At 42.8% G+C, this 115,343-nt stretch carries 96 protein-coding genes, 1 tRNA gene and 1 other RNA gene (2 of these 98 cut by a window edge); 45 read left to right on the forward strand and 53 right to left on the reverse strand.

Annotated features, from left to right (window positions below; translation table 11 throughout):
• From J3P43_RS12500 to J3P43_RS12510, 3 genes are all read right to left on the reverse strand, one after another.
• On the reverse strand, positions 1-230 hold the beginning of the coding sequence (locus J3P43_RS12500) for an RsmB/NOP family class I SAM-dependent RNA methyltransferase (protein WP_255902883.1). It extends 961 nt beyond the left edge of the window; 230 of the gene's 1,191 nt are visible here — the first part of the coding sequence; it begins with the start codon at positions 228-230; its stop codon lies off the left edge, out of view.
• A gap of 97 nt (positions 231-327) precedes the next feature.
• On the reverse strand, positions 328-1,857 hold the full coding sequence (gene guaA, locus J3P43_RS12505) for a glutamine-hydrolyzing GMP synthase (RefSeq protein ID WP_255902885.1): 1,530 nt from the start codon (positions 1,855-1,857) through the stop codon (positions 328-330).
• Between the two features lie 226 nt (positions 1,858-2,083).
• The gene (locus J3P43_RS12510; RefSeq protein ID WP_255902887.1) at positions 2,084-4,492 is read right to left on the reverse strand and encodes an alpha-ketoacid dehydrogenase subunit alpha/beta; all 2,409 of its coding nucleotides are present in this window, start codon (positions 4,490-4,492) and stop codon (positions 2,084-2,086) included.
• A 211-nt stretch (positions 4,493-4,703) separates the two neighbouring features.
• Here J3P43_RS12510 and J3P43_RS12515 point away from each other — a divergent pair, with 211 nt between their 5' ends.
• From J3P43_RS12515 to ssrA, 3 genes are all read left to right on the forward strand, one after another.
• A complete protein-coding gene (locus J3P43_RS12515; RefSeq protein ID WP_255902889.1) occupies positions 4,704-5,096 on the forward strand; it encodes a DUF1573 domain-containing protein in 393 nt (130 codons plus the stop codon).
• A gap of 65 nt (positions 5,097-5,161) precedes the next feature.
• Entirely contained in the window at positions 5,162-6,388 is a 1,227-nt protein-coding gene (locus J3P43_RS12520; protein ID WP_255902891.1) for a pyridoxal phosphate-dependent aminotransferase, read from the forward strand.
• Between the two features lie 68 nt (positions 6,389-6,456).
• Positions 6,457-6,825: a transfer-messenger RNA gene (gene ssrA / locus J3P43_RS12525) on the forward strand.
• 91 nt (positions 6,826-6,916) lie between these two features.
• Here the strand turns inward: ssrA and J3P43_RS12530 are convergent.
• The 4 genes from J3P43_RS12530 to J3P43_RS12545 all read right to left on the reverse strand — a co-directional run bounded on the left by J3P43_RS12530 (position 6,917) and on the right by J3P43_RS12545 (position 9,098).
• Positions 6,917-7,360, reverse strand: coding sequence for an SRPBCC family protein (locus tag J3P43_RS12530; RefSeq protein WP_255902893.1), 444 nt, complete (start codon positions 7,358-7,360; stop codon positions 6,917-6,919).
• A gap of 4 nt (positions 7,361-7,364) precedes the next feature.
• Positions 7,365-7,808 (reverse strand): SRPBCC family protein, encoded by a 444-nt coding sequence (locus J3P43_RS12535; RefSeq protein WP_255902895.1) that lies wholly within the window; start codon positions 7,806-7,808, stop codon positions 7,365-7,367.
• A 6-nt stretch (positions 7,809-7,814) separates the two neighbouring features.
• Positions 7,815-8,315: a DinB family protein gene (locus tag J3P43_RS12540; protein WP_255902897.1), complete on the reverse strand. Its 501-nt coding sequence runs from the start codon at positions 8,313-8,315 to the stop codon at positions 7,815-7,817.
• A 90-nt stretch (positions 8,316-8,405) separates the two neighbouring features.
• Positions 8,406-9,098 (reverse strand): isocitrate lyase/PEP mutase family protein, encoded by a 693-nt coding sequence (locus J3P43_RS12545; RefSeq protein WP_255902900.1) that lies wholly within the window; start codon positions 9,096-9,098, stop codon positions 8,406-8,408.
• A gap of 131 nt (positions 9,099-9,229) precedes the next feature.
• On the opposite strand from J3P43_RS12545, the gene J3P43_RS12550 reads away from it, so the two are divergent.
• The 5 genes from J3P43_RS12550 (at position 9,230) to J3P43_RS12570 (ending at position 16,838) form a co-directional block, all read left to right on the forward strand.
• Complete coding sequence (locus J3P43_RS12550) at positions 9,230-10,216, forward strand: GlxA family transcriptional regulator (RefSeq protein ID WP_255902902.1); 987 nt, start codon at positions 9,230-9,232, stop codon at positions 10,214-10,216.
• Between the two features lie 121 nt (positions 10,217-10,337).
• Positions 10,338-10,937, forward strand: coding sequence for a TetR/AcrR family transcriptional regulator (locus J3P43_RS12555; protein WP_255902904.1), 600 nt, complete (start codon positions 10,338-10,340; stop codon positions 10,935-10,937).
• Positions 10,938-11,075: 138 nt separating this feature from the next.
• Positions 11,076-12,200 carry an efflux RND transporter periplasmic adaptor subunit gene (locus tag J3P43_RS12560; protein WP_255902906.1) on the forward strand — a complete coding sequence of 375 codons (1,125 nt, stop codon included), beginning with the start codon at positions 11,076-11,078 and terminating at the stop codon, positions 12,198-12,200.
• Between the two features lie 68 nt (positions 12,201-12,268).
• The gene (locus J3P43_RS12565; RefSeq protein WP_255902908.1) at positions 12,269-15,418 is read left to right on the forward strand and encodes an efflux RND transporter permease subunit; all 3,150 of its coding nucleotides are present in this window, start codon (positions 12,269-12,271) and stop codon (positions 15,416-15,418) included.
• A gap of 4 nt (positions 15,419-15,422) precedes the next feature.
• Positions 15,423-16,838 (forward strand): efflux transporter outer membrane subunit, encoded by a 1,416-nt coding sequence (locus tag J3P43_RS12570; RefSeq protein ID WP_255902910.1) that lies wholly within the window; start codon positions 15,423-15,425, stop codon positions 16,836-16,838.
• Positions 16,839-16,965: 127 nt separating this feature from the next.
• Here J3P43_RS12570 and J3P43_RS12575 read toward each other — a convergent pair.
• Positions 16,966-17,039: transfer RNA gene (locus tag J3P43_RS12575), tRNA-His, on the reverse strand.
• 193 nt (positions 17,040-17,232) lie between these two features.
• Here J3P43_RS12575 and rnhA point away from each other — a divergent pair.
• Positions 17,233-17,709, forward strand: a complete 477-nt coding sequence (gene rnhA / locus J3P43_RS12580) for a ribonuclease HI (RefSeq protein ID WP_255902912.1) — start codon at positions 17,233-17,235, stop codon at positions 17,707-17,709.
• Here the strand turns inward: rnhA and fbp are convergent.
• Both fbp and J3P43_RS12590 read right to left on the reverse strand, forming a co-directional pair.
• The gene (gene fbp / locus J3P43_RS12585) at positions 17,706-18,767 is read right to left on the reverse strand and encodes a class 1 fructose-bisphosphatase (RefSeq protein WP_255902913.1); all 1,062 of its coding nucleotides are present in this window, start codon (positions 18,765-18,767) and stop codon (positions 17,706-17,708) included. The genes rnhA and fbp overlap by 4 nt on opposite strands.
• A 22-nt stretch (positions 18,768-18,789) precedes the next feature.
• On the reverse strand, positions 18,790-19,284 hold the full coding sequence (locus tag J3P43_RS12590; protein ID WP_255902914.1) for a metallophosphoesterase family protein: 495 nt from the start codon (positions 19,282-19,284) through the stop codon (positions 18,790-18,792).
• Between the two features lie 124 nt (positions 19,285-19,408).
• Between J3P43_RS12590 and purL the strand changes: the two genes are divergently transcribed.
• Positions 19,409-23,092 carry a phosphoribosylformylglycinamidine synthase gene (gene purL, locus J3P43_RS12595; protein ID WP_255902915.1) on the forward strand — a complete coding sequence of 1,228 codons (3,684 nt, stop codon included), beginning with the start codon at positions 19,409-19,411 and terminating at the stop codon, positions 23,090-23,092.
• A gap of 65 nt (positions 23,093-23,157) precedes the next feature.
• On the opposite strand, the gene J3P43_RS12600 is transcribed toward purL, so the two are convergent.
• Both J3P43_RS12600 and J3P43_RS12605 read right to left on the reverse strand, forming a co-directional pair.
• Complete coding sequence (locus J3P43_RS12600) at positions 23,158-23,871, reverse strand: tRNA1(Val) (adenine(37)-N6)-methyltransferase (protein WP_255902916.1); 714 nt, start codon at positions 23,869-23,871, stop codon at positions 23,158-23,160.
• A 171-nt stretch (positions 23,872-24,042) separates the two neighbouring features.
• The gene (locus J3P43_RS12605; protein WP_255902917.1) at positions 24,043-24,891 is read right to left on the reverse strand and encodes an energy transducer TonB; all 849 of its coding nucleotides are present in this window, start codon (positions 24,889-24,891) and stop codon (positions 24,043-24,045) included.
• Positions 24,892-25,196: 305 nt separating this feature from the next.
• Here J3P43_RS12605 and J3P43_RS12610 point away from each other — a divergent pair, with 305 nt between their 5' ends.
• Positions 25,197-27,368, forward strand: coding sequence for a glutamine synthetase III family protein (locus J3P43_RS12610; RefSeq protein WP_255902918.1), 2,172 nt, complete (start codon positions 25,197-25,199; stop codon positions 27,366-27,368).
• 171 nt (positions 27,369-27,539) lie between these two features.
• Complete coding sequence (locus tag J3P43_RS12615) at positions 27,540-28,718, forward strand: AIR synthase related protein (protein ID WP_255902919.1); 1,179 nt, start codon at positions 27,540-27,542, stop codon at positions 28,716-28,718.
• Between the two features lie 64 nt (positions 28,719-28,782).
• Here J3P43_RS12615 and J3P43_RS12620 read toward each other — a convergent pair whose 3' ends face one another.
• Entirely contained in the window at positions 28,783-31,899 is a 3,117-nt protein-coding gene (locus J3P43_RS12620; protein WP_255902920.1) for a TonB-dependent receptor, read from the reverse strand.
• A 270-nt stretch (positions 31,900-32,169) separates the two neighbouring features.
• Here J3P43_RS12620 and lpdA point away from each other — a divergent pair, with 270 nt between their 5' ends.
• The 6 genes from lpdA to J3P43_RS12650 all read left to right on the forward strand — a co-directional run bounded on the left by lpdA (position 32,170) and on the right by J3P43_RS12650 (position 36,952).
• The gene (gene lpdA, locus J3P43_RS12625; protein WP_255902921.1) at positions 32,170-33,558 is read left to right on the forward strand and encodes a dihydrolipoyl dehydrogenase; all 1,389 of its coding nucleotides are present in this window, start codon (positions 32,170-32,172) and stop codon (positions 33,556-33,558) included.
• A gap of 93 nt (positions 33,559-33,651) precedes the next feature.
• Complete coding sequence (locus tag J3P43_RS12630; protein WP_255902922.1) at positions 33,652-33,969, forward strand: DMT family transporter; 318 nt, start codon at positions 33,652-33,654, stop codon at positions 33,967-33,969.
• The gene (locus J3P43_RS12635; protein WP_255902923.1) at positions 33,970-34,806 is read left to right on the forward strand and encodes an MBL fold metallo-hydrolase; all 837 of its coding nucleotides are present in this window, start codon (positions 33,970-33,972) and stop codon (positions 34,804-34,806) included.
• A gap of 255 nt (positions 34,807-35,061) precedes the next feature.
• The gene (locus J3P43_RS12640; protein ID WP_255902924.1) at positions 35,062-35,922 is read left to right on the forward strand and encodes a sigma-70 family RNA polymerase sigma factor; all 861 of its coding nucleotides are present in this window, start codon (positions 35,062-35,064) and stop codon (positions 35,920-35,922) included.
• 96 nt (positions 35,923-36,018) lie between these two features.
• A complete protein-coding gene (locus J3P43_RS12645) occupies positions 36,019-36,312 on the forward strand; it encodes a hypothetical protein (RefSeq protein WP_255902925.1) in 294 nt (97 codons plus the stop codon).
• Positions 36,305-36,952 carry an ATP-binding cassette domain-containing protein gene (locus J3P43_RS12650; RefSeq protein WP_255902926.1) on the forward strand — a complete coding sequence of 216 codons (648 nt, stop codon included), beginning with the start codon at positions 36,305-36,307 and terminating at the stop codon, positions 36,950-36,952. Before J3P43_RS12645 ends, J3P43_RS12650 begins: the two co-directional genes overlap by 8 nt.
• A 53-nt stretch (positions 36,953-37,005) precedes the next feature.
• Here the strand turns inward: J3P43_RS12650 and J3P43_RS12655 are convergent, their stop codons facing one another.
• Entirely contained in the window at positions 37,006-37,491 is a 486-nt protein-coding gene (locus J3P43_RS12655) for a hypothetical protein (protein ID WP_255902927.1), read from the reverse strand.
• A 120-nt stretch (positions 37,492-37,611) separates the two neighbouring features.
• Between J3P43_RS12655 and smc the strand changes: the two genes are divergently transcribed.
• Positions 37,612-41,154: a chromosome segregation protein SMC gene (gene smc / locus J3P43_RS12660; RefSeq protein WP_255902928.1), complete on the forward strand. Its 3,543-nt coding sequence runs from the start codon at positions 37,612-37,614 to the stop codon at positions 41,152-41,154.
• Between the two features lie 51 nt (positions 41,155-41,205).
• Complete coding sequence (locus tag J3P43_RS12665) at positions 41,206-42,123, forward strand: M28 family peptidase (RefSeq protein WP_255902929.1); 918 nt, start codon at positions 41,206-41,208, stop codon at positions 42,121-42,123.
• 237 nt (positions 42,124-42,360) lie between these two features.
• Here the strand turns inward: J3P43_RS12665 and J3P43_RS12670 are convergent, their stop codons facing one another.
• The 5 genes from J3P43_RS12670 to J3P43_RS12690 all read right to left on the reverse strand — a co-directional run bounded on the left by J3P43_RS12670 (position 42,361) and on the right by J3P43_RS12690 (position 47,297).
• On the reverse strand, positions 42,361-44,022 hold the full coding sequence (locus J3P43_RS12670) for a S41 family peptidase (protein ID WP_255902930.1): 1,662 nt from the start codon (positions 44,020-44,022) through the stop codon (positions 42,361-42,363).
• Between the two features lie 135 nt (positions 44,023-44,157).
• Complete coding sequence (locus tag J3P43_RS12675) at positions 44,158-45,543, reverse strand: S41 family peptidase (RefSeq protein WP_255902931.1); 1,386 nt, start codon at positions 45,541-45,543, stop codon at positions 44,158-44,160.
• A 40-nt stretch (positions 45,544-45,583) separates the two neighbouring features.
• Positions 45,584-46,201: an HAD hydrolase-like protein gene (locus tag J3P43_RS12680; RefSeq protein ID WP_255902932.1), complete on the reverse strand. Its 618-nt coding sequence runs from the start codon at positions 46,199-46,201 to the stop codon at positions 45,584-45,586.
• Entirely contained in the window at positions 46,202-46,630 is a 429-nt protein-coding gene (locus tag J3P43_RS12685) for an ATP-grasp domain-containing protein (RefSeq protein ID WP_255902933.1), read from the reverse strand. It lies immediately after the preceding gene.
• Positions 46,631-46,640: 10 nt separating this feature from the next.
• Positions 46,641-47,297, reverse strand: coding sequence for an ABC transporter ATP-binding protein (locus tag J3P43_RS12690; RefSeq protein WP_255902934.1), 657 nt, complete (start codon positions 47,295-47,297; stop codon positions 46,641-46,643).
• Between the two features lie 356 nt (positions 47,298-47,653).
• On the opposite strand from J3P43_RS12690, the gene sucC reads away from it, so the two are divergent.
• Entirely contained in the window at positions 47,654-48,847 is a 1,194-nt protein-coding gene (sucC, locus tag J3P43_RS12695; protein WP_255902935.1) for an ADP-forming succinate--CoA ligase subunit beta, read from the forward strand.
• A gap of 65 nt (positions 48,848-48,912) precedes the next feature.
• Here sucC and J3P43_RS12700 read toward each other — a convergent pair whose 3' ends face one another.
• Positions 48,913-49,374, reverse strand: a complete 462-nt coding sequence (locus J3P43_RS12700) for a hypothetical protein (protein ID WP_255902936.1) — start codon at positions 49,372-49,374, stop codon at positions 48,913-48,915.
• A gap of 169 nt (positions 49,375-49,543) precedes the next feature.
• Between J3P43_RS12700 and J3P43_RS12705 the strand changes: the two genes are divergently transcribed.
• From J3P43_RS12705 to J3P43_RS12720, 4 genes are read left to right on the forward strand one after another with little or no spacing between them, the layout of a single operon-like run.
• Positions 49,544-50,059, forward strand: coding sequence for a C40 family peptidase (locus J3P43_RS12705; RefSeq protein WP_255902937.1), 516 nt, complete (start codon positions 49,544-49,546; stop codon positions 50,057-50,059).
• A gap of 33 nt (positions 50,060-50,092) precedes the next feature.
• Positions 50,093-50,725, forward strand: coding sequence for an HAD family hydrolase (locus J3P43_RS12710; RefSeq protein ID WP_255902938.1), 633 nt, complete (start codon positions 50,093-50,095; stop codon positions 50,723-50,725).
• A 51-nt stretch (positions 50,726-50,776) separates the two neighbouring features.
• On the forward strand, positions 50,777-51,082 hold the full coding sequence (locus tag J3P43_RS12715) for a phosphoribosylpyrophosphate synthetase (protein ID WP_255902939.1): 306 nt from the start codon (positions 50,777-50,779) through the stop codon (positions 51,080-51,082).
• A 14-nt stretch (positions 51,083-51,096) separates the two neighbouring features.
• Positions 51,097-51,873 carry an exodeoxyribonuclease III gene (locus J3P43_RS12720; RefSeq protein ID WP_255902940.1) on the forward strand — a complete coding sequence of 259 codons (777 nt, stop codon included), beginning with the start codon at positions 51,097-51,099 and terminating at the stop codon, positions 51,871-51,873.
• A 160-nt stretch (positions 51,874-52,033) separates the two neighbouring features.
• Here the strand turns inward: J3P43_RS12720 and J3P43_RS12725 are convergent, their stop codons facing one another.
• The 4 genes from J3P43_RS12725 to J3P43_RS12740 form a co-directional block, all read right to left on the reverse strand.
• The gene (locus J3P43_RS12725; protein ID WP_255902941.1) at positions 52,034-52,402 is read right to left on the reverse strand and encodes a response regulator; all 369 of its coding nucleotides are present in this window, start codon (positions 52,400-52,402) and stop codon (positions 52,034-52,036) included.
• 117 nt (positions 52,403-52,519) lie between these two features.
• Positions 52,520-53,800 carry a murein hydrolase activator EnvC family protein gene (locus tag J3P43_RS12730; RefSeq protein WP_255902942.1) on the reverse strand — a complete coding sequence of 427 codons (1,281 nt, stop codon included), beginning with the start codon at positions 53,798-53,800 and terminating at the stop codon, positions 52,520-52,522.
• Between the two features lie 221 nt (positions 53,801-54,021).
• On the reverse strand, positions 54,022-55,161 hold the full coding sequence (locus tag J3P43_RS12735; RefSeq protein WP_255902945.1) for a formylglycine-generating enzyme family protein: 1,140 nt from the start codon (positions 55,159-55,161) through the stop codon (positions 54,022-54,024).
• Between the two features lie 10 nt (positions 55,162-55,171).
• The gene (locus J3P43_RS12740; RefSeq protein ID WP_255902947.1) at positions 55,172-56,551 is read right to left on the reverse strand and encodes an arylsulfatase; all 1,380 of its coding nucleotides are present in this window, start codon (positions 56,549-56,551) and stop codon (positions 55,172-55,174) included.
• A gap of 323 nt (positions 56,552-56,874) precedes the next feature.
• Here J3P43_RS12740 and J3P43_RS12745 point away from each other — a divergent pair, with 323 nt between their 5' ends.
• Entirely contained in the window at positions 56,875-58,761 is a 1,887-nt protein-coding gene (locus J3P43_RS12745; RefSeq protein ID WP_255902950.1) for a PAS domain-containing sensor histidine kinase, read from the forward strand.
• Here J3P43_RS12745 and J3P43_RS12750 read toward each other — a convergent pair whose 3' ends face one another.
• The 6 genes from J3P43_RS12750 to J3P43_RS12775 form a co-directional block, all read right to left on the reverse strand.
• Positions 58,762-58,995, reverse strand: a complete 234-nt coding sequence (locus tag J3P43_RS12750; RefSeq protein ID WP_255902952.1) for a hypothetical protein — start codon at positions 58,993-58,995, stop codon at positions 58,762-58,764.
• 159 nt (positions 58,996-59,154) lie between these two features.
• A complete protein-coding gene (locus tag J3P43_RS12755; RefSeq protein WP_255902954.1) occupies positions 59,155-60,045 on the reverse strand; it encodes a BT_3044 domain-containing protein in 891 nt (296 codons plus the stop codon).
• Between the two features lie 26 nt (positions 60,046-60,071).
• Positions 60,072-62,069 (reverse strand): RagB/SusD family nutrient uptake outer membrane protein, encoded by a 1,998-nt coding sequence (locus J3P43_RS12760; RefSeq protein WP_255902956.1) that lies wholly within the window; start codon positions 62,067-62,069, stop codon positions 60,072-60,074.
• A gap of 20 nt (positions 62,070-62,089) precedes the next feature.
• Positions 62,090-65,203 carry a SusC/RagA family TonB-linked outer membrane protein gene (locus J3P43_RS12765; protein ID WP_255902958.1) on the reverse strand — a complete coding sequence of 1,038 codons (3,114 nt, stop codon included), beginning with the start codon at positions 65,201-65,203 and terminating at the stop codon, positions 62,090-62,092.
• A 29-nt stretch (positions 65,204-65,232) separates the two neighbouring features.
• A complete protein-coding gene (locus J3P43_RS12770) occupies positions 65,233-66,573 on the reverse strand; it encodes an IPT/TIG domain-containing protein (RefSeq protein WP_255902960.1) in 1,341 nt (446 codons plus the stop codon).
• 653 nt (positions 66,574-67,226) lie between these two features.
• Entirely contained in the window at positions 67,227-67,601 is a 375-nt protein-coding gene (locus tag J3P43_RS12775; protein ID WP_255902962.1) for a response regulator, read from the reverse strand.
• Between the two features lie 217 nt (positions 67,602-67,818).
• Between J3P43_RS12775 and J3P43_RS12780 the strand changes: the two genes are divergently transcribed.
• The 6 genes from J3P43_RS12780 (at position 67,819) to J3P43_RS12805 (ending at position 71,376) form a co-directional block, all read left to right on the forward strand.
• The gene (locus J3P43_RS12780; protein WP_255902964.1) at positions 67,819-68,349 is read left to right on the forward strand and encodes a YceI family protein; all 531 of its coding nucleotides are present in this window, start codon (positions 67,819-67,821) and stop codon (positions 68,347-68,349) included.
• A 148-nt stretch (positions 68,350-68,497) separates the two neighbouring features.
• Positions 68,498-69,079, forward strand: coding sequence for a Crp/Fnr family transcriptional regulator (locus J3P43_RS12785; protein WP_255902966.1), 582 nt, complete (start codon positions 68,498-68,500; stop codon positions 69,077-69,079).
• Between the two features lie 67 nt (positions 69,080-69,146).
• On the forward strand, positions 69,147-70,079 hold the full coding sequence (locus tag J3P43_RS12790; RefSeq protein ID WP_255902968.1) for a ring-cleaving dioxygenase: 933 nt from the start codon (positions 69,147-69,149) through the stop codon (positions 70,077-70,079).
• A gap of 6 nt (positions 70,080-70,085) precedes the next feature.
• On the forward strand, positions 70,086-70,709 hold the full coding sequence (locus J3P43_RS12795; RefSeq protein ID WP_255902970.1) for an alpha/beta hydrolase: 624 nt from the start codon (positions 70,086-70,088) through the stop codon (positions 70,707-70,709).
• 9 nt (positions 70,710-70,718) lie between these two features.
• Entirely contained in the window at positions 70,719-71,015 is a 297-nt protein-coding gene (locus J3P43_RS12800) for a GNAT family N-acetyltransferase (RefSeq protein WP_255902972.1), read from the forward strand.
• 1 nt (position 71,016) lies between these two features.
• Complete coding sequence (locus J3P43_RS12805; RefSeq protein WP_255902974.1) at positions 71,017-71,376, forward strand: cupin domain-containing protein; 360 nt, start codon at positions 71,017-71,019, stop codon at positions 71,374-71,376.
• A gap of 43 nt (positions 71,377-71,419) precedes the next feature.
• On the opposite strand, the gene J3P43_RS12810 is transcribed toward J3P43_RS12805, so the two are convergent.
• The 4 genes from J3P43_RS12810 to J3P43_RS12825 form a co-directional block, all read right to left on the reverse strand.
• Positions 71,420-72,040 (reverse strand): trimeric intracellular cation channel family protein, encoded by a 621-nt coding sequence (locus J3P43_RS12810; RefSeq protein ID WP_255902976.1) that lies wholly within the window; start codon positions 72,038-72,040, stop codon positions 71,420-71,422.
• Positions 72,041-72,243: 203 nt separating this feature from the next.
• The gene (locus J3P43_RS12815) at positions 72,244-72,480 is read right to left on the reverse strand and encodes a hypothetical protein (protein ID WP_255902979.1); all 237 of its coding nucleotides are present in this window, start codon (positions 72,478-72,480) and stop codon (positions 72,244-72,246) included.
• Positions 72,481-72,772: 292 nt separating this feature from the next.
• Positions 72,773-73,447: a potassium channel family protein gene (locus tag J3P43_RS12820; RefSeq protein WP_255902981.1), complete on the reverse strand. Its 675-nt coding sequence runs from the start codon at positions 73,445-73,447 to the stop codon at positions 72,773-72,775.
• A gap of 33 nt (positions 73,448-73,480) precedes the next feature.
• Positions 73,481-74,872: a TrkH family potassium uptake protein gene (locus J3P43_RS12825; RefSeq protein WP_255902983.1), complete on the reverse strand. Its 1,392-nt coding sequence runs from the start codon at positions 74,870-74,872 to the stop codon at positions 73,481-73,483.
• A gap of 606 nt (positions 74,873-75,478) precedes the next feature.
• On the opposite strand from J3P43_RS12825, the gene J3P43_RS12830 reads away from it, so the two are divergent.
• A complete protein-coding gene (locus J3P43_RS12830) occupies positions 75,479-76,843 on the forward strand; it encodes a rhamnogalacturonidase (RefSeq protein WP_255902985.1) in 1,365 nt (454 codons plus the stop codon).
• 268 nt (positions 76,844-77,111) lie between these two features.
• On the forward strand, positions 77,112-78,407 hold the full coding sequence (locus tag J3P43_RS12835) for an O-acetylhomoserine aminocarboxypropyltransferase/cysteine synthase family protein (protein ID WP_255902988.1): 1,296 nt from the start codon (positions 77,112-77,114) through the stop codon (positions 78,405-78,407).
• A gap of 78 nt (positions 78,408-78,485) precedes the next feature.
• On the opposite strand, the gene J3P43_RS12840 is transcribed toward J3P43_RS12835, so the two are convergent.
• The 8 genes from J3P43_RS12840 to J3P43_RS12875 all read right to left on the reverse strand — a co-directional run bounded on the left by J3P43_RS12840 (position 78,486) and on the right by J3P43_RS12875 (position 89,218).
• Positions 78,486-79,715: a DUF4998 domain-containing protein gene (locus J3P43_RS12840; protein WP_255902990.1), complete on the reverse strand. Its 1,230-nt coding sequence runs from the start codon at positions 79,713-79,715 to the stop codon at positions 78,486-78,488.
• Positions 79,716-79,767: 52 nt separating this feature from the next.
• On the reverse strand, positions 79,768-80,976 hold the full coding sequence (locus J3P43_RS12845; protein WP_255902993.1) for a DUF5000 domain-containing lipoprotein: 1,209 nt from the start codon (positions 80,974-80,976) through the stop codon (positions 79,768-79,770).
• Between the two features lie 16 nt (positions 80,977-80,992).
• Positions 80,993-83,011 (reverse strand): RagB/SusD family nutrient uptake outer membrane protein, encoded by a 2,019-nt coding sequence (locus tag J3P43_RS12850; protein WP_255902995.1) that lies wholly within the window; start codon positions 83,009-83,011, stop codon positions 80,993-80,995.
• A gap of 17 nt (positions 83,012-83,028) precedes the next feature.
• Complete coding sequence (locus tag J3P43_RS12855) at positions 83,029-86,283, reverse strand: SusC/RagA family TonB-linked outer membrane protein (protein ID WP_255902997.1); 3,255 nt, start codon at positions 86,281-86,283, stop codon at positions 83,029-83,031.
• Positions 86,284-87,104: 821 nt separating this feature from the next.
• The gene (gene folE, locus J3P43_RS12860) at positions 87,105-87,803 is read right to left on the reverse strand and encodes a GTP cyclohydrolase I FolE (protein WP_255902999.1); all 699 of its coding nucleotides are present in this window, start codon (positions 87,801-87,803) and stop codon (positions 87,105-87,107) included.
• The gene (locus tag J3P43_RS12865; protein WP_255903001.1) at positions 87,766-88,173 is read right to left on the reverse strand and encodes a 6-pyruvoyl trahydropterin synthase family protein; all 408 of its coding nucleotides are present in this window, start codon (positions 88,171-88,173) and stop codon (positions 87,766-87,768) included. Before J3P43_RS12865 ends, folE begins: the two co-directional genes overlap by 38 nt.
• Positions 88,167-88,841 (reverse strand): ferredoxin reductase domain-containing protein, encoded by a 675-nt coding sequence (locus J3P43_RS12870; protein WP_255903004.1) that lies wholly within the window; start codon positions 88,839-88,841, stop codon positions 88,167-88,169. The genes J3P43_RS12865 and J3P43_RS12870 overlap by 7 nt, the downstream gene beginning before the upstream one ends.
• A gap of 5 nt (positions 88,842-88,846) precedes the next feature.
• Complete coding sequence (locus J3P43_RS12875) at positions 88,847-89,218, reverse strand: hypothetical protein (protein WP_255903006.1); 372 nt, start codon at positions 89,216-89,218, stop codon at positions 88,847-88,849.
• A gap of 222 nt (positions 89,219-89,440) precedes the next feature.
• Here J3P43_RS12875 and J3P43_RS12880 point away from each other — a divergent pair, with 222 nt between their 5' ends.
• A complete protein-coding gene (locus J3P43_RS12880; protein ID WP_255903008.1) occupies positions 89,441-90,115 on the forward strand; it encodes an RNA polymerase sigma factor in 675 nt (224 codons plus the stop codon).
• Positions 90,116-90,132: 17 nt separating this feature from the next.
• Here J3P43_RS12880 and J3P43_RS12885 read toward each other — a convergent pair whose 3' ends face one another.
• Together J3P43_RS12885 and J3P43_RS12890 are read right to left on the reverse strand one after the other, a co-directional pair.
• Positions 90,133-90,768 carry a carbonic anhydrase gene (locus J3P43_RS12885; protein WP_255903010.1) on the reverse strand — a complete coding sequence of 212 codons (636 nt, stop codon included), beginning with the start codon at positions 90,766-90,768 and terminating at the stop codon, positions 90,133-90,135.
• Positions 90,765-91,469 carry a Crp/Fnr family transcriptional regulator gene (locus tag J3P43_RS12890; RefSeq protein WP_255903012.1) on the reverse strand — a complete coding sequence of 235 codons (705 nt, stop codon included), beginning with the start codon at positions 91,467-91,469 and terminating at the stop codon, positions 90,765-90,767. The genes J3P43_RS12885 and J3P43_RS12890 overlap by 4 nt, the downstream gene beginning before the upstream one ends.
• Before the next feature lie 348 nt (positions 91,470-91,817).
• On the opposite strand from J3P43_RS12890, the gene J3P43_RS12895 reads away from it, so the two are divergent.
• The 6 genes from J3P43_RS12895 (at position 91,818) to J3P43_RS12920 (ending at position 97,216) form a co-directional block, all read left to right on the forward strand.
• Positions 91,818-93,602 carry a cytochrome c oxidase subunit I gene (locus tag J3P43_RS12895; protein WP_255904031.1) on the forward strand — a complete coding sequence of 595 codons (1,785 nt, stop codon included), beginning with the start codon at positions 91,818-91,820 and terminating at the stop codon, positions 93,600-93,602.
• Positions 93,603-93,653: 51 nt separating this feature from the next.
• On the forward strand, positions 93,654-94,289 hold the full coding sequence (locus J3P43_RS12900) for a peroxiredoxin (protein ID WP_255903014.1): 636 nt from the start codon (positions 93,654-93,656) through the stop codon (positions 94,287-94,289).
• Positions 94,290-94,412: 123 nt separating this feature from the next.
• Positions 94,413-95,357, forward strand: coding sequence for a ketopantoate reductase family protein (locus tag J3P43_RS12905; protein WP_255903016.1), 945 nt, complete (start codon positions 94,413-94,415; stop codon positions 95,355-95,357).
• A gap of 1 nt (position 95,358) precedes the next feature.
• Positions 95,359-96,501 (forward strand): trans-sulfuration enzyme family protein, encoded by a 1,143-nt coding sequence (locus tag J3P43_RS12910; protein WP_255903018.1) that lies wholly within the window; start codon positions 95,359-95,361, stop codon positions 96,499-96,501.
• A 9-nt stretch (positions 96,502-96,510) separates the two neighbouring features.
• On the forward strand, positions 96,511-96,870 hold the full coding sequence (locus J3P43_RS12915; protein WP_255903020.1) for a DUF488 domain-containing protein: 360 nt from the start codon (positions 96,511-96,513) through the stop codon (positions 96,868-96,870).
• 1 nt (position 96,871) lies between these two features.
• The gene (locus J3P43_RS12920) at positions 96,872-97,216 is read left to right on the forward strand and encodes a 2Fe-2S iron-sulfur cluster-binding protein (RefSeq protein ID WP_255903022.1); all 345 of its coding nucleotides are present in this window, start codon (positions 96,872-96,874) and stop codon (positions 97,214-97,216) included.
• Between the two features lie 42 nt (positions 97,217-97,258).
• On the opposite strand, the gene J3P43_RS12925 is transcribed toward J3P43_RS12920, so the two are convergent.
• Complete coding sequence (locus tag J3P43_RS12925) at positions 97,259-97,639, reverse strand: Fur family transcriptional regulator (protein ID WP_255903024.1); 381 nt, start codon at positions 97,637-97,639, stop codon at positions 97,259-97,261.
• 99 nt (positions 97,640-97,738) lie between these two features.
• Here J3P43_RS12925 and J3P43_RS12930 point away from each other — a divergent pair, with 99 nt between their 5' ends.
• Positions 97,739-98,647: an NAD(P)/FAD-dependent oxidoreductase gene (locus J3P43_RS12930; protein WP_255903026.1), complete on the forward strand. Its 909-nt coding sequence runs from the start codon at positions 97,739-97,741 to the stop codon at positions 98,645-98,647.
• A gap of 65 nt (positions 98,648-98,712) precedes the next feature.
• Here the strand turns inward: J3P43_RS12930 and J3P43_RS12935 are convergent, their stop codons facing one another.
• A complete protein-coding gene (locus J3P43_RS12935; RefSeq protein WP_255903028.1) occupies positions 98,713-100,653 on the reverse strand; it encodes a sialate O-acetylesterase in 1,941 nt (646 codons plus the stop codon).
• A 138-nt stretch (positions 100,654-100,791) separates the two neighbouring features.
• The gene (locus J3P43_RS12940) at positions 100,792-102,321 is read right to left on the reverse strand and encodes a glycoside hydrolase (RefSeq protein ID WP_255903032.1); all 1,530 of its coding nucleotides are present in this window, start codon (positions 102,319-102,321) and stop codon (positions 100,792-100,794) included.
• Between the two features lie 259 nt (positions 102,322-102,580).
• Here J3P43_RS12940 and J3P43_RS12945 point away from each other — a divergent pair, with 259 nt between their 5' ends.
• The 3 genes from J3P43_RS12945 (at position 102,581) to J3P43_RS12955 (ending at position 106,858) form a co-directional block, all read left to right on the forward strand.
• Complete coding sequence (locus tag J3P43_RS12945) at positions 102,581-102,919, forward strand: hypothetical protein (protein ID WP_255903035.1); 339 nt, start codon at positions 102,581-102,583, stop codon at positions 102,917-102,919.
• A 47-nt stretch (positions 102,920-102,966) separates the two neighbouring features.
• On the forward strand, positions 102,967-104,247 hold the full coding sequence (locus J3P43_RS12950) for a carboxypeptidase-like regulatory domain-containing protein (RefSeq protein WP_255903037.1): 1,281 nt from the start codon (positions 102,967-102,969) through the stop codon (positions 104,245-104,247).
• Between the two features lie 157 nt (positions 104,248-104,404).
• Entirely contained in the window at positions 104,405-106,858 is a 2,454-nt protein-coding gene (locus J3P43_RS12955) for a hypothetical protein (RefSeq protein WP_255903040.1), read from the forward strand.
• A 158-nt stretch (positions 106,859-107,016) separates the two neighbouring features.
• Here J3P43_RS12955 and J3P43_RS12960 read toward each other — a convergent pair whose 3' ends face one another.
• The 6 genes from J3P43_RS12960 to J3P43_RS12985 form a co-directional block, all read right to left on the reverse strand.
• Positions 107,017-107,220 carry a hypothetical protein gene (locus tag J3P43_RS12960; RefSeq protein WP_255903043.1) on the reverse strand — a complete coding sequence of 68 codons (204 nt, stop codon included), beginning with the start codon at positions 107,218-107,220 and terminating at the stop codon, positions 107,017-107,019.
• Positions 107,221-107,412: 192 nt separating this feature from the next.
• Complete coding sequence (locus tag J3P43_RS12965) at positions 107,413-109,047, reverse strand: RagB/SusD family nutrient uptake outer membrane protein (RefSeq protein WP_255903045.1); 1,635 nt, start codon at positions 109,045-109,047, stop codon at positions 107,413-107,415.
• A 21-nt stretch (positions 109,048-109,068) separates the two neighbouring features.
• Positions 109,069-112,017 (reverse strand): SusC/RagA family TonB-linked outer membrane protein, encoded by a 2,949-nt coding sequence (locus tag J3P43_RS12970; RefSeq protein WP_255903047.1) that lies wholly within the window; start codon positions 112,015-112,017, stop codon positions 109,069-109,071.
• A 72-nt stretch (positions 112,018-112,089) separates the two neighbouring features.
• Positions 112,090-113,586 carry a fasciclin domain-containing protein gene (locus J3P43_RS12975; RefSeq protein WP_255903049.1) on the reverse strand — a complete coding sequence of 499 codons (1,497 nt, stop codon included), beginning with the start codon at positions 113,584-113,586 and terminating at the stop codon, positions 112,090-112,092.
• Between the two features lie 32 nt (positions 113,587-113,618).
• Positions 113,619-115,004 carry a RagB/SusD family nutrient uptake outer membrane protein gene (locus J3P43_RS12980; protein ID WP_255903051.1) on the reverse strand — a complete coding sequence of 462 codons (1,386 nt, stop codon included), beginning with the start codon at positions 115,002-115,004 and terminating at the stop codon, positions 113,619-113,621.
• Positions 115,005-115,095: 91 nt separating this feature from the next.
• Positions 115,096-115,343, reverse strand: the end of a protein-coding gene (locus J3P43_RS12985) for a SusC/RagA family TonB-linked outer membrane protein (RefSeq protein ID WP_255903053.1). It continues 2,980 nt past the right edge of the window; 248 of the gene's 3,228 nt are visible here — the last part of the coding sequence; its start codon lies off the right edge, out of view — the gene reads right to left on this strand; the stop codon is at positions 115,096-115,098.

The following is a 115,343-nucleotide window of genomic DNA, read 5'->3' on the forward strand; positions in this document are numbered from 1 at the left end:
ATCATCAAACGTTCTTCTGCCGGCAATTCAGAACAAGCTTTTCCTAAACGGAAATAATTGTACAGGAGCTGGCTCGCCATCCGGCGATCGGTAGAACCCATTTGTTTATTTCTTCTAAAAAAATCAGGAAGAAACTTTGTTAGCGGCTTATCCTCCTTGTAAGATTCCAGGATGCGTAAGAATGTTTTGAGTTGCTGGTCGAAACGGGTTGAAGGACTTCTGCTTTCCAAGGTAATCTCTTATTAGTATCGTTAAGGTCCAATCAAAACGAAAGGAAGATCTCTATAATCTAAGACACCCTCCTCTCAACTATTTGTATTTAAGCAATTATTCCCACTCAATGGTAGCAGGCGGCTTGGAACTGATATCATAAACAACCCGGTTAATTCCTTTAACGTTGTTAATAATGTCGTTTGATATTTTGGCAAGTAACTCGTACGGCAAGTGACTCCAGTCTGCGGTCATACCATCGACAGAACCAACGGCTCTCAGGCAGATCACATTTTCATATGTCCGCTCATCCCCCATCACTCCTACAGATTGTACGGGAAGGAAAATAGCGCCGGCCTGCCAAACTTTATCATACCAGCCCGATGCTTTTAAGTTATGTATATAGATAGCATCTGCTTCCTGTAAGATAGCGACTTTCTCGGCGGTGATATCGCCCAAAATGCGGATCGCTAAGCCAGGACCAGGGAAAGGGTGGCGACCCAGAATAACGTCGTCAATACCTAAAGCTTTTCCGACTTTCCGTACCTCGTCTTTAAATAAGGTATTGAGAGGTTCTACCACTTTCAATTTCATAAAATCGGGCAAACCGCCTACATTATGATGTGATTTAATAGTGGCTGAAGGACCATTCACCGATACAGATTCAATTACATCCGGATAGATTGTACCTTGTCCCAACCAGGAAACATCCTGAACCTCATGCGCAGCATCATCAAAAACCTCGATAAATACCCGGCCAATAATTTTACGCTTTTGTTCTGGGTCTTTTACGCCGGCGAGCTGACTTAAAAATCGGTCTTTTGCATCAATTCCACGAACATTTAAACCCATATGCTGATACGAATCGAGCACCTGGGTGTATTCGTCTTTCCGTAATAATCCGTTATCAACAAAAATACAGTGCAGATTTTTGCCAATGGCGTTATGCAACAGAACTGCAGCTACTGACGAATCAACACCTCCTGACAGGCCTAAAACTACTTTGTCGTTGCCGATCTTTTCTTTCAGTGATGAAATAGTCGTTTCTATAAAAGAATCCGGGGTCCAATCCTGAGAGCAGCCGCAAATATCAACCAGGAAATTCTCTAATAACTGCTTTCCATCTGTACTATGAGTTACTTCCGGATGGAATTGTATCCCATAAGTCTTACTTCCATTTACCTGAAACGCAGCTACGCGAACAGTATCCGTACTTGCTATCACCTCAAATTCAGCCGGAATATCCGCAATAGTATCGCCATGCGACATCCATACCTGCGAATCTCTGGGTATGTTTTTAAGCAAAGGATGTGTTTCGTTAATATATTGAAGATTGGCCCTTCCGTATTCGCGGATGGTTGATGGGATTACCTCACCACCCGAATGCTGTGCAAGATATTGAGCCCCGTAGCAGACTGCTAAAAGTGGGTACTTATTATGAAAGAGTTTAAAATCAATCTGTGGAGCATTCTCCTGGCGAACCGAAAAAGGGCTACCTGAAAAGATTACTCCTTTCACTGTATTATCAAACTCTGGAAGATTATTGAAGGGATGTATCTCGCAGTATACATTGAGTTCTCTTACTCTCCGGGCAATTAACTGGGTGTATTGTGATCCGAAGTCAAGAATGATGATTTTTTCTTGCATGGGCAAAGATAAAAATTGAAGAGCGTCTGACGACGATTTTTTTATTTTTTTAAACTTGTTTATGCACAGTATTCATTTTCTGTTGAAAACTAAAGGCAGTTATCCGAAAACCGGGACAGGCTTGGTTTAAAAACCCTAGCGCCCCAAGTCAGAACCGCGCCTTTCAGCAAGTTACAAAGAAGGCTTAGGACCTAATTTCAACTCAAAGAATAAACATCATGGTTACTTAGTACCATTTCGGGTACTTACCCGGGTTTGCCTCGTTCATCATCTCATAGATCATCTCCACGATATCATCAACTGAGGGTTTAGTAAAATAATCTCCGTCTGTTCCGTATGGAGGGCGATGTTCTTTAGCCGAGATAGTTTTCGGCGCACTATCCAGATGATAGTATCCTCTTTGATTTTCAAGAATTTGCTGAAAGATAAAAGCCGATGCACCGCCCGGTACATCCTCATCTACCACTAATAATTTATTGGTTTTCTTTAGTGATTTAGCACATTCACCGTTTAAATCAAAAGGGTGCAATGTCTGCGGATCAACGATTTCGATATTAATTCCCAATCTTTCAAGTTCAGGAACGGCCTCTTCTACCACCCGCAAGGTTGAACCATAAGAAACCACTGTAATATCCGTACCTTCTTTTATTACCTCTGCAACTCCCAGCGGAACGGTAAATTCACCGGCGTTTGAAGGAAGGCGCTCTTTAAGCCGGTATCCATTCAAGTTTTCAATTACAATGGCTGGCTCGTCACTTCTTAGTAAGGTGTTATACATACCTGCGGCCTGCGTCATGTTTCTCGGTACACAAACATGAATTCCTCGCATAGAACCTAATATCATCGACATCGGCGAACCCGAATGCCAGATACCCTCCAATCGATGCCCACGTGTTCTGATGATTAATGGCGACTTCTGACCTCCTTTAGTCCGATAGCTTAAACAGGCTAAATCATCGCTAACCACATACAAGGCGTATAACAGATAGTCGAGGTATTGTATTTCAGCGATTGGCCTTAATCCGCGCAAAGCGAGACCGATGCCCTGACCTATAATAGTACTTTCGCGGATACCGGTATCGGATACCCGGATTTTGCCGTGTTTAGCCTGAAGGCCCGCAAAACCCTGATTAACATCGCCTATACTTCCTACATCTTCGCCGAAAGCAACAATGCGGATATCGCGGCTAAAATTTTCGTCAAAACATGCATTTAATATTTCCCGGCCGTCTATGAGTTTCGCATCATCACCATATTGTGCGGGGATAACCGGAACAGTACGCGGAGCTTCAACAGAATCGGTAAATAGCTTTGAGTTGTAACGTTCCTGGTTTAAATCCCAATGTTTCTGATACCAGTTGAGCAGGTTATTTTTTGCTTCAGAACTTTCATTAGCCAGCGAGCGAATTGCTTTGCGGAGAGCAACAAACACATCCCTGCGGGTAACTTCAGCGTTAACTTCCAAAGGTTTTGCCAGATCGTTAAATTCCTCGCGGTTAAAAGCCTTCAGCAAAGCTGCGGCTTCCTTAGCTTCCTGAATAAGAATATTATGAAACGCATCCCAGGCGGCTTTCTGGCATTCCTTCACATAGGTCCGGGCTTGTCCTTCAAGCTCTTCAAGTTCTTCTTCTGTAGCAACAGCTGATTGTAAAACCCATTTACGCATTTGCAGAAGACAATCATATTCCGCTTCCCAGCTTAAACGTTCCTGGCTTTTATACCGTTCGTGAGAGCCCGACGAAGAATGCCCTTGTGGCTGAGTAACTTCCCAAACATGGATCATTACAGGTATATGCTGCTCGCGACAAATATTTATCGCTTTTTCATACGTTTCACAAAGCCCGGGATAGTCCCATCCGCGTACTTTAAAAATCTCCAGGCCCTCTCCTTTCTCATCGCGCTGAAAACCGCGTAGCACTTCAGATATATCCTGTTTTGTTGTTTGATATTCTTGTGGGACAGATATAGCGTAACTATCATCCCAAATGGAAATTGCCAAAGGAATCTGAAGAACTCCGGCAGCATTTATAGCTTCGAAAAACACACCTTCAGATGTAGAGCCGTTACCAATGGTTCCGAAAGCAACTTCATTTCCATTGATCGAAAAATCCTTTAAAAAGCTTAGATCCGGATTATTTCGGTAAAATTTAGAGGCCTGCGCCAATCCTACCAGTCTGGCCATTTGACCTCCGGTAGTTGAAATATCCGAAGAGGTTATTTTCATCTCCGTCTGGTTCTTCCAGGTACCGTCTTGGTTTAAAATACGTGTAGCAAAATGCGCATTCATCTGGCGGCCGCCAGAAAAAGGTTCCGCTTCTAAATCGCTATTAGCGTATAATTGAGAGAAGAACTCTGTAATGGTAGCCATTCCGGCTGCAAACATGAACGTTTGATCACGGTAGTAACCCGAGCGCCAGTCGCCTTTTTTAAAGGCTTTAGCCATGGCAATCTGCGCTACCTCTTTTCCGTCACCAAAAATGCCAAATTTTGCTTTCCCTGTAAGCACCTCTTTGCGCCCCAATATACTTGCCTGCCGGCTTTCGTAACATATACGATAATCATTCAGGACAATCTGTTTGAAGTCTTCAAAACTTAGCTCGGAAACATCGAATTGGTTAGTTACTTTCATTTGCATACAGGCCTTTCTCTACCAGACGGTCAAATTTAATAAAATATACAGGTTATGAAACCCAATCTTTCCCTTTGGCGTAGAAATTGAAATCATTATTGAATATTAAAAATAAATTTATCTTTGTACAACACTTCAATTCTATCGTCGTTTAAAATTTATAATTGAATATATTAAACCTGTTACATAGAATCGAGTCTAATATCAAACACATAAAATGAAAAAGCTATTATTACTTTGCTCAGTTATCTTAACTTTTGTTGCAGTTACGGCGATGAAACCCGGTGCTGAAGCAGAATTTAAATTCGAAACAGAGTCTCATGACTTCGGTAAAATCCCTCAGAACAAGCCTGTTACGTACGAATTTAAATTTACCAATATTGGCGATCAGCCACTTATTATCTCTAATGTAGAAACAACTTGTGGATGTACCGTTCCCGAATATTCAAAAACTCCTATTAAAAAAGGAGAACAGGGAATTATCAAGGCAAGCTTTAACGCAGCAGCTGTAGCACCATTTGTAAAACAGCTTACCATTAAGTCTAATGCCAGAACACCTATCAAAGTTCTTATCATTAAAGGAGAAGTAATCGCTGCGAACAGCAAATAACCAACATCAGAAAGATTTTGAAAAACCTCTCTGCAAACAGGGAGGTTTTTTTATTTTTGTAGCCCATGCCAAAAATTTCCAACAAGGGAAAGCAGATGCCTGCTTCTCCTATCCGCAAACTAACACCATATGCTGACCGTGCTAAACAGCAAGGTAAAAAAGTATATCACCTGAATATTGGGCAGCCGGATATTGAAACTCCCGAAGCGATGATTAATGCCATTAAAAACATCGACTTCAAAGTATGGGCATATACCCAGTCTGAAGGAAACTTATCTTACCGCAAAAAACTTGTTGAATACTATAACAAGGCCGGATATAACATCAGTATTGAAGATATTTTTGTAACAACAGGGGCTTCGGAAGCAATAGTAATTGCCTTGCAAACCTGTATGGATGATGGCGACGAAGTGATTATTCCTGAGCCATTTTATGCCAATTACAATGCATTTGCATGGATGAGCAATGTTACTATAAAACCGGTTCTATCGAGTATTGAAACTGGTTTTGCCTTGCCGGCGATCAGCGAATTTGAGAAACAGATCACAGACAAAACCAAAGCCATTTTCATTTGTAATCCGAATAACCCCACAGGTTATCTATATTCGTACGAAGAGCTTACAGAACTAAAAAAGCTTTGTTTGAAATACGACTTATACCTGTTTGCCGATGAAGCTTACCGCGAATTTTGTTACGATGATAACAAATTCTATTCGCCCATGCATTTAGACGGATTAGATGAAAACGTGCTTATTTTCGACAGCGTTTCTAAGCGTTACAGCGCTTGCGGAGCAAGACTAGGCTGTTTCATCACCAAAAATAGAAAAGTAATCGAGACGGCATTAAAGTTTGCACAGGCGAGGTTAAGTCCTGGTATGGTTGCACAGATTGCCGCCGAAGCTGCGGTTGACACCCCGCCCTCTTACTTTGAACGCGTGAACGTAGAATATACCGAACGTCGCAACATGCTAGTCGAATCGCTGAATAAAATGGAAGGCGTATTTTGTCCCAATCCGGGAGGAGCATTCTATGTGGTGGCGCGTTTTCCGGTAGACGATTCGGAAAAGTTCTGCCAATGGATGCTGGAAGAGTTTTCTTATGACAATCAGACAGTAATGATGGCTCCGGCGGCAGGTTTTTACAGCACACCAGGCGCCGGAAGAGACGAAATCAGATTGGCATACGTTTTGAATAAAGAAGATTTAGCGAATGCGATGATCTGCCTGGAGAAGGCCTTGCTGGAATATCCGGGGAGGAAGGTGAAAGGTGAAAGCTTAAAGGCGAAAGCTTAAAGCTGAAAGGCCTGACGCCAATGAACAGTTCTTTTTTAATTTTGAATTTTAATTTTTACTTACACATCGGGCCCGACCGGAATTGACAGGATGGCGGCAAGTATGTAAGCATGCAGCGCGTTGTGAGACTAGCGCTCTAATCTGAACTCTCAAAACAATAATTGGCGAAAATAACTACGCCTTAGCTGCCTAATTTAGAATTAGCATAGCTTTTGTCCCGCTGGTATTCTGTTCTGTTATATCAGCATATGGGGCATCGAACAACAGAACTGGTTTGGCTTAAGGTGTGAAAGCCGAACGAGATAAAGCACCTAAGGAAGACGGTACAGGCAATCGGCCAGCCTTCCCCTTCCCTACAATTAAATGGCAGATAAGCATGTAGAAAGCGTAATTTGTTCCATGTTTGGACGAGAGTTCGAATCTCTCCGGGTCCACCAGACATTAAAAAAGCTACTCAAAAGGTAGCTTTTTTTGTTTCGCCCTTAATAGCTGGAATATGACATCCAACCCAGTCGGCTAAAGAAGAAATCAATAGGCATAATCCGGTGCTCCAATGCCAGTAACTATCAGATTTTTCAAGCTTACATTCATATAGCCCGTCCAGCCTTTTGAGCATCCTTTAAAGCAGGAAAACTCTGGAACCAATCCTCTGTGCGTAAATCGCAACGCCATTTGAACTCCCGCCCGAAAAATTTCAAAATGCACGGTGGTATCCGTCCATTCATGTACATTGCCGTTCCAGGGCATATAGCTGCCGCTAACCTGCCAAACCATTTTCTCGTTAATGACGACCTCAACAATTTTAAATGCCCACCAGTGGGATCCAAAATCCACCATAAACTCATCGTGGAGGTTTGCTGTGTTTCCCTTTGCCGTTGCCGACCACCAGGCCCGCACGTTTTTTACTGCATTGAATATCTCCTGCGGTGATTGATCAAGTAAGAGCGTTACACTAAAGTCCCGATTCTCCATAATTTCATCCCCGGGCTTTTACAACTGCAGCAGTAAACCTCTCATGTATATATTGTGTCCAGGCTGGCGCGCAGCTCTCGTAACATTCAAATTTGGGAACTAAACCTATGTGAGTGAATGTAACTTTGGTTTTATCCAGTTCCCGTGAGATTTCGAAACTGATCTTGGTTCCGGTCCATTCGTCTGTTGTGTCCACAAAACTCAGATCACTTTTCGTTACCAGCCAAACCACTTTTTTATTAGGTATGAGTTCGACCAGTTTCTGTTTTGTATAATGCACGCCCCCACCTGCACGAAAGCTGAATTCATCGCCCAGTTTATTGGAGCTTCCAGCAAATGACTCGTCGAACAAACCTGACCACCATGCCCTCACATCCAGAATGACATTAAATACCTCTTCTGGTTTTTGATCCACCAATACGGTGGTGCTGAAATCGTTATTTTTCATGTCCTATTACCTCGCTTTTAAAAATTGTATTTGCCCAAGATGATAATCTACATGACTAACTCTGCTTAGCACTATGTTTAGTTTATTTCTGTGCGGCTCCTTAAGAAAATCCTCTTCTGATATAGCGCTATGTCTCTCGAACCATTCGTTGGAGCTAATAGCTGCTATTTTTTCCCATAGCATGGTTGTTACTTTAATCCATTCCTGCCGCAGTTCCGCTACAGTCAGCACATCAGCGCTGTCCTTGTCAGATGTTTGTACAAATGGTTTCCACAGATGTGGCGCTTGCTTTTCAAATCCAAGAAGAGGAAATATAGAATCGGCCAGGGTGGTAAGATGTCCAAGCAGATAAATTCCTCGGTTTCTGCCCGGCGCTACTTCCTTAAGTAATTGCTCGTCGGATAATTCAACCAGAAGCTTATCGAACTGGCTTACTTTTAGATGCCAGGCATCCAGCACCATCTTAATGATTACTTCTTGTTGTTTCGTGACGCTGTTTTCGATCATAATATATGGATTTTAGATATTTTATTGTTGTTGAAATGGCATTAGAATAGAGCAGAGAATGAATGGTTGACTTTTATACTCTTCGTAACGTTAGTTAGATGGTCGTAAGTGGCCTTGTAAAGTAACACCGCCATACTGATCCGGGCTGACGCCAATTGAAGTTAATGTCTCGATAGAAAACTTTGATGTGCCCACAATATTGACAGGCATGGAGACAGATGAGGTGATCTCTTTGATGGTAGCGGCATCGGGAACAGCAGTAACAAAAAGGCCATCTGCCCCGGTGTTCTGATATAATTTTGCTCTTTTTAAGGTAGTTTCTAAGGGCGATGGCAGCTTCTGTAAAAAGCCATCTGTACGAGCATTAATAAACAGCGCCTGATTGGTTTTGATCAAATAGTTTTTAATACATTCCAATTTTCGCAAAAAGATATCCTCCCCCTGAGTATCTTCTATGTTAAGACCAGAAACACCGATATCGATAAGCTTTTGAATATTATCGCTCAGCACGCTTAAATTATCGCTGTAGCCTCGCTCTATATCTACCGATAGTGGAACACTTGTACAGGCTTTTATTCTTCGTACGATGTAAAGCAGTTCATTAAAAGGAAGTTTTTCGCCGTCTTCATAACCCAGAGAACTTGCGATGGCCCCACTTGACGTGCCTACAGCTTCGAAACCTGCCTCTTCTATAAGCTGGGCACTCTTCACATTCCATGCATTAGCAAGAATAAAAGGCTTTTTCTGATGATGTAGCTGATGAAAAATCTCGAAATGGTTCATTTTTATTGCTTTCTGTGTTCCAATACGTCAAAGGTAGAGTCTATCGGAGCGACGAAAGGGCGGTAAAATAGACATTATGGTGGGTTGATATGGACACGCCTTGTCAATATCTTTGTATCAAAAATTTTCAAATGAAGCATATTACTCTTTTGTATCCGGAAGGACATTGCAATCTGGGCACTGTAGCATGTATTGTTGGTACTGTAGAAATATTTTCAAGAGCGAATGCCTACTGGACTCAGCAAGGCAACAAACAAAAATACCAGCTGACGGTAGCAGGCATCAGGCCGAAAACAGAATACATCCATAACCTGGTGGCTTTGAAAACCGATGCCTTTATAACTGATATCGCCAAAACCGACCTCATCATTATCCCATCTGCAACGCCGGGCGACGAAACAAGCGAGAGCCAATTAATGTATGACTGGATAAGCCGGCAATATAAGATTGGTGCAGAAATAGCCAGCATGTGTTCGGGCGCATTTATCCTGGCATCTACGGGTATAATGGACGGCAGAAGCTGTTCAACACATTGGTCGTATGCAGATGCTTTCAAAGAAAACTATCCTAAAGTAAATTTACATTCAGACAGGTTGATTACGGATGAGAAAGGTGTTTATACTAATGGGGGTGCATATTCCTTTTTAAATCTGGTGATATACCTTGTTGAAAAATATTACGACCGCCAAACAGCCATTTTTTGCTCCAAGGTATTTCAGATAGAACTCGACCGGAGCAGTCAGTCGGCTTTCGCCATATTCACCGGACAAAAGCACCATGGCGACACGATGGTACAACAGGCTCAGGCTTACATAGAGAATAACATCAACGAAAAAATTTCGGTTGAAGCGCTATCCTCGAAGTTCGCTATCGGCCGGAGAAACTTTGACAGGAGGTTTATCAAAGCTACCGGAAACACTCCTATTGAATATACACAGAGAGTGAAAATAGAATCGGCAAAAAAAGCGCTTGAAAGCACCCGGAAAACCGTTAATGAAGTAATGTTTGAAGTTGGCTACTCTGATTTGAAAGCGTTCAGAGAAGTATTCAGGAAGATAACGGGCCTCTCGCCGCTTGAATACAAAAACAAGTATAATAAAGAAGCCTTTACTGAGTAGCGCTTTACTCCCGTCAACGGACTTGAATGTCATCGAAAAATAATAAGAGAGACTTTGAACGATAAATTTTTGACAGTCTGAATTACATCGTTACTTTTGCTAACACCGTTAGGTAAATAAAATGGGAATATCAGAACGTAAGCAAAGACAGAAGGAGGATCTGAAGAACGGGATTATTTGCACCGCCTGGGATTTAGTGATGAAAGACGGGTGGCAGGCTTTGTCTATTCGAAAAATTGCGGAGGCCATAGAGTATAGTGTCCCGGTTATATACGACCATTTTGAAAACAAAGAGGCCTTACTCCTGGAGTTTAGTAAAAAAGGCTTCAGGATGTTGTCGGAAAAGATATTGGATGCAAAAAGTCAGCATATAGATCCGGCCGAGCAAATTAAAGCAATGGCTGATGCGTACTGGGACTTTGCTTTGAATAACACCGAGCTCTACCAGCTGATGTTCGGGATAGGTATGGCATGCTGCGAAATATCGAAAGCAATGCCTGAGCAGGAGAAATTCAGAAGCCTCGTTATGGAGCCAATCGAAGAGTTAATAAAAAAAAGTGGGCGTACAGATCTGAATTCATGTTTAAAGTATCACACATTCTGGTCTGTGATGCACGGACTTATATCCATCAAAATTGTGGGTAATGCCGCGATCGACGAAGAATTAAATAAACTGGTGTTAGACGACGCTATTGCGGGGTATATAAAGAACCTTACTTAAGGTTTTTTTTACCGCCTGAACCTAACACCGTTAGGAATTATAACAATGTTAAATTACGATTAATTTTATATGTATATGACAACGACTCAATCCCACAGAACCTGCAGAACAAACCTCCTTCCTTTTTTAGTTGGAATAATGTTAGCAGTGATAAATAGCAGCTGCGGCACTTCATCAGCAGAAAGCCCGGCCTCAGCACCTCCTCCGCCCGAACTCCCTGTCATCAGTGTCAGTTCGCAAGCTGTGACTACTTATTCAGACTTCAGCGCTACTTTGGAGGGAAGTCGCGATATCGAAATCCGTTCGCAGGTTGATGGCTACCTGTCAACCATCTACGTCGACGAAGGTGCGTACGTAAAAAAAGGACAGGCGCTATTCAAAATCGATCCGAGACCATATCGTGAACAGCTAAACACAGCAAATGCTATTTTACTTTCTGCGAAAGCGGCCTTAGAAAACGCTTCAATTAATGTAAGGAAACTCGAACCACTGGTTCAGAACAAAGTGGTGTCCGACGTGCAGCTCCGCTCTGCAAAAGCCTCTTACGATGCAGCCCGGGCCAATGTGGCGCAGGCACAGGCACAGGTTCAATCGGCCAAAATCAACCTTAGTTTTACTACTGTTATGGCACCGGCAAGCGGTTATGTAGGAAGCATTCCGTTTAAAACCGGAAGCCTGGTAGGCCGAACACAACCCGAAGCTCTGACCGTATTATCGGAAAACAGGTCGGTGCATGCGTATTTTACCCTAAGTGAGGTAGACTTTATCCATTTTAAAGAAAATTTCAAGGGTAATACCATCCAGGAAAAAATCATGAACCTCTCCGGGGTCGACCTGATACTGGCCGATAACACCACCTATCCCTCCAAAGGCAAGGTTGAGCTGGCTCAGGGTAATTTCGACAAATCGAATGGTACAATAAGCTTCAGAGCAGTATTTAACAATGATGCGGGCCTGCTCAGGTCGGGTAATACAGGTAAAATTAGAATTTCAAACCCCAGTACTGCTGCCTTGCTTGTACCGCAGCAGGCTACATTTGAGCTACAAGACAAGGTGTTTGCCTATACACTTACCGACAGCAATAAAGTAATCGCAACTCCCATAAAAGTAACTGGTACTTCTGGGCGCTTTTATATGGTTTCAGAAGGTCTGAAAAGTGGCGATAAAATTGTTTATCAGGGCATTGACCGGCTCAGAGACGGAATGCAAATCAAGCCCAAAGTGCTCCCGGCAGATAGCGTCCTGAAAGCTGAATCTCTCTAAAGCATAACCGTCTTATTATTTAATTTAATTGTACTCTGGGTTATACCAGAGTACTCAATACTATCCTCATGTTCAAAATGTTTATCGAAAGACCCGTTCTTTCAACAGTTATCTCTATTATTCTGGTGTTACTGGGTGTCATTTCGCTCGTAGATTTACCGATTACGCAGTTTCCTGATATAGCGCCTCCAACGGTTCAGGTTACAGCTTCTTATCCCGGAGCCAGCGCCGAGGTAGTAGCCCGTTCGGTAGCCACACCGATAGAAGAGGCAGTTAATGGAGTGGAGAACATGACCTACATGACCTCGAACTCAAGTAATGACGGCTCCATGACTCTGAATGTATATTTTAGTCAGGGTACAGACCCCGACATCGCTGCAGTAAACGTTCAGAATCGCGTAACTAAGGCCTTGAGTCAGATACCACAGGAAGCCGTACAGACCGGCGTTTCAACCCAAAAGGTGCAAAACAGCATTATTATGTTCGTCGCACTTGCCAGTAAGGATACCTCTTACAATGAAACTTTTCTACAAAATTACATCAAGATAAATCTTGTTCCGCAGTTGCAGCGTATTCCCGGTGTCGGTCAGGCACAGGCATTTGGCGCACATGAATATTCGATGCGTATTTGGTTAAGACCCGAGCGGTTAACTGCTTATAACCTTTCGCCAGACGACGTGAACAACGCCATCAGGGATCAAAGTTTAGAGGTAGCGCCCGGCAGGCTTGGCGAAAGCAGCAAGGAAGTATTTGAATATGTACTGAAATATAAAGGCAAATTAAACAGGGTTAAAGATTACGAAAACATTATCATCAAGGCCAACAGCGACGGGTCGATGGTTCAGCTAAAAGATGTGGCGCGGGTGGAATTCGGCTCGTACACCTATGCGTCTAACAGTATCCTGAATGGAGGACCAACATCAGGTGTTGCAATTTTCCAGACGGCCGGATCAAATGCAAACGACATTTTAACTGAGGCAGAGCGGCAGATCAAGGAATTTGCGCTCACTTTACCTAAAGGTGTCGAGCCTGTAATTATGTATAATTCAAAAGAGTTTTTAGATGCCTCGATCACACAGGTGAAACATACTTTACTTGAGGCATTTATCCTGGTCTTTATTGTTGTATTTATCTTTTTGCAGGATTTTCGCTCTACGCTAATTCCAGCAATAGCAGTACCGGTGGCTGTGATCGGCACGTTCTTTTTCATGAATCTGTTCGGATTCAGCGTTAACCTGCTCACCTTATTTGCGCTCGTGCTGGCCATCGGAATTGTAGTAGATGACGCCATTGTAGTGGTAGAGGCCGTGCATAGCAAAATGGAACGAACGACGCTAAATGCTAAAGATGCAACGATCGAATCTATGAGCGAGATATCAGGTGCCATTGTATCGATCACTCTTGTCATGGCGGCAGTATTTATCCCGGTAGGCTTTATGCAGGGACCCGCTGGTGTGTTTTACCGGCAGTTTGCGTTCACATTAGCCATAGCTATCTTAATATCTGCCGTCAACGCTCTTACGCTGAGCCCGGCTTTATGTGCTTTATTTTTAAAAAACCCGCATGCTGATTCCGGAAATTCACACGAAAAGAAAGGCTTTCTGGCCCGCTTCTTTAAAGCGTTTAATTCAGCCTTTAACGCTATGACTGATAAATACATCCGTTCCATTCAGTTTCTAATCAAAAAGAAATGGGTGGCGGTATCTGGTTTGGCCCTGGTAGCCGCGGTTACTTTTGTGATGATACAGAGAACTCCCACAGGCTTCATACCAACTGAAGACCAGGGCTTTTTGCTATATGCTGTTAATACTCCGCCAGGAAGCTCATTGGAGCAAACGCATCGTGCGATGAAGGAAATCGATGATATCGTGAAAAATGACCCGATCAATCAGAACCATTACATGGTGGAAGGGCTCAACTTCATTTCAAATGCAAATGCTTCGTCTTACGGCGCCGGATTTATCAGAATGAAAGCCGAGGATGAACGCGGGGAAATTAAGAACCTTGACCAGATCACAGCTATGATGACGCAAAAGGTGGCAGAAAAGGTGAAGGGAGCCAGCGCATTCTTCTTCACCTTTCCAACCATCCAGGGCTTTGGCAACGTGAGTGGATTTGAGTTTATGCTTCAAGATAAAACCAGCGGCACCATGGGTAAACTGGATTCGACCACAAAAGCATTTTTAGGAGCATTAATGCAGAAAAAGGAAATAGCTTACGCCTTTACCACTTTTGCATCCGGTAACCCACAATATCAGCTGGAGGTTGATAATGCAAAAGCACGGCAGCTTGGAGTACAGGTTAGAGATCTGCTGCAAACCCTGCAGGTATACTATGGAAGCAGTTTTGTAAGTGATTTCAACCGTTTTGGTAAATATTATAGGGTGATGGTGCAGGCAGACGCAAAATACCGGAGTAACCCACTCTCTATAAATGAGATCTTTGTCAAAAATGCTCAAGGGAAGATGGTGCCCGCAAATTCGCTGGTGCGGTTTAAACGGGTTTATGGACCGGAAACAGTAACCCGGAACAATCTTTTTAACGCCGTTACCATCAACGGGGTGCCAAAGCCTGGATACAGTACGGGCGATGCCATTCGGGCCATAGAGGAAACAGCGAAAGAGACGCTGCCGCGGGGTTATGCCTACGAATGGACCGGTATGACCAGGGAAGAAATTAGCTCAGGCTCTCAGATTCTTTTGATATTTCTGATGAGTATGATATTTGTGTATTTTCTTTTGGCCGCACAATACGAAAGTTATATCCTGCCGCTGGCCATCATTTTAACCATCCCACTTGGAATTTTTGGAGTCATGCTATTTATAAACATGCTCGGTATCGATAACAATATTTATGTGCAGGTGTGTTTGATTATGCTGATAGGCTTGTTGTCCAAAAATGCTATTCTTATTGTAGAGTATGCAGTTCAGCGGCGCAAGGCTGGAATGGACCTTGTGGCAGCGGCATTAGAGGCTTCAAAACTGCGCCTTCGCCCGATATTGATGACATCCTTCGCCTTTATTGTTGGGTTGATCCCGCTGATGAAGGCAAGCGGAGCATCTGCGTTGGGCAATCATTCTATCGGTGCAGGCGCTGTTGGCGGAATGCTATCGGGGGTATTACTTGGCGTATTTGTCATCCCTGTATTGTTCGTCATCTTCCAGGCTTTACAAGAAAGAGTTAGTGGCACACCAAAACTTCCATCAGAAAATTTATAACAACATGAAAAAGCGTAGCATCCTAATATACACAAGCCTTTCACTTGCTTTGCTGATAAGCGCATGTAAGGTCGGTAAGAATTATCAGCGGCCCGAAGTTGAGTTACCGCAAAAGTTTGGTGAAGTGTCTTTCGCCGATACCAGCAGTATTGCTGATTTAGAATGGAAGGTATTTTTCAGCGATACAACACTTCAGGGTCTTCTGGAAAAAGGCATAAACGAGAACTATGATTTGCAAATAGCAATTAAGCGCATGGATATTGCCCGGCAACAACTGAAGCAATCCAAATTGCTGTTACTGCCAGATCTGAATCTTGAGCTGGGGGCACAATACAACCGCCCATCGAACAACAGCCTTAATGGCTTAAGTACCAGCAGTTTTCTGGGAACCAATCACATAGAAAACTACAATACTAACCTTAACCTTTCCTGGGAAATTGACATCTGGGGCAAAATCAGAAGGCAGAAGGAAGCAGTACTGGCCCAATATCTTCAGACAGCCGAAGGAAAAAAAGCAGTGCAAACACAGCTTGTATCGGACATAGCTCAGGGTTATTACAACCTGCTAATGCTCGACAGACAACTTACTATTGCCCACCGAAACCTTAACCTTAGCGACAGCACTCTGCAGCTTACCAAACTATTGAAAGAGGCAGGTGAAGTTAATCAACTTGCGGTGGAGCAAGCCGAAGCCCAAAATCAGGCTACCGCTTTGTTAGTGCCACAACTGGAACAAGCCCTTGCCGAACAGGAAAATGCATTGCAACTATTAGCTGGAAGTTTGCCGGCACGGATTGCGCGAAATGCGGACCGGTCGCCTTCGATGATCTTCACCAACCTTTCTGCCGGAATTCCGGCTGCAATTTTAAGCCGCCGTCCAGATATCCGGGTTAATGAGATGGCCCTGGTAGCGGCAAACGCTTATGCTGGTATGGCTCAGGGAAACTTGTACCCCGCACTAGTTATCGGTGGGGCTGGTGGACTGGAAAGCTTCAAGGCAAGTAACTGGTTCAATATTCCAAACTCTTTGTTTGGAGTAGCCAGCGGCGCAATATTGCAGCCCGTATTTAGGAAACGGGCGTTAAAGACGCAATTTGAGATAGCGAAAATTCAGCGTGAGCAGGCGGTTCTGCAGTTCCGGCAATCAATACTCAACGCAGTCGGCGAAGTATCCAATGCGCTGAGCCGGTTGGAGAAGATCAATCACCAGGAGCAAATTGCGTCCCGGCGTGCAGCAAACCTGCGTTTATCTGTAGCCAATGCCAGATTGTTGTTTAAAAGCGACAGGGCTAATTATCTTGAGGTTATAACGGTTCAAAGCAACGCATTGCAAGCCGAATTAGATCTGGCGCTTATTCAGCGGCAGCGGGACGGAGCAAGGATAGAACTTTACAGAGCACTGGGAGGTGGCTGGAAGTAGGGATTGCAGTGAAAAGTTATGTTTAGTCCACAACTTTCTTGCTTCCTTTTCAGCGCGATCCGAAATTTTGAAAATTTCGCATAAAAAATCCGCTATAGCCTTGAACTATAGCGGATTACAAGTAACGGGTGGATGATGGGGCTCGAACCCACGACCCTCGGCACCACAAACCAATGCTCTAACCAACTGAGCTACAACCACCGTTTTGAGCTATTCCAATGGAACGGCCATGCCGCAAAAATAGCAATCTTTCTACTAAAGTCAATATTAAAATACTAAATTTTAGATTCAATTCTTAATCACCGTTCAACTTCCTGACACACAATGCTGTATAATTTTAACAGATGCTGCCCATCCTAGATAAACAACAATTTTCTTATACTTGGAGCACAAGATGATAGAATTATTTACAGACGGGGCATCAAGCGGAAATCCGGGGCCAGGCGGTTATGGAACGATTCTCCGGGCTGGCCAGCATTATAAAGAATTATCCGGCGGCTTCAGAAAGACCACCAATAACCGCATGGAACTTTTGGCGGTAATTGTGGGCCTGGAAGCCTTAAAAAAGCCGGGACAGGATGTGCTGGTTTACACCGATTCTAAATATGTGGCAGATGCAGTAGAAAAAAAATGGGTCTTTGGCTGGGCAGCGAAAGGTTTTGCGGGAAAGAAAAACAAGGATTTGTGGATACGCTTTCTGGCTGTATACAAACTTCATAACGTTCGCTTCAAGTGGATTAAAGGCCATGCCGGGCATCCTGAAAACGAACGCTGCGACCGTTTAGCGGTCGCAGCGTATCAACAAAGAAGTCAATTGCCTGCTGATTCGGTTTTTGAAGCCGAATGCAACAAATCTGAAGGCCTTCTCTAGCTAGCCTTTGCAATCACACTTTTAATGGTTGCTGTTTTTTTTTGACTCATTTCGGGAGAGTATTTCATCATCATATCTTCCGCTTTTCTGACCATATTTTCAGAACCCACAAAAATTGAGCAACGCTGGTGAAGCGATTCGACTTCCATTTCCAGAATTCGTTGAAATCCATCAGTAGCTCTGCCCCCTGCCTGCTCAATAATAAAAGCCATCGGATTGCATTCGTATACTAACCTAAGCTTTCCTTTGGGAGAGCTGGAGGTTGGTGGATAAAGGAAAATCCCCCCTTTTATCATATTCCGGTGCATATCGGCGATCATTGAGCCGATATATCTTGAAGAATAGGGCCGTTTGGTAGAGGGGTCTTCTTCCTGACAAAATTTAATGTACTTTTTAACCCCGTCCGGGAAATTAATATAGTTGCCCTCATTAATAGAATAAATATATCCGTCTTCCGGGATCTTCATATCAGGGTGAGACAGGCAAAACTCTCCGATGGAAGGATCAAGTGTAAAACCATTTACACCCTTACCTGTGGTATATACCAGCATCGTCGACGATCCATACACAATATAACCTGCAGCCACTTGTTCGGTACCGCGCTGCAATGCGTCCTGAAGTGTAGGTTTCCCCTCAGTACTTTTTCTGCGATAGATAGAGAAAATAGTACCCACCGAAACATTTACATCGATATTTGAAGATCCATCCAGGGGATCAATACACACAATATATTTAGCGTTATGCGATACATCAGATTCAATAAAAATCGGGTCGTCGTTTTCTTCCGAAACAATCAGGCAACATTCGCCTCCACAGGTCAATGCTGAAATAAATTGATGATTTGCAAAAATGTCCAATTTCTTTTGCGACTCGCCGTGACTATTCGTCGTTCCTTCGTCTCCAAGAATGTTTACCAGACCTGCTTTGTTCACCTCACGGTTTACAATCTTAGCAGCTATCCCAATATCGCGAAGCAAACGCGACAGCTCTCCTTTTGCATAAGGAAAGTCTTTTTGTTTTTCAATGATAAATTGACCTAATGTTTTTACTACCGACATACTACTTAGTGTATTTTTTACGCTATCTGTTACCCAATTCTATTACTTCCAAGGTATGAATTTTTTCATCAGAAATGCAGAATTTCATTATAGAACGCACTTTATGCCATCCTTGTTTGCCCGCAGCCCCAGGATTTAAGTGTAAAGTTCCAATTTTTTTATCAAAAATCACTTTAAGTATATGTGAGTGGCCCGAAATAAAAATTTTAGGCGGATTAGAATAAATTTCTTCTTTGATTTTTGGGTTGTACCTGTCGGGATAGCCACCAATATGAGTCATCCATACATCAACTTCTTCGCACATAAAACGATTATGTTCAGGGTATACCTGCCTCAGCTCTTTACCGTCTATGTTGCCGTACACTCCCCGCAAAGGTTTAAAAGCTGCAAGAGCGTCGGCGAGTTCCAGGGTTCCGAAATCTCCGGCATGCCATATTTCGTCGCAGTTTTCAAAATGTTTGAATACTTTATCATCAAGGTAACTGTGGGTGTCGGAGAGCAAGCCGATTCTGCGCATGTGCCAATATCGAAATTTGCGGGGAGTCTCACATGATAAACTATGAATTTTTGTTTTTAAGTCTTTACAGCAATAGCCTAAAATTGAAATTTAAACGGTAAATTTGCACCTTTAAAAATTCCGCATGATTCATTTCTTTTCAAGCTCATCCGACATCGTTTTTGCTTTACAATCTGAACAGACCCTGACTGCCACCGATATCTCCAAATTGGAGTGGTTATTTGGCGGGGCGGGTGTACAACCGGCTGAAGCACTGGACGGTTATTTTGTTGGCCCCCGCAAAGCCATGATCACCCCATGGAGCACAAATGCCGTGGAGATTACACAGAATATGGGTATTAAGGGTATCATCAGGATTGAGGAATTTAAAAAGGTATCAAAAGACTTTGCGGATTTCGATCCGATGATCTCCCAGAAATTTGAACAGCTGAACCAGGATCTTTATACCATCGACATCAAACCGGAACCGATTCTGGAGATCACAAATATTGCAGCTTATAATACAGAGCAAGGACTTTCACTAAGCGACGACGAGGTGGATTACCTGAATAATCTTGCAGCAAAGCTGGGAAGACCGTTGACCGATTCGGAAGTTTTCGGATTTTCGCAGGTAAATTCCGAGCACTGCCGGCACAAAATATTTAACGGGAAGTTTGTAATCGACGGGGTAGAACAGGATATGTCGCTGTTCAAATTGATTCGTAAAACTTCGGAAACTAATCCCAACGATATAGTCTCGGCCTACAAAGACAATGTAGCTTTTATCAAAGGTCCGCGTGTACAGCAATTCGCTCCAAAGCGGGCCGATGAACCTGACTATTACGCGATTAGCGATTTCGAATCAGTCATTTCGGTTAAAGCCGAAACTCATAATTTCCCCACAACTGTAGAACCGTTTAACGGTGCAGCAACAGGTTCTGGTGGCGAAATCCGCGACCGGCTGGCTGGCGGACTTGGCTCACTCCCTTTGGCAGGGACAGCGGTTTACATGACCGCCTTGTCACGACTGGAAGAAAACCGGCCATGGGAAAAAGGTGTGAAGGAACGTGATTGGTTATATCAAACGCCAATGGACATCCTTATCAAAGCTTCCAACGGAGCAACAGACTTCGGAAATAAATTTGGTCAGCCACTAATCACGGGTTCTGTTCTAACATTTGAGCATGAAGAGCATTCCGACGATCCCGAAATGTCACAAAGATTGGGCTACGACAAAGTGATCATGCTTGCCGGCGGTGTGGGTTATGGCAAAGCCGATCAGGCAAAAAAGCTGCAGCCTAAAGCCGGTGATAATATTGTGGTTCTTGGTGGAGAAAACTACCGGATTGGAATGGGGGGTGCAGCAGTTTCCTCCGCCGATACAGGAGCTTTTGCAGCCGGAATTGAATTAAACGCAGTACAACGTTCTAACCCCGAAATGCAGAAAAGAGCCGCTAATGCAATCCGCGGCATGGTAGAGAGCGATAAGAATTCCATTATTTCGATACACGATCACGGTGCTGGCGGCCATCTCAATTGCTTGTCGGAACTGGTGGAAGAAACCGGTGGAAAGATTGACCTCGATAAACTCCCGGTAGGAGACCCGACCCTATCTGCTAAAGAAATTATAGGCAACGAATCACAGGAACGTATCGGTTTAATTATCGGCAACGACGACCTGGCAACGCTGCAAAAAATAGCAGATCGCGAACGCTCTCCAATGTACACGGTGGGCAAAGTTACCGGCGATCATCGTTTTACCTTCGAATCTGCGAGTACCGGCCTAAAACCTATGGATCTGGAGCTTGGTGATATGTTTGGAAGCTCCCCTAAAGTGGTGATGGAAGACCAAACATTACAGCGGGAATATCAACCGGTAGTTTACGATGCTAAACAGATCTACCAGTACCTCGATCAGGTCCTACAATTAGAAGCGGTAGCGGCAAAAGACTGGCTCACCAACAAGGTAGACCGCTGCGTAGGCGGTCGTGTGGCGAAACAGCAATGTGCTGGCCCTCTGCAGCTCCCACTGAACAACTGCGGAGTAATGGCCCTTGATTTCCAGGGAAAAGAAGGAATTGCAACTTCGATAGGCCACGCTCCTGTTTCAGCTTTAATCAACCCCGCCGCGGGCAGCAGAAACGCAATTGCCGAATCGCTTTCCAATATTGTTTGGGCGCCGCTTAAAGACGGATTAAAAAGCGTCTCTCTTTCTGCCAACTGGATGTGGGCCTGCAAAAACAAAGGTGAGGATGCTCGTCTTTATGCCGCAGTAAAAGCCTGTTCGGACTTCGCTATCGAACTGGGGATTAATATCCCGACCGGGAAGGATTCCTTATCCATGAAGCAGAAATATAAGGATGGTGAGGTGATTGCACCCGGCACCGTAATCATTTCTGCGGCTGGTAATTGCGATGACATCCGGAAGGTAGTTGAGCCTGTTCTTCAAAAAGACGGCGGAGCGATTTATTATATCAACCTGTCCGCCGACGATTATCACCTCGGGGGATCATCATTCGCACAGATACTAAACAAGGTTGGTTCAGAAACACCCGACGTAAAAGATGCAGCTCAATTAAAGCTGACCTTTAATACTATTCAGCAACTAATTCGCGAAGAAAAAATTCAAGCGGGTCATGATATTGGCAGCGGTGGCTTAATTACTACACTTTTGGAGCTTTGCTTTGCCGACCGGGATTTAGGTGCCGTAATAGATCTTTCATCCCTAAGCGAAACAGACAGCATCAAAGTTCTTTTCTCTGAAAATATCGGCATTGTTTTCCAGGCTGATATAACGGCTGAAGAAATCCTTAAGGCCAATGGCGTACGCTATCATAAAATTGGTGAGGTAAGCTCTTCTCCTACTCTCGAATTAAAAAACAATAACGAAAGCTTCAGTTTTGATATCGATAAGCTACGTGATACCTGGTTCAAAACTTCTTACCTGCTGGACGAGAAGCAAACCGGTGCGGGACTGGCAAAAGAGAGGTACAACAACTATAAAAACCAAGCTCTAAAATATTCGTTCCCTAAGCATTTTGACGGAAGAAAACCAGCGATTGACGGCCATAAACCACGACCAAAGGCTGCTATAATCAGGGAGAAAGGAAGCAATTCTGAACGGGAACTTGCCAACGCGATGTATCTGGCAGGATTTGACGTAAAGGACGTACACATGACCGATCTCATCTATGGTCGTGAAACATTAGAAGATATCCAGTTTATAGGTGCCGTTGGAGGATTTTCCAACTCAGATGTTTTAGGATCAGCGAAGGGCTGGGCCGGCGCATTTCTTTATAACGAAAAAGCCAGAACTGCTCTTGAAAAGTTTTTTGCCCGTGAGGATACGCTATCGGTTGGAATCTGTAATGGCTGTCAGTTGTTCGTAGAACTCGGTCTTATTAATAGCGATCATGATGACAAACCTAAAATGCTTCATAATAAAAGTGGTAAACACGAAAGTATTTTCACGTCGTTAACTATTGCTGAAAATAAATCGGTAATGCTGTCGTCGCTGGCAGGAAGTACTCTAGGTGTTTGGGTGTCGCACGGAGAGGGTCGCTTCCATTTACCTTACGGCGAAGAACGATATGAAATTGTAGCAAAATATGCATACGAAAGCTATCCCGCAAATCCTAACGGTTCGCATTACAATACGGCAATGATCTGTGATACAACCGGCAGGCATTTAGTGATGATGCCGCATATCGAAAGATCTATCTTCCAATGGAACTGGGCGTATTATCCTAAAGGACGCAAAGATGAAGTTTCGCCATGGATAGAAGCATTTGTTAATGCACGGAAGTGGTTGGAAGAGAAAAATAAGTAATCCGGCATTTACTCTAGCCTGACATCTTTTTAAACCCGTCAGCAGTTAAAAACTGGCGGGTTTAACTAAAATATGGTCAGGAAGTCTCTCAAGGCTTTGCGATACTCGGCAGAGTATTCTTTCTGCCCCCGATAAATCACAAAGTCACGTTTCGTAAATCCCTCCTTTTCATATCCCAGCGAAATAATAGAACGGTGAGGTTCATTATTCGCAAAGGATTTCACATCGATCTGGCTTTCTGGATAAAGTCCCTGTAAGGCCGCGAGCTGGGTAACTTTTTCTGCGATAGCAACTGGAAGGACAAGACAGAGCGTACCACCTGCTGTAAGATGCTGGCTGGCAAACATTACCAGTTCTTCAAAAAATTCATAGTTGGTATGCCGTGCCTGCTTTTTCTGCTGATTAGGGTTTACCAAAGAATTTAGAAAGAATGGTGGATTGCTGACAATTAAATCATATCGCTTATCAGGGTGTTCTTGGGAAAAGTTTTGAAAGGAATTGTTATGTACTTTTAATCTGTCTGAAAATCTCGAATTATTAAAATTCATTAAGGCCGTTTCATAAGCGGCCTGGTCAATTTCAATAGCTTCTATCTGAGCGCGGAAAACCCGCTGCGCAAGCATCAATGCAATTACTCCGGTACCGGTTCCAATATCAAGTATCGAATCGGGATCGCCCGACTGAACAAGAGCCCCAAGTAACACACCATCAGTATTTATCTTCATTCCGCAGCCGGATTGATCAATCGAAAACTGCTTGAAATGAAAAAGATCAGCCATATATTTGAGCTAATTTAACTGTTTTACCTTATCCAGGTTTGCTTTGAGCTAGCAGGAGTTAAGAACGCTGTAAAACTAGAAAAAATGCGGAAATGAAGGGTCGTTTTTCAATATAAAAGAAAGGCCTCACCTTTTTGGATGAAGCCTTCACAATCATAGAACCAAATTTCTTTACTCTCCCAATTGAAAACTTAGCGGTATAGTATATTGCACCCTTACCTTTCTGTCGTTTTGAATACCTGGCTTCCAGGCCGGTGACTTTTTAAGTACCCGTGCCGCCTCTTCATCGCATCCATAGCCAATTCCTCGTAACACTTTAATATCTGTAAGTTGGCCATCCCGCTCCACGATAAAACTCACAAAGACTTTTCCGGAAACTCCGGCTTCAGCTGCCCGAACCGGGTATTTCAAGTTCCTTTGCAGAAATTTTGCAAAGGCTTCCATCCCGCCAGGAAATTCTGGATATTCCGCCAGCAAAGCGACAGAGACCGGCTCATTATTTCCCTCAGCACCAGCCCCTTGTGTTCCTTGTCCATTTCCGGTGCCTGATTTTATCGGATTAAGATCTTTTGCCGCCGCCTCTCCTTTAGAGTCTATATTGCTTATAACGGAATGTTCCAGTTCATCAACAGTAGGTGGTTCAACGGCATCCTGCGTACTAACAACAACCGGTGTCACAAACCGCTTAGTTTCCAGTTTAATAGCTTCGGTCTTTGGTATCGCTGCGGCTGGCGCAGGCGCTTCTACCTTCGGCGGGATGGGTGGCGGCAAGTCTACTACTATAATTTTCTCTGGGTCTGGCTCAGTGACAATGTCTGCTATAGGCTTGCTCAAAACCTTTTGCTTAAGCAGTGGATACGCTACCAGCAACGAAACACCGAACGATACAATAAGCAGCGACATTGCAAGCCGCTTGTTGTAATTCTGTCTAAGTTCGTAAGCGCCATAACTTTTGTTGCGGTTTGCAAATACCAAATCGAGCCACTCGGTTTGATAAATAGTTGATTTGAGGCTGAACATAAGGTTGTCTTTTCTTTATAGATGGAGAAGCGCTTTCTATTCCATACTTAACCGAAAAGATTTTTTTGAACAGCGGGTTTTTGACCGGAGCATCTCTCAGCCTTTAGACGGCCTTGTGGCAGCAAGGAAAAAAGCCTGATGGTGCCGCGCCTCGACAGTCTAAATTTCGACCAAATCGATAAACAGCAAATTAATTTTGGCGCTTTTTTTAAACATTAATTGGATGAATGCCATAAAATGCAAATCTTTGAGGCACAATTCGATGCTTTTATTTAACATTTAACACAAAAAACCAAAATTATATCATGTCGAGTCTTCGTTTTCAAGCGCTCAATACCGTTTTAACCAGAAATGTACCCGAGGTAAAGCTTCCGGCAAAGCTATCAGAAATCTATGCCTGCAATGTTTTCGATAAAAAGAAAATGAAAGAATTCCTTTCAGAGGAAGCAATGGATAGTGTAAATGATTCTATTATCCATGGTGCATCTATTGAAAGAGACGTTGCTGAACAAGTGGCTGCGGCGATGAAGTCCTGGGCAATTAGTTTGGGTGCCACTCATTACACCCACTGGTTTCAACCCTTAACAGGATCAACGGCAGAAAAACACGATTCGTTTTTTGAACCAAGTCATGATGGTATGGCGATGGAGAAATTTTCTGGCGACGCTTTAGCACAACAAGAACCGGATGCATCGAGCTTTCCAAACGGAGGAATCAGAAGTACATTCGAAGCACGCGGATATACTGCATGGGATCCTTCATCCCCGGCATTTATTATAGGAAGCACGCTTTGTATACCTACTGTGTTTATTGCTTACACAGGTGAGGCTTTAGATTATAAGGCTCCATTGTTAAAAGCGCTTTCGGCTCTGGATAAAGCTGCCGTTGGAGTTGCACAGTATTTTGATAAAGGGATTGAAAAGGTAAACGCTTCTTTAGGTATCGAACAAGAATATTTTTTGGTTGATCTGGCTTTATTCAATGCCCGTCCCGACCTGCACTTAACAGGAAGAGCACTTTTTGGCCACATGTCGGCTAAGAACCAGCAACTGGAAGACCACTATTTCGGTTCTATTCCTGAGCGTGTGCTCGCTTATATGCAAGATCTCGAGGTTGAATCGATTAAACTCGGTATACCTTTAAAAACCCGCCATAATGAGGTTGCTCCGTCTCAGTTCGAGTGCGCACCCTTATACGAGGAAATTAACCTAGCCATCGACCACAATCAGTTGTTGATGGACATCATGGATAAAGTGGCCCGTCGCCATAACTTTAAAGTATTATTACACGAAAAGCCTTTCGCAGGAATAAACGGCTCTGGTAAACATAATAACTGGTCGCTAATTACCAACACCGGCAAAAACTTACTTTCACCAGGAAAAACGCCGAAAAACAACCTGATGTTCCTAACATTTTTCGTGAACACTATCAGAGCTGTTTATGAGCATGCAGATTTGTTGAGAGCGTCTATCGCATCTGTTAACAATGACCATCGCCTTGGGGCGAATGAGGCTCCTCCGGCCATTATTTCGATTTTCCTGGGTAGCCAGCTAAGTCAGGTACTGGACGAAATAGAGTCGTCTCGTGTAACCTCAAAAATGAAACAGGAAAATGCTTTATGGACGAATATTCCTAAAGTACCTCAAATTTTATTAGACAACACCGACCGCAACCGTACATCTCCGTTTGCCTTTACAGGAAATAAATTCGAGTTACGTGCAGTAGGTTCTTCGGCAAATTCTGCGGATCCGATGACTGTGTTAAACACGATCGTTGCTGAGCAGCTAAATAAATTCAAATTTGAGGTTGACAAACTTCTTAAAAAAGGCGAGAAAAAAGATGTGGCTTTGATGACTGTGATCAAACGTTACATCAAAGAATCTAAAGCCATCCGCTTTGAAGGAAACGGCTATAGCGACGAATGGGCACAGGAAGCAGAAGGAAGAGGTTTATCGAATATTAAAACCACTCCAAAAGCTCTTGATGCTTTAGTGTCTGATAAAACTCAGAAGTTATTCGAAGACATGGGTGTTTACAGCAAACGTGAAGCCCATGCCCGCCACGACATCCTTTTGGAGAACTACTACAAGAAACTTCAGATCGAAGCACGTGTAATGGGGGAAATGGTTAACAACGTGATTATTCCTGCTGCAATCTCTTATCAAACCGAATTAATAGATAACGTAAAAGGCCTGAAAGAAATTGGTTTAGGTAAAGAAACCTACACAGCACAGGTTGAAATCATCTCTAAAATCTCAGAGCATATTAATACAATTAGCTCCGATGTGCGCGCCATGGTTGATGAACGGAAAAAGGCCAACGTTATTGAGAGCACTCGCGATAAAGCCATCGCTTACGATGAAAATGTAAAATCGCACTTTGAGCAAATCCGCTATCATGTTGACAAGCTTGAGCAAGTGGTAGCAGATAATAAATGGCCTTTGCCAAAATTCAGAGAACTACTATTTATTAAATAGTCTGAACTAATATTATAGAGAAAGTCTCGCGTAAATGCGGGACTTTCTTGTTTTACCGTATCCTGCAAAGGATTCGAACGATAGGTTAAACTGGTTCCGAACAGTCTGATATCCCGTACTATCTCACATCTCATATCTGATATCTCATATCTAAGTCCTATTTTTGCGCCGATGTCAGATCTTAAATACAATCAGCGTGGCGTTTCCGCCGGTAAAGAAGATGTTCATAATGCCATAAAAAACATTGACAAGGGCTTATTTCCAAAAGCATTCTGCAAAATCATCCCGGATATTTTGGGTGGAGATAAGGATTGGTGCAATATCATGCATGCCGACGGGGCAGGCACAAAATCGTCATTAGCCTATATCTACTGGAAAGAAACCGGCGATATTTCCGTATGGAGAGGAATTGCACAGGACGCTATTATTATGAATCTGGACGATCTGTTATGCGTCGGCGCAACAGATAACATTTTACTCTCATCTACCATAGGAAGAAATAAAAACCTTATTCCCGGGGAAGTGATTGCAGAGATCATTAACGGTACTGAAGAAATTTTAGCCGAATTGCGTGAGCTTGGAATAGGCATCTATTCGACCGGGGGCGAAACGGCCGACGTAGGAGACCTTGTACGCACCATTATTGTGGATTCTACTGTAACCTGCCGCATGAAACGAGATGAGGTGGTTTCGAACGACAGAATTAAAGCAGGCAATGTTATTGTAGGCTTAAGCTCGTACGGGCAAACGTCTTACGAAAAAGAATACAACGGCGGTATGGGCTCCAACGGCTTAACATCCGCCCGGCACGATGTTTTTCATAAATATGTGGCCGAAAAATATCCGGAAAGCTACGATGCGGCTGTGCCTTATGAGTTGGTCTTTGCCGGAAATAAAAAGCTCACTGATGAAATTGAGATCGGTAATGGAAAAAGCATCTCAGCAGGAAAGCTGGTTCTGTCTCCTACCCGCACCTATGCTCCGGTTATCAAAACTATTCTCGACAAACATCGCTCTCACATAAATGGCATGGTACATTGCAGTGGTGGAGCGCAAACCAAAGTACTCCATTTTGTCGACAATTTGCATATTATTAAAGATAATCTCTTCCCTATCCCTCCTCTTTTTAAATTAATTCAGGAACAATCAGGCACTAGTTGGGAAGAGATGTATAAGGTGTTTAATATGGGGCACCGTATGGAAATTTATGTACCTGAGGAAATTGCTGGCGACATTATTAATATTTCTGAAAGCTTTAATATTGATGCGCAGATTGTGGGGAGGGTAGAGAGCGCAGAGCAGAAACAGGTTACCATAACCTCAGAGTTTGGAAAGTTCACATATCAATAAAAAACGCATTAAACAGAAAGCCCTGCCGAAATGGCGGGGCTTTCTGTTTAGTTTGATCTCTTGTTTAATTAAAGATATACCTTACACCAAATTGCGCTTCCCATCTCGAACTGGTTTGACTTACCTGATAGGCAGTACCGCCGTTAGGAGACCTGAAGGTGAATCCGCCTCCGCCACTGGTTGAATAATTTATTAAAGTTGAAGCGTTATTGCCCAGAGAATAGCCTCTACCCCATTCCTTATTAATCAGATTGCCAACGTTAAACACATCAACAGAAAGCTGAATTCTATTCGTAGTACCTTTTACCAAACCACCCAAATCTTGCAATAACCTTACATCAAAAGCATGTTGCCAAGGCATTCTTGCACCAAAGCGCTCAACGTACTGGCCTCTTCTTCCTCGCAAATAAGGATCGTTTTCAATAAATGAATTCAACTCATCCCATTGCTGAGCAGTAGTGAGTGCCGGATTTGACCCAGAGGCTGATAAAGGCACCAACTTAATTTCAGAAGCTGTTCTTGGAACGTAGATTAAGTCGTTTTGATTAGCACCGTCTCCATTTAAATCTCCGTTATAAACGTAGGATACCGGCTCGCCCGACCTGCCCGCATAAAACATGGAGAAGGTAGTACCAAACAACTTATTTTTTCCATATTGAACACCATAATTTAGACTTCCAACGATTCTGTGCCTTAAATCCCATCTCGAGTAATCAAGTTGCGGATTATTCGCATCAAGAACGATCTGATTAAACTGCCAGTTTGATCGGGCAGTTGAGCTGGTTCCGCCGTTGATGTCCCTGGCTTCTCCATAAGTATAAGCAATCGATGTATTAAGACCGAAATTAAATGCCTTTTGCAATTGGGCTGTGTATGTATAAGACGAGCCTCTACTTGTGTTCGTCAACAGAATAGCATTTGTAACAGTTGAACTAACCTTGCCCCCATAAGTTGGGCGTAAATCGTTTCCACCCGATAAAGCAGGGTTCAAAGTCCCTGTTCGACCTTTAATGTTGATATCAGAATAGCTGATACCGTTCATCGTTTTATTATAAATCGCTTCAAGGGTAGTAACAATACCACCAGGCAATTTAAAATCGGCGGCAAAGTTAGATCTGAAGGTTTGAGGCAATAAAAAATTCTCACCCACTAAATTCAATTCATAGGTCGAAACAGGCCCTCCTACCGTCGACTGCTTTTGAGGGTCTGGCTCAAACGTTGCAGGGCCCGGGTTCCGTTGGTTAACGGTTGCAAACAACACTCCGTTATTTGTAAACTGGTTTGACAGCCAAACAAATGGCACTCTTCCAGTAAACAATCCTGTACCGCCACGAAGCTGAAGCTTTTTATTTCCAAAAACATCATAATTGAAACCAAAGCGCGGTGAAGGTATAGGAGAGCTTTTTGGAGTTATGTTTGTTTTGTACCCAAACGCCGTCTCAGCTAATGGATTCCTCTCGGGAGTCTGATTGAACACCGGAATATCTACACGAAAACCAATGGTTAACTTTAGATTTGGTGTGGCGAGCATCTCATCCTGCCAATAAAACCCTAATTGAGCTGCAGAAAAATTAGCTTCGCCAGGGTTGCTTGTTATAGGGGTGGTGGACTCGGCAGTTAAGGGTTTATTATTATTAAAGTCTTCAAGACTGTTGAATTGCCAATAACCATACCGGTTGTTAACAAAGAGGTTCCTGAATTTAAAAAACTCATTATGTGTACCAAAAGTTAGCGTATGGTTACCCAGAAAGACCTTAAAATTGTCAGTTAATTCCAGAATGTCCTGATCTAATTGATTTGATGTGCTGCTTCTCTCAGAACCAAAGTTTAGCTGATTGGAGGAACTTCCATTGATATTATTTATCTGAACATGGGGAAATAAGCCTCCAAAAGTACTTCTTGCATCTCTTACAGTGCTGTAACCGATAATCAAGTTATTCGACAAACTTTTTGAGATTGAGCTTCTCAATTCAAGAACAGATATGTGCTGCGTGTTATTATTACGCCCGCCGTTATTTCCAAACCGAAAGTTATTTGCAGTACGTGTAAACGCATCGTCGAACGCTTTTATATAGTTGTGGCGAAGCATTAACTGATTTTTGCTATTAATATTCCAATCTAAACGTCCGAATACTTTATCACTTTGAGTTTTAGTAGGAATAACACCGAAACCACCAACATCATATCCATATTTGGTTTGCACCGACGTTGCTATATCCTGAGCTTGAGCCACAGTTAGCAAGGCACCCGGATCGCCAGCGTTTAGTACGCTTGGAGATTCTATCCTGCCTAGTTCACCATTCACAAAGAAGAATAGTTTGTCTTTAACTACGGGCCCACCAAGTCTGAAGCCATATTGTCCGTTTGTAAATTCGTTGGCTTTTAATCCATTAGGCTGCTTACCAACAGTCTTTTCGCTTCTAGTATAGAAATAGGCCGAGCCTTCAAATTTATTTGTTCCAGAACGTGTAACTGCATTCACACCTGCACCGGTAAAGTTACCATACGATACATCATAAGGAGCTAGTACGACCTGTATCTCTTGTATTGCATCTAGTGAAATAGGCTGAGTATTGGAACCGCTACCAGGTGTAATAGCGGTACTTGATGCGGCAAACACATCATTATTTACAGCACCATCTATTGTGATATTATTAAACCTGCTGTTTTGGCCACCAAAAGAGTTTCCATTTGATTGTGGGGTCAGGCGCCAATAGTCAGACAATGATCGATTAAGGGTTGGCAACTCCTCAATCTGCTCTCTGCTTACACTTGTAGAAGCACCGGTGCGGCGGCTGTTAAATATATTATCGCGAGTTCCAACAACCACAACTTCCTTCAGTCCTACTTCGCCTGTACGCAATACCTGATTTAATAAATACGGTTCGCCTAGTTGAATCGAAATGTTGTTTTTTGTTTCAGTCGCAAATCCCAAGTAAGAAATAGTGACAACATATGGCCCACCGACCCGCATATTCGGTATCGTATAACGCCCTTCGGTGTTAGTCGTTGAGCCGTAAGCAGTTCCCGTCGGCTGATGAGTTGCCTTAATAGTAGCTCCAATTAGCGGTTCACCATCGTCATCTTTTACCGTCCCGGTTAAGCTGCCTGAAGTGACTTGTGCATCCAATCTTGCAGCACTAATTAGCATCAAAAATGTAATAAGTAAATACCTCCTCATAAACTGCCTGTGATTTTATATTTCATAAAGGTAGAAATCGGTTTTTACATTATCTAATCCAAAACCTTCAATTAATAAAAACTTAACAACAAGCAAAAGGTTTTTTAATTAATATTCTAATAAACGTTCGTTTTTGTTAAAAACGAACATTGTTTTTTCCCATTTGTGAAAAAGTTTAGTTAACATGTCCTTAACAAGAGAATTTATACCTAAAAACCCCCCTACAATTCGTAGATTTGGCCCGGTCAAAAAAATTTAACTAGAATTCTCATGAATTACGACTTAATCGTTATTGGAAGCGGCCCCGGAGGTTATGTAGCGGCCATCAGAGCTTCGCAACTCGGCTTAAAAACCGCTATTATTGAACGCGAATCGCTTGGCGGGATTTGCCTTAACTGGGGATGTATCCCAACAAAAGCTCTTCTAAAAAGCGCACAGGTTTTCGAATATATTAATCACGCAGCTGATTACGGAATAAAGGTACAAGGTGGCGAAGCTGATTTTGGCGCCGTAATTAAACGTAGTCGGGGTGTTGCAGATGGAATGAGCAAGGGAATTCAGTTCCTGATGAAAAAAAATAAGATAGATGTCATTATGGGCACCGCTAAAATTAAAAAAGGCGGAAAAGTTGACGTTAAAGCGGCCGATGGCTCATCAAAAGAATATACTGCTAAACACACTATCCTGGCAACTGGCGCCCGTTCACGAGAATTACCAAATCTTAAACAAGACGGCAAAAAGGTAATTGGTTACCGTCAGGCGATGAACCTGCCCGAACAACCGAAAAGCATGATCGTTGTCGGATCTGGAGCTATTGGAATCGAATTCGCCTACTTCTATAACGCATTAGGAACAAAAGTTACTGTGGTTGAATTTATGGACCGCATTGTTCCGGTTGAAGACGAAGAAATTTCGAAACAATTGGAACGAAGCCTTAAAAAAGCAGGAATCAGCATTTTAACAAACGCCAATGTTGAGTCGGTAGACACATCAGGAAATGGATGCAAAGCGCAAGTTAAAACCGCCGGAGGAACTGAAACTTTAGAAGCTGATATCGTTCTTTCTGCAGTGGGAATCACTCCTAATATTGAGAACCTCGGTCTTGAAGAAACTGGTGTAAAAACCGACCGTGGCCGTGTAGTGGTTGATCCATTCTACAAAACAAATATAGAGGGCGTTTATGCTATCGGAGATATCGTTGGCGGACAAGCGCTAGCACACGTGGCTTCCGCCGAAGGAATTATTTGTGTAGAAAAAATTGCAGGGCACCATCCCGAACCATTAAATTACAACAATATTCCGGGATGTACTTATTGCTCGCCTGAAATTGCTTCGGTGGGTTATACTGAAAAAGCAGCAAAAGAAGCTGGATATGAGATAAAAGTCGGCAAATTCCCTTTTTCCGCTTCTGGCAAAGCGAGTGCTGCAGGCACGAAAGATGGTTTTGTAAAAGTAATTTTTGACGCGAAATACGGAGAATTTTTGGGAGCTCATTTAATTGGAGCCAATGTTACCGAAATGATTGCCGAAGTGGTGGTAGCACGCAAGCTCGAAACTACCGGTATGGATATCGTAAAAACCGTACACCCTCACCCAACTATGAGCGAAGCGATCATGGAAGCTGCCGCCGATGCTTACGGTGAAGTGATACATTTGTAAGGTGAAAGCTTTTACTTAAAAACCTGCCAAATGGCAGGTTTTTTTTATTAAACTTGCCCGAAGCCATTACGCATCCAAACTAAAACATTCTTTATGGCCTGGATATATCTCATTCTTGGTGGTTTATTTGAAATAGGTTTTACTACCTGTTTAAAACTATCAAATAACTTCAGCAAACTTAGCTGGAGTATCGGTTTTTTTATCTGTATTACATTGAGCTTTATTCTGCTTAATAAAGCCATTCAGACCCTTCCCATGGGTACCGCCTATGCAGTCTGGACGGGCATCGGAGCTGCCGGCTCGGTGATAGTGGGCATTTTTATGTTCAAGGAGCCCTCAGATTTTTGGCGGCTATTCTTCCTGTTTTTGTTAATTGGCTCTATCCTTGGTTTAAAACTCGCTTCGAAATAAATGAACCTGTATTCGATAGAGACTGGTTATTTTAAGCTGGATGGCGGTGCGATGTTTGGTGTTGTTCCGAAAAGTATCTGGAGCAAAACGAATCCCGCTGACGAGAATAACCTATGCAGCCTGGCTATGCGTTCTTTGCTGATCGAAGATGGGAACCGGTTGGTTTTAGTGGATACCGGCATTGGAAATAAACAAAGTGAAAAGTTTCTCAGCTATTATTATTTACATGGGGACGATTCTTTAGAGAAATCATTATCCAAACACGGCTTTTCAAAAGATGATATTACCGATGTATTTTTAACTCATTTGCATCTCGATCACTCAGGTGGAGCCGTAGAGCGAGTCGACCAAAAGCTGGTCCCTGCATTTAAAAATGCCACCTATTGGAGCAATACGCAACACTGGGACTGGGCAATTTATCCGAATGACAGAGAAAAGGCGTCTTTTTTAAAAGAAAATATCCTTCCCCTTGAAGAAAGCGGGCAGTTAAAATTCATCGACCGGGATAATAACGAGTTAATCGGCTCCATCAAGACGAATTTCGCCTATGGACACACTGACGCAATGATGCTTCCGCAAGTTGTATATAAGGGGAGAACCATTTTATTTGCAGCCGATTTAATTCCCACTGCTGGGCATATCCCAATCCCATACGTTGCTGGTTATGATGTATATCCATTAATGGCAATGGACGAGAAAAAGGTATTTTTGAAGGAAGCTTTACAAAACGATTATATCCTTTTTATGGAACATGACGCGGTTAATGAATGTTGTACGCTGGTAGAGACAGAGAAGGGCATTCGGCTGGGAGAAACATTCAAGCTTAACGAAATATAAAATTTCCCGAGATCAGGTCATAATAAAAACTTTCGTTAAAAGAAAACTGCAAGCTCCTATTTACCACTTTGTTGTACGATTTGTCATCTCAACCTCACAAAAACCGTGTTTCCGACTTATATGGAACGATTTTTGTTAACAAACACTTTGATTTTAGAATAATTTTATTACAACTTTTCTACCTATTTCCCGTTAAAGTTTAACAATATTTATAACTTTGCACACGCTTTTTAAGAAAGGGGTATCGTACTTTAAATGAGACAACTCAAAATAACACAATCCATTACCAATCGTGAGTCGCAATCTCTCGACAAATACTTACACGAAATTGGTAAAGTAGACTTAATTACAGCTGAGGAAGAAGTAATTCTTGCTCAGAAAATTCGCGAAGGCGATCAGGCGGCACTTGAACGCCTAACAAAAACAAACTTACGTTTCGTAGTTTCTGTCGCTAAACAATATCAAAATCAAGGACTTACTTTAGGTGACCTTATAAATGAAGGAAATTTAGGTCTGATTAAAGCTGCAAAACGCTTTGATGAAACCAAAGGATTTAAATTCATCTCATATGCTGTATGGTGGATACGTCAGTCAATCCTGCAAGCTATTGCCGAGCAGTCGCGTATTGTTCGTTTACCATTGAATCAGGTAGGTTCATTAAGTAAAATAAGCAAGGCGTTTTCTAAGCTTGAGCAGGAATACGAGCGCGAGCCTTCTCCTGAGGAGTTAGCTGATACTCTTGAGACAACTGTTGACAAGATATCTGATACCTTGAGTAACTCGGGCCGGCATGTATCCATGGATGCGCCTTTTGTTCAGGGTGAAGAAAACACTTTGTTAGATGTATTGGAAAACGGCGAACAGAGCACGGACAGCAACCTGATCGATGAATCTTTGTCGGAAGAAATAAAACGTTCATTGCAAACGCTTACAGAGCGCGAGCGTGAAATTATTGTTCTTTTCTTTGGATTAGGAAGCAATCATCCTTTGTCTCTTGAAGAAATAGGTGAGAAATTTAACCTTACCCGCGAACGGGTAAGACAAATTAAAGACAAGGCGCTTCAACGTCTTCGCCATACCTCAAGAAGTAAGATTTTGAAATCTTATCTGGGATAATCAAAAATTAAAATATATCCAAAAAGGCTTGCACAATGCAGGCCTTTTTTGTTCCCGTAAATTTCGCCATATTGCGATAATGATACATCGCAGTTGATGGGAACCTACCTCACTTTCTATCGTTTACACCGTCTGAGTTTTATCGCTTCGAGCCTTCTTGCTCTGCTTGTCTATACCGAGACAGGTTATGCATCTTTAGCGATCCTGACCAAAGTGATTGTGCTGGCAGCGCTTATTTTTCTTTTTATTCCATCCATAAAGAAGAATTCTGCTTATTTCCAAAACCTCGGGTTTTCAGTCAGAAAAATCCTACTATGCGTGTCAATTATTGATTTCCTTGTATTAACCACTTTCATTATATCGATCAAGTTTGTAAAGAATTATGCTTGAAATCGACAGTGTAACTAAAAGCTTCGGAACGAGGAACATCCTGTCGGGCTGCTATTTAAATTGCAGGAAAGGTGAAGTGGTAGGGTTGCTCGGCAGAAACGGCTCAGGAAAATCTACCTTATTGAAAATTATATTTGGCTCGGTTAAAGCCGACTTTATGCACCTAAGAATCGACGAAGAGATAGTTATCAGAGGCAATACGAGCAAAAAAATCGCCTACCTTCCGCAACAAAGCTTTCTTCCATCTTTCTTTAAAGTAAGACAGCTCCTCTCTGAAGTTTCGCCAAAACTACTCACTGCCCCTATTCTTTCGTATCTAAACAAGATCAATGCAAATACTGTAAATCACTTATCCGGAGGAGAGCTGAAGTTTCTTGAATGTTTGTGGATCTTAAGTCGCGCCGCTCCTTACATCTTACTTGACGAGCCTTTTTCGGGAATATCTCCCTTACAAATAGAGCTGATTCAGGAGGCAATTTTATTATCGTCTCAACAAAAAGGGATTATACTTACTGATCATCTTTACCACCCTCTTTTAAAGATCAGCGAACGAATCGTTATGCTTAATAACAATGCCATTTATTCAATCAATGATGAAGACGATTTAATCAGACATCATTATTTACCCGATGTTAGCTAACAGATTTTCGCAGTCGGAGATTGTTCCGAGCGCAATCACGCAATTAGATAACATTAATACTGAGGACGATTTAAAATAGCTTCCTTTACTATTGCGTCTTTAAAGTCGAAGTCAGAATAAAAAATCTCTTCCTCCTGACTTGCTACAAAGTGGTGTTTATGCGGCATATGAAGAGCCTTATTTCTTATAACCTCTTCAACGGGTATCTCCGGATTCTCTAATTCTATTTTTGTGGGAATGGCAGACATCTCTTCCCGGTAAAGAGGCTCTTTGACCTGCTTTTCCACTCTTGGCTCTCTATAGGCCGGCTCGTAACGCGGCTCATTATATTTCTGAGGCTCATGCTGTTCAGCTACCGGTGGAGCAGGAACATATACCGGCTCTGGCTCAACCCATTCGGGATAGCTATCCCGGGATTCTTCGGGATACGGTTGAGATGGATTACGATTACGTGCTTCCTCCTGCCCCTTCTGGAAATTGGTATAAAATTTATAGGCCATATATGCAAGCCCTGCCAGAAATGGTAACATCTCTTCCATACAACCAAAGTACAACAAATTAAGATTTTAGCGGTAAAAAAATACATCAAACTTCTATAAAAATCCCTAAATTGCTATTTCGAATACTGATGAGTATAGCCCCTGGCGTATAAGAGAGAGATGCAATTAAACCGGCTGGAAATAAAAGGCTTCAAAAGCTTTGGAGACAGAATAACAATCAATTTTAACGAAGGCGTTACAGCGATTGTGGGTCCGAACGGCTGCGGAAAATCGAATGTGGTCGATGCAATTCGCTGGGTTTTAGGAGAGCAAAGCACCCGCATGCTTCGATCGGAGAAGATGGAGAATATCATTTTCAACGGAACTAAAACGCGCAAACCCTCTCAGCTCGCCGAAGTTTCCTTAACCTTCGACAATACAAAAAACATCCTCCCTACAGATTATTCGCAGGTTACTATTACCCGAAAGCTTTATCGCAGCGGAGAAAGTGAATACAGGCTAAACGACGTCCAGTGCCGGCTAAAAGACATTACAGATCTGTTTCTCGACACGGGTATCGGAGCCGACTCCTACTCTATTATCGAACTTAAAATGATCGACGAGATTATTGCAAATAAAGAAGGGTCGCGAAGAGCGTTGTTCGAAGAAGCATCAGGCATTTCAAAGTATAAACTTAGAAAAAAGCAAACATTCAGTAAACTCAAAGAAACGGAAGCTGATCTAAGCCGCGTAGAAGACCTGCTTTTCGAGATAGAAAAAAATCTGAAAACCCTCGAGAACCAGGCAAAAAAAGCTGAGCGCTATTATAAGTTAAAGGAACAATATAAGGCTCTGAGCATTATGCTTGCCTCTTTTAAGATAATCGGATTCAGAGAATCGCTCGAGAAACTGGACGAACAGGAGTTAAAGCACTCTGTTGAGAAAACAGAAATCACAACCCGGATAGATGTGCTGGAGGCAACCCTTCAGCAGCAGAAAACGGATGCTTTAACAAAAGAGAAAAACCTCGCAACTCAGCAGAAAGCCACTAATGAGTTCACTCAGAAAATCCGGGCCTATGAAAGCGAGAAAAAGATCAAAAATGAGCAACTGCGCTTCCTTCAGGAAAAAGAAAAGCGGGTAAGTGAAGAGCTCGAGAAAGACAAGAATCAGCTTAACCACGTTCTTTACAACGTTAAACGCCTTAACGAGGAACAGTTTTTGGAGTCTGAACAATTAAACGGGATAAAAGTAAGCCTTGGCGAAAAGAAAGAAGAATTAGATGAGTTAAGGGTTCAGCAAGCTTCGTCTAAAGCTGGGGTTGACAATCTGGTTAAAGAAAATAATGAGCTTCAAAATCAACTGTATAATGCTGAAAAAGAATTAACGGTACTAAATATTCAGAAAGACGCATTGCTGCAGGAGATTAACCGGAACGCTACAGATACAGAATCGAAAGAGGCCGAGCTTGATGAGTTCAATAAGGCCATCGCCGAGATAGAGGTAAAAGTTAATGACAAGCAGATTCAGACGGACAAATTAATTCAGATTGAAGAAGACGTCCAGTTTCAGATATCTAACACCGAAGAGTCTATTAGTCAGCACAAAGAAAAGCTATCGAAGGAAAGCCGGAAGCTGGATGCAAAACAGAACGAGTATAATTTAATAAAATCGCTTGTCGATAACCTCGAAGGCTTTCCGGAGTCGATCCGGTTTTTAAAGAAGAGCACGGGCTGGGCGAAACAAGCTCCACTATTTTCGGATGTTTTGTTTTGTAAAGAAGAATATCGCATTGCGATAGAAAATTACCTGGAGCCCGTAATGAATCACTACGTGGTAGACACGCAGTTGGAAGCTATTCAAGCCATCAAATTATTAAGCGACTCGTCTAAAGGCAGGGCGAACTTCTTTATACTCGAGGCCATTGAGCAGAATCCTGAGCCGGAGGAACTTGTAATTGCCAGCAGCAATTATATCTCGGCTTTGAGCATTGTAGATGTTGACGAAAAATATCACCGGCTTTGCCGCTGCCTGCTAAAAAACGTGTATCTCTCTATCACCGGCGATGAGGAAGAGCTGGTGAATATTTTGCCCGAAAGCAATATGGTGGTTTTAAGCGGTAGCGGAAAATTCAGCAAGAACAGAATCAGCATGTCGGGCGGGTCGGTTGGACTGTTTGAAGGAAAACGAATAGGGCGGGCAAAAAACCTCGAAAATTTAGCTAAAGAAATCCGCTCCATTGAAAGTTCGATTGGCTCTTTACGGACTTCAATAGAATTGGAGAGCCAAAAAGTGGTGAGCCTCAAAGCTTCCTTAAAAAAACAGGATATTCTTGCCTTGCAGCAGGAACTAAGCCGACTGAATAACGAGCTGATATCTTTGAAAACCCGTCAGGAGCAATATGCGGAGTTTATTCAAAACAGTCAGAATCGGAAGAAAGATATTGAAACCAAGATCAAGTCGATTGAAGAAGAATTTTTGCGGGCTGAACCCAAATTAGCTGAATTCCGGTCGAAGAAATTAGAGGCAGGGAACTTGTTAATTGAAAAGCAGCAAGCCTACCACCAGCTTGCCGATTTGGTAACTGAAAAATCGACTGCCTTCAATCAGGAAAATATCCGCTTCCATCAGCAGCAAAATAAAGTATCAGGAATTGAAAAAGATCTTGAATACCGCGACAGCCAGCAAAGAAGCCTGGAATCAAAAATTGAACTGAACACTACCGAACTGAATAAAACGAAAGCCGAAATTACCGACACCTTACAACATGTGGATCATTCTGACGAAGACCTGATCAGCATGTATGTTCAAAAGGAGGAATTTGAGAAGGGGCTCAGCGAGGGCGAACAGGATTATTATAAAGCCAAAAACCTCATCACCGAGACCGAAAATTCTATATCTGAATTAAGGAAGAACAAAGAGCAGGCTGAACTGATCGGCAATGAACTTAAAGATAAAAAAACCAGCTTAAAGCTCGAACTCAATGCTTTAAAAGAGCGATTATCCATTGAATTTTCAATAGATATAAATGATTTACTTGATGCCGAGATCCCGGAAGAGGATAGCGAAGAATCATTACGGGTAAAAACAGAACGAATCAAACAGCAACTCGACGACTTTGGAGGAATCAATCCCATGGCTATGGAAGCATATCGGGAAATGAACGAACGTTTCACCTTCATCCAAAATCAAAAACAGGATCTGATCACTGCCAAAGTATCCCTCCTCGAAACCATCAAAGAAATAGACGATACAGCAAGGGAGAAATTCATGGTATCGTTTACTAACGTACGTGAAAACTTCATCCGGGTGTTCCGTTCCCTTTTTAATGAAGAAGATAACTGTGACCTGATCTTAAGTAACCCCGAAAATCCGCTTGAAGCTGATATAGATATTATTGCGAGGCCAAAAGGAAAGCGGCCCCTATCAATAAATCAGTTATCCGGGGGAGAAAAAACGCTTACCGCGACTGCGCTGCTTTTTGCCTTGTACCTGCTTAAACCGGCCCCTTTCTGTATTTTCGATGAGGTTGATGCTCCACTAGACGACACGAACATCGACAAGTTCAACAACATTATCAGAAAATTTTCTAGCGAATCTCAGTTTATCATCGTATCACATAATAAAAGAACTATCGCGAGCACAGACATTATTTACGGAGTAACGATGATAGAGCAGGGTATTTCAAGAGTGGTAGCTGTTGATTTACGGGAAGTGGCCTAAGAAGATCTTGGCAGAGTTTATGCTCATTAAGAAACCGTTCAAACAAGCACTATGAAAATCTTCCTCTTTTTTTCCTTATTAATTTTCATCCATCCTGGATGTTCAAAAAGCATCAAACAGCATCAGTTGTTCAGTGATGTCCAGGAACTTTCGTCCGATAAATATAAAGGCAGAAAAACGGGTACTGCGGAAAATAAAATGGCGGCTGCGTATATCATCAAACGCTTTGAAGAAATTGGCTTACAGGCTTTTAATAACGACTACAAAAAGGAATTTACGTTTAAAAACCGGGCCGGAGAAACGACCGATGGAGCTAATCTGATCGCTTACATCAGAGGTAAAAAAGAAGACGCCATAGTGATTTCTGCTCATTATGACCATGTTGGAGTGATTGACGGAGAAATTTATAACGGCGCCGACGACAATGCCTCCGGAGTTGGAGGATTGCTGGCCATAGCACAATTCTTCTCGAAAAACCAACCCGAACACACGCTTATATTCGCTGCTTTTGATGCTGAAGAAGCTGGCTTGCAGGGTGCAAAAGCTTTTGTGGGAAACCCCAGTGTTGAGCTTTCGAAAATCAAGTTCAATATCAATATGGACATGATAAGCCGAAGTGACAAGAACGAACTATACGCTGTTGGTACTTTTCATTATCCATTACTAAAGAACTATGTAGTTACAGGTAACCCCAACATAAAAATTCTTTTAGGCCACGACGATCCGAAGCTGGGCCGTGATGACTGGACCAACCAAAGCGATCAGGGGGCATTTCATGCCAAAAATATTCCGTTTTTATATTTTGGGGTGGAGGATCATGCTGACTATCATAAGCCTGCTGATGATTACTCGAGGATAAATAAGGAGTTTTACCAGAATGCTGTCGCCTCAATTTTGGAAGTGATCCAAAACATTGATAAAAGCATTACGATACAGGAGTCGCTGAAGAACAAAAAGATTATGCAATAGAAAAACCGGGCAGGCAGCTGAAATCACTAGAGTACTTACTCCGGCAGTTGGCGGAATCCCACCCTTGAAAAAGAGAGCTGACAAATCGTCTAAAGAGGGTATACAAATCGATCAGGCTAACTAACGGTTGCACCAGCTAAAGCACTATCCCCTCCTTTTTTCAAGGAGGGGATTAAGGGGTGGTTTCTTCCCTGTATCGTCACAAACCAAAAATTTCTTAGAGTAACGTCAGGATAGTTAAAACTTCAGCTTAAGCCTGTGAGGTTCCTGAATCATCCCTTTAAACTCAGTATCACCCAGATCTTTATCGCCTAAAGTAAGCACCTGCATTTTTTGGGCAAGAACACTTGCGGAACCAGCCTGCGCCGTAAAAGAACCCTTTGTGAGATAGTTATAAGCCGCCAGAAAAGATCTCTCCCGAAGGTCTCCGAAATCGTAATTAGGATTATCATTATCCGTCGGATTATCAGTGATTGCCTTAGGGTCCTGCGTATCGGGAACAAAGCCGGCAAAATAGCCTCCTTCATTTTTGGAATTGCGGGTTTCGAACATGCTGAAATACACATCATATTTATCAATCCTAACAGGAAAAAATCCTACGGGCTTTCCGTATGTGGTTGAACCAACAATCTTCACATTCATATAAGGTTTAAGGCTGTTGATGACCAGTTCGCTTGCGGATGCGGTGCTTTCGCTAACGATAAAAACAACGTTCTTAATGGTATTAACAGAACCTTTTTTGGCAAAATGGTTTGTATTTTCTGCAACGCTATAATCTACATCGGCATAAGTAACGAGTCTGCCGTTTTGATATCGGGGTTTGTCATTTGCATCCAGCAGCGGCTGCTTTTTCAGAATAGTGGCTTTGTCTGCCTGCATTAATTCGTTGTAATATTCTGTATACATCACCTTACCGTTAAGACTGCTCGGCGCAATGTAATTGATAAGATATTCTGCCGTATTGACGTACCCTCCGCCATTGTACCGCAGATCCACGATCAGGTCGGTAATACCACTCTGGGCAAACTTATTAAAAACACGGGTAAACTCGGGCACCGAATTATCGTAATCCGAGAATCTGGCATAAGCAAGGTATCCTATCTTTTTATCACCCGAAGTGTATACGGAATCTTTATATATCGGACTGCTTTTATATGAAGCACGATTCAACGAACGGCTGAAGGATGTACCAGCGCTGGTAGTTCCCTGTAATTTTACAGCAGAGCTATTGAATAAGGCATTGTAGAAAAATGAATATTCGCCGCTATAGTTGGTGCCAATCTTTTTGTCGTTTATGATATCAAATCTGTCGCCGCGTTTAAAACCGGCTTTTTCGGCTGGAGAACTCGGATAAACGGCCTGAACATAGATAGTATAAGAAGATGACGAGCCATACGGCCTTACCAGCAATCCAAAATCAAAGCCATTTCCCAGCAAATCAACCGAACTCTTTTTTCCGGGGATATATGCCAGGGGATTTTTATCGGTAACATCTGTAAAATATGAATACTTGGGATCATTAGAATCTGAGCCATCAACATCGGCGCTAAACTCATAAGGTTTCCCCGTTGCAGGATTCGTTCCAAAGCGAGTTATCGCATAAATTTCGTTCGAGAAAGAACTATAATTTCTAGGCTTAAAAGTACCATAGTCGGGCACATCATCCCACCATAAATAAATTTGCCGGGCGTATAAAAAAATAGAGTCACGGGTAAGCTCATCCCTTGTGCCTGTTGTGGGTGCGTTATCTATCGGTGTTTCAATTTTGCCGCTAACTACCGGCGTGCCAGTAGGCTGAGATTCGGGATCGGCAGGCAAATCTTTCTTACAACCCGCCAGAATGATATTCAGGAGCAGAACGGTCAAAAAAGTCGCACTGAAACTCCGTTTTAAATTCATTTTTCTCATAATCACTAATAAGCTCTGCTTTAATGTTCTATACGAAGTTTACTAACGTGCGGTTTACAATCCTCATATATCAGAGCTTAAAAGTTGAAAGCTATTGCTAAAATTATGTCTTTTTCACGACAATTTCTATTGCTGCAAACGCTTAATCCAGAGTGGCATGCGAGAAGGCCTGTTTTCAATCGTAACCGAAGGTATATTCGCATCAATTTCTGCGTTTGCTTCTCTTAAGGTTTTAGATCCCGAACCGCTAACTGAGGAAACGCGGGCCGCCTGACTGGGGGTAAAAGAGTTGTTTGTAATATAATACAAGGCCTCTTTCAGATTAGCCTCGTTCTCATCTCCAAAGTCATGATTCAGGTCATCAGACACCTGCTTATGTACAGGAAATCCCGAGTAAAAGTCTGCTTTACCGGAACTGTTTACCGTTTTAAACGATACCGGATAAATATTATACTCGTATACCGGAATCGGAAAAAACCCAACAGGCTTTCCATATGTATTTCTGTCGCCAACCAATTTTACCTCCATAACCGGATTCAGGTTATTGATCAGCAATTCACTAGCTGAAGCAGACGAAGGCGAAACGATAAAGACCACCCGTGGCAGATCAAGGTCCCCCACTTTCCGGAACTTGTTAGTCTCGTTCCAGGAACTATACTTCTGGTTCATCTGAAAAGTATACATTATCGTCTGATCCCTGCCAACTTTCTTTGGAGCAAGGAAGTTTGCAAGGGTATCATGAGTCGACACAAGACCTCCCCGATTATACCGCAGGTCAACAATAATCTCGTTTACTCCCTGATTCTGGAAGTTTGTCATCGTGTTTACTATTTCAGTAACCGAGGTCTCCGCAGCAAACTGGTTATACACAAAATATCCTATCTTTTTGGCTCCCCTGAGATAAACATTGGAGTAAAGAACCGTATTAAGCACATAAGTCGACTTGCTGAGAGTGCGGGACACCGTGGTTCCGTCGGGTTTTATAAATTCAAATTCAGCAGAAGACGGTGTTCCAAAGAAAATTTCATTGATATAATCCACATCGGCCTGCACACTGCGATTAATAACCCGTCCGTTAATTTTATTGACCCGCCACGTACGCTTTACCCCTGCCAACCCAGCGCTTGAAGCACTGTATACATATATCACCCTTATATCCGTATTACTTTCAAACCCAAACTTTACCATGAAACCAAAATCGTCGGCCGAACTTTTCTGACTAAGCTCCGTTTCTTCCTTTGTTTCCGCGAAACTCCATTTATCTAAGGGTTGATACGTCTTTACCTTCTCCATCACGGCATAAATATCAGGGGAGTTCCGAGGTTTAAAGCTGGAGATCGACGGAAGCTTTTCGGGCCATAAATAAATATCCTTAGTGATAAGATAAGCTGAGTCACGAGCCTCTGCTCTGGCCTTATATTTATCTTTTTTGCAGGAACCGAAAAGCCCCAGCGAGATAAAGCTGACCAGTACGAGTTTTATAAAAAAATGTGGTGTGTAAATATTCTGCATTGTGTGTTATGTATTGAGCCAAAACGCCCAGCCCTGGTGGTTATTGTTGAATAAATTCGGCAACAGCAAGATAATCAATACCAACTGTCGACGCAAATATTTCATCTGTACTGCTCGATCCAACTATCAGTAAATCATGCGGCTGCAAATCATTTTCCTGCATTAAATGCTGCAGCACCTCTGGGTTTGGTTTAGGACCAATCTCGTCAGCAAAGTAAACCTTTAGAAATTGTTCGAGCCCATGCCATTCGGTATGTTTGATCTTATTTAGTTGCTGTAAGGGATTTCCTCCCGTAACGATAAAAATCTGCTTTCGGTCTACAACTATATCTTGTAAAAGGCTCAGAACATCCTTATAAAGCAGTAGCTTAAGGGGCAATTTGGCTTCGCTATGAAGGCGTTGAAAGTTTTCTCTGTACTTTTCGTCGAAAGCATACACTTCTCTGGCCTTATCGAAGATCCTATCCGGGCCATGGTTTTCGTACACTTTTTTCATAAATGCCACCAGATCGTTAGCCGGGGGGAAAGCTTCCTGGTACTCCAGAAAAGTGGCAAACAGGTAGTAAACCTGCAAATCGTAATCCTTTTTAGGATAAAGCACGTCGTCTAACTCGAATATAAATGCCTTTTTCTCGGCAGGCAGCTCAGCGTATGTCATTTAATCAGCGGTGAATAGTTGAAGCTCTGTTCCTTGCGGACTAACCACAAAAATTCCTCTATCAGGCATTTCATCAGAACCTTCCCGAATTACAATCTGTCCTTTAACACCTTTATTTAATAGTGAGGAGATCAGGTCCTTTTCAGGAACAATTAGCTGGATCCCGTATTCATCAAATAGCGTTCTGGCTTCGGCAAGCGGCAACAGCTCGTTCTTTCTTAAGGGATAAACCTTTTCTATTCCGTGGTCAAGACACATGCTTAGCAGAGAATGAGCAAAAGCAGCGGAATCCCCGGAAGGGATTTTAAGAAATTTGCTGCTTTTTGATATCATCGGAACATCTGCCGAATCTGCGAAAACAACTTCGTCTGAATTATCAAGGTGTCGGTGAAGCTGATAGGCCTGTGCGGCAACCGCCCCGGTAATCATTATATTCAATTTAAGATTCTAAAATTTGTCCGTCTTTCATTGTCACTTTCCTGTCGGCCATTTCGGCGAGCTCTTCGTTGTGTGTCACAATAATAAAGGTTTGTGAAAACTTGTCCCTCAAATCTCTGAACAGCGAATGCAGGCTTTGAGCATTTTGGGAATCTAGATTTCCTGAAGGTTCATCGGCCAGAACAATCGAAGGATTATTCACCAAAGCCCGCGCTACGGCCACCCTTTGTTGCTCACCACCTGAAAGTTCATTGGGCTTATGCGAAGCACGGTGTTCCAGGCCCAGCATTGCCAGCAGTTCTGTGGCCCTTAATTCGGCTTCTTTTTTACTTTTTCTGCCGATAAATGCAGGAATACATATATTTTCTAAAGCAGTAAATTCTGGCAGGAGATGATGAAACTGAAAAATAAATCCGATATGCTGGTTGCGGAAAGTGCTGAGGTTTGACTGAGAGAGTTTGGATACATTCACATTATTGATGATCACCTCTCCCCTGTCGGCCCTGTCCAGAGTGCCCACAATATGAAGTAAGGTACTTTTTCCCGCTCCCGAAGCTCCCACAATGGTTACAATTTCACCCTTATTAACGCCGAAATCAACTCCTTTAAGGATTTCGAGCTCTCTGTACGATTTATGTATATCAGTAGCCTGCAGCATAAGGCGAAGATAGAGGTAAAAGGTGGAAGGTGAAAAATAAAAGGTGAAAGCGGGAAAGGCAAAAGGTGAAAGCTAAAAGCAGAAGGTGAAAATGGAAGCGGGAAAGGGAAAAAGGTGAAAGCTAAAAGCAGAGAGGCTAAAGCTCGAAGAGCGGCTACGATAAGACAATACGGAAATTGAGAAGAATACAGGGAATTGCGAGTGTGTTACCGGCCAGGTGAAACAGCGTTTTTTTGATTAAAACTCCGCCACATTGATAAATTACTGAAATTTTTCAACAAAAAGTGTCGATAATCAGATAATTTTTTCAAAAACTTGATGCAAAATGGTAGTTTTACTGCGAAAAATTTCCAATCATGAATATTCACGAATATCAAGGTAAAGCTATATTAAAAAGTTTTGGCGTACGGGTGCAGGAAGGCATTGTTGCTGACACACCAGAACAAGCGGTAGAAGCAGCGAAGAAACTTAAACAGGATTACAACTCGGACTGGGTAGTGATAAAAGCTCAAATCCATGCCGGTGGCCGGGGAAAAGGCGGCGGCGTAAAGCTTGCGAAAAACCTGGATGAAGTTAAAGAGAAAGCAGATCAAATTATCGGAATGCAACTCATCACTCCGCAAACAGGCGCCGAAGGAAAAAAAGTGAACAAGGTTTTGGTGGCACAGGACGTATACTATCCTGGTGAGTCTGAAACAAAAGAATTTTATGTAAGTGTATTACTTGATCGTGCAAAAGGCCGCAATATCGTGATGTATTCTACTGAAGGCGGGATGGATATTGAAGAAGTTGCAGAACACACTCCTCATCTTATTTTCAAAGAAGAAATAGATCCTAAAGTTGGCTTACAAGGGTTTCAAGCACGCAAAATTGCGTTCAATCTGGGCCTTAGCGGCGATGCTTTCAAAGACATGACGAAGTTCATCGCAGCTTTATATAAAGCCTACGAGCAAACAGATTCGTCGATGTTTGAGATCAATCCGGTATTAAAAACATCTGATAATAAAATTTTAGCGGTTGATGCCAAAGTGAATCTGGATGATAACGGATTGTTCCGCCATCCGGATTATGAAGCAATGCGTGATGAATCGGAAGAGGATCCGATGGAAGTTGAAGCAAGCAAATCAAACCTTAACTTCGTTAAGCTTGACGGAAACGTTGGTTGTATGGTAAACGGCGCCGGTTTGGCAATGGCTACCATGGATATTATCAAACTTGCCGGTGGTGAACCTGCAAACTTCCTGGATGTGGGTGGTACAGCGAACGCACAGACTGTAAAAGCAGCCTTTAATATCATCCTTCAAGATCCAAATGTTAAAGCGATTCTGATCAACATTTTCGGTGGTATTGTTCGTTGCGACCGTGTGGCGCAAGGGGTAATTGACGCGTATAAAGAGCTTGGAGATATCCGCGTTCCAATCATTGTACGACTGCAGGGAACTAACGCTATAGAAGCTAAAAAACTAATTGACGAGTCGGGATTAAAAGTTTACTCAGCCATCCTATTAAAAGAAGCTGCGGCTTTAGTAACAAAAGTACTCGAAGACTAAATTCTGTTTGATAAAAAAGCAAAAGCCATCTCAATCGGGATGGCTTTTGTTTTGAGAGCAATTTTTTATTTTTTATCTAAAAGCGATTCTCTGGAAGCGTAAACCCAGTATAAGCCGTCGAACATGCTATCTTCAAAGGGATAATAATAAATCCCTTCGGGAGATTTGTATTCGGTTTTTGGCTTTCCGAAATGAGTTCCGGTCGTTACAGTTGCGTTCTTTTTAATTTCCTTAAAAACGGGCGAATAAGCTTTTTTTCCCCTCAGTTGGAAGGCCCAATAGGACGAACTCTGCCCCGATTCGGGCATGGCTTTGGCGTAGCTCACAAAAGCAAGTACTTTGTTATCTGCCACATATCGATAATCTCCATCCTTATTAGGCTTATACCCCATTTTCGTAAGAGATGCCATCGCCGAGCTATCGCTTTGCGACATCATCGATTTCATGAGATTATAGTCTACTGTCTGCGATCTAACCGAAACGTTAAACAAGAGCAGCAGGGCGGCAGTAATAACTATCTGTTTCATATCTTCTAAAATAACTCTCAGAACTGAAATTCATTATCCTCAGCGAAAAATATTTTCAACGTCCTGTCGCCGCTATAAAACATAAGTCCCTTAAAGCCGTTCTCGGTAGATGCGAGTAATTCCATTGCTTCTGTTATCAATTTCAACGATATGTTCCTGCCGCAACGATATGAAATTGCAAAAAGAGGAATTGAATGACACTACCGACCATACGGAGGTGGCTTTGGACACGCCCGAAACCATTGCAGCCATCCCACCTTCCACATCTGTCGACACACGCGATGTAAACCCTGAAGAGCTGGTCGGATTTGCACAGACGTTGATTGGAACCCCGTATAAATACGGCTCAATTGAGCCTCAGCAGGGATTCGACTGCTCGGGCTTTATCACTTACGTATTTAATCATTTTAAGATCGCAGTTCCCAGAAGTTCTGTAGATTTCACCAATGTGGGCCAGGAAATTCCGGTATCCGAAGCCAGGGCCGGGGACCTGATCTTATTTACCGGCACAGACAGCACGATCCGGGTAGTCGGACATATGGGAATCATCGTTAATAACTCTGATTCAACCCGTTTTATCCACTCCACATCGGGAAAGGCCTACGGTGTTACCATTACACCCTTGAACAAGTACTACCAGGGCCGCTTTGTCAAAACCATCAGAATATTTAAGCAGACAATGTAAAATCCCAGCCTTTTTACATCTTTGCGAACGCATATGGAGCATATTAAAAACATCATATTCGATTATGGGAATGTTATCTTCCTGATCGACTTTCTTAAAACTCAAAAATCATTTACCGACTTAGGAATCAACAATGTGGACCAATTCTTCGGACACGCAGGACACGATCCCCTTTTTAGTGAGTTCGAAAAAGGCAATATCAGCTCCTCCGAATTCCGCGACGGTATCCGCAGAATCACCGGAAAAGCAGATCTTAGCGACCAGCAGATTGACAAAACCTGGAACTCTCTCTTAATTGGTGTGCCCCCGGTCAATCATCAACTTTTATTAGAGGCTAAAAAAAAATACCGCACTTTTCTTCTCAGCAATATTAACGAGATCCATCTTAACTTCATCAGCGATTATCTGAAACGCGAACATCAGGTAGACTCAAACGACATGTTCTTTGAGAAGGTTTATTACTCACATTTAATCCGTAAAAGAAAACCTGGCCGCGATATTTTTGAATACGTTATAGCCGATAGTGCCTTGGATATCAGAGAAACGCTTTTTATTGATGACAGTCCGCAGCACCTCAAAACCGCTTCTGAAATGGGGTTCCACACACATTTAATGACCACAGACGACTCGCTGGAGAAGTTCATGTACCGCTCGGGGCTGCTCTGATTTTCTACTGCAGACAGATAAACAAACACTCCACACAGATGTTTAAAGGGTATGGAAAACTATCAAACCGTAACTGAAGCACTTCAAGGTCTTAAACAAAGAGGCTTTACCTTAGATTTCAACCTCGCTAACGGAACGCTTCACAGCAGTTCCGAAAATATAAACCTGCAACCCGAAGATTTCAGCATCACAGAGATTCATCGCTTCGAAGGCATGTCAGATCCTGCAGATAATACCATCGTATATGGCATTGAATCTCCGAAATATAATGTAAAAGGCGTATTTCTAAACGGTTATGGGGTATATTCTGACGATGTGTCGGAGGAATTGCTGAAAAAACTGAATACACCGGGATAGAGTCTGGATTTCTCATGCCCAGCCTCCATCTCCTCACATGGAATGTCAACGGTCTTCGCTCTATCTGTAAAAAAGACTTCATAAAAGACATTCAAGCCCTTGATCCCGATATTCTGTGCCTACAAGAAACAAAAGCCAGCACGCAGGAGGTACGGGCTTTATGCGAGCTGCTGCCGGGATATCATGTGTATGCTAATTCTTCGAAAGCACGTAAGGGATACTCGGGCACCGCAATCTTGAGCAAAAGAGAGCCGATTAGTCAGTTTTATGATATTGGGAACCAGGAGCACGACCAGGAGGGCCGGGTAATTACTGCCGAATATGAGGACTTTATATTAGTAACGGTCTATGCGCCGAATGCCGGTGATGGATTAAAACGGCTGGATTATCGCAAAAAGTGGGATACTGATTTTATAAATTTTATCAGCATCCTGCAATCCAAAAAACCGGTGATTATATGCGGAGATTTGAACGTAGCCCATCAGCCAATCGACATCGCCCGCGCAAAAGAGAACTACAACAAAGCGCCGGGCTATACTCAGCCTGAAATCGATGGTTTTAAAAACTTGCTCAATTGTAGCTTTACTGACACATTCAGACATTTACACCCCACCGAAATAAAATACACGTATTGGAATCAGCTGTTCAATGCCCGCGCCCGAAACCGTGGCTGGAGGATTGACTACATTCTGGTAAGCAATGAACTTATTCCGCGGGTAAAAGAAGCTTCTATTTACAACGAATATATGGGCTCCGACCATTGCCCTGCTGCGCTTAAGATTGATATTTAAATTTTGGCCGACGGGACTTTCAGTCATACTGCTGGGTATAAGCCGTCTCAATTCGTTAGGTAAGATCCACTCCTTACAAAAAAGATCTTAAATTTATTTGGGCGTTTTGAATCCGGCAGGATTTGGTGCAGAAAGATGCGTCCTTTGCACCATCCGATGCTTAGCAGGCAGCAGGCATGTGTCGCTGTACCCGCGACAACAATATATCTTCTGTAAATGGTTTAGGAATTACATCGTTTGCCTTCTCTTCAAGAATGGTATTATAGATATTGTAGACACTTGAAACTATGATAACGGGAATATCGGAGGTATCGGGGTTACTTTTTAATTCCCGGCAAATGTCCCTCCCATCCAGATCACCCAAAAAAACATCTAACAAAATCAAATCTGGCTTTTGCTGCCCTATGATCTGGTAAATATCCTTCCCGGTTGAGGATAAGATTACCTTAAAACCGGCATGACTTAGCAAGAGCTCCATCGTCGCTCTAACGTTTTCGTCGTCCTCTACAATTAGAATGCTTTTACTCATTTCCTTGGGATTTCTGACTCCTAAAACATTCTCACAGGTAGGGCGAATATAAGGTTTAGTCTCATTTGTGACAAAACTTTTTCAATAATTATTGGCAGCCCTCAGCGACGCAGATTGTTACCTGTTTAACCAGCCCTCCGGATTTACCGGACTCGTGTTTTTCCAGATTTCGAAATGCAGATTGGTTCCATCCGAATCTGTTTTAACCGAACCGATATTTTGTCCTGTCGTTACCTCTTGTCCGACAGATACATTCGCAGAACGCAGGTTAGAGTAAGCGGTAAAGTATTCACCATGCCGGATCAAGACCACTAATCCGCCCACATCGGTAACGAGTCTTACCTCTCCCGAGAAAACTGCTTTTACCGAAGCCCCGGCGGAAGTTCTTATATCTATACCGGTATTTGTAACCGACACATTTTTGTTCTTACTCGGCCCAAACCTCGATACCACCGTACCTTGAACCGGCCAGGGCAAACGCCCGCGGTTACCAAGAAAACTGGACGACAGCTTTGCCATTGCCGGAGTGGAAGACAGTACGCTGGTTGATTTTTTTGCGGTCGTTGTTGCCGACGGCTTCGGTGCCGTCTTATTAGCGGCGGCTGCTTTGGCAGCGGCAGCTTTTTGAGCAGCGGCTTTAGCAGCGGCAGCTCTGGCAGCGGCCGCGCGAGCAGCCGCAATCTCCTTCTTAATTGCGGCCGAAATTGCGCGGTTTAACCTTGCTAATTCCTTCCGTTTAGAATCTACCTGGCGCTTTACCAGCTTTTCCTGCTTGCTAAGTTTTTTTAGCTCGGCCGCCTCTGTTATTTTCTCCTTACTAAGAGTGACTTTTTCTACTTCCTGGCTGCGAAGCAATTCGCTTTTCGATCTCTTATTTTGATCGAGTTCAACTATCTTCATCCCCAATTCCTGCTGGGTTTCTCGAATATATGCTGCTTGCTTCTTACGGTGTTTACTAAACTGTTGCAAATATTTCAAGCGCTTATATGCCTGATTGAAACTTTCGGAGGCGAAAATAAACATCAGCTTTCCGTAGGAGCTTTGATTCCTGAACGCAAAACGAACCATCGCCGCGTAATCTTTTTTAAGTTTACTGAGCTGCGATTTAAGTGAATTAACCGTGCTGGTCTTCTCTTCTATCTGATTGTCAAGTAGTCTTACTTCAGAATTAATGGTATTGATCTTCTCTTCCCTCAACCGGATCTGAGCGTTCAAAGCATCGATCTGTTTTAAAGTAAGCCTTTTTGTTCCAACTATTTTATTCTGTTGTTTTTTTAACGACTCTATTTCTCGCGACAGTTTAGCTTTTCGCCGCTTGAGCTCAGCGCTGCTTTGTGCCAATGTTGCACCAGAAATACTAAGGAATAAGAAAAAGAGGAGGAGCGTTTTTAATCTCATAGACTACTGTTTTCAAGAGCCAATTAAACGGATTATCTTGATGGTACAGCGCGCAAAGTTATAGCAATTTTATTTACAGCAGGAGTTTTATTAAGAAAAAACCTTGGAAACGAGATCATTTGCAAGGTTTGAATATTGGCTGGGCTCTCCTAAAGAGCGTCCCGGCGTCTCAAGTGCAGCTAGGAAAGCGCTCAGTTGCGGGTCCAGAAGTCAATCACGTTTCACTCCACATCCATAACCGTCCGGAAACCGATATGCTCAGATCCGGTATCCGGACTGCTCTTCATCCGCCTGGACACACGGTAACCACTGCAATACGCATCGTTACAAAGAAAAGAGCCGCCCCGTAGCACCTTTTTGGGTACTAATGGTTCATTCGGATCAAAACTTTTTGCCGGGCCTTTGGGATTGGAAGATAAAACCCTTTCTACCTCTTTGTAATAGTTGGGATGGTACCAATCGCTGCACCACTCCCACACATTACCCGCCATATCATGCAGTTTGTAGTTATTAGAAGGATATGACGCTACCGGAGATAACCTGAGATAACCGTCTTTTTTTAGATTCCGATAAGGAAAATCGCCCTCCCAACTATTGGCTTTAGGTTTCCCTGTGTTGACGTGTTCGTTGCCCCAGGGATAAATATTATTTTTTAAGCCACCCCTCGCAGCTAGTTCCCACTCGGCCTCGGTTGGCAATCTTTTCCCTGCCCAGGCACAATAAGCCTGCGCATCATCCCACGAGACCTGAACAACCGGATACTTTTCTTTACCCCTTATAGTGCTTCCGGGACCTTCCGGATGCTTCCAATCGGCACCTCTTTGCCAGCGCCACCAGGAAGCATAATTATTTAGATTAACCGGTCCTTTGGTAGGAGTAAAAACCAGAGCTGAAGCAACAAGCATACTATCGTGAGGTCGCTCAGTTCCGGGTGGCAGCGTTTTTTTAATTTCGTTCCAATCTATGAATTTTTCTGCGGTGGTAATATAACCCGTCGCTCTTACAAATGCAGCAAATTGCTCGTTGGTTACTTCAGTTACATCCATCCAAAAAGCATCAATCTGAACCCTATGCTTAGGGAATTCATCTTCTGAGGCTTGTTCATTATCGCCGCCCATATTGTATGTGCCCCCCGGGATGAGAACCATCCCCTTCTTGCTACCGGATTGCTCTTCTGAAATAACCGCTGTGCCGGATTTATCATCCCCAAATCTGGAAGGAATAGTGGCGCTGTCTGCGGCAGAGTCGGTAACAGATGATTTGGTTACTTGTTGATCGCCACAAGATGTCATCAATCCCAATAACGCTGATGCCAATATCACCAAAAACGATCGGGCCCCGCTGCTTAAATCAATCCTCATTGCCTCCACATTACAACTCTACATCCGACCAATCAAAAACCTTATTCTCTGCCGGCGATTTTGCCTTTAACATCAAAGCCTTAAGTTCTTTAACCTTTGCGGGATTGGAAGGCGCGAGATTGTACTTTTCTCCGATGTCATCTTTAAATCGATATAATTCGAGCACTTCAGCCGCCCCCTTCTCTTTGAACCTGATTAGTTTCCAATCATCTTTAATCAGAGCTTCTTTAAAAGCGCCCTCATTAAATTGCCAGTAAAAATACTCGTGTTTATCCTTTTGGTTTTTACCAGTTAATAGCGCCGTAAAGGAAAGTCCATCTGTTTTAGCAGCGGTTTTTACATTTGCAAGATCACCCAGAGTGGGCATAATATCCCAAAAGGCCCAGGGAACGTCACTCACCACACCCGAAGGTACTCTCCCCGGAGCACGAACCAACATCGGCACTCTTATCCCACCTTCATATAAATCGCGCTTTAAACCACGGAGCGGGCCGCTGCTGTTGAAATACACCGGATCTCCGCCCCCTTCCTGGTGTGGACCATTGTCGCTGGTGAAAAAGATATATGTATTATCATCAAGCCCATAGCTTTTAACTGCCTCCAGTATTCTCGCTACATCGCGATCGAGACGGGTCATCATAGCCGCAAAAGCAGCCCGGGGCTGGGTTTGTTCGTTATATCTTTCCCGCTTTTGGAAAGGAGTTTCCGGGCCAAGTTTACTGCTGCCATCGGGGTTTTGAAATTCCTTCAGTAAGGATTTCGGAACCTGCAATTCTGCATGAGGCAAGGTTAGCGGCAGATAAAGGAAAAATGGCTTATTCTTATTTCTGGTGATGAAAGCAAGCGCCCGTTCCATTATCAGATCCTGAGTATATTTAGAGGAATCAACTTTTATTGATCTGGTGACCCCATCCTTAATCTCATCTAAATGGGTAGTAAAATATTGATGAGCATGAGTCTGGTTCACGTATCCAAAAAACTCGTTGAAGCCCTTCAAATGAACCGCCCCGGTTTGATTACTCTCTCCGAGCGCCCATTTACCAAACATTCCGGTTACGTACCCTCCTGCCTGAAAATATTGAGCAAGGGTGGTATCCTGCGGACGCAGCGGAGCTTTTGCATTTCCCCTTACATAGGCATGCCCCATGTGAAGGCCGGTCATTAATGATGCTCTGGAAGGAGCGCAAACTGTGCTGCCTGCATAAAATCGGGTAAATCTTGAGCCCTCTTTCGCCATCTGGTCAATATTTGGGGTAGGGACCGGAGTAGTTGGATTATAACTGCTAATATTTCCGTAGCCAAGATCGTCGGCAAGAATGAAAATAATGTTTGGTCTTTTTGACGGCTCCTTAGATTGAGCGCGGGCATTATTCGCCAATACCAACAACATGAACAATGGAAGTATTTTTAACAAACGAACAAGACAGGTGCGGACCATTATAAATTGAATAGGATACAAATAGTACATCGAAAAATTGGGATACCTCCTAAAATACAGGATAAGTATTAAAATACATAGACAATTATTGAACCGGCCTTTTATTTGTACGAAAAGGGCGAAGTTATTACTTGTATGATTAAGTTTTGCAGATCCAAACTTTTTGGCCTTGCACGACGTAGAAGAAGAGATAAACCTTAATCTTTTACCTGGTTTAAAAATTATAATTACCGCCGATACCCGGTAGCGATGAATGGATAAGTGTAGAATTTTTGATGGATATTAAACCTACTACTATAACAGAAAATGCTGATATGTTTAACTGGCAGATGGCTGAAGTGTTAAACAACATAAATATTGGTTTTTTTTCTAAAGATATTGCAAACAATAAATACCTCAGTATATCAGAAGGCTGTCCAAAGATCTATGGTTACACATTAGCCGACTTCTACGAAAATGGAAATCTCTGGTATGAAGTGATACTGGATGAGGACAAGCATGTAACCGAAGAAGAGATAAGAGTACTTTCGAAGGGCGAAAAAAGTACAGCAGAATACCGGATCCGCCATCGGGATAACAGTATCAGGTGGCTGGAAGTAAAGACTTTGCCTGTTTTTGAGGGCCAGGCACTCGCACGGGTTGAAGGTATCGTTTACGACATTACCGATCGCAAGAATACAGAAATCCAGATCATCAAAGCAAAAGAACTCTCAGAAAATATTCTCGATAGCCTGCCGGGTATTTTTTATTTATTTGATGAAGAGGGAAGATATGTGAACTGGAACAAAAATTTTGAGAAGATAACCGGATTTTCCGGCAATGAAATAGCGTCATTAAATCCTTTTAACCTGGTTATAACCGATGACCAGCTGGCATTAGAAAACGCTATCAAACAAGTTCTCGAAAATGGCTGGGGCGAGGTCGAAGCGCGCATGATAACAAAAACCGGCAAGGTTTGCATGTATTATTTTACCGGCCAAAAAGTAGTTATTGAGGGTAAAAGCTGTGTGGCCGGAATGGGGATAGACATCTCAAAAAGAAAAGCTGCAGAAGAAAAACTACAGAAAAACGAGAAGATGCTATCGCATATCTTAGATTTAATTCCCCAATCGATTTTCTGGAAAGATGCCAGCTGTAATTTCATGGGAGGTAATAGTGTATTTGCCAGGATGGTAGGTGTTGAGGACGTTGCGCAGGTTAAAGGTAAAAACGACTATGATTTTTCATGGAGCACCGAAGAAGCAAAAAAGTACCAGAAAGACGACATGGCGCTAATGAAGAGTAAGAAACCCCGAATTCATTACATTGAAACCTTAACACAGAATAACGGCGAAACTACCTGGCTCGACACTACTAAAATCCCGTTGAAAGATCAAAACGATGAAGTTTACGGCATATTGGTGGTCATCGACGACATTACGGAGAAAAAATTAAAAGAGGACAAACAGAAGAAAATTAATGAAGATCTGATTAAGAAAAATATTGGGCTGAAAGATTTCTCATATATAGTTTCTCATAACTTACGATCGCCGATCTCGAAAATACTCGGCCTGGCCTCTCTCTTTGAAAAAGAAAATCAGGATGCTGGTTTGAATGACGAACTCATCGGGCACATTGTGAACGAGGTGTCGAACCTTGACATTATTGTAAAGGATTTAAACTCCATTTTGGCGCATCAAAACTTAGGCGGGAGACTAATGGAAACCCTTTCGCTAGACCAGCTTATGCTCGAGTCGAAGCAATCTTTTGAAAATGAGATCCGCGAATCGGCAGCTCATATCTCTTATAATTTTGAGCGGGTAAAAACCGTAAAAACGGTAAAGAGCTATCTTCATAACATCTTGAACAACCTCATTTGTAATGCTCTGAAATTTAAACACCCCGACAGGCCCCCTGCTATTCACATTGAGTCGTTTGATTATAATCAATTTGTATGCATAACCGTACAGGATAACGGACTCGGAATTGACCTCGTCAAATATGGAAATAAAGTTTTCGGGCTTTATAACAATTTTCACCTGGGGACGGCCCATGGCCGGGGAATCGGGTTAACGCTGGCTAAAACCCAGGCAGAAGCCCTCGGCGGGACCATTGAGTTAGAAAGCTGCCTGGAAACCGGCTCTATTTTCAAAGTGTACCTTCCTCAAAAACCGGCGCACTAGCTACGTAACATTGTCTTCGTGGCAATGCTCAATGGCAAGGCCTATCTTAACCAGCAAATCAGGATCAACATGATGATCGTCTGCAGCCTGCCATGTCCCAAATTTATTAGAAATAAAAAAGCCCGAACCATTAGGGTAAATTATTCTAAATCCCGGTTCGTGATGATAGCTTTGCGGCCTGGCTTCTAAGAGCACTGGCATCCCGGTTGACGAATCTGTTATAGTAAACTTCATGGCTTTTCCTATTGTGTAGATAAGTGCCGCAAAATTCATTCCTCTACAGGTAAATGGTCCTTATTTTTTTACAAGGAAACACGTTACAGGTTGATAAACACATGCATAAAAAAAGGCAGGATACGAATACCCTGCCTTATAATTTAAAAGAATCAAAACTTAGCTTTGGTTTTTTACATATTTCCCCTCGAACCGATAAGTTACAGTGCCTTCTTTATAGGTGTACCAAATATCGAAGGTTTTCACTACAGGGTTATAGGTTCCTCCGCCGCTTAGAAGCATAAAGTTCTTCCATGGCTTAACTTCGAGAGTATTATCGGCATTTACTTTAACGGAAACGCCCAAGTCGGTTGGCGCGGTTGCAGATCTTTCATCGTTTGCGGTGTGGATCAACCGAATGGTGTTATGGTTCAACGCCTTTAAAGTACGCGATGTTATAACCGGAGTTTTATCACCGTTTGATTGTTTTACGTATTCTCCTTCCATCTGATAACCACCAGAATAAGGGTTGTTTAGTGAAAAAGAGAACATCAATACGGTGTCCCTGACTCGGATAGAAACATAATCTGGATGTGAGACTGACGCTACTTTAAAGGTAAGAGCATATTTTTCGTCCGGATCTAAAGGTTGCGTCTTTATGTATATCGGAATATTGGCATATGTCTGTCCAGCTTTTATTGTAGCTGTAGTCTCGGGTATTCTATAAAAGGAATTTGCCAGATATTCATATCTAATATCGGTAGGACTAAACAGATATAGAAAGTTGTATCTATCTATAGCTGCTGTTCCAGCCTCCGATACCGACACTTGTATGTCCCTGTCGGTTTCCTTACTGCCGCCAACCGCTACTGTAATAAAAGTAGGAGCTTCTTCTGTCGCGGTTTCAAGATAAGGTAGCTTTACAATCGATAATGCCTCGTTATTCGATTGATTAGCTCCTACAAGATATGCTTCTTTCTTATATTGTTCAATATCAAGCGGATCGGCCTCTTCACAGGAGGTAAAAGCCGCCGCGACCAGAAGGTATAGAAATATATTTATTCGTTTCATCTTAATTTCTTTAAAATCTTAATTATCTACCAACTCGGATTTTGTACCAGTTTGGAATTCTTATCCAACGCATTCTTAGGGATCGGATAAAAGTACATCTTGAAATACCACTGTCTTCGCGTAAGCGGACTAGCAATTGCGGTGCGCGTATAGAACCTGTCTTTCTGCGAATCTGGCACTTTTACATTCATTCCAGTGATGGTGGTGTTATAAGCTATTGGTGCGTCTAACCATCTTCGTAAATCGTGATAGCGGCGACCCTCGAATGCAAATTCAATTTTCCTTTCCAGTTTAATAGCATCTCTGATACTCTCACGGCTCGCTGATTCCTGGGCGGTTAAACCAGGTAAGCCTGCCCTGTACCGTACTCTGTTAATGGCATTTGTAATTTCAGACAGATCTCTGCTTACCGTTATTGAAGTTGCCGGATCCGTATAAGATCCATCGAGCTCATTTAAGGCCTCGGCATAATTTAAAAGAACCTCAGCATACCGGAACATCGGAAATACTTTAGGTACTACTCCGGCACCATTGCGTATGTTGTCGGCATGATGGTTGTATTTAATAGCCGTATAACCGGTATGATTATAATCGTTTGGTTGGTTTGCATTAGGCGCTCCCTTACCATTAGAATAATAGGTAACTTCATAATTTCTCCAGGTTCCCTCACTTCCGGTATATGAAGTTCCTTTGAAATATGAATGGTTAAAGCCGATGGTTGCGTAAAAACGCGGCTCGCGGTTGATATACATTCTAGGTGTATTTGCTACCAATTGCACGTCTGAATAGCTCCTTGTAGTGCCATAATTTGCGTAACGCGCGGCACCCGTCGGATATGGAAAAGCTACGCTAGAATTATTGACATCCCTACCATCTTTCATCCGGTATGAATCCACCATCTCCTGAGTTACATTGAGGCCGTTTCCTCCACCTGATAAAGATAACGTAGATAACCACAGAGGTGAATCGCCAGTAAGAGGCTGAACGGATGTACACCAGATAATTTCCGGATTATTGGAGGGTTGACTTTCGCCGATAAAAGTATATTTATACGAACGATACGGATCAATATCTCCGGCTCCATTAGGATAATTTGCTGTGGGCACTTCTGGAGCTAGCGGCTCTGTGTCTGCCGATTTTGGAAAGGTAAAAAGCTCATAGCGATTGGTACTTATGACTCTTTTGGCCGCCGCCGCCGCCTTTCCCCACTTGACATTATCTTTCGTCTGAGAAATAAAATTTGTTCCGTCGGACCTTTTCCAATCTGCATAAGATTGGTTGCCATTATACATCGGACTTGCTGCAGTCAATAGTACCCGAGACATCACGGCTAAAGCAGCTCCCGAGGTTGGGCGATACAAATCTGTTTGAACTTCCTTTTTATCCGGAAGAAGCTGGGAGGCAGTCTCCATATTCGTTATAATATACTCCACACAATCATCGTAACTGCTTCTCTCCCGGGAAAGACTCTCGCCATCGGCAAGCAGATCCGGAATACCGTCAGGAGGGATCACAGCCGGCCCGTATTGCTGGATAAGCAGATACATAAAATACCCTTTAAGGAAAGCCATCTCGCCGAGGTATTCCCTTTTTTGTATCGTAGATAACTCCTTGCACTCATCAAGCCGCGCAATAACAAGGTTCGCTTTACTGATGCCTTTGTACCAGGTTCCATAATTGTTAAAATAAGTGTTGGCTGTGAACGGAGTGATCTCATTCAAAAGAAATTTCATCCCCGCATGTCGATTGTCGTTCCAGGAAGCAAAATTTTCGTCTGATGCCAGCTGGAAAGGAGCCCAGGATTCCGTAAACAATCGATCTTCGTGAGGAAGATAGGCAGCGATACCATTCACATATTGACGGACTCTGTCAGCGTCTTTAAAGATACTGTCCACGTTAAGTTGGTCGTAAATGTATTCCTCAACATTGAGGTAGTCTTTCTTACACGAACTCATTCCTGCCACTACTATCAGTGCAATAAGGCAGTACTTAAATTCCCGTATATATCTTGATACTATTTTCATACTATAATAAATAAGGCCAATTAAAAATTAAGATTCATTTGCAGAGTGTAAGTTCTCTGCATAGGATAGACCGAACCATTTTCTGATGCCTGTTCAGGATCCCAGATCTTTAGCTTATCCCAAACTGCAAGATTATCTCCGATCAGACTTAAATTAATGGTTGAGATTCCTACCCTCCGTTTTAACCAATCGGAATCGAACCTGTAAGCTATTTCAGCATTCTTTAGGCGAAGAAAAGAAGCATCGGCCAGCCAGAAGGTAGATGCGCGATTATTATTTGCATTTGCACCATAGCTTAAGCGCGGGAATCGTGCGTTCGGATTCTCGGTTGCAGGATTTCCGGAAACTGAAGCGGGAATCCAGCGATTGCTTTCCTCGCCTACCATTTGAAGTAAATTGCCTGATAACTCACCGGAAAACGGATAATAACCCGGTCCTCCAAGGAAGTAACTCACCTGATCCTGACCTGTGAAGAACACATTAAAATTCCATTTTTTCCAGGTTACGGAAGTCGCAAAGCCGTAAATAGCTCTGGGCACGTTAGAATACTTAAGAGGCACAACATCGTCTGTGTTTATAATACCATCGTTATTTACATCCTTGTACTTTATGTCTCCCGGAAGATAATTCGCCATAAAGGTTTGCGTAGGGCTGCTGGCGATATCAGCCTCGTCTTTAAACAGGCCTAAAGCGATAAGTCCGCGTTGGACACCGTAGGGAACTCCCGTAAACGACTGATAGGGGAAATTTACTCCACTTTGCTCCCAGTGAGTAACCTTATTCCGGGAAAAGGTAAGATTTCCGCGAAGAGTAAATCGGAGATCCTTATTTATTGTTTGATTATAGGCCAAGCTTCCATCAAAGCCCCATGATTTCATCGAACCTGCGTTGAGCCATGGACTTTGCGCCGCTCCTACCTCTTCCGGAAGCGTGACCCTTTGTTGGTAAATATCCTGTGCGTCTGTTAAAAACACATCAGCAACAAGGTCAATTTTATCATGGAATAACCTCACATCTGCACCTACATCGTACTTGGTTGAAGTTTGCCATTTAAGCCCTTTGGTGCCCACCCTTGTTTCGAGAAAACCTAAGCCCCAATCGCTGATGGTCTGCTGAACAATGGTTTGATAGGGAAACCGCACCAGCCTGTTGTTATCTGCTGGATTCCGGATGCTTGCATTTCCAACTTTACCCCATGATCCACGTAGCTTAAAAAAGTTCACAACAGAAAGTCGTTCTTTCCACCAAGCATAGTTCGACGGCACCCATCCAGCAGAAAGTGCGGGGAATATGCCGTACTGGTCGCCTGGTTGAAAATTCTCAGAACCTGATAATCCAATATTCGCCTCGAAAAGATAGGTATCATTAAATCCATAAGTTGCTCTGGCTGAAAGAGCCTGGTACCTTACTGGTATCACATTTTGAGACGCTATCGAATAGTTGGCGTCAGAGGCGGCATCCTGCTGCCTGTAAGCATGTATCAACCCGGTTACATTATGTTTATTAAAAGTTCTGTTATAGTTAAACCGTGCTTCAACATAGGATTGTCTTCTGGCAACTGAAGGCTGATCATAAAAAGGATCTACACTTGTAATCGACCGAAGCGTTACCAGGCTTCCATCATTTGCTCTTCCGCCGTTTGGACCAGGCCGGAATGCCTCTGCTCCTCGCTTAGTTAACAGAGCTGTATGATTAGCTGTGTAAGTAAACGAGGCCAAAACATTCGCTGTAAGTCCATTAAGAACTGAATTTAAGTCTTGATTAAGATTTAACTTAACGTTCGCAACATTGGAGCTGAATCTATTGTAACCTGTGTAGTTTATCAAGTAATAAGGGGTTAGCTGGTTTCCCGTCAGTCCGTAAGCTGCCACATTGCCGTTACTGTACCGCACGGGTACGCTAGCTGGAGTGATCGCAGACAACGCATTCCATAATCCCCTTGTGTCAATCTGACCTCCTCCCGGAGTGTTATTTTTCACGATCGCATCATCCAAATTAAGACCTAATTTGGTAGTCTTCGTTAAATCGACATCAATATTTGCCCTAAAATTCAACTTCGTATATCTCGAGTTCGCGTCATATTTCGTAATATTATTATCCTGGGAGAAGAGCCCGTCTTTTCCCATGTACCCAATACTCATATAGTACCTGGCATTGGTTCCGCCGCCGGAAAGATTTACGTTGTACTGATCCGATCTGGCGTAATCGTTCAGGATGACGTCCCTCCAGCTTACATCCGGGTATAGGTCCGGATCGAGCCCGGTTTTAAAAAGTTCCACTTCAGCGCTGGTATATTGCGGAGCAAGCCCTCTGCTCAAGCGGGCTTCATTCGCAAGTCTCGCATAGTCATACGACCCAAGATACTCTGGCATACGAGCAGAATGACTGAAAGTATTGCTAGCTCTGCCACTGATTTTAAGAGCCCCTGCTTTGCCTCTTTTTGTAGTAATAATTACCACTCCATTAGCTCCTCTAATGCCATACACAGCTGTCGCAGAAGCATCTTTCAAAACCGAAAAACTTTCAATATCTACAGGATCAATATTATTTAGGTCGCCTTCTACCCCATCAACCAGAATTAAAGCTGCAGAACTCGCACCAAAAGTGCTGATACCTCTGATCCAGAATTCTGAGAAGTCGTTGCCGGGCTCGCCGCTGCGGGTAACAGCAACAATGCCCGGAACCCTGCCGCCCAGCATGTTACTTAGAGATGTGGCAGGAATCTGCAGATCTTGCACGTTGACTGTGGTAACAGCTCCGGTAGTGGTTACCTTTCTCTGTGTTCCATGAGCTACTACTACCACTTCCTGAAGCGCAGAAACATTTTCTTTGAGGCCAATACGCAGTTTATCTTTGGACTCGGTAACCACGTACGAATAATCGTGAAAACCAACAAACCTAAAAATAACTGTAGCCCCTTTTTCGATATTCTGAAGCTTAAAGCGACCTTCCTCATCAGAGACTGCATTAATCGAAGTTGCATCTTTAACTACGATGGTAACCCCCGGCAACTCCTCTCCTTTTTCATCCATCACCGTTCCGGAGATGGTCAATTTTTCGGCTGTCTGTGCAGACAGAACGCTTGTCTGCAAAATGAGCAAACAGCATATTAACATTATGTAAAATTTCTTCATTGAAATGCTTGCTAGATTAATTAATTTGATTATTCGATTGCCAGTTTGCGGAGGGTACATCCCCAGCTTTCACCGATAAACATGGCATTGTTTTCGTCCACCGCAAATGCATAAGGATAGTCAAACGTGGATAGCGCCGGGATCCCGCTGGAAGCCCCCTGAACTCCGGGTATACCAGCTACAGTTGATACAAATCCGCTATTTTTATTAATCTTTCGAATAGTATGATTACTTGAATCGGCAATCCAGATGTTTCCGTCGAGATCTACCAATATGCCCGAACCCTGGTTAAACTGAGCATCGGTTCGGAAACCATCTGATCTGCCAAGGCCATTACCTGCATACAATTCAACATCTCCTGCTTTAGACATTTTATACACCGAATGCTGACCTTGAACAGTGTAGTAAAAACAGTCCTCGATGGGGCTATATGACATGTAATTATAATCACCGCTATTAGCCCCCGGAGTTACCGCTTTTATAATCTCCACATTAGTTGGATTCGCAATTTCCATTCTGCCGAAGGCGCCGCCTCTCTCTCTGAAATAAAGCCATTGTTCTTCATTGTCAAGGCAAGCCGACATGATTATCCCCGGAGCCGAGGCTATCTGAGCCGCGACAATCTTTGGAGCCCATAGCGTGTTTTTTTCGTAAACATATACACGATGAGGGAAGCTGCGGCCGATGGAATAGACTTTCGATCTGTCTTTCGTAATGGCAGGCTGTGTACCGTCAAAGCTGGTTTGAATAGTTATAATCTTATTAGAAGGAACAGAAATAAATCGAACCGTATTAACAAGCGATTCAAACGTGAGTAGTTCGTCATTGCCTAAAGCTGCAATCCCAAATGTTCTGTTAATGCGTCCCTCTGCCAAAGATCCATCAGTAGCTCTTCCTTCGCCACGCACCCCGACAATATGGGAGACGTTTTCAGCTACGAGATACTTAAAGGTCTTTGCTGTAGAAGCTGCTTTACCGTCAACCTCAACTCTGACGATGTTACTTCCACCGTTTTGCCGCGGAGCAAGGCAATAAATCGTTTCATTATTTATTCCGATTATCACCGCCTTTCGCTCGGTTTCATTATCCTTAAAAAAGACAGAAACCTTCGACTTATCGTTCCCGAAATTGGAACCCTTGATCACAAACTTAGTTCTTATCCCGCCAGAGTCGGGCATGAACGTGTTTACTTCCACAGGAATCGCCGGATTATGGGCCACCCCTGTGAGCGGTGTTTCACCATTTTCTTTACAACCGAGCATAACGGCGGTAAACGCAAATACCAGCAGTGCCACTGTGAGGTGTAAAGTCCCTCCTCTTGGCTTCCTTTCTAAAAATCCGCCAAATTTCGATAGCTTTTTTTGTTTCATATAACGTGTTTAATAATTGGATTGGGTTAATCTTTAGCTTGGGATTCGACGGCATCAAAGGATAGGAAGACGGGGCAATTTAAACAGCTCTCGTTACTATTTAATTTTCCTTTAACCTGATCAGCCTGCCGGCGATTATTCCCTGAATTTTAATCTCGTATTGGTTTACTGGTCGCGAAATTAGTTTCTCCGTACAATACGGGCCCTTTTCATCAGCAATGTTAAGCAAAGCGATGCTGGCTCAGGAGAGTGAAATTCGGTAAATGAGGGGGGTAAATTCGGAAACTGAAAAGATACTTAAGGGAAATGATTATACGCCGGTCTGAACCCGGCAATTGCAGGGTACAATATTTCGTGCCTGTTCTAAGGTTAAGGGCTTGTTTAAGAAACCTCCGACGAACTCATACTCTCTTGACCGCATCATATCTCTGTGATAAGGCTTTTATAGACTTCGAGGAACTGCCGTCCATTATACAGACGCATTGAAATAAAAAAGGCTCTTGAGCTGGCCATTTTAACCAAAAGCCTGTCGACCAGAAAGTGCTGTATCGAATCGTCATCAATCAGACATACCAGGCACATAAAAAAATAAGAGGGTGGCTAAAATTTTAATTACTGATCGGCAATAGCTTCAAATTGATTACATTTCGCCATTACCCGGGTTCTACCATGGTAAATACTTTCAATTTATTTATAAAGTCTGTCAGATCAAACGGCTTCTCAATGTATCCATCTGCCAAACATTCTGCCGCCAATTGTGGCAGTTGAAAAACCGCCGATATAAGCACTATCCTATAATGACTTGTGGCAGGATCACTTTTTAGTTTTTTACACAGTTCGCTGCCCGACACGCCTTTAATAACATTATCCATCAATATCAGATCCGGATTTATGGTATCCAGCTGATTAATAACATCAGCGGATCTGGATTCATAAACCTCATATCCATTCTCTTTCAAAATGAAACTTGTAACGAAGAGGATATCGTCGTCATCCTCTATAACTAATACTTTTTTTGAACTGCTCATTACCGTGGCCTGGTTTTACCCGACTAAAGTAGAATGCGAACATGAAGAGAAGATGAAGAAAAAATATTAAGTTAAGGTTGTTGCCCTGAACTTTAATACGCGGTTAATTTCTTATCCTACATCAAGAATAAATAGTTATTGCTTGCCGATTTTTGAATCAGAAAACAACCTTGCTTTATCGAGGTTATCTAACACAACATCAACAAAATAAAAGATCATGTCAATCATTTGGAAAATCGATCCGATGCACAGCGAAGTGCAGTTTAAAGTAAAACATTTGATGATCACCACGGTGACCGGCTACTTTCAAACCTTCGACCTTGAGGTAGAAACAGAAAGTGAAGATTTTAATTCTGCATCGAGAATTGAATTTACCGCCGATGTCAATTCAATAAATACCAATAATGAGCAGCGCGATACGCATCTTAAATCTGCCGACTTTTTCAACGCAGAAGAGCACGCGCAGTTGAAATTTGTTGGAAAGAAATATTCGAGCAACGGCGACGAAGCTAAACTTGAGGGCGATCTGACTATCCGTGGAACCACTAAACCTATAACCCTCTACGTAGATTTTGGAGGTATTGTAGTAGATCCGTACGGGCAGACAAAAGCTGGCTTCACCGTCTCGGGAAAAATCAGCCGAAAAGAATTTGGCCTGGTGTGGGGCGCTGTTACCGAGGCCGGAACGGTTGTAGTTGGCGACGATATCAAGATTCACGCTGAAATCCAACTGGTAAAACAGGCATAACCAAAATTTGTCCTGGCGGGATAAACCGAAACGTTAAAACATCATCCCGCCATCGGGTACTACCCCGATTAATGCCGCACAAAAGGCATTAATCGGGATAGTTGTGGCTGATATTTCAGAAAAGCATTCCAACATCTATATTTGACAGATGTTTCAGGAAGTAGACCAGCATATAAGCCGTTGTGCCCCGATTAATCCCGCCGAACTGGAGATTTTCCACTCCAGGCTTAAACATAAAACCTTCAAAAAGAAGATCTTGCTTTTATCGCAAGGCGAAGTATGCAAGTTCGAGGCTTACATTATCAAAGGTTGTGTCAAAAAATATTACATAGACCAGAATGGAGACGAGGTGATCCTTCAGTTTGCTGTAGAAGATTGGTGGATTAGCGATATCGGCAGCTTTTCTGAACAAAAGCCGTCTAACTTGTTTATCGAAACACTTGAAGATACCGAGCTGCTTATCATCGATTTCGAGAGCAAACAACTGCTATTTCAGGAAATTCCTAAACTTGAACGCGTCTTTAGAATCATGATGCAAAGGGCTTATTCTGTTCTCGAAAACCGTTTCTATGCTACAGTTGCACATTCAGCAGAAGCACGCTACCTGGAGTTTTTAGAAAAGTATCCCAGCATCCCGCAAAGGGTTCCTCAACAGCAAATTGCATCATATCTGGGTATTACCCCCGAATCATTAAGTCGTATTAAATCCAATCTTTTTAAGAAGAAATAAGTTCTTATCATACATCAAGGCACCAGCATTTTAACCGCTGTAAATTTGTATCAACAAAACAAACAAGATGGAAGATAGAATCTTAGGACTTCATCATATCACAGCGATAGCAGGTGAAGCAAAACGCAATTATAACTTTTATACCAAAGTTTTAGGGCTACGTTTGGTTAAAAAAACCGTAAACTTTGATGATCCGTATACCTATCACTTTTACTATGGTGATAAAGTTGGTACTCCCGGCTCCATACTTACCTTTTTTCCATGGGAAGGCATGCAAAGCGGACGACGAGGCACCAGGCAAGTTACCGAAATCGGTTATTCAGTTCCGGAAAATAGTCTGGATTTCTGGTTGCAGCGTTTCGAGACCAACAATGTTATATATAATAAAGTATCTGAAAAGTTCGGAGAGCAATACCTCACTTTTCTTGACCCTGACGGTTTAAAATTGGAACTAACAGCAACGAAACAGGATAATCGCTTACCCTGGGAAACAGATGAAACGTCAGCCGATCACGCCTTGAAAGGATTTCATAACGTTACTATCACCACCAATAAGTTGCAGCCGACAGCAGACGTATTAACTAACATATTTGGTTATAAGTTGCTCGAAAGCCATGTAAACAGGTATCGTTTTGTAACCGATGCCGTGGAGAATGCCAATATTGTGGATGTTGTTGAAGCAGCGGGCGAAACGGTGGGTCATGTAGCGGCAGGTTCGGTACATCATGTAGCGTTCAGGGTTAAAGACGATAAGATCTTAATGGCCTTCAGAGACAAAGTAAGAGCTGCCGGCCTGCAAATCACCGAAAAGATAGACCGGAATTATTTCTACTCGTTGTATTTCCGTGAACCGGGAGGCGTTTTATTCGAAATAGCGACAGATAATCCAGGCTTTGCTATCGACGAATCGATAGAAGAATTGGGTTCCGGGCTGAAACTGCCAGCACAATACGAGGCCCACAGACAAGATATCAGCAAACGTTTAGCCGTATTAGATTAAACCATCATGTATAGCCACAGCAAAAAAATCATATCAAGTGGTATTCCGTTGAATGAAGCGAAAAAAGCAATTATCATGCTGCATGGCCGGGGAGCCAGCGCCGACAGCATTATCAGCCTGGCAGGACAACTAAACGTTGATGATTTTGCAATTTTGGCGCCCCAGGCTACAAACAACAGCTGGTATCCGTATAGTTTTTTAGCTCCTGTGGAGCAAAACCAGCCGGCCCTTGATTCGGCTTTGCAGCTGATTGATGACTTGGTTCATGAAGTACAGGAAACTGGAATTCCATTGCACAAAATATATTTTCTTGGATTTTCACAGGGCGCATGCCTTGCGCTTGAATATACTGCCCGGCATGCAGCCCCGTACGGTGGCGTGATTGCCTTTACAGGCGGTCTGATCGGCGATCAGATCCGGCCTGAAAACTATACAGGCGACTTCGTTCACACTCCTGTTTTTATAAGTACCGGTGATCCCGATCCTCACGTTCCGGTATCGCGGGTTGAAAAAAGTGTAGAAATTCTGGAGAAACTGAATGCTGAAGTTAGTTTGAGGGTTTATAGCGGCCGGCCGCATACCATTCAGTTCCAGGAACTTGATCTGGCAAATAAGTTAATTCTGGTATAAAACGAAAAAATGAAATACGAAGAAATTGCATTAACAGACAACAATGAACAACACAGCTTTGAATTGTGGGTAGAAGGCAAGCGTTCTTTCATAGACTATAAAAGAAAAGGCGATACACTTTACCTTTTACATACGGAGGTTCCGAAAGAACTTGAAGGAAAAGGAATTGCCGCCGCTCTTGTAGAGAAGACCCTTAGGCACCTCGAAGAACACCAACTGAAACTTGTTCCGCTTTGCGCATATGTACAGAGCTATCTAAAACGGCATTCGGAATGGAACCGTCTGGTTGAAAAAAAAGAAGATTAGAATGGAAGAATTTAACATCACCCAGGTGTATTCGGACGAGAATGGCGACTCAAGATTTAAAGACATCAAAATTCCTTTAAATGAGGCAGGTACAATCGGTTACCTTTCTGAAAAATATGAGGTAGAAAGCCTGGTTTTCAGGAAGGTTTTGCCAACATACGACTACGACTTCCACACTGCTCCTGCAAGGCAATTTATCATTATGCTTGATGGCGAGATTGAAATAGAAACTTCCCTGGGCGATAAACGAATTTTTAAAGGCGGTGATATTCTACAGATGGACGACATAGCAGGTAAAGGGCATAAAACAAGAAACCTGGAGAAAATCGAGAGGAAGTCGGTGTTTATAACTTTAAAGTAGCCTTATTGCCACAATTGGATAACATCCGAATTCGTGAGTATGCTTACTTAGCTCTAAACCGGGGTAGCGATGGAAGTCCCCATCGCCTTTTGAACGCAATAATACGCAGGCCACAGATAAAAATAATTGAAATGAGCTCTGCAAAGGTTTCCCCTATTATTCCTTCAAACATCAGGTACAATAAGCCGCCGGCGATGCATGCAGTAGCATATATTTCCCTTCTGAATAATACAGGGATTTCATTTAATAACATGTCGCGGATAACACCTCCGAAACACCCGGATATCGTCCCCAGCATCAAGCACATGCCGGGATGGAGTCCGGCTTCCAGTCCTGTTTGAATACCAATGATGGTAAAAAGCCCTAACCCGAGAGCATCCAGAACGAAAAGAGCCGTTTTTAAACCCTTCACAAATCGATGAAAATACATCGTGGTGATACTGGTAAACAAGATAAGCAGTGGTATATTTATATTCCGTAACCAGGATACAGGGGTATGGCCAAGCAAAATATCACGGATAGTTCCTCCTCCTATTGCAGTAACAAAGCCGATCACCAGAACTCCAAAAACATCGAGCCGCTTCTGCATTGCGGAAAATATCCCGGAACTGGTGAAGGCAATTATCCCGGCGATCTCAATTGTTTCTGTTACGTATACTACCATTAGCGGAGATTAGAGTTGAGTCGGATCCAGGTTAGCAAACCGAATCAAACTGCCCAAAGTTCTCGTTTGGAGATCAATTTAGGAAAAAGTTGTCTGTATCGCAATGAAAGCGCCGATACATCACAAAGTCGCTATAATTTTTAGAATACCCGCCTGTTGTTGAACTGAAAGCAAAGAGGAAAGTATCCTGTATACAAGAGCTGTCAGAGAATATTTGACTCATAATTCAGCTTTTCAAGCTCTTCAGAAATAAGTCTCATCATAAAATCCGGTAAAGGACTCCCGTCGACAAGCTGCCAGCCCCGATTGGCGGCAACATCAGGGTTTTTCTGAAACCGGTATTGTTTACCCTTAAACACCATCAGATAGATCCCTCTCCCTTCCCGGTTGATATCACGCTGATAGATAGTTCCGTTGTGTTTTAAAGTAATAATTGGCATAACACAAAACTAATAAAACTAAATATATTAGCAATTCAATTTATATATCTGCCAAAAATTAGTTTCAAAAAAAAGCTCCATAATACCTCTATTATGGAGCACCTAAACCTTATCACAAGTTTTCACAATCTAATTGTGAATATATATAACAACATCTTCAATATTTTGTTGCGCCGTATCGAAAGAAATTTTTTTTTGGTACAAAATTGGAAGAATTTGCATGCATTTGAAGTCGCCTTAATCGGTTCCCCTACCATTGAAAAAACGCGGCGGGGGGGTGTAAATTAAGTCGCTATGCCTTAAGCAGCGTCCTGATATTTAACAGCTCACCAAATAAAACTAAAATATCATTCTCCTGCATTACGGTGTGGGCCGTAGCAATCCCCGTCGCCTCTTTCGTCATATTAACTTCTCCCTGTGCAGGGTGATGTCTAATCAGAGTTAATACCAGAACCTTGTATAAATTTATAAAGTCGGCCTCTCCTACAGTCATGCCTACATATTTTTTCGGAACCAAGCCTTCAACAATACTATATTTCTCAGAAATTTTAAACGAATCGACAACCTCTTTCAAATCCAGCCTCATAGCCAGGCGCTCTGCCGATTCCTCCTCGGGAAGCACGAACTCCTGAATCGACATGGCGGTCAACACCGTTTTTTGCAGATCAGAGACTATCCGACCGATGATTCTCTTTACATTTAATTGCTTTAATAAAGCGGTAGTTAGTAAGGATGCAGCCTCATCTTCGCCTATAGCTACAATAACGGCATTAGCGTCTTTTAAAGGCAAGGAAGAAACAGCCTCTTTATCCGTAGAATTAAGGCAAACCGTATGAGTAATCTCATTTTTTAGTTGTTCGATTCGCGACATTTTATTGTCTACGCCAATCACCTCGTGCCCCATTTCGGTAAGGCGGATGGCTAATGCCGATCCAAAATGTCCCAGACCAAATACTATAAATTTCATATTCTTTCCTGTTTTAACTTTCGTTTAGAGGTATTAAAAAATTACATGCTCGCTGGGATACTGATAATAGCGCGTATGGATGCTTTTTATTAATGCAACCAGCAAGGTTATTGTACCTACCCTACCTAAAAACATAGTACAAGCGATGAGCAATTTACCCGATGTACTTAAGCCAGGCGTAATGCCCAAACTTAGCCCGACTGTACTATATGCTGAAAAGCTTTCAAAGGCAAGAGCAGTTAGCCCTTTTTCCCCATCGGTTATAGATAAAAAAAAGATCGATACGCCAAGCCATAGGAAAGACAAGCAAATTATCGCAAACGATTTTTTGATAGACTCGCTTGAAATCTGTCTTTTAAAAACATGAATCCGGTCATGGTTTTTTGCAACATTGATGATGTTGAGTACTGCCACGGCAAACGTTGTCGTTCTTATCCCTCCTCCGGTTGAACCGGGAGAAGCACCTATCCACATCAACAACATTGTAATCAGGATGGTTGGAAATGCCAGAGTACTCATATCTACAGTATTGAAGCCCGCTGTCCTGGGGGTAGCACTAAGAAAAAAAGCGGTCACCAATTTCCCTGTTATTGTAGAATGGGATGCCAGAGTATTATTATACTCCAGGATAAAAAACATCACGAAGCCAAATACCAGCAATATTATCGTTGTATAAGCAATAAGCTTCGAATTGAAAGTCATTACCCAGGCTTTATACTTTATTGGCTTGTTAAGCCACACCCGATGGAAGAGAAGCTGCGCCCATCTCTTTATAAACAATTGGATATTGAGGATGATGGTAAACCCTAGTCCGCCGAGGATGAGCAAACTGGCTATTACAAATTGAAACGGGTAATTATACCTCAAACTTTCGTCGTACAAGCCCAATGAAAGGGTTGAAAACCCAGCATTACAAAAAGCGGAGATCGAATGGAACATTGAAAAAAACAAATGCTCCCCAAGACTATTAAATTGACCTGGATCGGATGAAAAAAGTATAAATAAAGTGCCCAACAGTTCGAAAAAAAAAGTAATCAGAACTATTTTCACTAAAGACCCGATTACAGAGCCGATATTTTTATCGCTTAACAGCTCAGAAAACATCAGTTGATTTTTATACGATGCCTGCCCGGATAAGAGAAATCCAAAAAAACTGGTAAAGGTCATAATACCTAATCCACCAAGCTGAATCAGAAGTAAAATCACACACTGGCCAAATCTGCTCAACTCAATACTTATATCAATCACCGCGAGGCCCGTCACACATACGGCGCTCGCCGACATAAATATAGCGTCTGTAAGAGTAATGTTAGTGCTTTTTGCTGATGCAGGAAGCATAAGAAATGCCGTCCCCATTGCAATCAGAAACAGAAAGCTGATTACAAACAGTAAAGTAGGATTAATATTTTTTTTTGCAAAAGCCATAGATCACCCCTGAATATAAATTGCATCGGAGGAGCACAAACATAATAAAGTATTTCTCAGTTCAAAGGTTGTATGGATTCTGATCTTTCAAAGCGCAAAATCTCCCGCACCCGGCTATCGATTTCAACCCATAAGAAGCTTAAGACATTTCGAAACGGCAGCGTGCAATAATCGACTTTCATTACATTAATAACAAAAGGCTCCCGTTCGTAACTATGTACGCTTTTCAAAGTTTATAATGACCAATGTATTTAACATCTCTAAACGCATTGAATGTAACAGGCATTACATTAAATGCAATGGCGAAAGCATTCGATACAAGCCCGTTTGCATTCTAAATAAATAAAATTTCCATGCAATCCTGTTTGTGTTATTCACTGGTATCGTCTCCATGGATATTGTTTCCGTGCCCGGATCTCCTAAATCCAAAGAAATTTAAAACGCTTCAGAGCTCGATGTCCGCAACGGTATTATTACACATCCCCCTCAGGGTAATTGATTAAAGACGATGCAGGGTGACCGGCGATTTTGTAAATTTGTTCGTTGAATGAATGACATCATACGTCGAAAACGTTCATCAACCACTTTAACCAAGAAATTTAATTAATGATTACGAAAAAATTCAGGCTTGCATTGTTGCTCATGGTTTCCATATTACTAAACCTTACAACAATTGCAAAGGAAGTATTTCCCGATGGAACACCGATACCCGACTGGTTCAGACAAAACAAGCCTACCGACATTAACAAGTTAGGAAAGCATTATCGTATTACAGATCACAACCTGGTAAACGACAGTACTATCATCCAGACAAAACTCATCCAGGCTGTTATCGATAAAGCACACGAGAATGGTGGCGGCGTTGTCATTATTCCCAAAGGAACTTTCCTGAGTGGTTCGTTGTTTTTCAAAAAGGGCACGCATCTGCATGTTGAAGAAGGCGGAAAATTAAAAGGCAGCGACGACATCAGCAATTTCCCCCTGTTGATGACCCGCATGGAAGGGCAAACGTTGAAATATTTTGCTGCCCTGGTAAATGCAGATGGCCTTGACGGATTTACCATTTCAGGGAAGGGAACGATCGACGGCAACGGACTGCGCTACTGGAAATCATTTTGGCTAAGACGGCAATTTAACCCGGCCACCACCAACATGGATGAAATGAGACCCCGGCTGGTTTTCATCTCCAACAGTAAAAATGTTCAGCTTTCGGGTGTAAGATTGATGAATTCGCCTTTCTGGACTACCCACCTCTATAAATGCGAAAACGTAAAGCTTCTGGATCTGTACATATACTCTCCCGAAAAGCCTGTTAAAGCTCCCAGCAGCGACGCGGTGGATATAGATGCATGCAAAAACGTCCTCATCAAAAATTGCTATATGTCGGTTAACGATGACGCCGTAGCATTGAAAGGTGGTAAAGGTCCCCGAGCAGACAAAGATCCAAATAACGGAGGCAATTATAACATCATTATTGAAGATTGCACTTATGGATTCTGCCATGGCGCACTAACCTTCGGAAGCGAGTCGATCCATAACCGCAACATCATTTTACGTCGCATCAAGGTAAACCACGCAGAGCGTTTGCTTTGGCTTAAAATGCGTCCTGACACCCCTCAGAACTACGAATATGTGCTGGTGGAAGACATAGAAGGCCATGACATAGGCAACTTTATATTCATCCGACCATGGACGCAGTTTTTCGACCTTAAAGGCGAGCAAATATCAGGAGTGTCTACGGCGAGCAATATAACTATGCGCAATATCAAACTCGATTGCAATAATTTCTTCAATGTGGGGATTGCGGATAAAAACAGCAATACCCAAGGCTACAAATCGAAATTATCGAACTTCACATTTGAAAACATTGATGTAACGGCGAAGAATTTTCTTGAGATCGACACTTCGATAATAGAAAACTTCAAATTGAAGAACGTTACGGTGAACAATAAGAAAGTTTCGAAGAAATAACTATTAGCAACATCAGCCGGCTGAAAGAATCGTGATATTCTTTCAGCCGTTTTTTATATATGGTGAAAACCAGGCGCCATAAACCACATAGAAATTAAGGGTTACCTCGAAATCTGAAATCGCAAAAGTACCGGTATATCATGTTTATCAAATATGATATGATTATTACCGAATGTTTTGCTTTCCAAATTTGCGATCCATATTTTTGAGAATCACGGCGACGTACCGGTCCTACCATCGTCCAATTCAATTACACTAAATTAAAAGCATGTCACTTAAATTTGAAACCCTACAACAACACGCCGGTCAGGAAGCAGATCCAACAACGGGATCGAGAGCAGTTCCGATCTATCAAACTACTTCATTTGTTTTCAAAGATGCAGAGCATGGCGCCAACCTCTTTGCACTGAAAGAATTCGGAAATATTTATACCCGAATCATGAATCCGACAACCGACGTTTTTGAGAAACGAGTTGCGGCTTTAGAAGGAGGGGTAGCTGCGCTGGCTGTGGCTTCGGGTCAGGCGGCGCAGTTTATTGCCATGCATAACATCCTTGAGGCGGGAGAAAACTTCGTATCCTCATCACATTTATACGGAGGCACGTATAACCAATTCAAAGTGGCATTTAAACGCCTGGGAATTGAAGTTAGGTTCGCCAAAGCGGATGACCTCTCCGATTTTGAAAGTAAAATAGATGAAAAGACAAAAGCAATCTATATCGAAACAATCGGTAATCCAGGATTCAGTATTCCTGACTTCGAAAAGTTCTCAGCTCTTGCAAAAAAGTATGAGCTTCCCTTAGTGGTAGACAATACTTTTGGTGCTGCCGGGTACCTGTTCAGACCTTTAGAGCACGGAGCACATATCGTTGTGCAATCGGCTACAAAATGGATTGGAGGACATGGAACGAGTATAGGTGGCGTAATTGTAGATGGCGGCACTTACAATTGGGGAAATGGCAAGTTCCCTCAGTTTACGGAGCCGTCTGAGGGCTATCATGGCATGGTGTTCAACGACATTTTCGGACAGAGCGGACCGTTCGGTAACATACAGTTTATCATTCGCGCACGTGTTGAAGGCTTAAGGGACCTGGGTCCTGCCATATCACCGTTCAATTCGTTTTTATTGTTGCAGGGTTTAGAAACACTGTCTCTGAGAGTACAACGGCATGCTGAAAACGCCCTTGCCTTGGCTGAATGGTTAGAGAAGCATCCTTTGGTGGCAAGCGTAAATTACCCTGGTCTTGCCAGCAGCCCATATAACGAACTTGCTAAGAAATATTTGAAGAAAGGTTTTGGAGGGGTGCTTTCTTTTGAGCTAAAAGGGGATAAAGGACAAGCAACTCAAGTAATTGACAGTTTGAAACTGATAAGTCATCTCGCAAACATGGGAGACTCTAAAACGCTGATTATTCAACCATCAGCGACCACACATCAACAGCTAACAGATGCAGAACAATTGGCCGCCGGGGTTACACCCAGTTCGTTGCGCGTGTCTGTAGGTATAGAGCACATTGACGATATAATCGCGGATTTTGAGCAAGCATTCGGACAGATAAAATAGCCTCGATTATTCGAAAAAAGAGGCTGTCTTTTATATTTGTTGTGCAAAACATAAAAGACAGCCTCTTATTGAGCGTTATTAATTTACAAGAGGCAATTGTTTCAAACGTACCGCATCAATACGCCAAAAGGTTCCTCCACCGCCTCCGTAGCTGGTCAAGTGACCAACGAACCCTAACGAAACCTTCGTGGCCGTTGTAAGTGTAAATGTAATTTTGTGAGTTCCGGGCTCACTTGTTTTAGCTTGAGCCAGAGAAGATGTTATATTCTCAATATTAGGTATTTCATCTCCTGCTGCAGCTACCGTATAAAACTCAGCACCACGGGTACAATCCGGGATGTCCATTTCAAACGTGTAGTTACCGGGTGGCAAGGTAGGCGATTGATACATCTTTCCATTCGTTATAGTAGCCATGTTGTCGCCAGACCAACCTGCTTCCATAGCTAGCCTCGGTCCTCCAAACCAATAGTCAACGCCGCCATAATATTCGCCGTTCCAATTTCTAAAGTTTCGGGCAGCTGCATTCGTAACCCAGTCTGTTGGGGTTCCCCAGCGGTCGCCCTTAACAACCACCGTAGCCGGCAGACGGGTATTTTTTAAATATTCTGTGGTTACATCTTTAAATATACCAACAGTCTTTTCGGCGGTATAAAAGGTGTCGATACTATTCGCCGGAAGATAAGCTGTTCTGTAGGTAAAAGTCTTAGCTGTAGGGGCTAAATCATTAATTACAGTCACATCCTGATTCGCGGGAACCTTCGCGATCTTTTGACCGGTGGCAGAGAGATATTTCACTTCAGTAAAAATCGGACTTGCAGACAAATCTGCTGACACCCAATTTATCGTTGTTGTTGTATTAACATTGACCGCACTAGTGACCACACGATTTGAAATTGAACTCTGATACCGGCTACCCAAAGCAGTTCCAACCGCATATACAGGCACCGATCTATTTCCCTTTGCATCGTAGGTATAAAGAGTAAAGCTTTTCAAGCCTTCAGCCATCGGTAATATGTGTTCGAGAATTCGACCGTTGCTCATGTTTATTGGAAACTCTACCGAATCGGTCATATTGTTCCAAAAGACCCTGGCCTTAACAATTTTTGGATCTGCAGGCAAAAGCGCCCGGATCTTTATTCTCCCATCACCGGGATATATTTTAACAGAATCCAGTTTACCCGAGTAGGTTATCTCTCCGTTTTTAGTATATTCTTTAAACTCATCCCATTTTGAACATGAGGCAAGTATGCCGCTTGCAAATACCACAGCCAGCCATACTTTTAGTGTTTTTAATATTTTTCTTTTCATAATAATGAAATTGATATGCTTTTATCCTTTGTTTATAAATATCATATAGCAGTTATTTTGTCGGAGAACCATAGATCTTTATTTCATTGATACTTTGTGCCGTACCGCCTGCAAAGTTCTCAAGACATCTTATCCTGATATACCTGGCCTCAGGTTTGGTAACATCGATCTCGTAATTAAATCCAGCGGACGCAATCGCCTGATCATCAGCACTATCATTTCCATATGGCAACCCAGAAGGTTTCTTGTTCTCAAAGCTACCCAGTAGAGTCCATGAATTATCAAGATCTCCGTTTGCAGAAGGGCTAAGTGAGCCGTAGATTTCAAAGCGCTTCATAGTAGTTAGATAATACCAACGATTTCCTTCGGGAAAAGGCCGAATATAAACACGGCTGATTTTTCCTTTGGTTCCCATGTCAAAGGTGATCATGTGGGGATTAGGCCCGCCATCTATCTGATGAGTGAAACTCGTCCATGGCCAGCCTAGTCTACCATCCCAGGCATATTCTAAGCGTGCCCCGTTATACACCTGCGGAGCGTCGCCCGGTAAACGAAAACCCCGGAAGTTTTGGGCCGGAAATTCCTGCTCAAAAATAGGTTTGATCGAAGTGTAGATAGTGTCCGAGCTGTTTCCCCACTTGTCTTTCACGAAAACAGCTAACTCCTGATTTATTGTGTCTAAACCCCTGATTTTAGAAATGATATCTTCTACCCTTGTCCGTACACTTTTGTGATTGTCCACCTCGAATTCGTTGAAATCATTTCTTTTCATAACAAGAATAGCAATATTGTCCTTGGCGGCATTCTGAGCCTGCAAATTATACCCTCCAAAAGCATTCTGAATTACTATGCTTTTAAACACTTTGACAAAAGGTGCTTCCAGGGCTCTCACTTTTACTATGACGGGTGCAGAAGCCACCTCATTTTTGCTGACAGAATACAGCTTCACCTCATGCTCGAGTGTATCAGCAAAGCCTTCAATCGTAATTGTATCTGTGTAAATAGACGATTTAGTTTCGTACAATACGCCAGATTTAAGTTGATATTCTGCCTTCACGTATAATAGATTTTCATCAGCAGGAACCCTGTATGTGATCTTTACTTTACCCGGAAGGCTAATCGCCTTGGTGTTGGATATCTGACTTGGTACCGACGAGTCCGATCCGGCTGGAGCCCTGAATTCTACCTCTTTTTGGCAAGAGGTGCCTATAAGAAGTGCTAAAAAAAGCACTATGTACATCTTATTTTGAAATATTTTCATTGTTAATCAATTTAGTTTACCAACCTAGATTTTCTACCAACTTCGGATTTCTACGCGTATCGTAATTACCAATCGGCCAGAAATAATCACGTGGAGCAATAAAGGTCTGACTGAAGATGAAACGTTCTGTATTATAGCTTTCGGTCGTTTTGCCGAGTATGTTAAATCCTGTAATATCTTTATTTAACTCTTCGCCAGATCGCTTCCATCTTCGCAAATCCCAAAATCTTTGACCCTCGAAAGCCAGCTCTATCAACCTTTCATGCTGGATGATCTGTCTTAGACCGGACTGCGAGATATATTTACCAGGATTATTTGAGTAATTAGTCCAGGACTCAACCACACCTTTCAAACCCGCCCTGTCTCTCACCTTATCCACATACTCAATTGCGAGCGTTGATCCGGACTGAACCTCATTCAGCGCCTCAGCATACATTAAATACAGATCGGCAAGCCTAATTTCGGGCCATGGATAAGCTTTCCAGGATGGGCCCTGGTTCTGTGAATTAGTAGTTGATTCCCAGTTAACAAGCTTTTTAATGAAATACCCAGTATGATTCCAGTTGGTAAAGTGACCGAATCCAGAACGCTCTGAGTTTTTAGCCTGCACAAAGAATCTGTTATCGACATCATTACCCTGCTCATTTGCATCTTTCATGTACCATATACCGCCATCAAAACCCAGGTCGGCGTAAAAACGATGCTCCCTGTCAAAGTTAAGTCGCGCCGTTTGATAGCCTTGCTCAATATTGAACCGATCGTCAGCTCCGGCAGTCCTTACCTCTGTATAATTACTAAAGTTCAAGGTTTTATCTTCCTCTATCGGAACTCCGTTTTTGGTGTAGAACATCTTAGCAATCTTTATAGGAGCACCCCAAACACCCATCAGCTGAAATCTGTCGGTATTTCTACCTCTTGCCACAGCCGGCATACAAAGGGCTTCGTTTATAAAATAGCTATTTGAAAGTCCCCACACAGTTTCGGGATTCCAGCGGGATGTGATGGCATTACGAATACTTAATTGCTTTTTGGTGGTATCGCTAAGTTTATAACGAACATCTGTGTATTTGTATAAAAAGTGACCTGTTGATTCGGCCGCAAGAATAGCATCTTTAGCTGCATCCCTGGCCTTTTCCCATTTTAAGGGGTCGTAGGTAGAATTAAATAAAGCCACACCGTCTTTGTCTTTGAACCCAGCGTAATCAGGGTTACCATTAAACAAGGGGCTCGCAGCAAGTAGCCATAACTTGGCTTTAACGGCCAGAACTATGTTCTTATCTACTCGTCCGAGTTCGGTATTTTCCTGAGAAATCGTTGTAGGCACCTTATCCAGTGCCTCATCCAAAACACCCGAAACGTAATTTACTACATCGTCGACCGGCATTCGTTTGTAATACAATTCATCGCCAGTGGCGTCTTCCGCCGAGTTTTGATCAATGATTGGAACCGGCCCGTACATGCGTAATAAATAATAGTGATAGAATGCTTTAAGAAACATAGCTTCACCAATCCAACGCTCCCGTTCGGTTAAGGTTATATCAGGCACTTTAGACATATCTTTCATATTCTCAATGAATATATTGCAATGACGAATACCCATAAATATCTTAAGGTGCGAATTAAAATTACCTCCACCCTTTCTTAAGCCAGCCCATTCATCAAATAAAGGAGCGTTGGCATTTTGCTGCCCCTGAGCAATTCTGAAGGCATTATGCCAATGCGCAAAATCATTTTGAGGCAGCCACATTTCGTCTCCGGCAAACATACCTGCATTAAACCATCCATCACCGTTTTTAGGAAGGAACGAATAACAGGTAAACAGGTATTTCTCAGCCTCATTACGGATCTTAAAGGCGTGTTTTATTTCCGATGTATTATCAGGAACCACGTCGAGGAACTTTTTACACGACGTTCCGGTTATGGCTACGGCTAAAATTAAGGCTCCTGCAAGCAGAGCTTTTTTAAGAGGCATCGAGCTGAACTTATTAGATATGCTCTTACCTGTATCGTATTTTTGAAGGAATTTCGTTTCCATTTTTGTACACCATTTAATTATAGATTCACCTGAAGCCCTAAGTTGTAGATCGACTGAAGGGGATAGCCCAGGCCGTTTCCACCCATTTCCACATCCCACATTTTGAATTTGCTCATGACAAACAAATTGGTTGCAGAAAAATATAATCTCGCATTTTTGACCGATATTTTCTCGAGCTTTGAAAACGTATATCCCAGATCCACCTGCTTCAATCGTAAGAAGCTACCGTTGCGCAGCCACCAGGTCGATGCCTGATTATTATTGTTGCTGTGAAGCGGGTTTAAACGAGGCCAAAAAGCATATACATTTCGGTTCGTTTCAGACCAATGATCGTCTGCAACCGCCTGAAGTAGTCCTTTTTGATAGCCCCCGGACTGAATAAATGGTTGAATCGCATTAGGATCTATAAAGAACGAAGAGCGCGCAGATCCCTGGAAATAAAAATTAAAATCAAACTTCTTATACTCCAGGGTCGAGCCGAAACCATAAATTATCTGTGGCTGATTAGGGTATCCAATGGCGACCTGATCATCACTGTTAATCATTCCATCGTTATTGATGTCACGATACTTTATGTCTCCCGCTTTGACATTTACATTATCATTAAACTGAATTGGTGAGTTGGCAACTTCTGCGTCATCCACAAAAAGCCTTTCAGCAATATATCCGAAGGGTTGGTTAATAGGATATCCTATTCTCGATAAATGCGAGAGAGAATTGCCGTAAGCTATCTCGTCAGCTTTTACAACTTTACTTGAAGAAAAAGTAAAAGTTCCTCTTGTATTAGTCCTGAAATGTTCCCCAAATCTGTTACGATACGATGCGGAAATATCAATCCCTTTGATCTCAGCCTGCCCGGAGTTTGCAAACGGTATGGCCATTAATCCGGAAGCATTATCGATGCTCTGGATTCTCTCCAGGATTTGAGACCTGTTTTGTTTGAAGGCGTCGAAAACAATGTCCACTCGGTTTGCAATTCCCAAATCGATGCCCAGATTTAACTGCTTTGACTGTTCCCAGGTAATATTCGAGTTCGCGTATCTATTGATGCTGATTCCGTTGTTAGAATCCGGGGGAGATCCATCGTTACGTCCGAACGTAGCACCGTAACTCGGGTTATTCAGATTAACGTCTGATAAATAGAAAAACCTGTCGCCCGAGCTTCCGATGGCATCGTTACCAACAAGGCCGTATGTAGCGCGTAATTTAAGGTTGCTGATTACTGCTGTGAGGGGAGCAAAAAACTTTTCACTCGAAACCCTATAGCCTATTCCTGCAGATGGAAAAAACCCATACCGGTGGGATTTGTCGAAACGTTCAGACCCGTTGAACCCGAAGTTAAACTCTGCAAGGTAGCGGTCGTCAAATCCATAAGTGAATCTACCGGATACACCCTGATTTCGTGCTGGTAAAGATCCCACCAATCCACCTCCATTCGAAGTTTCATAATTAGACATGTACGAAACCAGCATTCCGCCTACGGTATGTTTTTCTTTAAAGGTGCGGTCGTAACTAAGACTCCCTTCAAGCCAAAATCTTGAGTCTATCGTTCTTGGAACTGATGAATCGTCGTAACCAAGATATTCCTGCCCCACAGGTTGGGCCGAGTTCTGTCCTCCATCATTTAGGGCTGTCAATTCATACGACTGATCTGTCGGGTCGACTATGGTTTGATAATAGAACGGTGAATACGCCCTGTTCACACTAAAAAATGACACCCTCCTCAGATAAGCCATTGCTCTGGCCTTTAATCCGGTTGTAAGCCCCCCCAAATCCTGTTTGATTTCCAGCTGTGGCGAAAGATTAGATGTTTTATAGGTTTGGTAACCTCTCACCATCTCGGCGTATGGGTTTACGTACAGGCTTGGATTGAAACTGGCATCCAGGTTTCGTGTTCTTGAAGAACCAAATAATGGATGCTCTATGTATTGCAGCATTGACTGCGGATAGGTAGCCGGAAACATTACCGGATTAGCGTTTAAAGTATTGTAAAAGGTCGTCTCGCCGCCGCTTCTTAGCCGATTCGGCTGATTGGGGTCGTAGGTACCAATAGGGCCGTTATAATCATCAAATTGCCCATACATCCTCACAACAAGTACTGTAGATTTCGTAACATCAAAATCGACGTTAGATCGAATGGAATAATTATTCAACCGGACGTTGTTGTTGAAATTATTGATCGGATCCACTTTAAGTATACCATTGTCGCGGTTAAATGTGCCAGCCATGAAATATCGCGCCCTGGTAGATCCTCCGGTAATGTTTAAGTTATAGCTCTGATTGATCGTATAATCTCTGATTAAACGATCTGTCCAGTTGTTATTAGGATACAGATAAGGGTCTGCTCCAGAAGCCGTACTCATTATTTTATTCTGGGTATACGGCTCAATACCCAATGGATTTCTTGTCAGTATTGCTTCATTAGACAAGTTCATATAAGTTACATTATCGGCAAGCTGGAAATTCTTGGTATTACTCGAAATCTTATTTTCAGCTCTGAAATTAAATTGAGGCTTCCCATTCTTTCCAAGTTTTGAATTGATCAGTACTACCCCATTTGCACCCCTAGCTCCATAAATCGAGGCCGCAGCGGCATCTTTCAATACCGAAAAGTCGGCGATATCGTCGGTTTGTAAACGGGCCATATCTGTAGCCGACGATTCTACGCCATCAATAAGAATCAATGGGTCTCTTTTGCCAGATCCAAAAGTTGACAATCCGCGAATGAAAAAGGACGAATTATCTGTTCCAAGTCCGGGTTCACCGCTTGTTTGAAAGGATATTATCCCGGCAACCTTCCCTGCAAGTGCATTAGTGAGATTGGAACTGGGTGTTTTCATCTCTTTTACATCTACGGAGGTAATTGAGCTTACCATACTGGCTTTCTTCTGACTGGCGCCGAATCCGGTAATAGCCACTTCCTGAAGTGTAGTATTTTCTGAGGTCAGCAAAACATTCAGTTCTATAACGCCATTTTCGACCTTTTTTTCCCGCAAATTAATCACAGCTGTTTTTAGCCCCACGAAAGTAAAAGATAAAGTTGCATTTCTGTCGGTCACGATACTGAACCTACCCACTGCATCCGATACTACCCCCCGACTTCCCCCGACAACCTTTACAGCTACTCCCGGCATGCCCTCGAGCGTGTCTCTCACAACTCCCCGCACAGTTACTTCTTGCTGGGCGTAAGTACTCATAGAGATTAACACAAAAAACAGTAGAACCAGTCCGACTCTACTCCTCTCAATAAATTCTTGTATTTTTTTCCTCATATCAATGATTTTAATTTGTTTTTAGGCATCTGTTTTTTGCCAACAACAGCATATCAGCTGTCATTTTACGATTAAACTTCCGCTCTTCTTCTGTGTACATCGTTGTAGTTAAAATTGGATATTTAGTTAATTTTTTGAGAATCAATAAGTACTTACAGCCATTGTAAGCGCTCATCAGTTTAAAGCGTCAAAAAGACACTTATCGGACAGGCTACTAAGTTTGTATAGTCATTTTTCGATCGGTTTTAATTAGTTAATAAAATGGATTAATTTTTTTTGGTTGTCGGATTGAAGTTCTTGGAAAAGGTAATCACCCTTCGTAAATAAAAATTCTCAGATACAGTGAACTGGATCATCTCACTCATCGCCCGTCGTTTTATAATTCGCAAACTGGTTCGTCTGGCGCGTTTAAGTTATCGGTGCTGAAACGAGTTATCCTCTTTTTTAAGTTTAATAATTACTACTCGAATTGCCGATATTTCTATTCCTTACGAGACTTTTGGTTAGCTTGACTAATTGGTTTACTGACACAATTATACGCCCTAATGCACAAAGCCGTAGGGGGTATATAGCCAGAACATAGGGGGTAAATTGCTTATTTTTTTGAGTTGTAAAAAAATAAAAAACTTGCGGGCAAAGATACTGACGCCAGGTACACGTTAACTATTTCAACTGCAAAAAGGTACAAGGGCGACGGTTAACTTTTGCACCTACGCTACCAGGTTCTAAGCCAGCGTTCGGTCAGGCTGTTGCTCCTTGAAATCGCGGGCCGATCCGGGCTTGGTTAAACGGGAAAATTCTCGTGTGAGATTAGAGGTAGTTTAGCCATAAGAAAGATACGTCAGGAACTCTTTTTTCCTATCCGGATCATTAAAAGTGCCGCTGTAGTCGGCGGTGATTGTGGTACTGCTGGTATCTTTAATTCCCCGGGATGAAACACACAAATGGGCCGCATCGATCATAACCGCTACGTCATCCGTTTCCAGAACTGACTTTAATTCATTGGCTATCTGGATGGTTAACCGCTCTTGTACCTGTGGTCTTTGTGAATAGTATTGAACGATACGATTAAGCTTTGACAACCCGATAACTTTTCCAGAAGAAATATAGCCAATATGCGCCTTACCTATGATCGGAACAAAATGATGTTCGCAATTAGAATAAAGAGTGATATTCTTTTCGATAAGCATTTCGTTATACTGATACTTATTCTCGAACAAAGCTATTTTTGGTTTATTGGCCGGATTTAATCCCGCAAAAATCTCTTTCACATACATTTTAGCCACTCTCCCGGGTGTTCCGTTCAAACTATCATCAGTAAGATCCAAGCCCAGAATATTCATTATCTCGCGGAAATGTCCGGATATCGCTTCTATTTTTTGGGCGTCGCTAATATCAAATGCATCTATTCGTAGAGGAGTGTCATAAGAAGTGCCTATGTGCTGCTCACCTAACAAATCTTCAAGTTGCGAAAGGCTGTTTTTATCCGTTGAATTCAACATAGTTTCTATCTGTTTCATAAAGTACTATTCCCAATTTTCTGTCTTCGGGGATACTGGGTCTCAAAATCCTGTAAATCACGGCGGCGATATTTTCAGCGGTCGGATTTAGCTCTTCAAACTCCCTGGTGTCAAGATTTAAGTTCTTATGATCGAACCTTTCAACAACCTCTTTTTCTACCAGATCCTTTACAAGCTTAGTATCCATTACATAACCTGTTTCCGGTTGAATCTGCCCCGTTATTTTAACTATTAACTCGTAATTATGTCCGTGGAAATTCGGGTTGTTACATTTTCCAAAGACTTCCTGATTTTTAGCATCATCCCATGCATCTACATGAAGCCGGTGTGCGGCGTTGAAGTGCGCCTTGCGACAAATCGTAGCTACCATGGTTCTTCTATAACAATTTGCGACGGGTCGATTCCCAAATCAGAGAGGTAACCGATGACGACACTCGTAAACGCTTCGGGACCGCAGATATAATAAAACTTATGCTGGTCACCTACGTAAGGCCTTAAGAAATCGCGGTCGATAAACTTTGGAGGAATGGATGGATCACCTGAGGCCTCGACAACACTTACAAATTTATCCCCCAGCAATTCTTTCAGTTCATATTCGAGAATTACGTCGTTAGCCGTTCGGTTTACAAAAATCAATGTATTTCCGCTTAAATTGTTCTTTAATTCCAGATCCCTAAGAATTGCTATAAATGGTGTTATTCCCGCTCCGCCAGCGATGTAAAGACCGTCGCCACGATAGGCAATCGTTCCGAATACATCATGAAGAATCAATTCATCACCGCGGCCTACAGTTCCCAGTTTATTAGTAACGCCGTCATGACCGGAATAAATTTTTATAATAAACTCAAGTGTATCTGAATCTGGGACAGAAGTAAAGGTAAAAGGCCTCAACTCCTTTTCAAGTCCAGGTCGGTTAATGGAAACATCACAGGCTTGCCCGGGAGTAAAACTGAATCCAGCAGGCTTTTCTACGACAAAACGCTTGACATTATGAGTAACAAAATCGGCTTTCAGAACTTTGACTATGTGCTTACTCATACGGGTTATAATTTGGGTTTTGAAGAAATTTTAGCAAGCGAGAAGGCACCAACTGCCATAGCCAGATCGCGAACAGCAACGTCGAGGTAGCTTCCGCTGGCAATTAAACTCAGAGCTATTGACACCAGCCATATGCAAACCAGGTAGCCCCCCTTTTCGGGATTGAGAAAAACCAGGAGGCCGGCAATGATCTCTATTACTCCTACCAGGTGCATAAAAGTATCTCCACTAAAAGGCAAACTGCTTCGTAACACCGGGTTCAAATACTTTCCCCAGTTAGTTAGAAGATTTGTAAACTTATCGGCGCCAGCAATGATCGGAATAGCCCCATAGGTAATCACAAGTAGTTTCTGAATGTCTTTTATTGATTTTTCCATAATATCAGGTTGTTTATTCATTAGAGAGACCTTCAGAGAAAAGGGTTACAAATTGTCTCATTATATCAGGAAGATAGATTCAAAATTAAAGTGGGTAGAGCAACAAAAGACTTTTCGAACCCTAATTAAGCTAACATAACTCTATATTTAAATATTATATTCTGTTTTTGTAACCCTTTTTTATCTCAGTACTCTTTACAGAGATATTTAAATTTTTTTTCCATGGATGCAGCGAATCAACTAGACAATGTACCCTTAACAGATGAAGAGATTGTCGCCAGAATTATAGAGGGCGAACATTATCTGTATGAAGGATTAATGAGAAAGTATAACACCCGCTTGTATCGGATTGCTATTTCTATTATCGATGATGATATGGAAGCGGAGGATATTATGCAGACTGCCTATATCAATGCATTTCTGAATTTGTCAAGTTTCCAGAATAAATCTGCCTTTAGCACATGGCTGACCAGGATTTTAATTAACGAAAGTTTGCTTCAGAAAAAAAGAAAGATTAGGGGCTTGAAAATCCTGGCAGATCAAACAGCCAGGGATTCGCATAATGAAACTCCATTAAAGAAATTTATGAATAAAGAACTTAAACTCATACTCGAGAAAGCTGTGTCCAGCTTACCCGAAAAGTACAGATTAGTTTTTGTGATGCGGGAGGTTCAAGAGTTGAGCACCAGCGAAACGATGGAAGTGCTTAATCTCGGTGAGTCGAATGTTAAGATCAGATTAACCCGCGCAAAAGAGATGCTGAGGAACGAATTGAGCAGCTACTACAAAACTAACCAGCTTTTTGAATTTAACCTCGTTCGCTGCGACAGGATAGCCGAGTTTGTAATGTCCAGAATTAAAGAAGAGAGTGCGAACCCGCATTCCCGGCAGATTTGATTTGACAGCGTTTAAGTCTAGACCTTGAAAGTAAATACGCTATCAAGATTATCGGTATTCCGGTAGGTAAATCCAAGATCAATTACGTGTCCGGTGCTGATATCAATTACCCAGCCATGAACTTCCAGATCTGCCCGATCTTTCCAGGCATTTTGAACGATGGTTGTTTTGCAGAGATTAAAAACCTGCTCTTTAACATTAAGTTCCACCAACCTATTTGCCCGGGCATTCTCATCTGTTATCGCATCGAGCTCGTTGGCATATAAACGATACACATCTTTTATATGTCTTAACCAATTATCGATAATGCCAAACTGCTTACTCCCCATTGCAGCCAAAATACCGCCGCAGCCGTAATGCCCGGCAACGATAATGTGCTTAATCTTTAACACGTTTACTGCATAATCCAGCACACTTAGCATATTCATATCCGAGTGAATACACAAGTTAGCAACGTTTCGGTGCACAAAAACGTCGCCTGGCCTGGTGTGGGTTATTTGGTTTGCCGGAACCCTGCTATCCGAACAGCCGATCCATAATACTTCCGGATTCTGCCCCTCTGCAAGCTTTTTAAAGTAATCCGGTTCCCTGGCTATTGTCTCCCGAACGAAATCACGGTTTCCTTTCAGTAGTTTCTGATACGAATCTTTCACTTTATACTTACATTATCCAGGTTGATGATGTTTAAGAGCCTGGCTTCATCAAGAATCTTAATCTTCCTGCCGGTAAGCTCAACTATTCTATTGAGCGTTAAATCATTAATCACTTTAAAAAGTGTTTCGTATGATGCACCGGAAAACGATGCGAGATCCTGTCTGGAAATCTCGAGGTTAATGGTATTGTCCTCTCCTGTTCCGAATTGCTTCTTTAAGCCAATAAACGATTTCGCTATCCTTGCTTTTACAGACATATGAACAAAATCAAGCATGCTTTTTCTCGAATCCTGCAATTCGTCGGCAAAAAAATGCATCAATCTATACGTTAAATCTGTATTGACCCTCAGCGTCGATTCGAAAAATGAAATATCCAGATAACAAAGCATTGTTGTTTCTACCGCAGTCGCTGAAACCGGATAGCGCGGTTCTTTTCCTAAACCCAAATGGCCAATTATGTCTCCCTGCTTTCCAAATCTAATAATTAACTCTTTCTCCTTATCCCACCGTTTATGAACCTTAACCGTTCCTGAATAAACGAAGTAAATTCCAGACACCGGGTCATCTTCTCTGAAGATTGGTTGCCCTTTCTTTACTTCAAAATTAGTTTTATGTGCTTCAATTGCCGGGAGCCAGTCAGGCAGACACCTCTGGCATAAAAAGCAAGTTTTGGTATCGCAAACGTTTTTACATTCTTTCATCCCTGGAAATATCGACAACAAAAATACTATATATCGGCAGAATACACCAAACTTAATTAGTATTGTTAAAACAATATTAATTAACATAAAAATATGTTACTGTTGAAAATAATATTGCATAAACAATGTTTTACTATTACATTTGTCTCAATAAGCATATAAAGACCGGACTGCAGGCCCAACCAGTAATGCCTTCTAACACTCGGTCCTGCAGGTTTTGTCTTTAAAGTCTCTTAATCTTTTAGAATGGACGCTTCATTATCTTCCGAACCGGATAGTTTCCGGCATCACCATGTACACAAGCGCGAAAGCTTTATAACTAAATATATCTTCAGCCAGGATCATAAAATGATTGCTAAGCAATTTCTAATCACTGCTATAATTATGGCGGTATTTGCAATGTTGCTTTCCATTTTGTTCCGGATTCAGCTGGGCTGTCCTGAACAATCATTTCCGCTGTTGGAAACATTTTTAGGCCGATATGCCGAAGGCGGTAGAATTAAGCCCGATTTCTATCTGGCATTGGTTACAATTCATGGAACCATCATGGTTTTTTTCGTACTCACGGCGGGACTGAGCGGAACATTCAGCAATCTGTTGATCCCCCTGCAACTGGGAGCCCGCGACATGGCTTCTCCATTTGTTAATATGCTCTCCTACTGGTTCTTTTTTGCTTCCTGTGTGGTGATGTGTGCATCTTTTTTTGTCCAAAGCGGCCCTGCAAGTGCCGGCTGGACAGTTTACCCACCCTTGTCATCCTTGCCTCAGGCTATTCCCGGTTCGGGGACAGGAATGACACTCTGGCTGGGAAGTATTGTTTTGTTTGTAGCTTCTTCTTTAATGGGAGCGCTGAATTACATCAGTACCATATTGAATATGCGTACCAAAGGCATGAATATGTGGAGAATGCCCCTAACTATCTGGGGACTTTTGCTTACGGCGATTCTTGGTACATTATCTTTCCCGGTATTGGTATCAGCGGTAATGCTTTTGTTCTTCGACCGGAGCATGGGAACGAGCTTTTATCTTTCTGATATTGTATTACAAGGGCAAGTTTTGCCCAATCAGGGCGGAAGTCCGATTTTATGGCAACACCTTTTTTGGTTTCTTGGCCATCCAGAGGTTTATATCGCAATATTACCTGCATTTGGTATAGTTTCAGAGGTAATGTCGGTTAATTCGCGCAAGCCAATCTTCGGCTACCACGCAATGGTTTACTCACTTATTGGGATAGTGACCTTGTCTTTCTTAGTATGGGGCCATCATATGTTTGTATCTGGTATGAATCCCTTTTTGGGCGGTGTGTTTATGATCACAACCCTTCTGATCGCCGTTCCCTCGGCAGTGAAAACATTCAATTATCTGGCGACGTTATGGCGCGGAAACATCAGGTTTACACCCGCAATGCTTTTTGCGATCGGATTTGTTTCATTCCTGGTTTCGGGCGGCTTGACAGGAATTTTTCTGGGGAATGCATCCCTTGATATCAGTTTACACGATACTTACTTCGTTGTAGCACATTTCCATTTAGTGATGGGGGCCGCAGCGATTTTTGGAATGCTGGCGGGAGTTTATCACTGGTTTCCGAAAATGTTTGGACGATTAATGGATGAAAAATCGGGCTATCTGCATTTTTGGCTTACATTTTTTGGGGCATACCTGGTATTCTTCCCCATGCATTTTATGGGACTCGACGGCGTACCCCGACGATACTACTCGTTTACCGAATTTGAATTTATGAACGAATGGCTGTCGGTCAACCGGTTTGTTTCCTGGTCTGCTATCGGAGCCGGGCTGGCCCAGCTCACCTTTCTTTGGAACTTCTTCTATTCCATCTTTTATGGCAAAAGAACCATCCAGAATCCCTGGGGCGCTAATACCCTTGAGTGGACCACCCCCATTGAGCATCTTCATGGGAACTGGCCTGATGAAATCCCAACCGTCCACCGCTGGCCATACGACTACAGCAAGCCAGGCCATTACGAAGACTTTATACCTCAAACGACACCACTTTCTGAAACCATGAGTTCCAATCTTCCCCATGATTTTGAAGGGAATCCCAAAGCCGAAAAGATTCAGCTTGAATGGACGAAGAACCCGAAAGAGATCACTGTACAGAATAGTACGGGTTAAGCGGCCGGCGGGTAACTGCAGAAACAGAGTTTACATTAAATATTAAATAACATGAGTTTAAAAATTGGAGACACTGCTCCGGATTTCAGTGCAAAAACAACCCAAGGTAATATCCATTTTTATGATTGGTTGGGCGACAAATGGGCGATCCTGTATTCGCATCCTGCCGATTTTACACCTATTTGTACCACCGAACTTGGCCGTACGGCTCAACTAAAAGAGGAATTTGAAAAAAGAGACACGAAAGTTTTAGCCATTAGTGTGGATGATATTGATTCGCATCAAAATTGGGTTAAAGACATTAACCAAACACAGAATACAAAGGTCGAATTTCCAATAATCGCCGATACGGATCAGGAGATTTCGAGATTGTATGCGATGATCCACGATAATGTATCTACATCGGTAACTGTTCGCTCAGTATATTTTATCGGACCAGATAAAAGAATAAAAGCAAACATTACTTATCCTGCTTCAACCGGTAGAAACTTCACCGAAATTTTGAGGGTTTTAGACTCTTTAAAATTAACGGCAGAATATAGCGTGGGTACTCCGGCAGATTGGGTTGATGGCCAGGATGTGATCATATCTACAAGTATAAAAAACGAAGAAATTGCCGCCAGATTCCCGAAAGGACATCAATCCATAAATTCCTATTTACGGTACACCCCTCAGCCCAACCGCTGATTTATGGATGATAAACACGGCTTAAAGTATCCTACTTCCAATTATACCTAAGCTATCTGAACTTCTGCCCGGGTCATAAGCCGGGCGGGTTCAATGGCTTTCAAAGCATTTAATAAGTTGATTATGAAAATATTAATTCTTGGAGCGGGTGCAGTTGGCGGCTACTTTGGAGCTCTTCTGCAAGACAAAGGCATTCATGTTACTCTCCTGGTTCGTGAGGAGAGAGCTATACATTTGAGACAAAACGGATTAAAAGTGAGAAGCCCGCTAGGCGACTTCACAGTATATCCAGAGGTGATAACCAGTCTTAAATTTACTGATGTATTTCAATTAGTTATCATTTCCTGTAAATCCTATGCATTGGATGATGCAGTGAAACTATTGTCAACATTGCAAAGGTCGACCTACATTCTACCCCTCCTCAATGGCATATCCCATTATCCTAAATTAGTTAACCAGTTCGGAAAAAACTTTGTCCTGGGAGGATTTGCACACCTGTCAACCGTGCTGGACAGCAACGGAAATATCCTTCATTTAAACGATTTACAGGTTTTAACTGTAGGGGCTCTCCTTCCTCAGCAAGAATCTTTTCTAAGGTTTGCCCGTAATGTTCTTTTCAAGGATGCTCCGTTTATAAGCTACTCGGATAATATCCAGATGGATATCTGGAAGAAATTAATATTCATTTCTACAGCAGCGTCAGCAACCTGTCTGGTGGGCGACACCATGGGCAACATTGCATCTACGCCGCAAGGTGCCCGCCAAATCAAAAAAGCTTTCGAGATCAGTTGCAAAACAGCTGCCTTTCATGGCTTTGCCCCAGACAATATCTGGAAGCGGAAAACCTTGCAGGGATTATTAGATCCAGAATCAACCATGACATCCTCCTTGCTCCGAGACATGCAGTATAATAATCCCGCCGAAATTTCCATTCTGCGTGACATGCTCGAGAAAACTAAAGAAGCAGGTTTATATAACGAACTTCTTGAAGCCGGGTACCTGGCTGTAGAAATGTATGAAGAAAACCGTAAGCACACGCAAATCGGGAAACCCTTGAAACATTGTTAAAATGGAAAAACTTGAAACTTTATGTGTACATCCTTTAGCCGATGAAGATAAGCTGCGGGGTTCTGTAACGTCGGTGATCTTCCCTTCTGCTGCGTATAATTACCTGGATAATGAAGAATTGCAATATCCGGGCTTTTACTCTACGTATAATCAGCAGCGCTTGGGCAAAATACTTGCCAGGCTCGAGCGAGGCAAGTGGGGATTAATGTTTAGTTCTGGAATGGCGGCAATTACTACGGCCATACTTTCTTTTGTTCAGAACGATGACCATATCATCTTCTCTAGAGACTTATATGGAGGAACGCTGACTTTTGCTCAAAATGAACTTCCCAAGCGCAGCATATCCTACAGTTATGCCGACAATTCGGTAGAAAGCTTTAAGTCGCTTTTAAGAGAAAACACCAGGCTTATTTATATTGAAACGCCGGCAAACCCCTTGCTCAATATCGTTCCGCTTAAGGAAGTTGCCGACTTTGCAAAAAAACACGGCATTGTAACCATCGTTGATAATACATTTGCCTCTCCCATCAATCAGCAACCTATTAATCAGGGAATTGACATTACAGTACATAGCGGCACAAAATATCTCGGAGGACACAACGATCTGCCGTTCGGGGCTTTGGTATCAAGAACTACCAGCCATAAAGACCTGATTTATCAGACCGCCAAAATATACGGCGGCTCCTTATCTCCGTATCAATGCTACCTGGTAGAAAGGAGTTTAAAGACATTAGCATTGAGAGTGCAGCGCCAAAACGAGAATGCGCTGAAGATTGCTCATTACCTTAAGAGTCATCCGGCAGTATCTAACGTTTATTATCCAGGACTGCCCGATCATCCCAACCATCACATAGCTGCCGAACAAATGTCGGGCTTTGGTGGAATTCTGTCGTTTGAATTAGATGTGAACAATGAAAGTCTGTTTATTTTCCTTAAAACACTCTCCGTAATCCAGCCTGCCTTAAGTCTGGGAGGAGTAGAAAGCTTGATATGTGCACCTGCGGCTACGTCTCATAAAGGATTGACTGCCAGTCAACGGTTGAGCCTCGGTATCAAAGACAATTTACTGAGGCTATCGGTTGGGATCGAAGACGCGGATGACCTGATCACCGATTTAAAGTTAGCTATCCTGATCGTTGTTTAAACTCGTAGTATGACTGACATCTTGCATATCAAAAGAGTATATGACGACCCGGAATTTGCCGACGGTTACCGAATCCTTATCGATCGTTTATGGCCCAGAGGGATTAACAGACCGGCCATATTTTTTGATGAATGGATGAAGGATCTGGCACCTTCTACCAGTTTACGCAAATGGTTCAATCACGAACCAGAAAAATGGCCGGCTTTTGTTTGGCGATACCAGCAAGAACTGCATGACAATAAAGCGGTGGCCGGGTTGCTTAAAAAAATAAGGACGCACAACGAAGTCACGCTATTGTATAGCGCCAAGGATGAAAAACACAATCACGCCATCGTAATCAAAGGATTTATTGAAGAAATGATTAACTGACATGTTTATCAGGAATAGAAATATAGAGTTTACCGTGATCTATTCTGGGGAAGAGCACCAAGTGAAAACCTCTTGGGGCGAATATCAGACACTTAGGCTTCTGCTGGTAAATAGATTTAATATTTCGGGTTTCGGACAATGCGGAGGTATGGGAAGATGCGCAACATGCCTGATTGAAATAGAGGATATATACGGTTCTACCGGCTTTTTGAAAAGAAACGAACATACATCGCTGCAAAGAACTATTAAAGGCTATTCGATTGTGCGATTTGCCTGTCAAATTCCGGTGAATGATGATTTAGCCAACGTTACCATCAAAATTTTAAAAGATGGCAGAGCCTCCTGAGCATCTCATGTATAAATCCTGCTTAACACTGTTACTTTATAATTACGTGCAGTTGGGACATATTCCAGACAAGGTGAAGTTAGCCTCCATAACCGTATATGCTGCCGGGAGTCTATAAGAAGCCTCAACGCCCGCCAGGCAGGTAAGCGATTTGCATTTCTGACAGCTAAAATGGATATGATCGTGTTTGTGTTGCGCCTTGCAGGTATCAGCACATCCTGCATATTTCATTACTCCATCCACATTCAGCACTTTATGTATTAAACCTTCCTGAGTTAATCTGTCGAGTATCCTGTAAATCGTTACCCTATCGCACAATCCTTTTGTGGCCGCCTGCAGCTCGGCCTGCGATAAAGCTACCGTAGAGCCGGCGATTAGTTTGTGAATCTCATTCTTTGCTACTGTATTCCTGATCGATTTCATCTAAATGTCAAATAAACGCAACTAAGTTGCACTTACAAATATAACGAATGATATTGCATCAGCGTTGCATTAACAAGCAGATATAATAAAGTTAGACATATGACCAACAAACCAGACTTTGACGTCATTATTATCGGTGGAAGTTATTCCGGACTCTCTGCGGCAATGGCATTGGGACGATCACTCAGAAGAGTATTGGTTATCGACGGTGGCTCGCCCTGTAACAGACAGACACCCCATTCGCACAACTTCATTACCCACGACGGCAAAACGCCCGCAGAGATTTCTTTGCTTGCCAGGCAACAGGTTGGAGCGTATGAAACCGTAAGATTTCACAACGGGCTTGCTATAAAGGGAGTAAGTATTCCAAACGGGTTCGAAATAGAAACCGAATCGGGCGAAGTTTTTCAAACAGGGAAGATCATTTTTGCAACTGGCATTAAAGATTTGATGCCAAAGATGGAAGGCTTCGCAGAATGCTGGGGAATATCGGTTATCCACTGCCCCTATTGCCACGGTTATGAAGTAAAAAATGAAGTTACCGGCATCCTCGACGCTGGCGATGCAGCGATGCACCTGGCGCCTTTAGTTAAGAATCTTACCAGGAAACTGAGCATTTTTACAAACGGCAAGTCAAGTTTATCGGAGGAACAAAGAAAAAAGCTGGCAACACACGACATAAAGGTTATAGAAACAGAGATTGACCGGATTGAACATATCGAAGGACAGATTCAGCATCTGATCTTTACAGATGGTTCCTCAACTCCATTGAAAGCCCTTTATGCAAAACTGCCGTTCGTACAGCATACGGACATCCCTCAAAAATTTGGGTGTGAACTTACTGAACATGGATTTATAAAAACTGACGCATTTTTGCAAACTACTATCCCGGGAGTATACGCTTGTGGCGACTGCACAACGCCTATGCGTTCTGTAGCGAGCGCTGTAACAACCGGTAATCTTGCCGGGGCAATGGCTAACAGGCAACTCTGCGAAGAGCACTTTTGAGAAGGCGGGGTTCTTAGGCTTCCTCCGCACTTCTTAAATTTCGATTATTAGAAGCTTGTAAAATGCTATTCATCTGTTCTAAAAGGCGAAGCAGGCAACTTTTCAGCGTTATACAAGTTAGGACCGACCGGATTATCCGCCCAGGCATATCTTACGTACTTCGGCTCTGGCACCTCGTCGGACCAAACCACCACTTTGTCGCCTTCTATTTTAGCTTTCGCCCAAACGAACTTTTTATCAGCTCCCGCGATAGCGAACTGTGACAGCTCTTCGCCATCGATACTAATTAAACCGCTGCCAATATTGCTGAAACTCAGAATTATTCTGTCACCGTCTATTTTGGATGATTGATAGAGCGGACCACTGTAAACAAGATTTTTTTCTCCATAATTAAAACGACGAGCTATTAAAGCGAGCCTCTCGCCCACATCTTTTTTATTGTCGGGATGAATATCGTTCCATTCACCCAATTCGATGGTAACTGCCATTCCGGTATTAGGAACATTAAGGGTTTTTAAACTGGCTTCGCGCATCATGGCCCAATTGCTCTCAACGGGCAGGTATGTAGCATCGCCATAATTGGGGAGTTGAACGTGGTAAAAGGGCAAGGCTGGTTGCGAAAATTTATGTCTCCAGTCGCTGATTAAGGCTGGCAATAATTTCCTGTATTCTATAGGATTGCCGGAATTGCTCTCGCCCTGGTACCATAGCACGCCTTTAATAGTATAGTTAGTAAAAGGTGCAATCATTGCATTATACAGCGCAGTCGGCTGGTTCTGCTCCGATATTCCTCCTGGTCCACCCCTGCCCGTTGCCGGACGATATACCTGCCCTACTTTGTACTGCCAATCACCTTTCAGGTCAATTTTCTGATCTCCAGCTTCCAGGAAATATGGCTTATCGGGAACGAATCCACCCTTGCCGCCATTATTTTGCACGCGCACCACAACAAGGTTTTTTCCGGCAATCAGTAAGCCAGCCGGAACATTATATCTTCTTTGAGGATACATATATGATGTACTGCCAACCTGTTTACCATTAATGAAAGCCACGTCGGCGTCGACTATCCGACCAAGGAATAATTTAGCAGGCATCCCAGCCATCGACGCTGGAAGATTAATTTCTTTACGATACCACACCACCCCGTTGAGGTCGCGGATTCCCTGATCTTCCCAATATCCGGGCACATTAATATTACGCCAGTTTTTGGGGAGATATGCAGGATCAGACCACTTAACAGGTCCGCTCGAACCTTTGTCGGGTTCAAGACGGGGAGCATTGGATACCCCCGATGGCTTGTTTAGGCTGTTCACCCTGGCGGTGTCTTTATTCCGTTGTATCACCGACGTAATGGAGGCAAAATCCTTAAGCCCCTGTTCGCTAGTCCAAGCCTCGATGGGTGTGCCGCCCACGCTAGCATTGATAATGCCGATAGGAACCTTGTGTTTCTCATGGATATTGCGAGCAAAGAAATATGCTACAGCCGAGAAATCGTTTATATCTTTAGGATTCGCTGATTTCCAGGCGCCTTGTCGAATGTCGTCACGTGGGCCCGACAGACTGGTACTTGTAGGCACCCAAAACTGGCGGATTTTAGGATAATTCGCGTTTGCGATATCTTCTGCGTATGTAACATTATGGATCCCCATCTGGTGCACCATATTAGACTGCCCCGAGCATAACCATACATCGCCTACCAGGATATTTTTGAGTACAATAAGATTCTTACCCTGTAACCTCATTTCAAACGGTCCACCCGCTTTGGTTGCAGGAAGAGCTGCCTGCCAGCGTCCCTCGTTTCCAGCAGTCGCAGTAACTGATTTCCCGCGAAAGCTGATTTTGACTTTCTCTTGTGGAGATGCCCAGCCCCAGATCCTTAAGGGCTGATCGCGCTGCAGTACCATACTGTCGGTGATAAGCTTCGGCAGCCTGATATCGGCGAAGCTAGAATTGAAGAATACCAAAACAAAAATCAGTAATAGTCCACCTGTTTTTCTATCGCTCATATTTAAATTCATGTACCGCGTTATTAGCTTTGTAAAGCAAAGAGTTTATGCGCCCTCTCGAAATGAATCGAATAAAGGGCCCAATCTTTAGGTCATTACCCTGTTCATTCTATGTTAAACCTGCTCACTAAGATCGTTCTATTTATTAAACTTAATAGAAACAACAGACCTCGGAGCCAGAGAAATTATCGCCGCATTCTTAGTATCACTCAAGACCGGATTTTTAGCCACCATATTCTGACTTTCAGTCGTTTCTACCATTTCAACACTCTTCACTGCTACCGGAAGATTGATTTTAAGTGAGGGCACAGGCGCCGTACCCTGATTAAGGATGATTACAGTAATATCGTTATCTCCCGCGTAGGCCGTTAACTGAACATTGTTGTTATTATTTATATTTCCAATTTGAATGCGCTTTCTTCCTGTTGCGTACTTGGCATAATGCGACATGACATAACCGCGTTTCAGCGTTTCGCCCATCACGGTACCTTTATCGCCATCGCCCAACATGCTATAGGAACGCTTGAGATACCACCAGAAATATGCATTAAAGTTAGCCTGCATGCAATCGTTAAGTTCTTTAGCAAAAACCATAGCTTGATCCCATCCTAGTCCATTGTTGGTCTCGTTCAAAAGATGTTCGGTCATCCATATCTCCTTACCCTTTGCCCGGGCTAAGGGATAGTCTGCCAATCCTCCACCATATAAATGTCCTCCGGCGATGTCCAAATTATTTACCGCTACTGCATCGTTTAGTACGGGATCAGTATACATCTTTTTAAAATTCACGGCTTCTGCAGCTAATACTTTCGCTTTAATACCCCCGGCATGGTTTTTAACAAAATCCAGTATTTGTTCAGGAGTCCATTCACATCCATCGTACTCGGGGCTCCAGTCTGGCTCGTTCTGAATTGAAACAGCTTCAATAGTTATGCCCTGCGCTTTCATGTAGTCGATAAAATCATTGAGATGCTGAACGTAATCGGGATATTTCGCAGGTAGAAGGTGTCCATGGAGGTTACTGTTGGTACTCTTCATAGCAGAGGGAGGAGTCCAGGGGCTTGCAAGTATTCTTGCACCTAAGGACTGTGCTTTTAGCGTTGTAGCTACATCGCGTCCCCAATCCGCTTTATTAGGCCAAATCATAATACGCATCATATTATAACCAAGGCCGCCGGACGAATACATTTTCTCCACTTCATTCAGCGTCAAAACAGGTGCGGCCCAAACGTTGTTCATTCCGCCGAAGCCTGTTATTTGCTGGTATTGGACTGTGGCAGTCACCGCCACTTCTTCCGGGGAATGGGTTGTCTGTCTGATGGTGATTTTACTCTTAGCACCGGTACTTTTGTTGGTTAAAAACACTTCCTGTAGCCGTATCTCCGCCAGCAGGTTAGCGCTATAATCGAAGCTTACAGTGGTGGTGCTGCTAAGGTTTGCGCTCCCCCCGGAGGGATGCGATATGTTTGAAATAAATCCGGATGCGGCGGTAGAAATTTCCCATTCGGTTAGCGACCACTTAACGGTAAAGCTTGCTTTACCTGCCTGGCTGGGTAGGGTTAATTCCGATTGGGCAAAGCTTGCTGAAGTTGTTGCTTCTGCCTTATCCTTTTTCTTACAGCCGATGAAAATCAGGATAAAAAATAGAAATGGGTAGAGTATCTTCATTCGAATGTGTTTAGAAACCGAGGTATTCACCCGATTTTGGTTTATAATTTAGTACAAGACGATCGGGTTCCCTCAAGCCGGGTTTATAATCTGGGTTGGTGATGCCAACCCAGGCTTTGTATTGTCGCACCTTTTAGCAGGGCGCTTCAAATGTAATCATTGAAAAAAATCGCCGTATTGGTTTAGACATTTGTTGCTTTTATTTGCTCAAATGTCACAGGACCCCTAATACCTGGAACGATTATCAGCCTCCAGGGGAATGCTATTCCTTAGTCAGTTCACGGGAAAATTCGAGCAGGAACATTTCGATGCCATTTGGTATCTACTGAATAATCAGTCCTTAGAGGCGGAAAACTATTTTCAATATAATTTCGTGTTTGAGGGAGACGAGCAGATTGTGGACTATTTGGGTAAATTTGAGACTTTACAAAACGACTTTGATGAGATCTGTAAAAGAATATCCATACCGCATCAGCAGCTTCCTCACGAAAATCGCACACAGCACCCTGATTATCGCGATTTGTATTGCTCTGAAACCAAAGATCTGGTGCAAAGCAAGTTCAGGAAAGACATTGAGCTGCTGGGGTACTCATTTTAGAAAGACAATAGGCATTTTAGGTCTCCATCCATTGCCCAGGGCAACAATTGAACAAGAATTTCGTATATTTATCTATATCCAATAAACTCATGTACTTCCTGTCTGCTAAGCCACTTATTCGTTCAATATTCCTTAGAGTTTTTTCTTGTTTTGTTCTTACATGTTTCGTCAACATTTTATCCGCCCAAACTGGAAGTATCTCGGGAAAGCTAAGTAAAGCCGGCGACATCCCCCTTAGCCAAACCCATGTGTTTCTGGCTAATACCACTCTTAGCACCCAAACCGACGAGAAAGGCTTCTACTCCTTAAAAAATATCCCGGAGGGAAATTATATCCTTAGCGCGTTTGTTTGGGGATCTGAACTGTATCAACAGAATATTATGGTACGCTCTGGTAGCATAAACGCAGATATCAGCCTCAAGCCTATTACGGCTCTGACCGCGTCTAAAGCCGGAGAAAATGAAAAGAAGAGCGTCGAGCAGTTCTTAAAAACCTTTGGCAAAAGACGTAAAGATGTTAAATTGTTAAATCCTGCTGCGCTCCGCGTAACAACCAAGGGAACCCTACTGGAGGCCTCTTCAGACGACATCCTTAATCTGCAAAACGATTACTTAGGGTACGAAACAAAACTATTGTTAGAAAAATATGTGGAGGAGCTTTCCGTGAACGAAGACCAACCAAACAATGGCCTTGATGGTTACGAGGGTATCATTTCATATGCAGAACTTAAAGGCTCTTCAACAGACCAGAAGCGCTGGCAAACTAACCGGTTAAAAGCCTATCAGGGGTCTGCTTTACATTTCTACCGCTCGCTTATCGCCAACGATTTAAAGAAACAGGGATTTTCTATCTATCCATTGGTAAGTAAACTAAACAGCAAAAGAGAATCAGATAGTTTAATTAACAGCAAAATTTTATTATTTGAAAATCCGGCATCGGGCAAGAACAGAAATGATTCCTTAAAATTCTGGAGGGGACAAAGGGAGATTCCAAAGTACAACCATGTGCTGTATCCCGATTCGGTTAAAACCAGCGAGCTGATAACAAGAGACTCCGCAGGCCTTTATGTTTTAAAGTATCCCTATAAATTGTATGTAAAATACATTCATCCCGATAATGAAATGACTGCGATGTCTAACAACGCCTTACTTGATTTTCACAGGTCTGTAAGTGAGTTATCTATAGCGGTGGAGCTTAGGGATCACTCACTTGTAATTGATCAGAACGGAAATGTGCTGGAGCCCGAGCGAGTTAAGTATGAAGGCGGCTGGTCTCCTAAGATAGCTGAAATGCTACCCTTAAATTATAATCCGGAAGATTCGCGATAGCAGCTCCAGTATATGAAAGATTGAAATAAGATGCCAGGGCTTGTCATACATTACTTCCATTGCTTTGACTAATTGTATCCCCCCCTTTCTATCATTGTGCGTAAATTTACCTTAGAATAGAACAGCGTCATTTCTAACTTTAATCATATACTCAGCCATGTTAAACATCCTGGCAGCTCTACTTTTTGTAGTCGACAACGCCTCTTATCAGCAGCCTAAGGATTCTCTCTCCACCGCGATTAACAAGCTTCAAAAGTACAACTCGCTTAACTCAGTGGAGAAAGTGCACTTGCATACAGACCGCCCTTATTATACTATCGGCGACACTATATGGTTTAAAGCGTATACAGTAAGCGGCGAGAAAAATCTGGCTACGAACCTTAGCCGATACCTGTACGTAGAGCTTCTTGAAGGCGATACAGTAAAACAATCACTACGCCTACGGTTAAAAAATGGCATGGCCGCCGGAGATCTTATACTATCAGAAGATTGGCTGCCGGGAAATTACCGTCTGAGGGCCTATACCAATTGGATGCGCAATTTTAATCCCGAACATTTCTTTGAGAAAAGCTTCCTCATATACCAGGAAACAACAGCCGAAGCACTGACCAGAGAAAAGATTCTGCCCACTTTAGCGGGCAAGGGGAAAAAGATCTCCGGGACCGAAATTCCCGATGTACAGTTTTTCCCCGAAGGTGGTTCAATGATAGACGGGGTATTGTGCAAAGTAGGATTCAAAATTCTAGGGGCTGACGGGTTGAGCCGCGAAGCAAGCGGATACCTGACGGACGATGCGGGCAACAACTTAATTGACATTGGATCTGAGTATGCAGGCATGGGCAATTTTAGCTTCATCCCCTCGGCCGGAGCGAAGTACAAAGCTGTTTTAACCTTTAAAGACGGAAGAAAGCAGTCGTTTGGCCTCCCGGCAGTCAAGAGCGAAGGATATTCTTTAGCGGTGAATAACAGTCGGCCAGACCGAATCATCGCTCATGTGGCAGCCGCAAAAAACCAAAACAAGGACCCTTCAGAATTAACGTTTCTGGCCTCTTATAACGGAAATGTAGTATATAATACACCTTTTAAGCTCGACAGCACCGGCTCGTTTACCATCGCCCTGCCCAAAAAGCAGCTTAGCAGTGGCGTGATGGAGCTAAGCCTGATCGACTCCCGCTCTAGAATACGGGCAGAACGGCTTGTTTTTATCGCCCCTCCCGCAGGACAGAATCCACTGATAAGCGGCACGAAAGAAAACTACGGTTTAAGGGAAAAAGTAAGCCTGAGCCTGGCTTCCAATGATTCTTCGGTTGCTAAGCAGGCCGTACTATCAGTAGCCGTGGTAGATGAAACCGCCGTTCCGTTCGCGGAAGAAAAAGAAGTTTCTATTTTAAGCAGCCTGCTGCTCAAAACGGATATAAAGGGCCATATCGAAAGCCCGAACTATTATTTTAACAACACCTCGCTTCAAAAAAACAGACACCTGGATAACCTGCTTCTTACGCAAGGCTGGCGACGATATAATTGGGAAGAGGTGATGTCGGAAACATATACCAAAGCCAGCTATTGGCCGGAAATGGGCCCGGCGATTACCGGGAAGGTGACCAATACCTGGAAAAAGCCTGTTGCAGGGGCTACTATCGTCGCTTTGCCCGCCAAATCACTGGGCGCGGTTAAACAAGTACTTACCGATAGTCTCGGACGATTCAATATTAGCTTAGCCGGATTTAGTGATACTAGCAGCTTTGTGGTACAGGCGAAAAATCCTAAGGGAGGTAATTCTTCCTTTCTGGAACTGGATAAGACCGGAGCGGCAGGTATTCAAAAACCAGCATCTCCTCTGGCCTCACTCGACGATTTCAACAACCAGGTGGCTTCCTTGCTTGAAAAAAACGCTCCTGAAAATAGCGCCAGGCTGAGTGCCTTCAACAAAGGTATTATGCTTAATGTCGTAACACTGCAGCAAAAGAAAAAAGCTACGGCGTACATACCTCCCAACTCATGGAATTTGAACGGGGCTGGTGGTGCCGATAGGGTTGTTTCGGGAGATCGGCTTAAAGTGGGAGGAACTCTTGAGAATGCCTTGTATTCTTTCGTCAGAGGCTATCAGGGAAATTTCCGCCAATACTCGCGCGGCCAGGAGGGCCTTCTTCGGGTGATTATAGACGGCTCGCCGGTAGATGCTGATCTTATCGAAGCCATAGTAGGAAGTTATACATTGGATGATATCGAAAGTATTGAGATTATAAACGGCGGTGGCAGCTATGCATTTGTATACGGAAATTCTTCGCAAGGAATTTTGCTAATCAACACAAAGCGCGGGAAGTTTGAAATTCAAAGGAAGTTTACACCGGGATTAACTTATTTTATTCCAAAAGCTATCTACAATCATCGGGAGTTTTATTCTCCGGTTTACAAGGTGGCTCAGCCCGTGAATCAACCAGACTTACGTAAAACCATTTACTGGAATCCGGAGGTACGTACAGATGAAAAGGGAAAAGCGACTATCGGGTTCTATACCGCCGATTTCAAGGGCACTTATAAGGTAATACTGGAAGGTATAAATGCCGAAGGAATCCCGGTGAGAACCATCACAAGGCTTAAGATTGAATAAACCGCGCCTCATCTGACATAGTTTGGGTTTCGTTCTGATTGCTCTATTAAGGATTATTCAGGCCTTTCCAACTGCTCGATGCCGTTGCTGATCTGGGTTTGATAAACTTTCAAATCGACATTAAACCTTGCTTTATAAAGGGGGTTTCATAGCCTATATTACTTCTTTAACGACTCGCTTTTTATTAAATTAATCGTGCAGCCTCCGAAGTCGGCGACCAGCATTCTGGCACCCAGTACGCCCGATAGGCGGCTTGCCTGGTCAACCAGATAGTCTGTTTCATCACAACTTACTTCATATAAACTTTTCAAGCCCTCATGCCCCTCGAACAGCTGCCTGCCCACTAGCTTGAAATCGCCCACTGTAATACTCCTCTGCGAGCCAAAAAAATTCCCCGGTATCAATCGCTAGTTTATAAAGAGCGCCTAACGTTCTAAGACTACCATTTTGTTTCAGGAAAGGGTTAAGAATGGGAATGGTCGCTGAATTCGGTCTTACTAGTAAAAAAGAAGCACCCGGAATTGGCGGGTGCTTCTTAGATATGATAAGTAATTTTAGTACGGTCTTTGATTAAGATTAGGATTTAATCTTACCTCATTCGCATTGTAAGGCAGATACCAGTAATCCTTATTACTTAAACGGCTTTGCAGATACGCATGTTGAGCAAGGGGTGCACGTCTCTTAACGGCGTCTACCAGGTATTGAGTAGATCCCCGATGATTAGCTATGCGCATTAAATCATACCATCTCTGTCCTTCAAAACCCAGTTCAAGACCACGTTCCTGTAAAATAGCATCTTCAATTTGCTCTATCGTTGAGGTTCCTGTGACTGTAGAGGCAGGCCTGCTTACACGTCCGCGGATATTGTTAAGAACCGACACTGCTTCAGGCCGTCTGTTTAGTCTGTTTAAAGTTTCCGCGCGTAACAACCAGGTATCGCCCATTCTCATAAATCTGAACTGCCCTTCACTTTCGTAAGGAAGCCTTACAGAAGGAGGAACATTTACCGTAGAAGGGTTAACCACATCTAGGCCCAACCATTTCCAAACCACCGGGGTAGAACCCGCTTTATTGTAAAAAGGCGCACTTCCGGCGAAAGACCTTCCAAATCCCCGATGCATATCGTCGGTAGCGAGAGTGGCTGTTGTAATAGTTGCGGGGATCGTAGGATAGTTAGGATGATAGGATTTTATCGCATATAAAGAAGGTGCGATAAGATGCTTTCCGCCTGAAGCAGCATCGTTAGACATTAATGGCATAAACGGAGCTAATTCTCTTGAATCATACCTAAACCCGATTTCAAATAAATACTCCTGAAAAATCTGGGAAGGCTCACGGAAAATATTGAACCAGCTCGCATTCGCAAAAAAGTTTTGAGGATTATGGTAATACATACCGTTTTGATCCGACAGAGTGTACATGGCATCCAGGGCTGCCATCGCATCCGTATATTTATTTCGCCATAAATAAACATGAGCCATCAGAGAATATACGTCTCCTTTTTTAGCCCGCATCCGGTTATTTTCACCACTTTCCCTAAAGCCGATATCAAAGGTATTAAGCACCAGATGTAAACGGGGAGTATGGATCAGCGCGAACTTAAGATCGGCTTCCACACTATCCAGAACGATGTTTCCATCGGTGGCAGCTAAATACTGAACATCCGAAATATCCTTGATGCTGTTACGGATCAAAGGCACATCTTTAAAATTACGCACCAAGTGAAAATACGCCAGCGAGCGTACAAATTTAGCTTCGCCGGTTAGCTGCATCATGGTTCTATAGTTAAAATATGTAGAATCTTTAGGCACGCGCGGAAGATTCTCGATGGCATAATTCGCACGGTTAATGGCATCGTAATATGCGCTCCAGTTCGTGTAGCGATTGCCCGGCGTTACTTTGTGTTCAGCAAGTTCCAGTATATCTTTATCAGCACCTGTGCCCGGCTCCATCCAATCCGCACGTGTTTCACCCAATACGATAAGAGGTTCTACAATATTCTGCAAAGACCCGTATACGCCCCTCATCATAAAATCCGCATCCCAGAAATTTTCTAAGAAGTCTTTGTCCTTGGTCATTTCCTTAGGCTCTACCTCGAGGAAATTACAGGATAAATTAAGCCCCAACAGACATGTTCCCAAAAAGATCGCAGAGCTGCGGTATATCGTTCCGATTTTAAAAATCTTCATTTTATTAGAATTTAATATTAATTACAAGCCTAGTTTTATACCCAAAAGGAAAGACTTCAGCTGCGGCAAGCTGCCATAGTTCTGACCGTACAGAATAGGGTTATTTACGTTAGCAACTTCAGGGCTCTCTCCTGAATAATTAGAAAAAGTGTGAAGGTTCTGTCCTGTCAATACAATCCTTGCGCTTTTAAACACTCCTTTTAGAAACTTCTCTGTGGCAACCGTGTAGCCAAGGGATACTGATTTAAAGCGAAGGTATGATCCGTCTTCAATCCATCTGCTTGAAAACCTGTTATTTCCTACTGCATCGCCATGTAAGGCTCTAGGCATTTCAGATACATCTCCTTCCTTCATCCAGCGATTTAATACCTTTGCAGACTGATTGTTGTATCCCGACATAGCTTCCAGATAGGCACGCTGTCCGTTGTACACCTCGTTACCTACAGAAAAATCAAGAAATACATTGAGATCGAATTTACCGTAGGTGAAGGTATTTGAAAACCCGCCGAAGAAATCGGGGCTGCTGTTACCTAAAAACTTACGATCTCCGTTATCAATAATTCCGTTTTTGTCAACGTCCTCGAACATAATATCACCGCCTTGAAAAGGAACCGCGTCTGCAGCGCCATTCTTCGGTTTTAGATCTGAACTATTGGCATACACGCCAATTGCGTTGAAACCGTAAAAAGCACCTACAGAACTGCCGACCTGTACCGCGCCAGAAAAATCGCCATAGCTTACTACTTTTTCAAGCAGAGACGGAAAAGACACAATTTCGTTTTTATTGTACGCTCCATTGAAGCTTGATTGCCAGCCCATCTTGCCTGTCAGGATCTTCGCTGATAAACCTAATTCAAATCCGGTATTTTTAAGTTCGCCTTCGCTTACAGGATAAGACTGGAATCCGCTGATAGTTGGAAGCGCGATTCTGTTATACAGATTCGTAGTGCGCTTAGAATAAACATCGGTGCTTAAAGCAATGCGGCCATTAAATAAGCCGACATCTAAACCTGCGTCAAACTGCGTAGTTTCTTCCCAGGTGAAATTCTTGTTTCCAAGTCTTCCTAAACGCGTTCCCGGATAATTGAAATACGGAGCAGGAACCAGGGCATTAAATGAATTGAAATATCCCACTTCCTGATTTCCGGTGATACCGTAGCTCGCCCTCAGTTTTAATTCACCGATTGCACGACTATCCATCAGGAAAGGCTCCGAACTGATTAGCCAGCCCGCAGATACTCCCGGGAAATAGCCCCAACGATTACCCTTTTCGAACCTGCTGGATCCATCCGCTCTCACACTAGCCGCTACCGTATACTTCCCTTTATAGGTGTATTGCGCATTACTAAAGAAAGAAAGCAGGTTCCAGGTAGGTGAATCACTAGTTAAGGTATCGATAAACCGCTGATTACCTGTATTAACAATTGATAACTGATCCGAGGTCGCGTTTATAAACACCCCGAATTTACTATCACGTGTGGTGGTTTGAAGGGCGTTACCCAACATAGCTGAGATCTGATGATCGCCGGACTTTGACGTTTTGCTATAGTTAAGCGTATTCTCATTCATAGCCATCATTTCCAGCGTATTTTGCTCAGATGATTCACGCAAAACATTTTCTACCCGCGCAAAGCCCGCCGAAGGACGGAATCGTCTTTCGTTCAGCCTGGAATAATCAGCAAATAATCCTATCCTCAGATTTAAGTTTGGCGAAAACACGTACTGGCCGATAACCCTACCCGACACCCTGTTTGACGCAGTAAGATTCCTCATCCGTTCTATAACTGAATAAGGATTACTGTTGCCGGCATAATCAGCGCTATCCGGCTCTCTTAAATTAGTACCATCCACACTTTGTTGCAAAGCCGCTAAAGTGGGACTCTTTACGGAGGCCAAAAACAGTGGATTCGTTAGAAAGGCACTGCCCCCGTCATTTGTGCGCCTGTTCGTTTGAGCGTAGTAAATACTGTTCAGAAAACTTAATTTTCTACCTACTTTATAGTCGAGATTAAAACGAGTACTGAACCTACTGAACCCGGTATTCTCGACCGCACCGCTTTGGTTAGCGTAACCCAGATTCAAAGAATATTTCGTTACAGCGTCGCCTCCGCGCAGATTAAAGTGGTAATCGTTATAAAGGCTACCACGAGTTACCAGGTCCTGCCAGTCGGTATCATTATTATAACGCTCGACCTGGTTGGCTGGGGTAGAGAGTAAAAGATATCTTCCAACACCATTATTTATTTGAGCAGGTGTCTGGCCGCGAGCTTGCTCTTTTTCAAGAATGAACGAACGGTACTGCTGGGCATTTAGCACAGAAAGCGATTTAGGAGCACTTATAACCCCAGAGAAGCCTGAAAAATCGAGCAGAGTTTTACCTTGGGTACCGCCATAGGTATCAATAAGTATCACTCCATTAGCTCCTCTCATACCATAGGCGGCTGTAGACTGAGCGTCTTTCAGTACCGTAACGGTTTCTATGTCACCCGGATTGATATCCGCTAAAGGATTATTATCTGAATTGAGCGCCAGCGGATTAACTATTCGTGCCGCCTTAACCGGAACCCCATCGACGATAAACAAAGGCATTGTACCTGCGTTAAAGGTGGATATTCCTCTGATATTCACCAATGCACCCGCACCTGCGGCACCGGAAGAGTTTACTACACGCACCCCGGCTGCCTGCCCCTGTAATAAAGCATCAATCGAAAGTTTCGGAAGTTCGTTAAAACTAGACGCGGGAACTATTGAGACCGCGCCGGATATAGTCCTTTTTTTGACTTTTAAATATCCAAGATTTACGTCAGCGCCGGCCATCTCCTGTCTTTTCATAAAATTACTTAAAGCGCTATCAACTAGTATAGGCGACTTTTCCGGCTTACTTTGAGCCATGGTTCGCACAGACGTGCCTGCCGTTAAGGCCACCAACAAGGCTAAGAAAGAGGATGAATAAGGTCTAAGTTTAAACATATTAAAGGTTATAATCTTGTTTTGAAATGAGGGGAAGAATTAATGTTGCATTAATTCTTCCCGTGTTTTGATTTAATAAACGGGTGTAAGTAACATAGTCTCCAGGCCTATAAAACGGCCGGATGTTGTCATTACCCACTTGATACGTTTATCTCCGGAAGTTTGGAATTCATACTCGCCCACATAAAGATTTTGATCCCATTCTGGTGGACCAGAATAGCTTGTAGGCACACCAATGTTATCCATACCATGCATTAACTGAGCGGTAGACCTGTTTCCTCCTTTAAAATTCATCTCAAACTTATATTTACCTTTTTTCACACCGCGAACTATAGTAACAATAGAATCGCCGACGTTATCATTGAAAGCAAACAAGCACTTAATATTCGGCCTGCCTTTGGGGTGATTAAATCCATCTGCAGTAATTCTCCAGTTTGTACCGCCCACTTCAATGGCGCGTGCACCATCAACATAGTTAGGGATGCCATAAGCATAATTGTCTGCGTTTTTAAACACATGCATAATCTGCGTTCTCTTAATCCCCGGATTGAAAACGAGGCGGTTGTCGAGGTTATGAAGCACACCGTTTCTCATAATCACGTCACTGGCAGCGAAGTCAATCGTCGCATTGTTCATCAGCTTTTTATCGGCCAGATTAAAATAAATCCATTCCTGACCGTTTAAGGTTGTTATCGTACTATCCCATCCTGCAAGGTGTTTCAGAGAGGGAAACCCTTGCCGGAGCGTAGAATAGCTCGAGCTAAAATTACCACCGCGGATAATGTGATACCTCATCTTCCACTTTAATTCATCTAAGGGAAGATCGTCAAAAGTGGTAATACCAGCCTTTTGCAGTACTTCATTAGTTTCTGCAAAGAGAGTTAAGCGGATCCGTTCTTTTTTGTCGTTTTCGAGATTAGTCAATGTATCCATCAAACCTGCACGCTGAAGTCCGCCTATCAAAATGCTGTATTGTGACTGGTTGGCTAATAAAAACTGTCCGATAGTAAGTGTCGGAGGATCGAGTACACCATCCATCTTATGGACATAGCCATTCGCGAATTCAATATCCGTTTTATAAATAAGGGCCTTTCCGTTAGCCGTAGCGGTAGTTTTAAAGCCCTTAGACACGTCTATAGAAATATAATCTTTGTTACCCGTTGTTGCTACCTGAGGGCCCTGGATAAAATCAGGGGCTTTTAAGCGCGCCTGCAAAATGTGATAGACCATCAGGGTTTTAAGTTCGGCCTCCGTAAAGTCATCGATGCTATTTTTGCCCCGCGCTTTAATGTACTTCCTGAAAGCAGTATTATCAGGGGCAAAGAAAGTAAAAGGGCCGTATGTATTTAAAATAGGGGCAATTTTTGCCTTTTCGAGCGCTTGTATGGCGATACTTAACGAGGTATCCTGTTTGATCTCTTCCAGCATCATCTTCTGGCGATCCAATTCCTGAAACGAGAAGGACTCTTGTTCTTCACATGCGCTAAACACAATAAGCACGCTAAGTATTGAAAGAGCAGATCTGCTTCTATTTTTAAGCAGAGCCAGCGTTGTAATTATATTTTTCATGATTTGCATTTTATATGACAACTATTCATTACTTACTTATAGAAGGGGTTTTGAACCAGATTCGGGTTAGCGTTAAGCTCCTCCTGATTTATAGGTAAAAACCATGATCTTGGATCAATTATACGAGAACGAATCAATGAACGCTCGCCCGGGGTTCGGCTTCTGAGGATCAGATCAACCAACATTTGCGGACGGTTATAATTTCTGGCCACTCTCAACAAGTCGAACCATCGTTTTCCTTCCATCGCTAGCTCCATCGCTCTTTCTTTTAAAATATAGTCTACCAAGGTTTCGGTCGAATATCCGCCACTCACTTCATAAAGACCAATTCCAGCGCGTGCCCTAACTTCATTGATCAAGCCTATCGCCTCTTCTTTTTGTTCGAAGGTACCGTTAGCGAGAGCCTCGGCTCTCATCAGCATAACATCGGGCAAACGGTAGATGATGAAGTTCGGGTCGTTTGTGGGCCTGCGAAGATCTGTTGTTTTGGAAAGTCCAGTATATTTCCAGAACATGCCTCCGGTAAAATAGGTAACATCCTTACCGCGTATAACATCAAATTCATTGGTAAAATCACCAATCAGGGCATTGTTAACCAGATAGGCTCCGGACACTCCACGCAAATCATTTGTTTCCAGCTTCGTGTAATCAAATTGAACCTCAAAAATGCTTTCATTAGTATTCTTTAGGGAAAAGATAGTCAACCAGTCTTCCCCAGGTACCAGGTTATATAAACTTTGGTTATCCAAAACTTTTTTAGAAGCTGCCGCCGACAGGTCGTATTTAGCTTCCCAGAGATATACATCTGCCTGCAAAGCATTTACAGCACCTTTGGTAACCAGCCCGCGGGTATCCTTAGCCAGCGCGTATTGAACAGGGACATGCTGCTCGGCAAAAGCTAAGTCCTCTTCAATTGATTTTAATATGTTCTCAGGAGACGTTTTGAATGGACGGTAATCAACCGCGTCGCTATTCGGCGCTACGGTAACCAAAGGAATTTCGTTAAACGAACGGACGAGATAATAGTAAGCGAGTGCTCGCATGAAGCGAGCCTGACCTACAATAGAATTACTTTCCTGTTCGGTGAAATTGTTATCCTTTTTAGTGATACCAGGTACATCCGTGATCACCACGTTCGCTCTTCCTATCAAAAGATAAGCAGACTGCCAATCCAGGATATTTATATTTCTCTGGTTGGAATCAAACCGATTAGGCTCAAAAAGCTGGAAATAGGGGTAGGTATTATTGCCAGAGGCACCTGCCGATATAAGATCACCCCGACTCTCGCCCCACATCCAAAATTTTCCTACGCAACTTTGTAAAGCATCGTAGATGCCGATAAGCGCAGCGTTTGCATCATCTTCCGTTTTGAAGAAGTCTTGCCTGGTAAGAGAGCTGTCGGGTCTTTTATCAAGCATCTTTTCGCAACTGCTTAAGACTGATAACAAAAGCAGTAATGACAGCGATGTTATTTTTCTATTAAGTATGTTATACATATTCGTCGTACGTTTAAAATTTGAAATTTAAGCCAAGGGTGTACTTACCGGGTTGCGGAGTACGGCCCCTGTCGACACCGATAAACCCAAAATCCTGACCGAGACCGATTTCAGGGTCCGGTCCGCTATAATTCGTCAGGGTAAACAAGTTAGTGGCAGTTACATACATATCAAAGCCACGTAGCTTTACCCTCTTAACCAGGTCGGCAGGGAATGCGTAGGCCAGGGTAAGTGACTTTAAGCGGGCGTAAGAGCCGTCCT

Source organism: Paradesertivirga mongoliensis, from assembly GCF_024436395.1.
GTDB classification, from domain to species: Bacteria; Bacteroidota; Bacteroidia; order Sphingobacteriales; family Sphingobacteriaceae; genus Paradesertivirga; species Paradesertivirga mongoliensis.

What these genes read in the sequence shown, in the direction of transcription:
- J3P43_RS12875 (WP_255903006.1), bottom strand. Translation starts at nt 89,218, where the DNA reads ATGGAAAAATCAATAAAAGACATTCAGAAACTACTTGTGATTACCTAT.
- J3P43_RS12545 (WP_255902900.1), bottom strand. Translation starts at nt 9,098, where the DNA reads ATGAACCATTTCGAGATTTTTCATCAGCTACATCATCAGAAAAAGCCT.
- J3P43_RS12905 (WP_255903016.1), top strand. Translation starts at nt 94,413, where the DNA reads ATGAAAATATTAATTCTTGGAGCGGGTGCAGTTGGCGGCTACTTTGGA.
- J3P43_RS12630 (WP_255902922.1), top strand. Translation starts at nt 33,652, where the DNA reads ATGGCCTGGATATATCTCATTCTTGGTGGTTTATTTGAAATAGGTTTT.
- J3P43_RS12560 (WP_255902906.1), top strand. Translation starts at nt 11,076, where the DNA reads ATGTTAGCAGTGATAAATAGCAGCTGCGGCACTTCATCAGCAGAAAGC.
- smc (WP_255902928.1), top strand. Translation starts at nt 37,612, where the DNA reads ATGCAATTAAACCGGCTGGAAATAAAAGGCTTCAAAAGCTTTGGAGAC.
- J3P43_RS12615 (WP_255902919.1), top strand. Translation starts at nt 27,540, where the DNA reads ATGTCAGATCTTAAATACAATCAGCGTGGCGTTTCCGCCGGTAAAGAA.
- J3P43_RS12810 (WP_255902976.1), bottom strand. Translation starts at nt 72,040, where the DNA reads ATGGTAGTATACGTAACAGAAACAATTGAGATCGCCGGGATAATTGCC.
- J3P43_RS12520 (WP_255902891.1), top strand. Translation starts at nt 5,162, where the DNA reads ATGCCAAAAATTTCCAACAAGGGAAAGCAGATGCCTGCTTCTCCTATC.
- J3P43_RS12610 (WP_255902918.1), top strand. Translation starts at nt 25,197, where the DNA reads ATGTCGAGTCTTCGTTTTCAAGCGCTCAATACCGTTTTAACCAGAAAT.
- J3P43_RS12605 (WP_255902917.1), bottom strand. Translation starts at nt 24,891, where the DNA reads ATGTTCAGCCTCAAATCAACTATTTATCAAACCGAGTGGCTCGATTTG.
- J3P43_RS12865 (WP_255903001.1), bottom strand. Translation starts at nt 88,173, where the DNA reads ATGGTAGCTACGATTTGTCGCAAGGCGCACTTCAACGCCGCACACCGG.
- J3P43_RS12735 (WP_255902945.1), bottom strand. Translation starts at nt 55,161, where the DNA reads ATGAGGATTGATTTAAGCAGCGGGGCCCGATCGTTTTTGGTGATATTG.
- J3P43_RS12620 (WP_255902920.1), bottom strand. Translation starts at nt 31,899, where the DNA reads ATGAGGAGGTATTTACTTATTACATTTTTGATGCTAATTAGTGCTGCA.
- purL (WP_255902915.1), top strand. Translation starts at nt 19,409, where the DNA reads ATGATTCATTTCTTTTCAAGCTCATCCGACATCGTTTTTGCTTTACAA.
- J3P43_RS12645 (WP_255902925.1), top strand. Translation starts at nt 36,019, where the DNA reads ATGGGAACCTACCTCACTTTCTATCGTTTACACCGTCTGAGTTTTATC.
- J3P43_RS12780 (WP_255902964.1), top strand. Translation starts at nt 67,819, where the DNA reads ATGTCAATCATTTGGAAAATCGATCCGATGCACAGCGAAGTGCAGTTT.
- J3P43_RS12820 (WP_255902981.1), bottom strand. Translation starts at nt 73,447, where the DNA reads ATGAAATTTATAGTATTTGGTCTGGGACATTTTGGATCGGCATTAGCC.
- J3P43_RS12815 (WP_255902979.1), bottom strand. Translation starts at nt 72,480, where the DNA reads ATGCCAATTATTACTTTAAAACACAACGGAACTATCTATCAGCGTGAT.
- J3P43_RS12775 (WP_255902962.1), bottom strand. Translation starts at nt 67,601, where the DNA reads ATGAGCAGTTCAAAAAAAGTATTAGTTATAGAGGATGACGACGATATC.
- J3P43_RS12945 (WP_255903035.1), top strand. Translation starts at nt 102,581, where the DNA reads ATGCTATTCCTTAGTCAGTTCACGGGAAAATTCGAGCAGGAACATTTC.
- J3P43_RS12980 (WP_255903051.1), bottom strand. Translation starts at nt 115,004, where the DNA reads ATGCTTGATAAAAGACCCGACAGCTCTCTTACCAGGCAAGACTTCTTC.
- J3P43_RS12705 (WP_255902937.1), top strand. Translation starts at nt 49,544, where the DNA reads ATGAAATTGCAAAAAGAGGAATTGAATGACACTACCGACCATACGGAG.
- J3P43_RS12795 (WP_255902970.1), top strand. Translation starts at nt 70,086, where the DNA reads ATGTATAGCCACAGCAAAAAAATCATATCAAGTGGTATTCCGTTGAAT.
- J3P43_RS12570 (WP_255902910.1), top strand. Translation starts at nt 15,423, where the DNA reads ATGAAAAAGCGTAGCATCCTAATATACACAAGCCTTTCACTTGCTTTG.
- J3P43_RS12915 (WP_255903020.1), top strand. Translation starts at nt 96,511, where the DNA reads ATGACTGACATCTTGCATATCAAAAGAGTATATGACGACCCGGAATTT.
- J3P43_RS12710 (WP_255902938.1), top strand. Translation starts at nt 50,093, where the DNA reads ATGGAGCATATTAAAAACATCATATTCGATTATGGGAATGTTATCTTC.
- J3P43_RS12675 (WP_255902931.1), bottom strand. Translation starts at nt 45,543, where the DNA reads ATGCAGAATATTTACACACCACATTTTTTTATAAAACTCGTACTGGTC.
- J3P43_RS12925 (WP_255903024.1), bottom strand. Translation starts at nt 97,639, where the DNA reads ATGAAATCGATCAGGAATACAGTAGCAAAGAATGAGATTCACAAACTA.
- J3P43_RS12890 (WP_255903012.1), bottom strand. Translation starts at nt 91,469, where the DNA reads ATGAAAGAATGTAAAAACGTTTGCGATACCAAAACTTGCTTTTTATGC.
- J3P43_RS12515 (WP_255902889.1), top strand. Translation starts at nt 4,704, where the DNA reads ATGAAAAAGCTATTATTACTTTGCTCAGTTATCTTAACTTTTGTTGCA.
- J3P43_RS12970 (WP_255903047.1), bottom strand. Translation starts at nt 112,017, where the DNA reads ATGTTTAAACTTAGACCTTATTCATCCTCTTTCTTAGCCTTGTTGGTG.
- J3P43_RS12955 (WP_255903040.1), top strand. Translation starts at nt 104,405, where the DNA reads ATGTTAAACATCCTGGCAGCTCTACTTTTTGTAGTCGACAACGCCTCT.
- J3P43_RS12655 (WP_255902927.1), bottom strand. Translation starts at nt 37,491, where the DNA reads ATGGAAGAGATGTTACCATTTCTGGCAGGGCTTGCATATATGGCCTAT.
- J3P43_RS12555 (WP_255902904.1), top strand. Translation starts at nt 10,338, where the DNA reads ATGGGAATATCAGAACGTAAGCAAAGACAGAAGGAGGATCTGAAGAAC.
- J3P43_RS12730 (WP_255902942.1), bottom strand. Translation starts at nt 53,800, where the DNA reads ATGAGATTAAAAACGCTCCTCCTCTTTTTCTTATTCCTTAGTATTTCT.
- J3P43_RS12835 (WP_255902988.1), top strand. Translation starts at nt 77,112, where the DNA reads ATGTCACTTAAATTTGAAACCCTACAACAACACGCCGGTCAGGAAGCA.
- lpdA (WP_255902921.1), top strand. Translation starts at nt 32,170, where the DNA reads ATGAATTACGACTTAATCGTTATTGGAAGCGGCCCCGGAGGTTATGTA.
- J3P43_RS12565 (WP_255902908.1), top strand. Translation starts at nt 12,269, where the DNA reads ATGTTCAAAATGTTTATCGAAAGACCCGTTCTTTCAACAGTTATCTCT.
- guaA (WP_255902885.1), bottom strand. Translation starts at nt 1,857, where the DNA reads ATGCAAGAAAAAATCATCATTCTTGACTTCGGATCACAATACACCCAG.
- J3P43_RS12910 (WP_255903018.1), top strand. Translation starts at nt 95,359, where the DNA reads ATGGAAAAACTTGAAACTTTATGTGTACATCCTTTAGCCGATGAAGAT.
- J3P43_RS12845 (WP_255902993.1), bottom strand. Translation starts at nt 80,976, where the DNA reads ATGAAAATATTTCAAAATAAGATGTACATAGTGCTTTTTTTAGCACTT.
- J3P43_RS12895 (WP_255904031.1), top strand. Translation starts at nt 91,818, where the DNA reads ATGATTGCTAAGCAATTTCTAATCACTGCTATAATTATGGCGGTATTT.
- J3P43_RS12750 (WP_255902952.1), bottom strand. Translation starts at nt 58,995, where the DNA reads ATGAAGTTTACTATAACAGATTCGTCAACCGGGATGCCAGTGCTCTTA.
- J3P43_RS12590 (WP_255902914.1), bottom strand. Translation starts at nt 19,284, where the DNA reads ATGCGCAGAATCGGCTTGCTCTCCGACACCCACAGTTACCTTGATGAT.
- folE (WP_255902999.1), bottom strand. Translation starts at nt 87,803, where the DNA reads ATGAAACAGATAGAAACTATGTTGAATTCAACGGATAAAAACAGCCTT.
- J3P43_RS12790 (WP_255902968.1), top strand. Translation starts at nt 69,147, where the DNA reads ATGGAAGATAGAATCTTAGGACTTCATCATATCACAGCGATAGCAGGT.
- J3P43_RS12930 (WP_255903026.1), top strand. Translation starts at nt 97,739, where the DNA reads ATGACCAACAAACCAGACTTTGACGTCATTATTATCGGTGGAAGTTAT.
- fbp (WP_255902913.1), bottom strand. Translation starts at nt 18,767, where the DNA reads ATGTCGGTAGTAAAAACATTAGGTCAATTTATCATTGAAAAACAAAAA.
- J3P43_RS12975 (WP_255903049.1), bottom strand. Translation starts at nt 113,586, where the DNA reads ATGAAAAATATAATTACAACGCTGGCTCTGCTTAAAAATAGAAGCAGA.
- J3P43_RS12720 (WP_255902940.1), top strand. Translation starts at nt 51,097, where the DNA reads ATGCCCAGCCTCCATCTCCTCACATGGAATGTCAACGGTCTTCGCTCT.
- J3P43_RS12745 (WP_255902950.1), top strand. Translation starts at nt 56,875, where the DNA reads ATGGATATTAAACCTACTACTATAACAGAAAATGCTGATATGTTTAAC.
- J3P43_RS12600 (WP_255902916.1), bottom strand. Translation starts at nt 23,871, where the DNA reads ATGGCTGATCTTTTTCATTTCAAGCAGTTTTCGATTGATCAATCCGGC.
- J3P43_RS12685 (WP_255902933.1), bottom strand. Translation starts at nt 46,630, where the DNA reads ATGATTACCGGGGCGGTTGCCGCACAGGCCTATCAGCTTCACCGACAC.
- J3P43_RS12785 (WP_255902966.1), top strand. Translation starts at nt 68,498, where the DNA reads ATGTTTCAGGAAGTAGACCAGCATATAAGCCGTTGTGCCCCGATTAAT.
- J3P43_RS12935 (WP_255903028.1), bottom strand. Translation starts at nt 100,653, where the DNA reads ATGAGCGATAGAAAAACAGGTGGACTATTACTGATTTTTGTTTTGGTA.
- J3P43_RS12850 (WP_255902995.1), bottom strand. Translation starts at nt 83,011, where the DNA reads ATGGAAACGAAATTCCTTCAAAAATACGATACAGGTAAGAGCATATCT.
- J3P43_RS12510 (WP_255902887.1), bottom strand. Translation starts at nt 4,492, where the DNA reads ATGCAAATGAAAGTAACTAACCAATTCGATGTTTCCGAGCTAAGTTTT.
- J3P43_RS12535 (WP_255902895.1), bottom strand. Translation starts at nt 7,808, where the DNA reads ATGAAAAATAACGATTTCAGCACCACCGTATTGGTGGATCAAAAACCA.
- J3P43_RS12800 (WP_255902972.1), top strand. Translation starts at nt 70,719, where the DNA reads ATGAAATACGAAGAAATTGCATTAACAGACAACAATGAACAACACAGC.
- J3P43_RS12680 (WP_255902932.1), bottom strand. Translation starts at nt 46,201, where the DNA reads ATGACATACGCTGAGCTGCCTGCCGAGAAAAAGGCATTTATATTCGAG.
- J3P43_RS12760 (WP_255902956.1), bottom strand. Translation starts at nt 62,069, where the DNA reads ATGAAAATAGTATCAAGATATATACGGGAATTTAAGTACTGCCTTATT.
- J3P43_RS12650 (WP_255902926.1), top strand. Translation starts at nt 36,305, where the DNA reads ATGCTTGAAATCGACAGTGTAACTAAAAGCTTCGGAACGAGGAACATC.
- J3P43_RS12640 (WP_255902924.1), top strand. Translation starts at nt 35,062, where the DNA reads ATGAGACAACTCAAAATAACACAATCCATTACCAATCGTGAGTCGCAA.
- sucC (WP_255902935.1), top strand. Translation starts at nt 47,654, where the DNA reads ATGAATATTCACGAATATCAAGGTAAAGCTATATTAAAAAGTTTTGGC.
- J3P43_RS12900 (WP_255903014.1), top strand. Translation starts at nt 93,654, where the DNA reads ATGAGTTTAAAAATTGGAGACACTGCTCCGGATTTCAGTGCAAAAACA.
- J3P43_RS12715 (WP_255902939.1), top strand. Translation starts at nt 50,777, where the DNA reads ATGGAAAACTATCAAACCGTAACTGAAGCACTTCAAGGTCTTAAACAA.
- J3P43_RS12920 (WP_255903022.1), top strand. Translation starts at nt 96,872, where the DNA reads ATGTTTATCAGGAATAGAAATATAGAGTTTACCGTGATCTATTCTGGG.
- rnhA (WP_255902912.1), top strand. Translation starts at nt 17,233, where the DNA reads ATGATAGAATTATTTACAGACGGGGCATCAAGCGGAAATCCGGGGCCA.
- J3P43_RS12755 (WP_255902954.1), bottom strand. Translation starts at nt 60,045, where the DNA reads ATGAAACGAATAAATATATTTCTATACCTTCTGGTCGCGGCGGCTTTT.
- J3P43_RS12825 (WP_255902983.1), bottom strand. Translation starts at nt 74,872, where the DNA reads ATGGCTTTTGCAAAAAAAAATATTAATCCTACTTTACTGTTTGTAATC.
- J3P43_RS12840 (WP_255902990.1), bottom strand. Translation starts at nt 79,715, where the DNA reads ATGAAAAGAAAAATATTAAAAACACTAAAAGTATGGCTGGCTGTGGTA.
- J3P43_RS12700 (WP_255902936.1), bottom strand. Translation starts at nt 49,374, where the DNA reads ATGAAACAGATAGTTATTACTGCCGCCCTGCTGCTCTTGTTTAACGTT.
- J3P43_RS12530 (WP_255902893.1), bottom strand. Translation starts at nt 7,360, where the DNA reads ATGGAGAATCGGGACTTTAGTGTAACGCTCTTACTTGATCAATCACCG.
- J3P43_RS12965 (WP_255903045.1), bottom strand. Translation starts at nt 109,047, where the DNA reads ATGAAGATTTTTAAAATCGGAACGATATACCGCAGCTCTGCGATCTTT.
- J3P43_RS12870 (WP_255903004.1), bottom strand. Translation starts at nt 88,841, where the DNA reads ATGAGTAAGCACATAGTCAAAGTTCTGAAAGCCGATTTTGTTACTCAT.
- J3P43_RS12805 (WP_255902974.1), top strand. Translation starts at nt 71,017, where the DNA reads ATGGAAGAATTTAACATCACCCAGGTGTATTCGGACGAGAATGGCGAC.
- J3P43_RS12770 (WP_255902960.1), bottom strand. Translation starts at nt 66,573, where the DNA reads ATGAAACAAAAAAAGCTATCGAAATTTGGCGGATTTTTAGAAAGGAAG.
- J3P43_RS12880 (WP_255903008.1), top strand. Translation starts at nt 89,441, where the DNA reads ATGGATGCAGCGAATCAACTAGACAATGTACCCTTAACAGATGAAGAG.
- J3P43_RS12540 (WP_255902897.1), bottom strand. Translation starts at nt 8,315, where the DNA reads ATGATCGAAAACAGCGTCACGAAACAACAAGAAGTAATCATTAAGATG.
- J3P43_RS12855 (WP_255902997.1), bottom strand. Translation starts at nt 86,283, where the DNA reads ATGAGGAAAAAAATACAAGAATTTATTGAGAGGAGTAGAGTCGGACTG.
- J3P43_RS12550 (WP_255902902.1), top strand. Translation starts at nt 9,230, where the DNA reads ATGAAGCATATTACTCTTTTGTATCCGGAAGGACATTGCAATCTGGGC.
- J3P43_RS12690 (WP_255902934.1), bottom strand. Translation starts at nt 47,297, where the DNA reads ATGCTGCAGGCTACTGATATACATAAATCGTACAGAGAGCTCGAAATC.
- J3P43_RS12725 (WP_255902941.1), bottom strand. Translation starts at nt 52,402, where the DNA reads ATGAGTAAAAGCATTCTAATTGTAGAGGACGACGAAAACGTTAGAGCG.
- J3P43_RS12765 (WP_255902958.1), bottom strand. Translation starts at nt 65,203, where the DNA reads ATGAAGAAATTTTACATAATGTTAATATGCTGTTTGCTCATTTTGCAG.
- J3P43_RS12830 (WP_255902985.1), top strand. Translation starts at nt 75,479, where the DNA reads ATGATTACGAAAAAATTCAGGCTTGCATTGTTGCTCATGGTTTCCATA.
- J3P43_RS12940 (WP_255903032.1), bottom strand. Translation starts at nt 102,321, where the DNA reads ATGAAGATACTCTACCCATTTCTATTTTTTATCCTGATTTTCATCGGC.
- J3P43_RS12740 (WP_255902947.1), bottom strand. Translation starts at nt 56,551, where the DNA reads ATGTTGTTGGTATTGGCGAATAATGCCCGCGCTCAATCTAAGGAGCCG.
- J3P43_RS12665 (WP_255902929.1), top strand. Translation starts at nt 41,206, where the DNA reads ATGAAAATCTTCCTCTTTTTTTCCTTATTAATTTTCATCCATCCTGGA.
- J3P43_RS12635 (WP_255902923.1), top strand. Translation starts at nt 33,970, where the DNA reads ATGAACCTGTATTCGATAGAGACTGGTTATTTTAAGCTGGATGGCGGT.
- J3P43_RS12670 (WP_255902930.1), bottom strand. Translation starts at nt 44,022, where the DNA reads ATGAATTTAAAACGGAGTTTCAGTGCGACTTTTTTGACCGTTCTGCTC.